Consider the following 115,343-nt stretch of genomic DNA (forward strand, 5'->3'; position numbering starts at 1 on the left):
ATGCACCCAAAGCAGAAGCTTTAGGCAATGAGGATTTTAAAGCCAATTTGCTTAAATTTATTCAGGCTTTAAAGCAGGAACTTACAACCCAAGCTGCACAACAAATAAATCAAGCCGATCTTGACCTGCTCAAAAACCTGCAAAATAAAACTGAAAATACCGTTGCCAAGCTGGTATTGGATCAACTAATGTCCCTGCCCAAGGAAGATAACCCAAAGCAGCTATGGCTTATCGACATCCCCTTTATTGACCGGCAACAGGCGGAAACGGTTACTATTGAAATACAGCAGGACAAAGACAACAAGCAACCATCCGGCAGCAGCGACTGGTCGGTTAATATCACGATTACACCGCCGGCACTGGGTACGATTCATTGCAGGGTTTCCTACCAGAACGCTGTTATCAATACCTATTTCAACAGCCAGAAGACTCAAACGACTCAGCTAATCAAGCACAACCTGGATTACCTAAAAAACCAACTTGAAGAATCGGGGTTAACAACGGGGCACATGGTCGCTCACAACAGTTCTAAAAACAAGCAACCGACTCATCAATTAGCCGGAAAAAAACTGTTTGATGACAATGCCTAATAAAATTTTTGACCGCACATGAAAGCACAAGTAAAACTATCCGCCATTATTGCCAGCTTGTTAACGGGGATTTCACCGCTGCACGCACAAAATTTATCAGAAACTTTTGAGCTTGCTCTTCAAAATGCGCCTATTTTAAAACAGGCTCAAGCCCAACAATCGGCTATAGGTGAATCGAAAGATCAAAGTATTGCACGGTTCCTTCCCAACATCTCGGCTACCGGAGCCAGCAGTAAAGAACAGCTGCATAATAAAAAAACCGGGGGATTCAGAGGTCCTGATACCCAACAGGAATACTGGAATAATAGCTTTAATATCAACTTAACCCAACCCCTGTTCCACTGGGATCACTGGATACAATTAAGCCAGTCCGACAATCAAATCGCCCTGGCTGAAGCCACTTACTTATCCGAATTACAAAACCTGATGGTGACAACAACCGAAGCCTATTTTAATGTGCTCTATGCTCAGGATAATTTAGCATTTTCCTCGGCAGAAAAACAGGCTATCGCCCGGCAACTGGAACAGGCCAAGCAACGTTTTGATGTGGGCATTATTGCGATAACCGACGTTAACGAAGCACAGGCAGGTTTCGACCAGGCCAATGCCGACGAAATTGACGCAGCCAATAATCTGGATAACCAGAAAGAGGCGTTAACAGAAATCATCGGTGAAAATGATGTTTCGCTGAATGCCCTGAGTGAACAGCTGCCTTTACTCAAGCCTGAACCGGCGGATATTTCGGCGTGGAGCGATTTAGCCGAACTCAACAATTTCAGCATCATTTCGGCATTTAATCAGGCCGAAGTATCGCGTAAAGCCATAGACCTGCAACGTAACGGCCACTTGCCCCGCCTGGACTTGATCGCCTCTTACGACGCGTCCGACAACACCAGCAGCTTCGGTTTTCGGGGCGATACCCAGAGTGTCGGTATGCAACTGAATGTGCCGCTGTTTGAAGGCGGCGCGGTAAATTCACGAACCCGTCAGGCCGCCTATGAATACCAAGCCGCCAAAGAGGATTTATCCAGAAAAAAACGCTCGGTAAAACGTCAGGTAAAAGACGCTTATCGCGGCGTCATCTCCACCATCAGCCGCGTAACCGCCCTGAAAGCTGCGGTGATATCGGCGACCAGCGCCTTGGAGGCGAGCGAAGCAGGCTTTGGCGTAGGCACCCGAACCATGGTCGATGTGCTGAACGAACAAAGAAATTTATACCGGGCAAAACGGGATTTTTCCCGTAGCCGTTATGATTACCTGATTAACAGCATCAAGTTAAAGCAAGCAGCCAGCGGCCTTGGTCAAGATGACCTTGAACAGATTAACCGCTTGTTGATCCCCTGAGCCTACGGCTCTACAAATCAGGATTTTTCTGTAATAATCTATCGGCTAATCCGGCAGCGACCTAGACAATCGACAGCTAAAATTTGCATGACCTTATTTCCCAAAGCGGCCGCCAACAATGAATCCATTTAATTGACCGAACAAGCCAACGCCGAATGCCGTTATGTTTCACTCGACCGGGAGGCCATGCGCAAGGCATTATCGCAACAACTGGATGACGATTTACTGTACCGGATGCTCATTGAAGAGCGCCCTCACCTATTCGCCGAAGCTATCGTTTTTGTCGACGAGGCCAGTATAAGTAAGCAACGCGACATTATTGCCGCGATAGAAAGCGTCATTGCGATGCCCGCTTATCAACAACGCGTTCTGACTTATGCACCCGACACGGCACAGTTTATGCCCAAAGCGCACGGCGTTTTTTTCGGCTATGACTTTCACCTAAGCCCTAAAGGTCCGCAACTAATTGAAATAAATTCTAATGCCGGAGGCGCTTTAGTTAATGCCATTCTGGCTCGTGCACAAATAGCTTGCTGTGCTTCGACTGAAATAAATGCGGCCATGCACCCAGATCTGGAACAGGTGTTTATGGCGATGTTTGTTGAAGAGTGGCAAGCTGAACGCGGCCTTCAACCCTTACATTCAATCGCTATCATCGATGAAAATCCGCAAGGGCAATTCATGCTGCCGGAATTTTTTTTGTTTAAAAAACTGTTTGAACAACACTCTATTAAGACCGTTATTTGCGATCCTTCCGAACTTGATTATCGCAACGAAACACTGATGCACGAGGAACTGCCAATTGATCTTGTTTACAACCGCTTGACCGACTTCGGATTGGAAATGGATACATTAAAACCATTGCGCGATGCCTATCTGGCTGAAGCCGTCGTCGTCACGCCCCATCCAAGAGCTCATGCGCTATACGCAGATAAAAGAAATCTGGCTATCTTGACTGATGAAACCGCATTGCGGGATATGGGGGTTAGCGCAGAAATCAGAACCCTGTTACTTGAAGGCATTGCCCACACGGTTTGCGTACATAAGGAAGATGCTGAGACTTTATGGGCCGCACGCAAACAGCTGTTTTTTAAACCGGCCAAAGGCTACGGCAGCAAAGCCGCATATCGAGGCGATAAACTGACCAAACGGGTATTCGGGGAGATTCTACAGGGAAATTATGTCGCACAATCGCTGGTGCAACCCACCGAACAGCAAATGAAAGTGGACAATAAAATTATCGATCTTAAACTGGATTTACGGCAGTATGTTTACCAGGGACAGGTGCAATTAACCAGCGCCCGTTTGTACCAAGGGCAAACCACTAACTTCCGGACTCCGGGCGGCGGTTTTGCTCAAGTTATGGTCAGTACCGAGAGCGGCAAGGGCGAATGAATTCGCCCTTGCCGCTCTGGTCCACATGACTTAATCGAGAGCCAGATTCTTTAAATAATCCAGAAAATCGCCCTTTAACTCTTCATGCATCAAACCGAATTCAACAGTTGCCTGCAAATAACCGAGTTTTGATCCGCAATCATAGCGTTTGCCTTCAAACTCATAGGCCAACACCTGTTCATCGCTCATCAAGGCAGCGATAGCATCGGTCAACTGAATTTCGCCACCGGCACCGCGCTGGGTGTGTTCAATTTTGTCGAAAATTGCCGGTGTTAAAATATAGCGACCGACGACCCCTAGATTTGACGGTGCATGTTCTGGCGCAGGTTTCTCAATAATCGTTTCAACTTGGCCTACCGCCGGCGATACTTCCTTGGTTTTGACGATGCCGTATTTGTCGGTTTCCCGAGGATTTACCCGTTCTACGCCTAATATGCTGCACTGATGTTTATTGTATTGTTCGACCATTTGGGTGATGCAGCCATCGCCGTTACGATTAGCGATCAAGTCATCGGCCAAGATAACGGCAAACGGCTCATCACCAACGACAGACTTGGCACAAAGCACAGCATGACCCAGTCCTAATGCCTCTGGTTGACGAATAAACACGAATGACACATTCGGCGGCATCATCTCCTGAACCATTTTCAATATTTCGGTCTTGCCACGGGTAGTCAGTTCATTTTCCAACTCGTAGGCTTTATCGAAATGATCCATGATCACGTTTTTGGTTCGGCCGGTTATAAATATAATTGTATCGATTCCAGCCGCTACTGCCTCTTCAACGCAATACTGGATCAATGGCTTGTCCACAACCGGCAACATTTCCTTAGGACTCGCTTTGGTAGCGGGTAAAAAGCGGGTTCCGAGACCCGCAACCGGAAAAACTGCTTTTCTTATTTTTTGATTCATTTAAAACATTCTCAACAATACAGATCATTAAAAATCAGATGCTAGGCTCAGCATTTGATCATCCCTGCTCCTCAAAAGGAGCGATTATAAGGGCGACTGCCAACAGTAGGTACTTTAGGCAAAATCCCCCCTATGTTTTTATTTTACGCTAAAAAATTTTCAACCCATGCTGTGAAAACATCCGGTTGTTGTACATGCAGCCAATGTCCGGCATCGTCTATGGTGCCGAAAACCGCTTCCGGAAATAATGAGTTTATATCGTCCGGCTTAACAAAGTCTGAATCGCCTCCTGCGATAAACAAAGCCTTGCCGGTAAATGGGGTTAAATGATCGGCATTCGGAAAGGCGGCAATATTGGGCGCCATCCGCTGAAAAATATCCAGATCAAGCCGCCAGCAATATTTGCCGTCTTTTAGAATAAGATTTTGTAGCAGAAACTGGCGATAACTGAGCTCGGGTATGCGCGACGCAAGCAGCGATTCGGCCTGTTTTCGGTTGCTAAGCTCGGCCAGTGGCAGCGCTTTTAATGCCGAGACAGTGTGGTCAAAACTGTGTTTGTAGCTGACCGGCGCAATATCCGCGACAATCAGCTTAGCCAGCCTGTCTGGAGAGGTCAGCGCAAACCACATGGCTACCTTACCGCCCATGCTGTGCCCCAACAAGCTGGCTGCTTCCAAACCCCGCTGATCCATAAATTGCAACAAATCAGCGGTCATCGAAGGATAATCCATCAATGGATGATGCGGCGATGCGCCATGATTCCGCATGTCCGGCACATACACATGAAACCGGGCCGATAATTTTTGGGCTACCTGCCGCCAGTTACGCGAGGAGGCAAAAAAACCATGCAGAATAATCAGTGGGCTATTCTCAGGATTGCCGAATTCCTCAAAAGCCAGTTCCATAGTTTCCATCAGGCAAATACGAATAATGCGCCCATCAAGCCGCCGAAAATTCCGCCCCAAACCACCAGCCATCCCAGATGCTGACGAATGATGGCCTGAACCATTTCTTTAACCAGTTGCGGGGTTAATTCATTCAGGCGCTTATCGATCACTGTTTCAATTTTGCCGATAATATCGCCGCCGATTTTATGCGCATCCAGACCTTGCTTTAATGCGGCTTTGAACCGGTCGGACTCGACCATTTCAGTCAGGGTGATTTTCATTTTTTCGGTAAACGGCTCTTTTAACGGCACCAGCGCTTCTTCGCCACCCATCATCATCAACATGCCGCCAAAAGAAGAGCCCATAATCGATGAAACCAAGCCTTCATAGACCTTGTCATAATCGACCGCATTCAACAATGGCTCCAGATTCAACAGACCTTTGCCTTGCTGCTCCTCGGTTTCGATAAACTGCTCGATATTATTTGCGGTAAAAAACTGCTGCATCATCAGCTGCTTGATCGACAGTTTAAATTCTTCAAACCGCGCCGGTATAACGCCTGAACCGTACAATAAAGGCACTTTCTCAAACAGCATATAAATAGCCAACCAGTTGGTAATGGCACCGGAAAGCGCAAAAAAGCCAATGGACTTGATTAACTCCGGCTGTATCGGGCAAACATAACCGATAATAATGATCACAACCGAGATAAAATTGGTAATAAAGCTTTTGTTGAATAGTTTTTTCATCGTTTCTTAATCAATAAATCAGTAATAGTGCCCGCTATCATTTCGGCGGAAAATCCCAAAGTTTCTGCCAAGGTAGGATGCGCATGTACCGTTAATGCCAAATCTTCAACACTCGCCCCCATCTCCAAAGCCAATACGGCTTCGGCAATCAATTCACCAGCATGAGTGCCGACGATGCCTGCGCCAAGAATACGGCCGGTTTGTTTGTCGGAAAGCAATTTAGTCACGCCTTCTTTGCGCCCCATGCTTAACGAACGTCCGCTTGCCGCCCAAGGGAAGGCGGCTTTTTCATAGGAGATGCCTTGCGCTTTAGCCGCATTTTCAGTCAAGCCCATCCAGGCGATCTCAGGGTCGGTATAGGCAACAGAAGGAACGGTTAACGCTTGCCACTCGGTCGCCATACCGGCAATCACTTCGGCCGCTATTTTACCTTCATGCGTGGCTTTATGCGCCAGCATCGGGTTACCGACCACATCGCCGATCGCAAAAATATGCTTTACGTTACTGCGCTGTTGTTTATCGACGCTGATAAATCCGCGTTCATCGACATTCACCCCGGCTTTGTCGGCATCGATCAAATGACCGTTGGGGCGCCTGCCCACTGCAACCAGCACTTTGTCGAACACATCGGTTTCGGGGGCGTCTTTGCCTTTATCGTTAGCCAGTTCGGAACTGGCATGGTCAAAGCTAACTTTCAAGCCTTCCGACAGCGCTTCAATATGGCTTACCTGAGTTTCCAGAAAAATATTGTCGTATTGCTTTTTAATCCGTTGCATTAACGGTCTGACCAGATCCTTGTCACAACCGGGGATAATTTGATCTTGCATTTCTACCACGGTGATCTTGCTGCCCAGAGCGTGATAAACAGTCGCCATTTCCAGGCCGATGATGCCGCCACCGATAATCAGCAGTTTTTTCGGGATCTGCTCAAGATTGAGCGCATCGGTGGAATCCATGAGCCGGGGATCGTCATTGGGAAATGATGGTATTTTTACCGGTTGGGAGCCGACCGCAATAATGGCCTGCGCAAACTCTATGGTCTGGGTGTCGTCGCCATCTTCAACCAACAGTTGCGTATCGGAAACAAAACGCCCAACGCCTTTAATAACCGTTACATTGCGCTGCTTTGCCAACGCCGCCAAGCCCGTAGTAAGCTGGGTACTGATGTTGTTTTTCCAGTTGCGCAGCTTTTCCAAATCAATATCAGGTTCGGCAAAACCGATTCCGGCCGACTTGATTTCTTTGGCTTCATTGAGCACCGCAGCCACATGCAACAGAGTTTTTGAAGGAATACAGCCGACATTCAAACAAACCCCGCCCAAAACCGGATAACGCTCGACCAGGGTGACTTGCTTACCTAAATCGGCCGCACGAAACGCCGTCGTGTAACCTCCAGGGCCACCGCCCAGCACCAGAACTTCTGTTTTCAATCGTACACCTTCAATTTGAATAATGAGAATTTATCGACGCCTGAAAAACGGATAAACATAAGGCTTTAATTTAACTTTTTAATGCTGACGAATTTGTTTTCGGGCGTTAACTCCATTTCAAAATAGCCATTGATGCCTTGATTGGTTAAAAAAATTTGAACTTTGCCTGCCGGAAAGGCGATTCTTCTGCCATCATCGGCAACGACAGAAACATTTTTGGCCATGCCTTGATAGACCTTAAGATATTGGTCGTATGACAGCGTTAGGGCAAAGCGAATGAATTGATGTTGGGGCATGATATAAGCAGGATTAATTAACCACGAAGGACATGAAGAAAAAACAAGGTAAAAACTTCATGTCCTCCGTGTTCTTCGTGTCTTCGTGTCTTCGTGGTTTTATGCTCTTAGTTAATTAACGGTTATTTTGTAACGCGGCAATGCGCTCTTCTAATGGCGGATGGCTCATAAACAACTTGCTCACACCGCTGCCATTAATGCCGAACGCCGCCAGTTGTCCCGGCAGATCTTCTGCTTCGTGTCCGCGCTGTAAGGCGCGCAGAGCGCCAATCATTTTTTCCCGTCCGGCCAGCTTAGCGCCACCGGCATCTGCCTTAAATTCCCGGTAACGGGAGAACCACATCACCAGCATGGACGCCAAAATCCCCAGGACAATTTGAGCCACCATCTGGGTAATATAATAGGCCGGACCGTAACCGCGTTCGGTTTTAAATACAACACGATCGACAAGATGACCGATAATAGTGGCGAAAAAGAACACAAAGGTGTTCACTACGCCCTGCATCAATGCCATCGTCACCATATCGCCGTTGGCAACATGGCTGATTTCATGACCGACAACCGCTTCAACTTCATCGGCGTTCATGTTTTGCAGCAGACCGCTACTGACCGCTACCAACGCGCTATTTTTGCTCATGCCGGTAGCAAACGCGTTGGCGTCAGGAGTTTGGAAGATACCGACTTCCGGCATACCGATACCCGCCTGCCTAGCTTGTTTGGCTACGATGTCGATTAGCCACTGCTCGGTTTGATTTTGAGGTTGTTCGATAACGTGTACCCCCATCGCTCTTTTTGCCGACCATTTAGACATAGCCAAAGAAATAACGGAGCCGCTCATGCCGATGATGGCCGACATGACTAACAGAGTATTCAGATTAAGGTCGATGCCTTGAGCATCCAGCGTGCCGCTTAAGCCCAACACATTAAAAACAATACTGACCACGACCAATATTGCCGCATTGGTTGCCAGAAAAAGAAAAATACGCATCATATGCTTAAGCCTTTTGATAAGTTAAGGTTTGATCAATATGGGGGTTGAATAACACATTCCAACCCTCCTAAGAATGGGACTATAATTTAAATTTATTGATGGAGGATATTCTGATGCCTATTATAAAAGTAATTTTGTTTGCTTTGTTTTTAATTAATCCTTATTTAGCCTTTGCTGAACAAAACAGTCACCAGAACATAGTAAAACAACTGCATGTACCGGCAGGATTTACCCTGTCTATTTTTGCCGATAACCTGCCCAATGCCCGCAGTTTAGCTTTGGGTGATAACGGCGTGGTGTTTGTCGGCACGGGAACTGAAGGCGCAGTTTATGCCGTACAAGACAGCAATAGCGATGGTGTAGCGGATCAGCGTTACATCATCGCCAGCGGTTTAACTATGCCCAACGGCCTTGCCTACAAAAACGACACGCTATACGTGGCAGAAGTTAATCGCATTGTTCGTTTTGACCGCATCAGCCAGCAATTAGCTAATCCGCCTAAACCCGTTGTGGTTTACGATCAATTCCCATCTGAACAACATCACGGCTGGAAATATCTTCGCTTTGGCCCCGATAATAAGCTGTACACGACCGTCGGAGCGCCGTGCAATATTTGCGAACCTGAAAAACCAATCTATTCATCGCTGGTCAGGTTAAATGCCGACGGTAGCGGCTTTGAGATTCTTGCCAGAGGCATCAGGAGTTCGGTGGGCTTTGACTGGCAACCGGAAACCGATGCCTTGTTTTTTAACGATAATGGCCGCGATTACATGGGCGACGATCTGCCGCTCGATGAACTCAATCAGTGGACAACTACCGGCGAACATTTCGGCTTTCCTTATTGTCACGGCGGTGACATTGCTGATCCCGATATTGCAGCAGATAAAACATGCCGACAATTTACCCCACCGGTATGGAAGTTCAAGGCCCATGTGACACCATTGGGACTGCGTTTTTATCGGGGCAAGCAATTTCCTGATGAATTTAAAAATCAGTTATTTGTCGCTGAACATGGTTCATGGAACCGATCCGAGCCTCAAGGTTATCGTGTTGTGTTGGTGAAATTCAAACAAAGCAAGCCAGTTGCCGAGCAGGTTTTTATTGACGGCTGGTTAACCAAAACCGGCAAGGTGCTTGGCCGTCCTGTTGATATTCTGGAAATGCCGGATGGCAGCCTGTTAATTAGCGATGATAAGCGCGGTGTCATTTATAAAGTTGAGCACAAAGGCAATCATGGATAAACAATTTGAAATCTTAAGCAAGGACATCGTTTATCAGGGCTTTTTCCGCGTGGAAAAATACCGGCTTAAACATACGCTGTTTGGCGGCGGATGGAGTGCTGAAATAACTCGCGAGTTGTTCGTGCGCGGCAGCTGCGTTGCAGTTCTATTATATGACTCCGAAACCGATAAGGTCATACTGATCGAACAGTTCAGAGCGGGAGCAATTTTAAATCCAGATAAAACCTGGCTAGTAGAAATTGTTGCTGGAGCAATCGAAGAAGGTGAAATTGCCGAGGAAGTCGCTTATCGAGAGTCCTGGGAAGAGGCCGGCTGTAAAATTCAGCAATTGATGGTCATCAATGAATTTTATACCACACCGGGCGGTTCATCCGAGTGGATCACCCTGTTTTGCGGAAAAGTCGATAGCACTCAAGTGGGTGGTATTCATGGCTTAGACCATGAGGACGAGGATATTTTAGTGCGTGCTGTTGATTTTGACGAGGTTTATCATATGCTGGAAAACGGCGAGATAGATTCGGCAATACCTATTATTGCCATCCAATGGCTAGCATTGAACAAACAAAAACTCAAACAGAAATGGGGGATATAAAAACAAAGGAGGGTAATGCTTTTTACTTCAAAAACGTTAACATTAAAGCTCTGCATAAGTTTTACAGAGCCTTAACACACTAACGATTAATCGACTATCTTACATTTATCTCGCGAAGCATCCACCCTATCACGAAGCTCCTTACCGGGCTTGAAATGAGGCACATGTTTTTTTGATAAGGCTACAGATTCACCTGTTTTAGGGTTCCGCCCCATACGAGGAGGACGTAAATGTAGCGAAAAACTACCAAAACCCCTAATCTCGATTCTTTCCCCGGAAGATAACGCCTGATTCATTTGTTCAATGATACATTTTACCGCTATCTCTACATCTTTCTGTGCCAGATGCGGTTGATGTTTGGCAAGAGCTTCAATTAATTCTGATTTTGTCACATTCTATCCTGCGAAAACAAACAAATAAAGCAACTGCTCAGCAGTTAGAATAATGGATTACGGATAACACAGATTAGACAGATAATGACTGATAAAATAACAGATTAATCTAAGTCATTGACTTATTAAAATCCGTTTAAATCCATCTAATCAATGTCGCCTAGAGGCGCCCACTTTTAGCATCCGTGTCCATTATAAAGTTGGCTCTGTTGAGTAGTTACTCAATAAAATTAAAAGGGGCAGGTATTGTACATACCCCTTATGATTTTTATTTTTCCAGTTGCTTAAAGAGATCAGCAAAAGTAGATGTAGTCGATGTAGATGCACTAACCGATTGCTGAGAATGATCTTTAATAGTGTGAGTTTCTTCATCGCTATCTTTAGCTTTAATAGATAAAGAAATTGATTTGCTTTTCTTGTCTACGCCAATAAATTTAGCTTCAAGTGCATCACCTTCTTTTAACAAGGTTCTGGCATCTTCAACACGATCACGTTGGATTTCAGAAGCTCGTAAATAGCCTTCGACATTATCATCTAAAGTGATAACCGCGCCCTTAGCATCAACTTCTTTAACCGTTCCTTTTACCAAACTACCTTTTTCGTGCGTAGCCAGGAAGTTTTGGAATGGATCTTGTTCAAGTTGTTTAATACCTAAAGAGATACGTTCGCGTTCGGAATCAACCGCTAAAATAACAGTTTCCAGTTCGTCGCCTTTTTTGAAGTCACGAACAGAAGCTTCGCCTTCATCTGCCCAGGAAATATCGGACATATGAACCAGACCATCAATACCGCCATCCAAACCGATGAAAATACCAAAATCAGTAATTGACTTGATTTTTCCGGAGATTTTATCGCCTTTGTTATGCGTTGCTGCAAATTCATCCCAAGGATTGGTTTTGCACTGTTTCATGCCTAAAGAAATACGACGACGTTCTTCATCAATTTCAAGAACCATCACTTCGACTTCATCGCCTAATTGAACGAGTTTAGAAGGGTTAACGTTTTTGTTAGTCCAGTCCATTTCAGAAACGTGAACCAAACCTTCTACGCCTTCTTCAATTTCAACAAAGCAACCGTAATCAGTCAGATTGTTGACTTTACCGAATACGCGTGTGCCCGCAGGGTAGCGACGAGCAATGTTTTGCCATGGATCTTCACCCATTTGCTTCATGCCTAATGAAACACGATTTTTCTCTTTGTCGTATTTCAGAACCTTAACTTTAATTTCCTGGCCGATTTCTACACACTCGGACGGATGACGTACGCGTCTCCATGCCATATCAGTGATGTGTAACAGACCGTCAATACCGCCAAGATCGATAAATGCGCCATAATCAGTCAGGTTTTTAACTACACCGGTAACGACTGCGCCTTCTTCCAGCGTTTTCAGCAATTCTTCTCTTTCTGCGCTGTATTCTTTTTCTACAACAGCACGACGAGACAGAACCACGTTGTTACGTTTTTGATCTATTTTTATAACTTTGAATTCCAGGTCACGATTTTCCAGGAAAGTCGTGTCTCTGATTGGGCGAACATCAACCAATGAACCAGGCAAGAAAGCACGTAATGCACCAACAGACACAGTGAAACCACCGCGAACTTTTCCGGTAATTCGACCGACAATGGTTGCTTCTTTTTCAAAAGCATTTTCAAGTTCTGACCAAGCTTTATTTTTCTTCGCTTTATCACGAGAAAGCAGTGTAGCTCCAAGGCCGTCTTCAAATAAATCAAGGGCAACCTCGACTTCGTCGCCAATGGCAACTTCTAATTCGCCATCGTTATTGAGAAACTGCCATTTTGGAATGACACCTTCTGATTTAGAATGCGTACTGACGATGACCATATCGTTTTCGATATCAACAACCGTACCCATTAACATGGCACCAGGACGCATTTCCGTCTTGATTAGACTTTCTTCAAATAATTCAGCAAAGCTTTCGCTCATTTTCCATTCCCAAGCCTGTCGAAACTCGAACAAGCCTTTTCTTTATCAAAGTTAAAAAAAATCACACTCAAACAATTTTGAGGTGACCACATAAAAAACCCTTAACGGATTAAATTCAGTACTTCTTCAATAGCAGCCTCTAGCGTCATATCCGAAGAATCGATATAAAGCGCGTCACTAGCCATAGCTAACGGAGCGATTTTACGCTCCATATCCCGGCGATCACGTTCTTCTATCTCATTTGTTATTCGTATAAGATTAGCATCAATCCCTTTTTCTATCAACTGTTTATATCGTCTTTTAGCTCTTTCAGCGGCACTGGCAGTTAAAAATACTTTATTTTCAGCGCCTGGAAAAACCACTGTTCCCATGTCACGCCCATCTGCAACTAGCCCTGGCAAGCGTTTAAAATCTTTTTGTTTTTGCAATAAAATCTGCCTGACCTCGGGAAGCGCCGCAACAATGGAAGCAGCATTACCTGTAATCTCAGAACCTAGCTGGGCGGTTATGTCCTCCCCATCAAGCCTGACGACCAATTCATCACCGCAATCAAATTCCAGTATCATCGCCTTAGCTATATTGACAATGGCGACTTCATTTTCCAAATCAACGTGCTGTTTTAATGCCGCAAGCGCCAATGAACGATAAATGGAGCCGCTATCCAGATAGTTCCAGCCCATTTTTTTAGCTACCGCTCTGCTGACCGTGCCTTTTCCGGCACCGCTAGGGCCATCAATTGTCAATACCGGAACAGTCATTACTCTTCCCTGCAAACAAGATCAAGACCTAAACGTTTTGCCAGGTCTCTAAATTCGGGGAACGAGGTATTCACATTTTCACAATCATGGATAGTAATGGGCGCACTAGCACGCAAACCGGCAATTGAAAACGACATCGCTATTCTGTGATCGCCATGAGATACAACCTCGCCGCCGCCTATCGAACCGCCCTGAATAATCATGCCATCTTCGGTAGGCTGCGCATCTACGCCCAATATTTGCAGGCCGTCTGCCATCACTTGAATGCGATCCGATTCTTTTACCCGGAGCTCTTCCGCTCCGGTTAATCGCGTCTGACCTTCTGCGCAGGCTGCGGCGACAAACAACACCGGAAACTCGTCAATAGCCAGCGGCACCAGATGTTCGGGAATATCTATACCTTTAAGGGGACTGTAAACAACGTGCAGATCGGCTACCGGTTCGCCGCCGACAGTGCGCTCGTTAAGCACTTCAATGTTGGCACCCATCAATCTGAGAATGTCGATGACGCCGGTGCGCGTCGGATTAATGCCCACATGTTTCAACAGCAGATCGGAACCCGGTGCAATAGACGCCCCGACCAGAAAAAATGCCGCCGATGAAATATCGCTGGGCACATCAATATCGCTTGCCGTCAAACTGCCTTCAGCAGTAATGCTGACTTTATTGCCTTGCCGCTTAACCGGATAATTAAACCCTGACAGCATCCGTTCGGTATGATCGCGGGTAGGCGCCGGCTCGATAACGCTAGTTACGCCTTGCGCGTACATGCCTGCCAGCAATAGACAGGACTTAACCTGTGCGCTGGCCATCGGCATCGCATAATCAATGCCGGTCAACTGCCCCGCTCTGCCGGTGATATGCAAGGGCGCTGTGCCGCGCTCTGTGGTTTTTATATTGGCGCCCATCGCTGCCAACGGATCCGTGACCCGTTTCATCGGTCTGCCGGATAATGATTTATCGCCGGTTAATACCGAGTTAAATGCCTGACCTGCCAATAAACCGCTCAGCAAACGCATGGACGTACCTGAGTTGCCCAGATACAAATCTTTTTTAGGCGCTTTTAAACCGTGCTTGCCGACGCCGTGTATGGTCAATTCGCCATTAACCGGGCCTTCAATTTCAACACCCATATCGCGAAAAGCCTGCAAAGTTGCCAGCGCATCTTCCGCTTCGAGAAAGCCTTTTACATGAGTAACGCCCTCTGCCAGCGAACCCAGCATGATTGATCGGTGCGACATGGATTTATCGCCGGGCACGCGTGCCTCGCCGTGTAATTTACCGCCGGGTTGAACCTGAAATGTGATTGATTTTGACATATTAATTATTATCGAACTGGTCAAGAAAGCGCTGCCGTGCATTTCTGGCATACGTAAAGGTTGCAAAAAGTTGCCGGGTATCATTCGTTTCCAGCAAGCGTTGTATTTTATCCAATTCATCCTTTAACTGCTCAATTAAAGGAATGATTTCATCCTTGTTAGCCGTACAAATATCCTGCCACATCGTCGGATCGCTGGATGCAATCCGGGTAAAATCTTTGAACCCACTGGCCGCATATTGAAAAATCTCGCTCTGCTCGTCTTTATGACCGAGCATATCGACCAGCGCAAAGGCCAGAATATGCGGCAAATGACTGGTTGCTGCCAACACGCTATCATGATGTTGCACCTCCATCACCGACACCAACGACCCCAGTTCTTCCCAAAAACTTTGAATTTTTTGCACCGCTTCGGGATTAGTATTGCCGACCGGTGTGATGATCAGGCGTTTATTCAAAAACAAGTCATTGACTGATGCGGTCACGCCGCTTTGTTCTGCTCCGGCAATCGGATGAGCCGGAACCAGATTATCCGGCACAACGCCAAAAATCCCCTCTGCTGCGGCAATAACGCTGCCTTTGGTGCTGCCCACATCGGTATAAATCGCATCATCCGACCACAATGGTTTAAGCTGAGAAAAAATGCTTTCGATGCTTGCAACCGGCGTCGCAATCACCACACAATCGGCGCCTTGAACGGCTTCCGGCAACTCCAGAGTATAGTCGTCAATAACACCCAAGCGCTTTGCCGCTTGCAGATTTTTCTCGTCCTGCTTGCGGCCGTATCCGACTATGTTATTGCATAAACCCTGCTGCCGTGCTGCGCGTGCGATAGACCCGCCGATCAAGCCGACGCCGATAATGCATATCCGGTTAAACATTAGCCGGCGACTGCCAGGGATGGCGGAAGTGTCGCGATCGGTAGAGAACCGATGCGACCTAAGACTTCAGCTAATGCCTGGATAAACAGCTGATTTTCCGTCGGTGTGCCTATGGTAATGCGCAGATGATTAGGCAATTCATACACACCAACCGGCCTGACGATAACCCCTTTGCGGAGTAATGCCTCATAAATCGGCACAGCAGGCTGTTTTAAATCGACCAGAACAAAATTGCCTGCCGATGGAATCCATTCCAAGCCCAGAGCTTTGAAGCCTTCTGTTACAAACCGCATGCCTTGCGCATTAACGGCGATGGTATTTTGCAAATGTTCAGTATCCGTCAGAGCCGCTTCGGCGGCAGCCAAGGCCAGCATGTTGTTATTAAAGGGCTGGCGCACCCTGTTCAGGATGTCGGCCAGTTGCGGGCTGGACAAACCATAACCGATGCGCAATCCGGCCAGACCATAGGCCTTTGAAAAAGTGCGGGTAATTAATAAATTGGGGTATTTTTTCAGCCAGACGATTGAATTGTCCGCACTTTGATCAGCAACAAATTCACAATAGGCCTCATCGAGCACACAGATGCAAGTATCCGGCAGCGCCTGAATAAATGCCTCCAAATGACCATGATCCAGCAAGGTGCCGGTTGGATTATTGGGATTCGCGATAAATACCAAGCGCGTTTTGTCGGTAATCCGCTGCTGCATCGCATCCAAATCGTGACCGTAATTTAAGGCGGGTGCTACAACCGCCGTAGCGCCGACTGCCTGAGTCACCAGAGGATACACGGCAAAGGCATGCTGCGAAAAAACCACCTCAAGCTCGGGCGTTAAAAACGCCCTGGCCACCAACTCCAGAATTTCGTTAGAACCATTGCCCAGCGTAATCTGGCTCATATCGACAGCGTATTTATCAGCTAGCGCACATTTTAACTTAAAACCATTGCCATCCGGATACAAGGCCAAATCCTTCAAAGTCGCCTGTATCGCGGCCAAGGCTTTTTTTCCAGGGCCTAAAGGGTTTTCATTGGATGCAAGCTTTATGATGTTGGAAAGCCCCAACTCACGCTCAAGTTCTTCAATAGGCTTGCCGGGCGTATAAGGAATCAACTTTTGCACGCCGGACACGGCAAGATTATAGATTTTATCAGTGTTGTTCATGAATTGCCTTTGGGCGAATTTGTCGCCCCTACAGCCGAAAGGATGAGGGGAAATGTTTACAGTACGGCTTTAGGATAGGAACCCAATAGCTTTAGCATATTAACGTTGGCTTTCAATAGTTCCAGCGCCTTAGCAACATTGTTATCCTCACAGTGGCCTTCAATATCGATAAAAAACACATAATCCCATAATCCCTGACGTGACGGCCTGGATTCGATATGCACCATGCCGATATTCAATCTTGCGAAAGGCTCAAGTATTCTGTGCAACGCACCGGGTTGATTGCCTGTAGAAACGACCAGAGTGGTTTTATCGTTACCCGTTGGCGTCGATATTTGCTGTCCGATAATAATAAAACGGGTGGTATTATTGGATTCGTCTTCAATATTTTTTTCGATGACATTTAATCGATAAATTTCAGCCGCAACAATGCCCGCTATCGCAACCGCCTGTTTATGGGTTGATGCTAATCTTGCCGCCTCGGTATTGCTATTGACCGCAGTTCGCTTGGCATTCGGCAAATGGTTATCCAGCCATTGCCGACACTGCGCCAGCGATTGCTGATGCGAAAACACCTCGGTGACTTCATCCAGACTATCTACCAGTCCCATCAGATTTTGATGCACCCTGATTTCAACTTCGCCGCATATTTTAAGCGGCGAATTCAAAAACCGGTCCAGCGTATGACTGATGATGCCTTCGGTGGAATTTTCGACCGGCACCACGCCAAACTGACAGTTCCCATTTTCCACCGCATTAAAAATATCGTTAATCGTTGTAGCCGGTACGGTTTTAACCGCTGAACCGAAATGCTTAATGGCAGCTTGCTGGGTAAATGTGCCCTCAGGACCTAAATAAGCCACATCCAGCGGTTTTTCCAGCGCCAAACAAGCCGACATCAATTCCCTGAAAAAATGAGCCGCCGTATCATCGGTTAACGGCCCCTGATTTAAGTCTTTTATGCGCCGCAATACCAATGACTCGCGATCCGGACGGTAAAACGACCCTTGTTCACCTTGTGCAATCTTGGTCTTGGCAACTTCCATTGCATAGGATGCGCGTTGATTAATCAATTGCAGAATCTGCTTATCGATGGCATCAATTTTATCTCTTAACTCAGAAAGCGGAGTAGCGGATGGCATGGAAGTGTCCTTAGTAGCCTGATTCAATTTTTAAATTGTCGATTAATGGCTGCGTTCAAATTCAGCCATAAAATCGATCAAAGCCAGCATACCGGCTTCCGGCATCGCATTATAAATACTGGCCCGCATACCGCCCACTGAACGGTGACCTTTCAGCTCAAACAAGCCATTGGCTTCTGCTGCCGCCAAAAACGGTTTATCCAGGCTTTCGTCGGCCAGAATAAAGGGGACATTCATCCGTGAACGTGAGGCTATTTCCACAGGATTGGAATACAAAGTCGACTGGTCGATGGCCTGATACAGTTTCGCCGCCTTAGCGATATTGCGTTGTTCGATAGCCTCGACACCGCCCTGCCCTTTTAACCACTTAAGCACCAAGCCGGTCAGGTACCAGCTGTAGGTTGCCGGTGTATTCAGCATGGATTGGTTTTTTGCCTGTTCGGCATAGTTGAAAACCGAAGGTACCGTTTTAGGCGCATGACCGACCAAGTCGTCTCTGACTATCACTACGGTAACGCCTGCCGGTCCCATGTTTTTCTGCGTTCCGGCGTAAATCAAACCGTACTGGCTGACATCGATCTTGCGCGATAAAATATTAGACGACATATCCGATACCAGCGGCAAGCCCTTGCTATCCGGGCAAGACTGAAACTCCACACCATGTATGGTTTCATTAGACGTATAGTGCAAATAAGCCGCTTGATTGTCGATTGCCCAGCTGGCAACATCAGGAATCGTAGTAAATTTTGTATTCTCCGAGCTGGCGCTGACCACTACATCGCAATATGTCTTTGCGTCCTTGATCGCCTTTTCCGACCAGGCACCGGTATTCAGGTAACAAGCTTTAGTCTTGCCGTTCAGAATATTTTGCGGTATCAACGAAAACTGGGCCGTTGCGCCGCCTTGCAGGAACAAAATCTTATAGTTTTCAGGAACGGCCAGCAGCGCTCTCAAATCGCTTTCCAGCTCTTCGGCAATACTGGAAAAATGCTTGCCGCGGTGGCTCATTTCCATAACCGACATGCCGCTATCGCGCCACTCCAGCATTTCTTGTTGCGCTTGCTGCAATACCGACTCAGGAAATGCGGACGGGCCTGCGCTAAAATTAAAAACTCTGGACATTACGCTTCCTCTCCTGACTCACTGTCGTCATTAATTGTTTCTTCTGATACATCCGCGCCTGATTCGGCATCGGCTAAAAGAGCGTCTTCTTCATCGGTATCATCCACCCCTACCAAACCTTCGATACGATCGACGCCGATGACCTTTTCTTTTTTACCCAATCGAATAATCGTTACACCCTGGGTGTTTCTGCCGACCACCGAGATGCCGTCAACCCGGGTACGCACCAAAGTGCCGCCATCGGTAATCAGCATAATTTCGTCATTATCATTGACCAGCACCGCGCCAACCACAGCGCCGTTACGCGCCGACGTTTGTATCGCAATCAGACCCTGGCCGCCGCGCTTATGACAGGTAAACTCTTCCAGCTTGGTGCGCTTGCCGTAGCCGTTTTCGGTAATATTCAGCACCGTACCTTCGGTCGAGATAATCAGCGAAATGACTTTTTGCCCTTCCTGCAAACGAATTCCGCGCACCCCGGACGCCGTTCTGCCCATGGAGCGCACATCCGCTTCATTAAAGCAGACCGCCTTGCCGGTGCTGCTGAACAACAGCACGTTTTGCTGACCGTCGGTCACCGCAACGCCCACCAGCGTATCGTCTTCTCGTAAATCGATGGCGATTTTACCGTTAGTGCGCTGACGCTCGAATTCTTTTAACGGCGTCTTTTTGACGGTGCCCGCCGAGGTCGCCATAAAAATGAATTTAGTGTCGGTAAATTCGCGTATCGGCAATATCGCATTGATTTTTTCGCCCTGCTCCAATGGCAGTAAATTGACGAAAGGCTTGCCTCTGGCGGCGCGACTGGCAACCGGCAATTGATAAACCTTAAGCCAATAAACTTTTCCACGCGAAGAAAAACACAAAATAATATCGTGGGTATTGGCCACAATCAGCTTATCGACATAATCCAGTTCTTTAGTGGCTGTGGCCGACTTGCCGCGACCGCCGCGCCGTTGCGCCGTGTAATCGCTCAACGGTTGTGATTTGACATAGCCTTCGTGCGACATGGTCACCACCATGTCTTCTTCGGTAATCAGATCCGCTTCGGACAAATCCAAATGATTTTGCAAGATTTCGGTGCGGCGCGGATCAGAATACTGTTCCTTAATAGCAACCAACTCTTCCCTGATGATTTCCATCAGGCGAGTATCGCTACCCAAAATAAACAGATATTCATCAATCTGTTCCAGCAGTTGCTTGTATTCATTGACTATCTTGTCCTGTTCCAGGCCGGTCAAGCGATGCAGGCGCAAATCAAGGATAGCCTGAGCCTGCGTTTCAGACAGACGGTAAATCCCGGCATGAATACCGAACTCTACCGGCAAATCTTCCGGCCGTGAACGATCCGCATCGGCGCGCTCCAGCAGCGTTGAAACCAGTCCTGCATCCCAGCTTTTTTCCAGCAAACCGACTTTAGCCTCAGCCGGATTGCCGGCCGCTTTAATCAGCGCAATCATCTCGTCGATATTGGCTAACGCAACTGCAAGTCCTTCTAAAATATGCGCTCTTTCCCTGGCCTTGTGCAGATTATAAATCGTTCTGCGGGTGACGATTTCCCGCCTGTGATTAATAAAGGCGCTGATAATCTCATGGAGATTCATGCAATGCGGACGACCATCCAGCAGGGCAACCATATTGATGCCGAACACGGTCTGGAATTGCGTCTGCTTGTACAGATTATTTAACACCACCTCGGGCATTTCGCCGCGACGCAGCTCAATCACCATACGCATACCATCTTTGTCCGATTCATCGCGCAGACCGGAAATGCCTTCAAGCTTGCCTTCCTTAACCAGCTCGGCAATTTTTTCAAGCAGTCTGGCCTTGTTGACCTGATAAGGCAATTCCGTGGTAATAATCGCTTGCCGACTGCTGTCGCCGATGTCTTCAAAATGACAACGCGCGCGCAAATAAATTTTGCCCCGACCGGTGGTATAGGCACTATAAATACCGGCAGCGCCATTAATAAAAGCGGCGGTAGGAAAATCGGGCCCCGGGATATGAGCCATCAAGTCATGCACAGTCAGATCAGGCTCATCGATCATCGCCAGACAAGCACTGACCACTTCAGACAAATTATGCGGCGGAATATTGGTCGCCATGCCTACCGCAATACCGGATGAACCGTTAATCAGTAAGGTCGGCACACGTGTCGGCAACACCTTCGGTTCAGACTCCGATTCGTCGTAGTTCGGCGCAAAATCGACGGTTTCCTTGTCAAGATCGGCCAGCAATTCATGGGCGATCTTCGACATGCGCACTTCGGTGTAACGCATCGCCGCAGGGGAATCGCCGTCAACCGAACCGAAATTGCCCTGTCCGTCGATCAGCATATAACGCATCGAAAAATTCTGCGCCATCCGTACCATCGTGTCGTAAACCGCGGTATCGCCATGAGGGTGGTATTTACCGATCACGTCACCGACGACACGCGCCGATTTTTTATAAGGCTTGTTCCAATCATTGCCAAGCTCGCTCATCGCATATAACACGCGGCGATGCACCGGCTTTAGGCCGTCTCTGACATCTGGAAGGGCTCGACCGACGATAACGCTCATGGCGTAATCGAGATAGGACTGTTTCATCTCGTCTTCGAGATTGACAGGTATTATTTCTTTAGCGAAGTTTGACATTGATCCCTATATACAGTGTGCCGTTAATACAGACCGGCATGGTTTCGTGACTAAGTGCGAACACACTTTCCTGATTTTACTTGTTTCGGTAATTGCTCCTGCATTACTCTACCTTCTGCATCCGTGCAGTCGTAAGCGTGACTACATGACATGAAATAAGCAAAGAATTATAACAAATTGTCTCAATAGTGTCGAAGCGGATAGTGTTTTATATCAAGGCGGCTTATCGCTATGGGATGTACTGACGAAGGAAGCGTATCGTTCGCGAGTAGTGCACTTATTATCAGCCGAATATTTCCGACAAAAAGTTCTGCATCGCTATCCACGAGCGCCGATCCGAGTCAGGCTGATAGACAGCACCAAATACCGGATCATTGGCAAGCGGATTAGTAAATCCATGCAGTGTATTGCCGTAGGTATGCAACTGCCAGTCTGTACCTGCATCGGTCATTTCCTGCTCGAAGGCCAGCACTTGCTCAGTCGGAACCAACGGGTCATCCCAACCATGTAAAGCCAAAATCTTTGCCTTAATCGCGTTATTCTGGGGGTTTTCAGGCGCAGCCAGCAAGCCATGAAAACTCACCACACCTTTAATATCAGCGCCAGCTCTAGCCAAATCAAGCGAACACAAGCCGCCAAAACAAAAACCCATCGCGGCGATTTTGCTGTCGTCAACCCAAGGCATTAATCTCACCGCCGCCAAAGCCGCTTTCATGCGCTGTTGCAACATTGCCCGATCAGCCATAAAAGGCTGCATCAGCTTCATATTTTCTTCAGGACTCGTCCCTAAAACACCCTTGCCGTACATATCAACCGCAAAACCGACATAACCTAAAGCGGCCAATTTTTTAGCTTTCTCGGCAACAAAATCATCCCGCCCCGCCCAGGTATGATTAATTAAAACCGCCGGTCTGCGGCCTGAAATTTCATCATCAAAGGCAAAAAAAGCTTCCAGTACGACATCGCCATCCAGATAAATGACGGTATTCGATATTATTGCCATGACATTACCCCGTTGATTTAATCCGACCCGATTCCTGCAAGGTTTTTAAAAAACCGGCAGAGGCCTGTTCAATCATATCCAGCACCCGCTCAAAACCGTATTGGCCGCCATAATAAGGATCCGGCACCTGGCGTTCATTGAGCTGCGGCGCGTAATCAAGAAAGTAGCTAACTTTGGTTTTGTATTGCTCAGGACAGGCATTGATCAGTATTGAATAATTTTCATCATCCATCGCCAGCACAAAATCGAAATCCTCAAAATCCCCATTAATGACTTGTCTGCCACGCAAACCGGATAAATCAATACCCCGTTCGAGGGCGGCCGCTTGGGAGCGTAAATCAGGCTCTTTGCCGACATGGTAAGCATGAGTACCTGCCGAATCGATAGCGAAATACGCTTCCAAATCATGATCCTTGACCAGTTTGGTAAACACGCCTTCCGCCGTAGGCGACCGGCAGATATTGCCCAGACACACAAAAAGAACCTTTATTTTTTCCATATTGAATAAGACCGATGAGTTAATCATAATGGCGCACATTGTAACGCCTGAACAGGAAAATGGGCAGATAGGTGGAGACAATCTTATGCGGTCGCCCCTTAGGCTTTATTGTCATTACTCACAGTCATCAACGCTACAGCCAATAAAATAATAATCAGCGCCGGCCAAACATAAGGTGCCATCATAAAAATACCTATCAATACAACAAACATCACGCCCAGGAACATCAACACACCGACACCCAAAAACAGCAATACCATCAGCACGCCGGTGACCATCATGATCAACAAAAATGTCGGTACGGCGGCAAAGCGAATCAGCGGTTCTGCGACCGGTTCGCCGTTGATCATAACGCTAAATTGGCCGACGCCGGGATAAAACACATAGCTCAGAACAGCGATAATTACGCCGACCATCAACACGTTTACGATCAGATTTTTAGGGTGTTTTTGTGGCATAAATCATTCCTTGAAAAAACCTATCGCGCTTTATGGTGCAAGCTTATTTTAACCAGCGACCAACCCAGAAAAACCATATTAATGCCCAAAAACAAGCCCAGCAGCCACTGCGCCGATTCAGACCAACTGATCCAGATAATCAGCGCAAAAACCAAAGCCGTAATACCGCTAAACAGAATAAAACCCCAGTTAGCTAAGGGCCGCATCATCAATGCCACGGAAATTTTGGCCATGCCTTCCAGCGCAAAAAACAGCGTTATCAACATCGTCAACGTCAACGCACCGGTAACCGGCTTGGCGATAAACAAAAAGCCGACGATAGCCTGCAAAATGCCCATGAATAACCACCAGCCAAAGCCGGGCATATGTTGAAAAACAAAAGCGCGGCTAACATGAACTATTCCGCCGAACAGCAAAATCCAGCCTAAAAATACGACTATCGCCACCGTAAAAAACTGCGGCACTACTATCGCGCAAAGCCCAAGAATAATGAAGAAAACACCTTCCGCCAAAAACAGCCGCCAATGTAATTGCAAATAAGCCAGCATTTGCTGCTGCATATGCTGTAGCTCAATAGTCATGTCGTCAATTTTTCTCATGGTTTTTCTCCTGATCTAGTTGAAATAGTTATATCCGATTTGCTTGGCTACATTGATAGACGCGACTTTACTGGTCATGAGTAGAACCAAAGAGGTGATAACGGTTCTTGCCCATTTTCTTGGCGGCATACATAGCTTGGTCGGCATAACGTAATAGTGCGTCCGGGTCGCTATCGTCGCCGGGATAAATACTGACCCCGATGCTGGCACCGATGGAAATCGACTGCTCCTGAAAAACAACAGGCTGCGCGATAGTTTCATGAATTCGTTTCAGGGTGACTATACATTCTTCCTCGTGATTCAATTCAGGTAGCAGAACGACAAACTCATCGCCACCCAGGCGGGCGACGGTGTCACCTTCACGGAGAGTGCTGCCAATGCGCCGGGCAATTTCAATCAACACATGGTCACCGGCTTGATGCCCGAACGTATCGTTAATGGGCTTGAAACCATCAAGATCCAGATAACAAACGGCCAACGTTTTTTGCTCGCGTTTGGTCTGGGCGATTGCCTGTTTCATCCGATCTGCCAGCAGCATCCGGTTGGGAATGCCGGTCAAAGCATCATAATGGGCAATGCGCTTCAGTTCTTTTTTGTGTTGCTTGATCAACATATGGTTGTGTACCCGCAGTAAGGTAATGACTGGACTTATAGGCTTACTGATGTAATCCACCGCACCCAATTGCAGGCCATGGATTTCGGATTCCTGGTCAAATGCGGCAGTCACAAAAATCACCGGAATACTGAGGGTAAGCGGATTTTCTTGCAATCTTTGGCAGACTTCGTAACCATCCATCTCCGGCATTCTGACATCCAGCAGAACCAGATCAAGATCACGTGAACGCTTTGCTATATCCAATGCTCTCTGACCATTGCCCGCCACTTTAACTTGATAGTCCTGATTGAGCAGTAAAGCCAGTACTTCCAGATTAACGCGCGTATCATCGACAACCAGGATGGTGGGACGATGGTCTTGATTAGATGTTTCAGTTTCTTCATTTAAGAAGCCTCTGAGTGCGTTCAGGATAGCTTTGGCCTTAGGATAATCGGTGTCAATAATGCATTGAGCCAGACGACTGTATTCTGCCTGTTGATCATCCGGGGAAAACCTGTTGAGCTGAGTCAGCAATTCGTCGTTGATAAAGCCGTCGTTGGCAAGCAGAACGTCCAATTCGGCGATGAGTTGCCGATGAGTCGGCGCATCTCCTGGCAAAGGCGCTACCCATAATGCTTGAACAGGGCTCTGAACCAGATTGGACTCAGCATCGCTGTTTTGCAAAGCGGGAAGCGTAGCAACACGTTGAGCATCGACTGGCTTGACCCAGCGTGCCAATATTTGAAAAAACTGATCCCAGTCAACCGGTTTGCTAATATGATCGTTCATACCACTGGCAAGACATCGTTCTTGATCTTGATCCATCACGTTGCCGGTCATGGCGATGATCGGCAGATCAGTAAAGCGCGGATCGGCACGAATGATACGGCTGGCTTCAAAGCCGTCCATCATCGGCATCTGGCAGTCCATTAGCACAGCTGCGTAGTCGTTTCTGCCAATCATCGCAATGGCTTCGGCGCCATTGCTGGCGAGATCGACCCGAATGCCTTCATAAGCCAGTATATCGGGTATCATTTCACTGATAGTGACATCATCCTCGACGAACAGCACATACGCATTTTTCAGTGTCGGATACTTGTCTGGCGCGCTAGCCTGTAAAGGTAATGGACCGGACTTGCTCTCGATCTGCACACCCAGGGTGACAGTAAAATAAAAGGTGCTGCCAAGCCCCAAACGACTGTCGACGTTAATAGTGCCGCCCATGGCTTCGACTAAATTCTTGCTGATACTCAGCCCCAGTCCGGTACCGCCGTATTGGCGAGCGGTCGAGTCATAGGCTTGATTGAAAGCGCTGAACAGATTGCTTTGTTGCTCTTCACTCAAGCCGATGCCGGTATCGATGACACTAAAGCGCAAACTGACCTCTTGAGCATCAGAAGCTTGCAACTGCACGTGTAGCGACACACTCCCCTGCTCGGTAAACTTGATGGCATTGCCCAGCAGATTGAGCAATATCTGCCCCAGCCGTAGCGGATCGCCGATCAAAGTGGACGGCACATTTGGATCGAGCTCAAAATTCAGTGTCAAAGACTTGTCTGCCAGCATCGGCGAGGTGACATCAGCCAGATACTGCATAACCGTGTCAAAACTGAATTCGGTGCGTTCCAGCTTAAGTTTACCGGCTTCAAGCTTGGAAAAGTCCAAGATATCGTTAAGGATGCCCAGCAACCATTTAGACGAGGTATTGATTTTATTCAAATAGTTGCGCTGATTAGCCGTTAAGTCGGTTTGCAAGGTTACATAGATCATGCCCATGATAGCGTTCATCGGCGTACGAATTTCATGGCTCATGTTGGCCAAAAATGCGCTTTTGATTTCCACCGCAGCCAGCGCCTGCTGGGTCATGCTTTGCAGTTCTTCGGTACGTTGGGCAACCTGATTTTCAAGACGGGCCTGAATCAGACGAAGTTGGCGGATACGCAAAAAATAAACCACGATCAACAGACCTAATACCGTGCCGATCACAATGGCGCGAAACCACAAGGTTTGCCAATACGGCGGAATAATCGTAATGGGCAGACTGACCCCCGTTTCATTCCAGATTCCATTGTTATTGCTGGCTTTGACGCGAAATAGATAGCGCCCTGGATCCAGATTGGTGTAGGTCGCCATGCGCTTGCTGCTATCGGTTACCACCCAATCCCGGTCAAAACCTTCCAGCTGGTAAGCATACTGATTACGCTGAGGGTCGGCAAAATGTAGCGCGGAAAAATGCAGGGAAAATACCGAGGCATACCACGATAACCTTAATGCCCTAGGTTCGGTGATACTGCCTTCCAGCTTAACTGCATCAGCCTCAAAGCCATCAGCCAGCGAACGGTTAAAAACGCGGATATCGGTTATGGCTACAGGCGGCGCAATTTGATTGCTCTGAATATGTTCGGGACTAACAATGATCAGGCCATTAATATTATTAAAATACAGCGATCCGTCAGCGTCGATTAAGGTGGTTTGATTGTCCCTGTCCGTAGGATAATAGCCTTCGGCAAGATGATATGCGCTAAATTGTTGTGTTATCGGATCAAACTGCTCCAGTTTTCCTGGGGAATTGAACCAAATCTTTCCTGCTCTATCGATATTGATAGCTTTTATATTTTCTACGTCCAGAGCAGTGGAATTGTGGTAATGACGAAAACTGATGCTGCCGTCTGCCGCCACCAGTGCCTGGTTAAGGCCGCTAGCTGTCGCCAGCCATACCGAGCCCTGCGAGTCTTCTTTTATATCGGCTATAGAATTACTGCTTAAACTAGCCGGGTCATCGGGATTGAACCGGTAATAGTGGAATTTACCGGTGGCCGGATCAAGTACGCCTAGTCCGCCACCTGATATTGTGCCACCGCTCACCCATATTTTATTGCTCCGATCAAGCACAATAATACTGACGGAATTGTTAGCAAGGCTGTGCGGGTCAAGCGGATCATACTGGAACTTTCTCAGGACACCTGCTTTCTGATCATATTCAATCAAGCCGCAACCGGTACCTAACCATAGGGTGCGGTCACCGCCCGGGACAATGGTATTAATGTAGTTACAAGCCGCATCACCCAGAGATATTGTCTGAAAATGCGACTGTCGAGAGTCATAACGCAATAAACCGTTGTTGGTACCTATCCACAGCGGCCCTTTAGGCTGTTGGTATAAGCTGTAAATCATGTGCTTGAGCCATTTATCTTTTTGATGATGGGTATCCAGGTTGTTAACAATCCGCCGAGTTTTGAGGTCGACAAGCAGCAATGAAATATGATTGCCTAGCCATAATTGACCTGATTCAGCAGGCGCCAACGTTTGCACATTGTTCTCTGTATTTTCGTTTCCACCTTGCAAGGCGCTGGGTATCAGGTGCTCGAACCCCCTCAGGAACAAATCGACACGGCTGATTCCCTTTGACGTGCCGATAACCAATGCCCCGGAGCGATCTATTAACAATGATAAAACGTGATTGCTGGCAAGACTGTAGGGGTCGTTATCTTGATGCTGATAGTGAGCAAATTGTTGCAAGGTCTCATCCCAACGCAATAAGCCGACAGTAGTCGCTGCCCATATAACGCCCGAGCTGTCTTCGACAAACTGGTGAACCCTAAAATTTCCCGAAATTCCAGGTGTCGGCAACGGTTTTTTCTGTATCCACGGCTGACCCGGTTTCCAAACAAAAACGTCAGCCTCAGATCCGAGCCACAAGCGATGTCGGCTATCCACCAGCAAAGTCCTGATATTTTTGCTTTGAGGAGTCTTGTCAGGGGTGTTGATGTGATAATGCTGAAATTGGGTACTGCCCTCCGGCAAATAATCGATGCCTTCCGGCCAGGTCGCAAGCCATAAACCCCCTTGCCGATCAAGCGCCAGGTTATCGACATTATCGTTAGCCAGACTATCGGCCTGCGCCGGATCATGTCGATAAATACGAAACTTCTCCGTATCGGGATCGAAATGCTGCAGGCCCTGCCGCGTCGCTATCCATAGGCCGCTTTTGCCATCGGCAACGATTTGGCGAATTTGCCGGTTTTGTTGGGCATCGCCCTGTTCAGGGGAAGGCCAGTAAGCCTTAAAGCTATTGGTTTTGGCTTCAAAAAGCGCCAGGCCGACATTGGTGCCAATCCATAAGCGCTTTTGCTGATCCTCAAACACCGTGTTCACAATATCATCAGGCAAACTGCCTGGCAGGTTGGACTGATGGTGAAAATGCCGGGATTGATAACCGTCGTAACGGGACAGACCCTCGTTGGTAGCCAGCCAGATAAATCCCTGATGATCCTGAATCATATCGAATACTGGACTAAGGCCTTCAATATTGAGATTAACAAAAGTCAACGCAGGCGCGGCATAAGCGCGTGGAATCACTAATGCCAAGCCAACAAACAGCACAAAGAATAATTGACCGGTTATTTTGAGCGTTCTTAGCACCCGCGTTACAAAGGGCATCATAAATAACTTAAAAATCAGTAGACAGCATAACGCTAAAGCTGCGTGGCGCACCGACATAGTAATTCGGCGCCCTGCCATCCGTGCCCAAGGCCCGAGGGGTAAAGCCGCTGCCGCTGCCGGCATTAAGATTGAGGTAGTCCTGATTGAGCAGGTTGTATACGTTGAGGCGTACGCTCGGATCCTTGAACCAGCCGGTCGAAGGCAGGCGATAGCCGGCGTCAAAACTGACCAGCGTATAGCCGTTGATCGACTCATCATTGACCAGTGTCGCATAGCGCTGGCCGGTATATTTGGCCGACAAATTGGCCGACCACGGCCCATCCTGATATTGCAATGCCGCACCCGACATCCAGTTGGGCACGTCGGGAAACGCCTTGCCGGCAGTCGCTTCAACGGTATTGGCAGCAGTTTGCAGATTTTGTCCGATGCGGCTGTCGGTATAGGTCAAAGAAGCATACACGCTCCAGCTCGGCAAAAAACGGTAAGCGGATTCCAATTCGACGCCTTTGGTGATGGAATCGCCGACATTGTAATTAGTGCTGATATTGTTGGCGGGATCAAAGGCCGAGGCAATGCGATGGCGGTAATCGATATAAAACACGGTGCCGGAAAATAACAGATCTTTGCCTGTATAGCGATAGCCTAAGTCCCAATTGGTTGATACTTCCTCAGCAACATTCACCGGTTTTAGCCTGCTGCCGTTTATCAAGCCATAAAACACCGAGTCGGGCGGTGCCTTAAAGTTTTCGGCGCGGCTGACAAACACTTGTTGGGCCTCGGTGAACTGGTAACGAATACCGACGCTGGGCAGCGGTCTGGCGTAGGTTGCCTTGATGTTGTAATCGGTACCGCCGCCTTCACTGGCGAAATTGGTGAAATCACGCTGAATTTGAGTGTAGCGCAGTCCCAGCGACAGCATGAGCTTGTCGTCCAGAAAGCTGATGTCATCCTGGCCGAAAAACGATTGCGAGGTGTTGAGCGTCAGAAAGTCGCGGCCCTGATAAGGCGTGCCATTCTGGCGTAACAGGAAGACTGAGGCGTTATCCAGCCACGGATCGGCGCTATTGCCTGCATTGTCGAATGGCACTGCCGGTTGCGAACGACGGTGGTGCGCATACTCGAACCAGTAACCGACCATTAAGTGATGATTAGCTATTTGACTGCGCAAGCGCGTGGTGACACCGGGGCGCTGGGTTTCTGTCAGCCCGGCACTGTAGACCATCACTGTGTCGAGTGTGTCGCCATCCTGGTTGATGTCGCGGATGCCGCCGCCAAGTTTATTGGCAGCGTTGCTTTCTGCCAGCGTTCTAAGTTGATTGCCGCCGGTGCCGTAACCGTAGCTGTAATAAGGATCAACATCCCAGTGCAGGTTTGGCAGCAATTGGAAACGGCCTTTCAGCGTGGCTAAGTAATTGCGGTAGGGATTAAGGTTAAGATTGTAATACAGATCGGAAGGCGCTTTTTCGACTTGTGCGCTGCCATTAACCCCGGCCAGATGTTGCGGGGGAACCCCGCCAAAATCGGCATCGCGGCCCAAGGTTTGAATTTCTTGACGGGTCAAGGTGCGCAGGTTGTTATTGAGCATTTCGTTATACAGCAAGCCGCCGGTAATGCTGCTGCCGGGTGCCAGGTTGAATACCCCTTTAAAATCCAGATGTTCGCGGTCGGCACCGCCATAGCCTTTCCACTTTTCGGCCTCGGCTTTGGATACAGAAATAAAAGCCTTAAAACGATTGTCGCCCAGATAGCCGCTATCGGCACGCAGAAAGGTCTTGTAGGCATTATAGGCGCCGTAACTTTGTTGCACCCGGAAGCGTGAATGATCGGTGGGACTGGATGTGGTCATTCCTATTGAGCCGCCGGTAGCGCCAACCATAGGGGCATCCATTGTACTTGAACCCTGGGTGACGGAAATTTCCTCCAGATTTTCAAGATCGACCAGTTCGGACGGATAGACGGCAAAGTTACCGGCATCGTTGATGGGCACACCGTCAATACTAACGCCAATTTGATCGCTGTTAAAACCGCGCATCCGTAAACCGCCGCCAAATAAACCGGTGGCATCGTAGCTATAGGTGTTGACTCCCGGCAGCATATCCATGGCCTGATAGGCATTATTCAGGGTATTTTTCTGTTCAATGGCAGCCTGCGAGATTACACTGCGAGCTTGCGGCAGATCTTGCGGAGTCATCAGGCCATTACCGGGAGGCGAAACATCTTCGACGACCATAGGTTCCAGCGTTATGCTGCTATCCGCCTGCGCCGTCATCCCAGTCAAAGCGGTTACTATAAAAACAATTTTTTTAACCACTTTTGAAACACCTTTCCTTAGTGAATAAGTTCAGCTTCAAAAGCTTCAAAAGCTTCAAAAAAAAAGTATCGTATCAGTACCACATAAGAAGCGCTATTCATTTACACTTTGATAAAAAACTTAGTAATTTCTCTACGAAAAATGGGTCTGCCAAATAGGGATGCGCTAATACCAACCCTACTCTCCACTGTCATTAAGTTAAGTGCTTGGCGTTACGTGGGCGCGAATAAATTCGCGCCCACAATGTTCAGTCATCACTTTCTTTTCAGCCTAACTTAATGGCCGTGACCCTACTCTTTCAAAAGAAAACTTTTCTTTGTGTAAAAAACTGCTCATTGCAAGCAATAAGGAAACATCCCGTTGGGATTAAAAATTATCTGCTTTTGCCCGCGCTGCCTTTGCTCCGGAAAAATCCTGTTGCATTTCTCGGGCATGCGCTATCAATAACCAGCAGTGTTTTTTCAAGGTAGTATCGGTAGCCGCTAATAACGCGGATTTTTTTGCCAGATCTTCTGCCAAATTAGGCTTTGATTGTTTTAGCCTTAATAAGGCCAATTTATAAAACAAAGTCGCATTTCTTGGCTCGATTCTGATAGCTCTTTCTATGGAGGTAGCCGCCGAATCAAGATCGCCGGCATTGCTGTTTTGATTGGCTGCTGAAACTAAAGCCGTTACTACCGGCGACAACCGAACTGTGGCCTCTATGGGTTGAAACGGCGTTAGTTCGGAAGGAGGCGGTGGCGTCGGCGCTGAGGGTTCCAGTGCGTCTAAAGTAACAGGGTCTGAAGGTGGCGGTTCTGAAGGGGAAAAGGGTTCGGGCTTTACATCCGAAAAGTCTTTAATCGGCTGCGTTTTAACCGTTTCTTTAGCTGCAGCGCTAGGCGGCTTGGTTTGTTTTTGTGTACTGCCTGAGGGCTTTTGAATCTTCGGTTGACCGCCATACACGGGAGCCGGTGGCTGAGAACCATAAAGTCCAGCGCAACCGGCAAGAAAAGAGGGCAATGTGCAAATGATAACGATGCGTTTAAGTAACATTATTTATTAAAATAATTCTATATTATCGGACTGATCTTCTTCTTGATGGGTGTTTTTTATCGACAGCGCTTCATCTATAGACTTGCCTTGTACAATGGCGTCAAACATCAGTTTTTCTGATTCCATCGTGTAGCGGGAACGGATTTCATGCTGAAATTGTCGCCATTCAGTTGGATTATAAAGACGCTTGGGACTTTCCACCAGTTCGGATAATCCTTTTAGATTTGAAGTGACATGCTGCAAACATTGCTGCATCCGATCATAAAACTGGAACGCAACTATGGAAGCCTGAATTTTGTCGGTTGTTTCCGAGCAGCACACCAATGCCTCATCTCTTATGTCACAAGAATTCAGCGCGAGCAGATGTTTATTAATGGCCTGCATATGTTCAACGATAGAGGTAAATGACTCGGTCAGCGTATTGACCGATAAATCAGCTTCAGTCATCATATCTTCTACTTGAATAGCCGATAAGATGAGCATTTTTGATGTTTCTCTTACCTGGGTCCAATCAAGATCAGGGTTGTACGAGTTCGAGTTCGAGCGTGAATAAGACATGCATGAATACCAGTAAAGATTTGTACAAATTAAACACTAAAAAGGTGAATCGTTCTTTCAAGAACGGTTCACCTCGTGAACATAAAACCTGATCAAATTATAGCAAGTATAATGCGCGGCGGTGCTATTTAAAATAACCCTGAACTTCCATAACAGGTAACTTCAGCCTATTATCGCCATTTTTCGCATTTAAAAATGCGCCTAGGTTTTAACTTGGCAGCCATTTACAATAGCTCTATTTTGTAGAAATTTTCTGTCGTTATATGCCCAAAAGATCCCTCCTCCTTTTAGCAATACTATTTATCCCTGCATTAATTGCTGTTGCCGTTTATTTTGTACCGACCTCGTTGCAAAAAGCCGACATTACACCGCCTGCGACCGTTTTTAACCGCTCGGGAGAAACCGTTGCCGTAGAAAAGCCTTGCTCTAATGAGCATCCCGAATGGCGGCAAGCGCAGGTCATCGATGGCGTAAGCATCAATGAAGCGCTGTCATGCGAGCCTGATAACCCCTACGACATTGCCGTTGCGGTCAAAGGCGCCAACAATGTATCGATGAACACCTTGATGCAATCGCATTTGTCCCGGGATGCGCTGACCCTGACTGACGACCTCGATGGCGATGGCGATCCCGACATCATCCGCATCAAACTAGAAGTCGTGGAACTTAACGGCGCGAGTCCTGATGGCGAATTTCTGATCAATACTTACGATATTGCCCCCGGCATTCAGCCGGGGCTTTGGGTTTTTGCGCCCAAATCCAGCGGCATGGCCGTTAAAAATTTCAACTCGCTGGTCGCTAATCCGTTGTTGCGCGCACCATCGCCGGTGATTCGGGTTGAACAAGGTGACAAGGTTTACATCACCCTGGAAAACACCCATTATTTACCGCATACCATTCATCTTCATGGTGTTGATCATCCTTGGGAAACCGCTGCCGGTGACGATAATGACGGCATGGAAGAGCACCCGGTGTTCCCCGGCAAAAGCCATACTTATGAAATCCAACCCCGGCATGCCGGAACTATGCTCTATCATTGTCATGTGCAAACCGCCCAGCACACCATGATGGGCTTGAGCGGTATGTTTATCGTCGAAGAAAATCGGCCCAATAACTGGGTACAGACCTTTAATATCGGCGCAGGGCAAGTCCGTCACCCAGCCGTTGCGGTGAAGCAATCCTACCATCAGGAATATGACTTGCATTATCAGTCTGTCGATAAAAAACTGGCGCAGATCATCCAGAATGCCAATGATCCACGACTGATCGCACAGCGGATGAACCGCGAGTACAACATGACCGAATCGTTTGAAAACTATTTTCTGCTGAACGGCCATTCTTTCCCTTACACGCTGAGGGATGCGGTGATCGTCGCTAATGACAATGAAGACATAAAGCTGCATGTCGCCAACGCCCAACGCTCTTTGGTAGCGCTGCATATTCACGGGCACAAAGCGACTATTACCGCTTTCGACGGCGTTGATCAACCGTCCGGATCGCAGATAACGCGGGATGTATTCGACATCGCACCGGCACAACGACTTGATCTGCGTCTGCGCACCCAGAACAACGGCTTGGACAGTTACGGCCCCGGCTTATGGATGTTTCATGACCACGTTCCCACCGGCACCACCACCGATGGCATGGAACCGGGCGGCAACATGGCCATCCTGGCCTACAAGCCGCTGATTGATGAACAGGGCATGCCGAAAATGCATGATGCCTTCCTCGATCAGGTATTTAACAAAGATTACTACGCCAAAAAACAGGCGGTCTGGGGTGAGGGTGATTTTGCGCCGTTACTCGGCGAAGCCGGATTGATTGCGCCCGATTACATTCGCATTATCGTGTTCGGCATAGCGATAGGCATGGCCATAGGACTGTTTATCTTTGTGGTGCTGATTTACAAACGGAAACAAAAACAATGAAAGGTTTAATCACACTGTTAATCATGCTGGGCTTGCACAGCCACGCGGCAATGGCGGACGAAACCATGGACATGATGCATCATGGCGGTATGATCATGAATGAGAAAGGCATGATCATGAACGCCAACAGCGACAATCTGCCCAAGGACTGCCCGAAAGTTTCCGGCGACGTCAATATCACCATCCATGCCGGTCAGAAACACGCACTGAAATTTCCCGGTAAAATGTTTGCCTTCGACAATCAGGAATGGGATGTTGCGCCCTGCTCCCGGATTAACATCACCTTTATCAATGACGACCAGATTCGCCACCAATTGATGATTCACGGTCTACCGGGCTATTTATACCCGCAAGGCATGTTTCATCTGGAACTTTACGGCCCCGGCGAATTGAAGGCCTCGCTGATCGTACCCAGCCAGAAAAAAACCTACCTCGTGCACTGCGAACTGGCGCAACACATGGAAAAAGGCATGAAAGCGCAATTAAAAGTCGATGGTGGCGATGGCGATTTGCCCAGCATTCCCGGCATCAGCAAGCCTATCAAAGCCGATATTTATCCGGTAGATTGGAATCAAACCGCCTGGGCGGTGCTGATTGCCTGTGTATCGATAGGCTGCGTAATCCCATTTTTTACCATAAAAAATAAATGGTTGAAATGATCATAACGGCAGCAGCGCGTGATCTTCGCGGTGTTTTTTGCTTAGATAATAATGTCATTATTAAGCTAACGCTTAACCCGACCCACATAATTCTATTATAGGGAGCTTTATGAAACAGTTACTGTCATGCATTATAATTTTCATCATGCTGGCTGTATGCCAGAACGTATCGGCACGCGAAAAAACCGCTAAAACCACTAAAGGCGGCGCATTGCAATGCGCCGCCTTTAGTCCCTATGTCGGCAAGCTTAATCCCGATTATGGTGCTCACCCATCCAAGGAGTTAATCGATCAGCTGCTGGATAAATTGATTAAGGAGACCCCTTTTCGCTGCATCATGACTTACGGTGTTATGAATGGACTGGAATACACTTTTGCCGCCGCCGAAGCCCGAAAACTTAAAGTCATTGCGATCATCTGGCTGGATGACGACATCGCAGTCAATTCACGGTCCATAGCCAGCGGTATTGAGGTGGCAAAAGCCTTTCCCAAAACCATCATAAAATTAAGCTGCGGTTCCGAAGTCAGAACCCGTCACGGTTATGCCCTTGATGGTGAAATCACCCGTTGCATAGACAGCCTGCGCAAAGCAGGCGTATCCCAGCCTATTACGACCATTGATATTTGGTGGGAATGGTGTAATCGCACTACGCCTTGTCATCAAACCAACTTTGGTGCGCAAGTCGATTGGATAGGCATCAACGTTTTTCCCTGGTGGGAAAATAAATATTCCGGTGTTTTTCCCTGTATTCCGGCAAAAAAAGCAGCTGATTTTCATATTGCCCGAATCGAGGACATACGCCGGACTTATCCCGGCAAAGCGGTAACGCTAACTGAATTCGGCTGGCCGAATGGTCCTGAAGGCGGCACTGAAATCAATAAACTGACTCAGCAACAGTGCGGTGTTGCAGGCATAAAAAACCAAGCACTGGTCGTTAAGTCCACTTTCAAAAAACTGGCTGAAAAAGGCTGGGACGGCGTAGTATTCGAAGCATTTTCAGAAAACTGGAAGCCTAGCGCAGAAGGTGACTTTGGCAGTTTTTGGGGAATATGCAAAGGCGAGCCGCCTTATACTTGTATAAGTTTTTAGGATTAAAAATCTATTTGTGTGGGGCGGCTTTACCGCCCCACCAATAACGCCATTTTGTCCAGGCTATTTGGTCGCCATTCCTTAAGGTGTAGAATATAGGCAGCACATTCTAAGATGACCAACATAAAATTTTTTCCAAGAAAAAATATACCTTCAAGAACCTGATCAGCAGGGGAAAAAACAGTGTCAATAAGTGTCTTTCGTGGGCAATTTTTTGGGTCGGTTCAATTTGTGGTAATCACTTACTCAAGCGAACACCCATGAAAATCGTACCCGCGCCTTTAATTATCCATTTTTTGAGAACAGTTTTTAAATGACTACAGTTAAATTAACCCTACTTATTCTAAATGTTGTATGGCTATTTGCAGTGTCGGAGGTCAGCTATGCTCGCTATGCCGCCATCATTATTGACGCAAATAACGGCGACGTTTTACATGAAGTAGACGCGACTCAGTCATGGTATCCAGCCTCTCTAACCAAACTAATGACAGTGTACATGACATTTGACGCCTTGAAAGCCGGTCAAATTCATCTGCACGACACCTTAACCGTATCCACTCATGCATCACAGCAACCCAATAGCAAATTGGGCTTAAGACGCGGCGAACATTTGACCGTCGAAGACGCCATTTTAGCCACAATTACCCGTTCCGCAAATGACGCGGCAGTTGTTCTTGCCGAATATCTAGACGACACGGAAGACCATTTTTCCGTTAACATGACGGCAAAAGCACATTCATTGGGCATGTACAACACCCAGTTCAAGAACGCAACCGGCCTTCCCAATAACTGGCAAGTAACCACATCCAGAGATATGGCCATTCTGGCATGGAAAGCTCAGCGCAATTTCCCCGAGTATTATCACTATTTTTCTGCGCACAACTTTAATTACAAAGGATCGGTACTACGCAGTATCAACAAGTTTACCCTCAACTATCCCGGCGCCGAAGGCATGAAAACCGGGTTCACCTGCGGCTCCGGTTTTAACCTGATCGGTGCGGCTCATCAAAACGGCAAACATCTGATCGGTGTGGTTATGGGCGGCACCAGCAGCAATGAACGCTACCAGTTAATGATGCAAAAAATGGATGCGGGCTTCGCTTATCAAACTAACGACTATCCAGTGAGAAACATCATCACCATGCCGACAAAATCAGCAGGCGCCCCACCCTACCAGCTTGACTGCGGCAATGGAGCAGTTACCCATTCAAAACCGGCATCTAGTCGTGTCAAACATAATGCCAAACGCAAAAATACTAGCCGGATAAAAACCAAAATCAAGGCGAGTAATAAGAAAAAAATTACCGCAACTAAAACTAAAACTATCAGCCACAAAACGACTAAAAGCCAACATTTCCATAAACCGTAAACCGATAGCGACACAGCCAATACATCAAAGAGCCAATGAGCAGCGAGTCACTATTTTTGCGAAAGCTTTTACAGTATTTAAATCGCAAAAATTGAACAAATAGTTCTATCTATATTCTATTTTTTACGAAATAAAAAAATCATGATAAAGAATTTGAAAAGCTATTTTTATTTTTTCTGTTCTTGATCGTTATTTTCACCTTCAAATAATACCCCTGAAATGCATCTTCCCAGTCCACTTATGACAGTACCATTAAAAACCTCACGCACCCTGCTGCTGGTGGATGATGACGTTAATGTCATTAGTGCGCTTAGGCGCACGTTGCGACGCGATAGCTATACCATCCTGACCGCTAATAGCGGTAAAGAAGGTCTGGATTTGTTGGCGAAACACGAAGTGGGCGTCGTCATTTCAGATCAACGGATGCCGCATATGACAGGCGTGGAATTTTTAAGCCAAGTTAAACAACTTTATCCCAAGACCTTACGCATCATATTGTCGGGTTATACCGAACTTAAATCCGTCACCGATGCCGTTAACCAAGGTTCGATTTATAAATTTTCAACCAAACCCTGGGACGATGACTTACTTCGAGACAATATTCGCGAGGCATTTCAGTACTATGAAATGGAACAGGAAAATACGCGATTAAGCCGGGAACTCCAATCTGCCAATAACAAACTTTTTACGCTCAATCAGAATCTTGAGCAGAAAGTAGCCGATAAAACCCGTGAAATGATACACAGCATTAATGTGTTACAAATTTCACAGGAAATTCTTGAACATTTACCGATAGGTATTATTGGTATTGATGAACAGCATATGATTGTCGTATCCAATAGATTCACTGAAGCATTATTCGGCCAAACTCCGGGTTGTCTGCTAGGACTTATGGCAGAAGATGTTTTACCCGAGACACTGTTACGTCTATTACCCGACATCTATACTGATAACTTTGCACCGCTTGATGGCGGCATTATAACGTTGAGTGACGATGTTTCGATGCAGATATCCATCAGAAGAATCGGAAATATCAGCCTATCGAAAGGCATCATTCTGCTATTGACCCCGCTTATGCTAAGTTGCAAAAATTGAGCGCTAGGTAACAGCAATGACTCACTTAAAACATAAATTTGCGCATTTAACAGATTTACCGTCTATGCCGGTATTGCTGGTAGAAGCGTTACAGCAGATTAATGGTCAACAAGATTTAACGACGCTGATCGATAAAATAATCCTAGATCCAGCCATGACCCTACGTATTTTACGTATTGTCAATTCACCTTTCTACGGTATATCCAGGGAAATAGGATCGTTGCGCGAGGCCATTGTGTTACTCGGTTTTAATCGGGTCAGAGATGTACTGGTTAGCTTCTGTTTTTCCAATATGCTGATTGCACGGCATAAAGATTTTAATTATCGCCAACTCTGGCATCACAGCGTGGCCGTTGCCGAATGTGCAAGACAGCTTGCCTGTTTATCCGGTAACAGTACTGAGTTTGCCTTCACAGCGGGATTATTGCATGACATCGGGCGCCTAGTGATTGATAGGCTTTTTCCTGGCGAATTCAACCAAATTATTAATGAGTCGGCTACTCCGTTGATAGAAACGGAACGGCGCATATTAGGTTTTGATCATATGTCGATAGGGGGTATGGCTGCACAGCACTGGAATCTTCCAGTGGCTATTCAGCAGGCTATTGAGCAACACGAAACCCCGCCTGAAGCCGATACCGACACGTCGCTCGGATTGCTGGTCTATACCGCCAATTTGTTGATCGTCAAGGCTGAACAGTCCGATGAATTTACCTTAGCAGATCATGCCCCGCTTTGCGCCGCGCTTGCCCTGATCAATGTTTCAATCGAACAGGCGGCACAGTGTACTCAGCGTGGACAGCAGTTTGCCAACCAGATAAACCCCTAACTTAACCAGGGAAAAACATGCTATTAAATGAAAATCAACAACTGAACTGGCTTCATGATTTATACCGCTTAGGTCAATCCGACCTGCAATATAATACCCATGAAGTATTTGAGCGTATTTTGCGGCATATTCTAACCGGTTTTACAGCCGATACCGGTTCATTAGCCTTGTGTGAGGCAGATGATCATAGCCGACTAAGTCTTGTTGCCAGTATTGGTTTACCGGCTGAATATACAGGGATGGTGATCAGTCAGGGCACCGGCGTTATCAGTTGGGTGGTAACCAACAAAAAGCCGATATTGCTTACCGGCGATGTTGCGGACGACCCCTGTTTTTTTCAGCCTACCCGCCGGGAGCGCGTGCGTATTCCAGCATCGGCACTTTGTTGGCCGTTACAACTGGATAACAGGGTTATCGGTGCATTAAGCATCAGCAGCCTGAATCCCGAGACGGCCTATACCGAAAAGGATCTGGAATCCGGATGTGTGCTGGTTAATATGATCACCCTAGTCATTGACAACGCCAGACTGCATCATGAAAAACAGCAGCGTATAGTGGAATATACCGTGTTAAACCAGCAGTTACAGACAACTCGCAACCGTCTGGAGCAATCAAAAAAACGCCTTAATGACACCCTGGATTCACTGGACAGTGTCATCTGGTCAGTCACATCGAACACTTTTGAGCCTTTTTATCTTAATCAGGCTGCTGAAGATGTGTATGGTTATCCACTGGCTAATTTTTTTAACTATCCAAGCTTATGGCTGGACATTATTCACCCTGATGACCGTGAACAAGTAAAAAGCTGCTTGGAGCAATTAAAAAACCATTCGGTAAAAAAAATAACCTATCGTATTTTTAACGCAAATAAAGAATTACGCTGGATGTCTACACATATGCGTTATATCCGTGATATTCAGGATATTTCTGCCCATATTGATGGCATTACTGTCGATATTACTTCCTATAAAAATACCGAAGATTTATTAACAAAGCAGAATAAAGAAATACAGACAACCTCGAACCGGCTACAGGAGACGCAACAACAGCTAGTCCAATCAGAAAAAATGGTTTCTGTCGGTCGGTTGGCTGCCGGCGTCGCACATGAAATCAACAATCCCCTAGGCTATATCAACTCCAATCTGACCTCGTTAAAACATTATATTAATGATTTTCTGGCATTGATCGCGATGTACGAACAAACAGAAACAACGAATACCAATACCGAACAACTCGCACAGATTGAAGCATTTAAACAAAAAATAGATCTGGAGTTTATGAGGACGGATGTTCTCGATTTATTGGATGAATCTAATGAGGGCGCGACACGAGTGAAAAAAATCATTCAAGATCTTAAAGACTTTTCTCATCTGGGTGGTGATGATGACTGGGAATGGATTGATTTGCATTTAGGACTTGAAAGTACGCTCAATATCGTTAACAGTGAAATCAAATACAAAATAAGCGTTGTTAAAGAATTTAGCGACCTGCCCGAAGTAAAATGCTTGCCACACCAACTTAACCAGGTCTTCATGAATTTACTCGTCAATGCGGCACACGCGATTGAAAATGAGGGCATTATCACCTTGCGCACAGGCATAGACCATGACTGCGTCTGGGTGGAAATCAGCGATACCGGCAAAGGCATAGCTCCTGAACATCTGAGTAAGGTTTTTGATCCCTTTTTTACCACCAAGCCCGTCGGTAAAGGTACCGGCTTAGGACTTTCGGTTTCCTACACTATTATCCAAAAACATCACGGAGAAATTCAACTGACCAGCCAGTTGGGCCAGGGAACCCGATTTCGGATTGTCTTACCTATAAGCGGCGCGGTAATTGAACATGCATAAAACAACAGTGATACCGACCGAGCCGACTAAAACGACTAACGACAAAGCTGCAGCAATATTGTTTGTCGATGATGAAGATAATGTGCTCAAAGCCTTGCGCCGCTTATTTCACCATGAACACTATGTCACCTACTTTGCCTCAAGCGGCGCAGAAGGTCTGGCGGTGTTGCGACAAAACCCTGTTGACCTGATTATTTCCGATATGCGGATGCCGGAAATGAACGGTGCGGAATTTTTAGCTCAAGTTGTCATGCAATGGCCAGAGACCATCCGTATTTTACTGACCGGTAATGCCGATTTGGAATCCACGATTGCTGCCATCAACAAAGGGCGGATATATAATTATTGCAATAAACCCTGGAATGATGAAGAGCTTAAAGTACTGGTTCACGATGCGTTGGAACAAAAACGACTGCTTGAGAAGCAAGGACGCTTATCGGCTTTTATTTCTCAGCGAAATAAAGCCTTAAAAGAACTCAATCAACAACTGGAAGAAAAAGTCGATCACAGTAGCCAAAGCCTCAAAAACTCTATGCAAAACCTTGACCTGGCCAATAAGAGTCTAACAAAACACTATAACAATTTTATCAGGATATTTTCCCGTAATATCGAAATGCGCCCAGGCATTAAAAACGGACAGTCAAAATATATCGTCGAAAAAGCCTTGCTGATTACACAACAACTGGGCTTGAGTACAGAAGACAGAAAAAACATTATTTATGCTGGATTGCTGTTACAAATCGGCAAAATCAGTTTGCCGGATAACTTGCTGGCAGAGCCTTTTGACGCGATGAGTCCAGCCAACAAACTGCGCTATTGTCAACATGCGGTAGAAGGCGAAGCCTTATTAAATGAATTTTCGCAGTTAAAAACTGCCGCTATTTTAATCCGGCATCAATATGAACGCTATAACGGCTTAGGCTGTCCCGACGGACTGAGTAGACAAAAAATTCCGCTGGGCTCGCGTATTCTTACTGTTGTCAGTGACTATGTCGCCTATCTTGACGGGTCAATGACCGGTGAAGTCATGTCTGTCAAAGACGTTATCAATAAATTAATGATACGGAAAGGCAGCTATTATGATCCTGATATTATCGACGCTTTCGTTAAACTACTCAAAGAAGAACTCACTGTTGAAGTGATACCTCCTGCTGCCACCGTGATCACAAAATCATGGAAAAACAGCAGGATAGGCAATAACTTGAAAACCAATACCGAGAATTACTCCATTATTGAAATTTCTTGTTCGCAACTGAAACCCGGCATGGACATCGAATATGTCTATTTTGATAATAAGCCTTATATTAGAAATGCCATAGCCAATCAAGATATGATCGACAACATCAGCGCACTCATAGAACGATCCGACAAACATCCCATTATTAAAATTCGCCTGCCCTCTTGATAATCTGCTCCGCAGCGAAAAGCCATAGGTATCTACACAATAAGCTTGACAGTTTTCCATCGTTACGAATTATTGCAACGGGAGTGCAAGCTTTGCTTGCGCTTGCAGGCGAAGCCTGCACTCCAGAGGCTAAAATTCAGAATGACTTGTATGCATTCCCACGCGCGATCGTGGAATGAGCCATACATTATCAAGTTATGCTGACTTATGCATCATTGGCTGAGCGCCAAAGTGGTGTCTCCACGCGTCCTCCTGAAACCAAGTATAAAATTCATTTGCCGGCATCGGTATGGCAATTAAATAGCCTTGGGCAATGTCACAGCCCATCTTGGCTAATGCAGAATACTGTTCAGCCGTTTCGACGCCTTCAGCGACAACTTCATGAGAAAAGGTTTTCGCTAAAGCAATAATGCTAACAACCATCGCATAAGAAGCGTCATCGTCTAACATATCTCGTACAAAAGATTGATCAATCTTAATGCTGTCGATGGGTAATTTACATAAATACGCTAACGAGGAATAACCCGTGCCAAAATCATCTAACGCAAAACGCAGACCTAATAGGTGACCTGCTTCAATTACTTTAAGAGCCGTATCAAGATCTTCTAAGGCAGCCGTTTCCAAAATTTCTATCTGTATTGTGCCGCGCGGTAATTCAGGATATTCGGCCAGTTGCTGCTGAAAATGCATCATGAACTCGGGATCTTGCAAGTGACTGGCGGGAACATTGATAGACAACTCAAGTTCCAGCCCTTGCTTATACCATTGGCCCTGTTGTGCCAGGGCGGCTGCAATAACCCATTCACTCAAGATAATGTCCAGATCGGTTTGATGAATCTGAGGCAAAAAATACCCAGGGGACAGCAGTCCCCGTTCAGGATGTTGCCAGCGAATTAAGACTTCTGCACCTATAACGGTGTGGTTATGAATATTGATTTTAGGCTGATAAAACAACTCAAACTCGCCCTGTTCGATAGCTTGTCCAATATATTGCAGCTCGTAGTTGATGCTGCGAATACGCTGATCTGCTTCCACATCAAAGAATTGATAGCAATTTTTGCCTGACATTTTCGCCGTACACATGGCTTGGTAGGCTTGCCGTAACAGCATATGCAGATCATTGTTATCGTACGGATACAAAATCACACCAACGCTGGAGGTCACACGGTAAATATCATTATTAATACGAATATCTTTCGCAATCGATTCGAGTATTTTTTCCAGAAATACCGTACATTCCTGAATATTGTCCAGGCCTCGTAACAAGATAACAAACTCGTCACGACCTACACGGGCAACCGCGTCCGTTTCACCCAGCACCTGACTAATGCGTTGTACGCATTTAATCAATACGGCATCACGTGCCGTATCGTTAATCAGCGTGAAGCCATCGAGATAGAAATAACATATTGCCAGCAAACTTTGCTCACTATCGGTGTCTGCAAGCGCCTGCTTGAGCTGCTCGTCGAGTAATAGACGATTAGGCAGACCGGTCAACATATCGTAATGGACACATTGTTCCAAATCTTGTTGATGTTTTTTAAGCAGCTTCATACCGCTAAAGATACCCAAATAATGTTCAGGATTGCCTTGTTCATCGTTTATCAAGGTCACCGATAGCCATCCTGGCAATATATCGCCATTCTTTTTATGATTAACGATTTCACCCTGCCATTGACCGATATCGTTAAGAGGCTGCCATAGGTTGGCATCAAATCCCTGATTGTGGACACCAAAGTTCTGCAAGCCCATCTTATTGTCCAAAACCTCTTGTCGTGAATAACCGGTGACTTTTTTAAATCCAGGATTAACGTCCACTATATTGCCTTGCAAATCAGCAATCACGATACCTTCCAAGGAACTGTCAAAGACTTTTGACAGTAATCGCAATCGAGTCTGCGCCTGTTTACTTTCGGTGATATCGACACCCAAACTTAACACCCCCATGACGTTGCCATTGGCGTCATAAAATGGCGACAATCTTACCTCCAACCAATGTTGAGCGCCTTTGATGCCGACCATATGTATTTGCAGCTGTTGATTTTTACCCGTCAGAGCAGCTTGATTAGCAAGGATGTAGCTGTCGCGATCCGGCTCGTCAATGAATAACAAGGGATTTTGTTGGTTCGCCTGGTGTAAGCTCTGACATTGTTGCAGGGCGAGACTGACTTTATTGAGCAATAGCCATTGATTATCTCGCGACAACACCGAAACTGCCAAGGGTGCATTGTCCATCATGCTCGACAGGAACCCGAGATTTTGACTGATACGTTTCCGAGATCGACCCAGCTCAATATGAGTTTTTATCCGTAATTGGGTGATCAAGCGGTTAATAGGCTTGGTTATATAATCCACCGCCCCCAGGTCCAATCCGGTACTTTCTGATTGAGGTCCGGCCGCTGTAACAAAGATCACCGGTATATCTTTAGTCTCTGGATTGGCTTTGAACTGCTTGCACACTTCAAAACCATCCAGACTGGGCATCATAATATCCAGCAATATCAAGTCAGGCTTGGGATTGTGCATAGCAATCTCAAGCGCTGTTGCACCATTTGTAGCCACTTTTACTTGGTAGTCGCGATTTAATAATGCCGCAAGTACCTCGATATTAATGGGCTCGTCATCAACGATAAGCACGACAGGTTTACCTGTATCTGAAAAAATCATACTGTTTCTCCTCCTACGGAATTGATCATGCTTGCCAAAACGCGCTTGGCCTCTGGATAATCGTAATGCCTCAGACTGTTCAACAAGGCTGGATATTCGGGGGCTTGGTTTTCGCCGAGTGCTGAATTTATTTTGTCCAGCAATTCACTACCGATATAGGCGTTTTCTTGCAAGAGCGCATCCAGCTCATGCAAAAACGGGATAACGTTCTTGGGTACAGTAACGCTGACCGGTGGACTATCCATATTGCGGCTGTCCAAAAAATCAGAGATGGTTTCCATGCTCTCAGCAAAAGTGGCCTTCCATCTATCCCAAGTTTCATCCTCAAAACGGCTATTTTTAAGTTGTTGATCCAACTCTTCCGAAATGTCATAAAGCATCATTGCACCAATATTGCCTGCAACACCTTTCATTGCGTGCAATGTCGTCTGCGCTTCATACCATTGGCCTTGAGTCAGATGGGTGAATAATTGATCAACTATAGGCGAAAAATCTTCTTTGAACATCGCAAGAATACGACATAACTGTGCGTGATCGCCACCCAGTAAGGCAAGGATTTCGTGCAGATTAAAACCGGGCAATTGAATGCTATCCGGGGATTTTTTGGCTATGTGGGTTGTCAATTTAGAGGGGCTTAAGTGTTTCGGTTTAGTTGCTTGGATCGCATTAAGCAACCGTGAGGGCAGCACGGGTTTGTTAAGCAGGGCTTTGGGCTTGAGATTTACATTCACCGGTGGTTGCAAAGATTCCTGATAATCACCCTTAATCAAAAGAATAATCTCCGGCATGACTTGAAGCCCAGTATTATCTAAAGCTTCAGCGATAGATAAGCCATCGGCTTGCCACAACTCACCCTCCAGCAACAGCAAATCGAAAGGCCGCGAGTATTGCGCAGCCTGTCGAATTTCAATGATTGCTTGTGATAGTGATAAGGCCCGATTAACCTGGCATTTCCATTCTTGCAAGTAATGCTGCAACACTTCGCAAGATGTCTGGTTATCATCAATCAGCAATACTCGCAGCCCCAACTTTAGTCCTGTATTTAACGCCGGTTCGACGTTGGATTCAGCTTTTAGTCCTAGGGTGAATTGAAAAGTACTCCCCTCCCCTAATTGGCTAAACACACTGATGGCACCGCCCATCAGGCTAACCAACTGCTGACAAATCGCTAGACCTAATCCGGTTCCACCGAATTTACGCGAAAGCAAATCATCCACTTGAATAAATTCCTGGAATATGAACTTAGCATCTTCTGTGGAGATACCCATGCCGGTATCGCGCACTAAAAACCGGACGGCACGTTGGTTCTGTTGATCGACAACGTCGACTGCTACCTGAATTTCACCCTGCTCGGTAAATTTGATCGCATTGCCGATCAGTTTAATCAAAACTTGCCGAATACGCTGCACATCCCCCCACATAAAACGAGGAACGGCGGGGGCAATCGTTATAAATAGCTGCATGCGTTTATTTTCAATCGAATGAATAAACAAATCGGCAAGACCTTGCATCAGTTCTTCGATTGAGAACTCATGATTTTTAAGTTCGATTTTCCCAGCTTCGCTATTGGAGAAGTCAAGAATATCATTAACAATCAGCAACAAGGATTGTGAAGACTGTTGGATTTTGGTTAGGTAACGTTTCTGTTTATTATCAATAGCGCTGTCTTGGGCTAACTCGGTCAATCCGGTAATAGCATTCAGCGGTGTGCGTAATTCATGGCTCATGTTGGCTAAAAAAGCGCCTTTAGCATAGTTAGCTTGTTCCGCCTGCTCTTTCGCATCAACTAACTGTTGTTCAGCATTTTGCAATTGGTCTGCTGTCTGCAACATTTGTTCGACCGTCAGTTTAAACTCATTGACCCTATAGACCGGAGTATCCGGTTTAAAATTGCCTTCGCCAATCTGAATGGCCATATTCTGTATGCCTCTCAGTGGATCAGAAATCTCATGGCTTAAGCGCCTGGCCCGCTGATATAAAAAACCAAAAAAAAGCAGATAGAAAAAACACAAACCGCCAATTAAATACCAGCCAATCGTAGTCAATCGTTCCGACAATGCTGTTGCCGGCTTGAAAATCTCATTTTGGGGCGCAAACACCACTAATCGCCAACCGGTGCTGGGCAGCGTCACACTGGAAACCAGATAAGGTTCAGTAAAATCAACAATATCTGAACCTGAGTGGTCATTCGCTAAGGCTTTTTGTAGCTGACTCATATCAGAACGATGATAGATGTTAAAATCATCCGGTTTAAACGTTTGCTGACGGATGGCTTGATCGTAATGATGATCCGTCAATTCATGCAAACCAAACAATTTTTCTGCACGTTCAGGAACGGCCAATAACATACCGTCTTTGTTAATCAATACAGCAAACCCCTGCCATGGAATCGGCAAAGCCAGCACTTGTTTAATAATCACGTCGAGCGTAATGTCGAGACCGACAACACCCTCTAAAAAGTCACCGTTATAAACCGGCGAAATAGAGGAGACCATCCAGCCATGACCAGCGGGGTCCAAATAGGCATCTATCCAACGCGTTTTACGTTCCGGATTGTGTTTAGCATCGGCTTCGTAATAAAAGCCATAAGACGAAATATCCATCTTTGGCGGATACTGGCTCAATACATCAAAATACGGAAGAATTCTATTCAGTGAATCGTAACTATTAAAATAAGCCTGAACCGTCAGCGGATTGATGTCGATAATACGACGCAAAGTGGAATCAAGGCGTTCGGTTCTGGCGATTTTTTGTTTTTTTGCTTGATCAATTTTAACAAAGCCACTAAAAAACACGGCAGCTCCGCCATCATTAGCTCGGGTATAAAGCATGCCATCATCGGTCATCGCATAGCGATTTGAGGTCTCGGTTTTATGATCAACGGGCCGCTTAAGCGCATCTTGGGTTTCTTGTCTGAGTAATTCAGTCAATTGCGTGACCCCGGCCAATTGGTGTTCAATCGCCTCAGCCTGATTTTCTACCAATCTCGATAATTCGTTGCTTGCTAAACCCTGCACGGCAGCAATATTTTCAGTTCGAGACCATTCATGGGAAACCATATAGATGGCTAGTAGCGCCAGCTCAACAAATAACAACGGAATCAGCGCAGTACGTACAAAAGCGCCCCACACCCACTGATGCAAAAATATATTCCGCGCTGACTTTATTGCAAATAAGTGTTTTCCAAACATGGCACAACCAAAATTTTAGCGAAAAACTGAACAACCACCAGCTAAAGCTGGTGGGTTCGTATAATGGACTAAAGTCCGGATACGGGTCATAAGACCCGTTCATGACTCTGTCCTAAAATTATCATCTCCTTTGGGTTCAAAATGATGTTCCAGATAATTTTTTATCATTTCATCTGTCAACTCACCAGAAGTCACGCAAAAGTAACCCCGTGCCCAGAAGTGACGACCCCAATAGCGTTTTTTCAAATCAGGAAAACTCTCGAACAGCTTCATCGAACACCTGCCTTTGATTCGCCTCATAATTTCGCTCGGTGCCAAATTGGGTGGCGCAGAAACCAAAATATGGACAGGATCCTGACTGATAACGCCTTTCAGAATTTCTATTTCAAAGGCTTCACAGGTTTGCCTAATCAGTTCACGAACTTTCAAACCAACGTTACCTTTCAACACCTTATAACGATACTTTGTGACAAATACAAAATGATATTGAATTTTAAAAACAGTATGACTTCCATAACGGTAATCCATAAGGCCCCTTACTTTTCAGTTCAGAGCAATATCATGCGTCAAAAAATCATAGATAAATCTGACCGCCTAAAAGGCGGTGGTTTTAACCTTACTACGGACTAATAAATAACTGATGTTACGCGCTGTCGATTGCCGCCTTGACATCCTCTCCTTTCTTCAGGCGTAGCTATCTACACAAGTTAAATTGTAGGGGCGATCCGGCACGACATAACCGTAGCGACTATTTAGGGAAAATACCTATTGGAAATTACCTTAAGATTCAGCGGTATTTTTAGTATGTTAACTAATTTTCCATTTATACCATTAACCGCCCTTTATATTCTTATATTTGCAATTAAAAACAAATTTTCTTACTATATTGCCATAATTTCAATTTATGCAGTATTTTATTTAAAAAATGCAGTTTCGTCTAAATTCCTCTGTGTATCAACGACTCTTTTTACTGGCTGGATTGACGCTGCACCCCACTCTATCCAACGCCACCGAAGCGGGCGGCAGTAATTATCTCCCGGGGGTTTATGGCGATTTTGGCATGGCGGTTCTTCCTGATCAGGGGGAACCTACTTCAATAACTTTTTTGCCGCTTATCAATCAGCGGCATCATACGGAGTCGAAGCATTATCGGTAGCTGCCTTGATGGCATTCGCTTGTTGATAAAGAATAGTTTCCACCGTGTTAAAAGGAATCGGCTTAGGCAACACCATCACGCCATCGGGCATCGTACCCATCTTCATGATTTCCCTGGTTTCCAGTCCGGTGACGATAACAATTTTTGTGTGTTTCATCTCAGGCATTTTTATGATTTCACTAATCATATGTAATCCATCAATATGAGGCATTTTCAAATCGGTGAAAATCAGATGCGGCTGATACTTGCCCACCATGATTAAACCTTGATAGGCATTGGTAGCCAAGAAAAGTTGATGCGGTACACTGAAGTGACTGAATTGTAATTCACATAAGCGCAAAATAGCGTAATCATCCTCTACAATCAGAACCCGTAGCGTAGTGTCGCTGTTAATTGCTGGCAGCACGAAAGTTTCATCATTGCCGGTTAATAGCGGGTGAACTGTCGATAAATGCTTCTTTACATCCTCGCGACTCAAACGCCTATGACCCCCCATCGTAAGGCTGGCCTTTATTTTTCCTCTATCCACCCAATTCTGCACAGTGCGTTGGCTAACACCCAGCAACAAAGCCGCTTCTTTAGTACTTACCCACGGTTGCTCACTCATATTAATAAACCTAAAAAAATAAATGAATAATAATAACACTAAAAACACGCAAAAGACCCAAGCAGGTAACCTAAAAAAATGCAAAAAAAAGATAGTATCACTCCAAATTTTTAATTAAAATATTAAAAATATTGCAAATTTTTATTTTATTAGTTTGCATGTAAAACCTCTTGCTTCAGGTATAGCTATTTGCACGCAGGCAGCAACTTAAAAATCAGGTTAAAATAACGGCATGGATTCTCTCAAGCCACAATTAGCTAAAATAAGCAACGCGGACCGCATACCATTAATCGATATAAGGATTCTGCCGAGGATGGCGAAGTGCTGCTGGCAGTTACGTCTCAAGACACCTCCCCGATGGCCTTAACGGCTATCATTTTCTATTGAAACAACGACAGGGTTTGACAGTTGGCATCATTGAACCAGCGTGAACAAGAATTAGAAGCCATCTTTAGCATCAGTCCCGATGGGATTGTTACGGTGTCACCGCAAGGTTTTATCCAATCAATTAACCCCGCTTTTCTCAGCATGACTGGTTTTAAGCGAGATAACCTCGCTAACTTAACCGAGCAGGCTTTTGATAACTATCTCGACCAAATGTGTCATCCGGCATCGCCTTATTTAAACAGGACACCCGAACAACAGAATGTAAATCAGAAAATATACGTCATGAATTTAAGCAAGGGCCTTACTAAGACGTTAAATCAAAATACCCATCCTCTAAAAAAACTATTGGTACTGACGCGTACGGATCGTCAAATCGATAATACAATCCTTTCAAAAGTTCTGTATTTTCGAGATATTACGGTGGAAACTGAAATAACAGAAATGAAAAGTGAGTTTTTGGCTACTGCTGCACACGAATTACGTACACCAATGGCCAGTGTGTTCGGTTTTTCTGAGCTATTGCTATCCCGGCAATTTGATACAGAGACCACGCGTGAAATTTTATCGACGATACACCAACAATCAGCCACCCTGATCACCCTACTTAGCCAACTGCTGGATCTGGCACGAATCGGTATGGATTTTGCCTTGACAAAACAGCCGTTATTGGACATTGTCAACCGCGCGATCAATGAACTATTGGTTCCGGGTGATCCACGCAGGATTAAACGTCATCAACTGACAGGTAACTACTCGGTTTTTGCCGACGCCGACAGATTACGCCAAGTCATTACCAATGTTTTGAGTAACGCCTACAAATATTCTACGACCGACCACATCGACATCAGCATAAAACAGCGCCAAATCAATGACCAGGCAGAAGTCGGCATTGTTATTCGCGATCGGGGTATGGGTTTGGACGAAGAACAGCTTAAACATATTTTCATCCGCTTTTGGCGTGCCAATAATATCGGCAACATACCGGGAACCGGCCTTGGCATGTCGCTGGTTAAGGAAATCATGGAACTTCATCAGGGACAGGTAGAGATTACCAGTAAACCTGGAACCGGCACCACCGTTATCCTGTGGTTAAAACAAATTTCAGCGGACGCTGTAGTGACGAAATCATGAACAGCCAGTCAATATCACTGAAAATAAAAGTACTCATTGTTGACGATAACAGAATTATTAGACATCTACTCAGACTGACTTTTTCCGACAGTCGAATTGAGCTATTTGAAGCCGATTGCTGCGAAACAGCCTTGTCGATAATCACTGATCAAAAACCCGATTATGTGATTCTTGATGTGATGATACCGGGTGAATTAAATGGCTTTCAAGTTTGCCAAAAGGTTAAATCTTGGTCAGACACCCGGCAGTGTAAAATTATTTTGTTGACGGCACGCAGTCAACAACAAGATTTTGACTTAGGTAAACAAGTTGGCGCCGACTTTTACATGACTAAGCCTTTTAGTCCTACAGAATTATTGGCGTTAATAGACTTTGAAAAAACGGAAACCTAACCCTTTGCTTGTAACGTCTCATTAGTTGCAGGCAACACCTAAAAATAAAGTTAAATTAGCCTAATGGATGCTCTCAAACCGTCACTATCTTGAATAGACGATTCTTTTAGGAAAAAAAATCAAATAACGTGAACTATTGATTTTGAGTCGTTTTATATCCAAAGCCAGCTTTGGACTCCGGTGCTGGAGTTCAAAGCTGGCTTTGAACAAGCCGTGTTGAGAAACCGACGCAGTCGAAGTTGAGAGACTAGGGTCAGGCTATGGATGGGTTCATTAATTGTCATGCCTTAGTAGCTTCATCCACCGACCTCTATCCGTCGGCGGGTGTCATTCGACGGATGAGGTCGGATGTGGATTGAAACATTGTTAACAATCAACCTATCAACCTAAATACTGTAGGCCAAGCTAGCTTGGCCTACAGAACTACATTCAGATGTCTAAAAATAACGACAAACTCGGCACTTTATTTTCAACGGCAAAGACATCAGTACTATCGTTGTCTTGGCTGCTGCAAATTATAGGTTTGACCGCAGCCTACTTTGCAACCGGCAAACTCGGAACGGCTCTAGCCATTCCACCTGGCTATGCAACGGCCATCTGGCCGCCTTCCGGCATCGCCTTAGCGGGCATTCTGCTCTACGGCAACCGTGTTTGGCCGGCTATATTACTGGGTTCGTTTCTGGTTAATATCTCGACTCCATTAATTGCCCCCCTCCCTATAGAAAGTCTCTATTCAGCCATTATTACGCTCATTATCAGCGGCGGGGCAAGCTTGCAAGCCGTCGTAGGTGCGTATCTAGTCCGACGCTTTGCCGATTTTCCGAACTCGTTTACCCGTGAAAAAGAAGTCTTTTTGTTCTTTCTGTTTGGCGGTCTGTTCAGCGCTCTGGTCAATGCGACTATCGCAGTATCGACCCTGGTGGCAATCGGGGGGATTCCGGCTGCAAACTTCCTGGCTAACTGGAGGACTTGGTGGATGGGGGATGCCTTGGGGATATTTATCTTCACGCCGCTGATTTTAGTCTGGGCGCAACCGTCTAGTGACCCTTGGCGCAATAGACGCATCGCAATAACCCTACCCGTTATCGCCATGTTTATACTGACAACAACGGTTGTTTTTTTTGAGTCGAAAAATAACAATGACCGGCTAAAGCTTGAGTTCAATCAACGCGCTTTTGAGTTGAAAGTAGCGCTGGAAACCTCGGTTTTTGACCATCTAAACGTGATACGTTCTATCGGAAGTTTCTATTCGGCTTCATCAATAGTTTCCCGGCAAGAGTTCAAAGCCTTCGTGACGCATTCATTAGACGATTTCGAGGGTATACAGGCGCTGGAGTGGAGTCCCGTTATTCAGGCCTCAGAGCGGAATGCGCTCGAGAAAAGCGTACGACTAGATGGCTATCCAAACTTCCAGATCACCGAGCGTGACGCCGACAAAAGCATGGTACGCGCCGGGAATCGGCAAAAATATATACCTATTACCTTCCTTGAACCCTATCAGGGCAACGAAAGCGCCTTGGGTTACGACTTCAATTCCAATGCATTACGGCGTGACGCACTCGATAAAGCAAGGGACACCGGAGAACTCACGATTACGGCCCGGGTTAATTTGGTTCAGGAAAAAAGCAATCAATATGGACTGATCGCCTATAGCCCTATTTACCGCACAGGCCTTTCGCACCAAACCCTGGAAGAGCGCCGCAACAATATTTCCGGTTATGCCGTCGGCATATTCAGGGCTGGCGACATAGCCGCTGCGGCGCTCAAGGATTTAGATCTAAAAGGGCTGTCCTACCGACTGATTGATGAGAGCGTACCCGCAACAGAACAGTTGCTGTTTTCCATAGACTGGCAAGAACTGTCGCCCTGGGCTTTACCGGAAAGAAGTTTTTTCGGAAAAAGAAATCCCCTGGTCAGCCATTCAAGCATTAAAGTCGGAGATCGCTCATGGCGATTTGAAGTCGCGCCTACCCAGGATTATTTCACGTCTCATCGCTCAGGTAACGCTTGGCTGATTTTGTTAGCAGGACTCATACTGACCAGTATAGTCAGCGCATTCGCAATGGTAGTCTCCGGTCGAGGAAATCTGCTCAGAAAACTGGTGGAAGAGCGCACAACTGAGCTAGCACAAAGCGAGCAGCGTTTTCGTATTGTTGCCGATGCGGCCCCCATGCTGATTTGGTTGGCGGATACCGATAAGCGCTGCTTTTGGTTCAATCAAGTCTGGCTGGATTTCACCGGCCATGCTATGGAACAGGAATCGGGCAATGGTTGGAGGAACGGCATCCATCCTAACGATTTACAGCGTTATCTGGATAGCTATGTCAGCTATTTTGACCGTCACCAACCGTTCCATATGGAATACCGCCTGAAACGCCACGATGGCGAATACCGATGGATTGAAGACCACGGCGTCCCCCGTTTCAATGCGGATCAGACGTTTGCAGGCTATATCGGTTCCTGCATCGATGTGACCGATAAAATCATTGCCCTAAATGCCGCCAGCAGCGCTAAAGAAGAATTGGAAAATGTTCTTTCCGCCGCAACAGAAATCAGCATCATTTCGACGGATGCAGATGGGGTGATTACGACCTTTAATCGCGGAGCCGAACTTATGCTGGGCTATAGCGCCGAGGAAATGATCGGTAAACATACACCAGCCCTGCTTCATACCAAGAAAGAAGTCGCACAACGTAGCCGGGAGTTGGCACTTGAATTGGGGCGACCCATTTTCGGGTTTGAGGTTTTTGCTGAACAAGCCAATCAATCAGAGCAGGGAAAACGAGAATGGACTTATGTGCGCAAAGACCGATCAACGTTAACCGTATCTCTTGCGGTGACCGCTATCCTGAGTCAAGACGGCAAGACTACAGGTTACCTCGGTATCGCCGAGGATATTTCTCAGCGCAAGCAAAATGAAGCTATCGTCTTGTTGGCTAAAGACCGGGCTGAAACACTAGCCAAATCCAAGTCGCAATTCCTCGCTAACATGTCGCACGAAATCCGCACCCCGATGAACGCGATCATCGGACTCTCGTATCTGGCGCTTAACAAAGAAGTGTCGGATGATGCAAGGAATTATCTGGAAAAAATTAACAGTTCTGCTAACAGCCTACTGAACATAATTAACGACATCCTGGATTTCTCCAGACTGGAAGCAGAACGTTTAACCATTGAGCACAACGCCATCGATCTTGATGCCATACTGGATAATTTAAGCAACCTGTTTGCTGATAGTGCCAAGGAAAAACGCATCGGCTTCAGCATAACCGTTGCGCCCAATGCCCCCAGTAACTTAATCGGCGATGCGCTCAGGCTGCAACAGATTTTAATCAATCTGCTCAGTAACGCGATCAAGTTTACCGAGCGTGGCACAGTCATGCTTGCTATTACACTGCAACAACTCGACCCATCGGAAGCCCGACTGCTATTTTGTGTCACCGATACCGGTATCGGCATGTCAGACACTGATCACGCCAAGCTATTTCAACCCTTCAGCCAAGTGGACGGCTCCATCACCCGTCGTTTTGGCGGAACAGGCCTAGGGCTGGCAATCAGTCATAATCTGTTACAACTGATGGGCAGTGAATTTTCGGTAACAAGCACATTGGGTCTAGGCACCTCCTTCGGCTTCGAGCTGGTTCTAGGCCTATCGCCTTTGTCCAGTAAGGACAAGTCAGAAACACCGACCTTACCCCGAGTAGATTTAAGCAAATTGCTTGTCGGCACCCGGATTCTGGTGGCGGAAGACAATCTCATCAACCAGCAGATCGTAAAGGAATTTCTCACGCTGTCGGGTATCATTGTCGAGATGGCAAATAATGGTAATGAGGCCCTGGCATTATTGGAAAATGGCGAATTTGATGCAGTATTGATGGATATACATATGCCAGTACTGGATGGTTTTGAAGCAACCAAAATGATCCGCAGTCAGGCACGTTTTGCACGGCTTCCTATTATCGCATTGACGGCTGCGGTAACCACAGAGGAGCAGAACAGATATAGAGATTCAGGCATGAATGATTTCATTGCCAAACCGATTAATCCGAAAAAACTGATGTCAACGCTAGTACAGTGGATAAAACCTCTTGAGCGCACCACTGAGACCGCGACAGACGGCACTACTGCTGAACCGATCATAGCCAAACTGTCGAGTTCCGATGATCTGCCTGGTTTCGACATGCACAATTTACTATTGATGTTAGACAACAATAAAGCACTTGCAACACGATTGTTGCGTACTTTCATGAAAAACATGGAGGATGTACCTGACGAAATCGCCGCTATGATGACTGTAGGTAACCTTGTTGCAGCCGAAGAACTGCTGCACAAGATTAAAGGGGCGTCTGGCAATATCGGCGCCGTAGGACTGTATGACGCGGCTGAGGCACTGGAAACTGAACTCAACGGAGAGCTATCGGCTGCGATGTTCGATACCTTTAAGGAAGTATTTAACCAGACGATGTCCGTCATTGCGACACTGCACCTGCATGAAGCGTTACTGCTGCCTACCGGCGCTAATAGTAAAGCCCTAACACGCAACGCTGCCGAACTTGACTTGCTACTCAAAGAAAACAATTTCATTTCTGACGTCATGCTAAACACACTCAAGTCCCATCTGGCAGATGATCAACTTGCCTGGTTTGCCCAATTACGCAAACTGATTAACGATTTTCAATATGCCGAAGCCCGCAAGATTTTGCGACAGCTTAAAAAATACGCTGATAGTGATGAATCCTGATCGTTGACACCCTCGCCGCCCTTTAGGCCATAGCCATCTACACAAGTCATCATGGCCGGAGCGAGTATGGGAACCAGTCCCTACAAAACCAACACTCACACGCCCGTTTTATGTTTTTTATTGAAAAATAGGGCTTAATCTCCTATCCTCCATGTTGAGGTTTTGACTGAAGGTTAAAACCTTTGCTCACTATGCTCTAAACTAACTCCCCTTGGAGATTGTATGAAGATTGGAATACCTAAAGAGATTCACTCAGGTGAAAAACGCGTGGCCACTACGCCTGAGGCCGCAGAACAAATTATAAAACTGGGTTTTTCGGTGCTGCTCGAAAAAGGTGCAGGGCTTGCCGCGAATATTTCCGATGAAGCCTACCAGGAAGTGGGCGTTGAGATTGTTGACAATGCCAAGGCGCTGTGGAAAAAAGCCGACATCGTCATGAAGGTTCGCGCCCCTGAGCGTCATCCTGAGCTGGCGTTGGACGAAATTGACCTGTTGTCCGAAGGCGGTCGTTTAATCAGCTTTATCTGGCCTGCACAAAATGAAGAGTTGATGCAGCAATTGGCGGCCAAAAATGCGACGGTGCTGGCGATGGACAGCGTACCGCGCATGTCCAGAGCGCAAAAGCTTGATGCGCTCAGCTCCATGGCCAATATTGCCGGTTACCGTGCCGTTATTGAAGCCGCACAGCATTTCGGCCGGTTTTTTACCGGACAGATTACCGCTGCCGGTAAAGTTCCTCCCGCTAAAGTGCTGGTTATCGGTGCCGGTGTAGCAGGTCTTGCCGCTATCGGTACCGCAAAGAGCATGGGCGCAATCGTCAGGGCTTTCGATACTAGGCCAGAAGTTAAAGAACAAATTGAAAGCATGGATGCCGAGTTTTTGCTGTTGGACTTTAAGGAAGAAGGCTCGGGAACCGGCGGTTACGCCAAAACCATGTCCAAAGAGTTTATAGAAGCTGAAATGGCCTTGTTTGCCAGACAGGCGATGGAAGTGGACATCATTATCACCACCGCGCTGATTCCCGGCAAACCGGCACCCAAGTTAATCACCGAAGGCATGGTTAAATCCATGAAACCGGGCAGTATTATCGTCGATCTGGCTGCCGAACAAGGCGGCAATTGTGCATTGACCGAGAAAGATGAAGTCGTGGTCAGACACGATGTAACTATTATCGGTTACAGCAATCTGCCCAGTCGCTTGGCTAATCAATCGAGCCAGCTTTATGCGACCAACCTCAGGCATTTGTTGACCGAACTTTGCCCCGAAAAAAACGGCACGATCAACGTCAATATGGACGATGAGGTGATTCGCGGCACTACAGTCATTAAAGAAGGCAAGATCACCTGGCCGCCGCCGCCGCCCAAGTTATCCGCCGCCCCTGCCCCGCAAACCGAAGCACCCGCTTATGCATCGGTAAAGGAGCAACAAAAACCAAGCGCAATTAAGCAGCTTACACCATTAATTATTAGCGGCTTGGTGCTGTTCGGCATCGGTTCAGTTGCCCCTACATCGTTCATGACGCACTTTACGGTGTTTGTGCTGGCGTGTTTTATCGGTTATCAGGTGATATGGAATGTGTCTGCATCGCTGCATACGCCGCTTATGAGTGTAACCAATGCGATCAGCGGCATTATTGTTATCGGCGCGCTGGTGCAGGTGTCCTCACCCATCCAGAATATCAGCATCCTGGCCGGATTGGCGATACTCATTGCATCTATCAATATTGTCGGTGGCTTTTTAGTCACCCGCCGTATGCTAGAAATGTTCAGAAAATAACCGGAGAATATGATGTCCCAAAGTTTAGTCACGATGTCTTACATCGTCGCCACCATCCTGTTCATTTTTAGCTTAAGTGGTTTAAGTAATCAGGAAACGGCACGCCGAGGCAATTATTACGGCATGTTAGGCATGGCGATTGCGATTATCGCTACCGCCTTAAGCGCATCAGTTACCTCCTACGCCATTTTAATCGTTGCGTTGTTAATCGGCGGCGCGATTGGCGTCAGGGCCGCATTAAAAGTCGAAATGACGCAAATGCCGGAACTGGTCGCCATCATGCACAGCCTGGTCGGTATGGCCGCCGTATTAGTCGGTTATGCCAATTTTTTGGACAGCTCTGCCAGCCTGGTCGGCGTGGAAAAAAATATCCACGAAGTTGAAATTTACATCGGCATTCTGATCGGCGCGGTGACCTTTTCAGGTTCGGTAATCGCTTTTTGCAAACTCAGCGAACGTATCAGCGGCAAACCGCTGTTATTGCCGGGCCGCCATTGGTTCAATTTGTGCTTACTGATTGCCGCCGTGGTTCTAGGCTGGGTATTTTTACAACAAACTGAAAATGGCGGCGGCTTGATCCCGTTATGGATTATGACTGCGATTGCGCTGGTGTTCGGCGTACATATGGTCATGGCTATCGGCGGCGCTGACATGCCGGTGGTGGTGTCCATGCTCAACAGCTATTCGGGATGGGCGGCGGCGGCAACCGGCTTTATGTTAAGCAACGATTTATTGATTGTGACCGGCGCATTGGTCGGCAGCAGCGGCGCGATCTTGAGTTACATCATGTGCCGCGCGATGAACCGCAACTTTATCAGCGTGATTGCCGGAGGTTTTGGCACCGGTTCGGGTGGCGAAGCCGCAGTCGTTGAAGGCGAAGTCACGCCGATCAACGCTGAAGAAACCGCACAATTATTGCTGGCAGCAAAAAACATCGTCATTATTCCAGGCTACGGTATGGCGGTCGCTCAGGCTCAACACACCGTTAATGAAATTACCAAGCTGTTGCGCGATAAAGGCAAGAAAGTCGGTTTCGGCATCCATCCGGTTGCAGGAAGAATGCCCGGCCACATGAACGTGCTGCTGGCTGAAGCCAAAGTGCCTTACGACATCGTTTATGAAATGGACGAAATCAATGAAGACTGGGCGCATGTTGACGTATCGATCGTGATCGGCGCCAATGATATTGTCAATCCGTCAGCGCTGGATGATCCCAACAGCCCGATAGCCGGTATGCCGGTACTGGAATGCTGGAAAGGCGAAACCACCATCGTACTTAAACGCAGCATGGCATCAGGCTATGCCGGCGTAGGTAATCCGTTATTCGTACTGGAAAATACCCGCATGTTGTTTGGCGATGCCAATGCGACGATGCAAGCGGTATTGAAGGCGTTAAAGGAGTAGGTTTAAAAGAAATATGTTGGGGAACTTTGCGAACCCCAACATATTGGGTGGTGCTATTTATTTTTAACGACTTAACCTTAGAGTTAAGCCTGAATTAAAGCCCTAAGAACCCTACCTGTCTTGCTAGCAACATTTAAGGCTATTTTTCTTTAAGCACATGACTTACCTATAAATACTGCTTTGAACACACAAATTTATCTCGATTACGCTGCAACCACACCTATGGCCCCGGAAGCTGCTGCCGCTATGGCGCAATGTTTAACGATAGACGGGGATTTTGCCAATCCCGCTTCCTTGCAGCATAGATTCGGTGAGCGAGCCAATGCCTTAGTTGAGGAGGCTCGTTCTGAAATTGCGCACTTATTGAGTTGTAAGCCGAAGGATCTAATTTTCACCTCAGGTGCAACTGAGTCGAACAATCTAGCTATCAAGGGAATTGCTCTTAGCTATCAAAATAAGGGCAACCATATCATTACCTCAGCCAGTGAACACAAAGCGGTATTGGATAGTTGTAAATACCTTGAGAGCACCGGTTTTAAAATCACTTTCCTAAGGCCCGATCTTAATGGACAGGTGAGCCTTGATTGCATTTTAAACGCCGTGACTGACGAGACCATCCTTGTTTCCCTAATGCATGTCAACAATGAGACCGGCGTTACTCAAGATATTGATCTAATCGCCCAAGCGCTGAAAGATAAAGACCTATTCTTTCATGTTGATTCCGCACAAAGCGCAGGTAAGCTGAAGATTGACCTGACCAAAACGCCAATAGATTTGTTATCCATTTCAGCACATAAGCTTTATGGGCCCAAAGGTATCGGCTGCCTGTATGTTCGCAACAGAAAACAAACCAATTTAACACCCCTGATGCATGGCGGCGGTCAAGAATACGGCCTTCGCCCTGGCACATTACCCACCCATCAGATAGTCGGCATGGCAACGGCTTTTAAAATTGCACATGAGTTAATGTTGAACGACTATCAACACTGCACACGCCTGGCAAAAATGCTAACAGCCCAACTCCAGCAACTGGAAGGCGTTCACTTCAACGGCGATCCAATAAATAAGCTACCCAATATACTGAATATCAGTTTTGATCAGGTCGGCGCTGATTCTTTACTTATTGCCTTAAGGGATGAACTCGCGATTGCTTCAGGTTCAGCGTGTAATACGGGCGCTATTGAGGCATCCCATGTCCTTAGAGCCATGGGCATAGAAGGCGATCGACTCTATGGAGCTGTGCGTATCAGTTTTGGTCGGTATACGACGGAGACAGACATCAAAAAGGCAGGGCAATGCATTTGTGCCGCAGTGACCCATTTAAGGCAGCTGGCATTGGAGTAAAAATATGCTTGGCAAAATAATTCTTAATACTGTTTATTGGCACTACAGTTTAACCATTGCCCAAACTGACGATGTGCAACAGCATATCGCTGAAGCGGAAACACTAGCCAACTTGCAGGCAGGTACTGAATACAATATTGTGAAATATGACAGTAAATGTCAGGCACTGTCTTTATTGTGGTATCCAGGATTTTTTAGCGATGCCTTTCCAGCCTTAGAGAAAAGTTATCGTATTGACCTGAAGTCCAAGCGTGTCGAAAAACGTAGCTATCAAGCCTCATTCAATCCTCCCGTTCTGCACCGTAAAGAATTATTTCTTAGCCAGAATGATCCGCACATCGCTCAATTTAAAGAACTGACAGCGACCGCCGAACAACTGGGATTATTCGAAAATCCCATTCGTATCGGCTTTAAACAAGCGTGGGAAAATCTGATTGCCGAAAAAGGCTTTCAACTGGTGGGTCATCAATTTGTACCCATTGGCAACCTGGAAACCAATGATGAACAGCAAGACTTCGAACCGCCGCAAAACACCGCCATTGCCCGGCATTTAACCGCCCTGTCTCGCAGCAATCTGTCAGCACCGATGCAATGTTTGGCTCGACATGGTTTTTTAGACGGGGTACTGTCTGTATTTGATTACGGTTGCGGCAAAGGTGACGATATTCGCCACTTAGCCGCCAACGCAATTCCTGTGTCAGGTTGGGATCCGCACTATGCGGCAGATCAACCCAAGCAATCGGCGGACATTGTTAATCTAGGCTTTGTGATCAATGTCATCGAAAGTTATCAAGAGCGACTTGAAGCCTTACGGGGCGCTTATCAGTTAACCCAACAGGTCTTAGTGGTATCGGCAATGCTGCTTAACCAAAACACGTTTAAAGGCCAAACGTTTAATGATGGCGTCATCACCCAGCGCAATACCTTTCAAAAATACTTCAGCCAAACCGAGTTAAAAGACTATTTAAGCGACAGCTTGGAAACCGATGCCATTCCGGCTGCGCCCGGCATCTTTTTTATCTTTAAAGACCCTGATTCCGAACAGCGATTTTTGCTCAACCGGCAACGCAGTCACCGGAATGTTTTACGGCTGTCGCAGCGCTCATCAAATCCCGCCGAGCCCAAACTGTCGCGTAACGAGAAAAAATATCTCAACGTTAAACATCTGATTGACCCGCTCTGGCAACAAACACTGGAATTGGGCCGCTTGCCGGAAAAAACCGAAATCGCTAACCTGATAGAGCTAACGCAAAGCTTTGGCTCTATCAGTAAAGCCCTGCACTTTATGCTGGATCAGTTTGATGAAACGGTTTTAGCACAAGCACGCCAAAACCGCATCGACGACCTACTGACCTATTTTGCCTTGCAGACCTTTTCCAGACGCCGCGCTTACAAACACCTGGAAACGACACTGCAAAAAGACATTAAAGCCTTTTTCGGCGATTATAAAAACGCCGTGGCCACCGCCCAAGCGCTATTATTTCAAATCAGCAAAGCCGAACTGATCGCTGCCACCTGCCAACACGGCGCCGAACAAGGCTTAGGCTATCTTGATGACGATGAGGCCTTATACGTACAGTCCAGCTTAGTCGAACAACTGCCCGCTCTGCTGCGCATTTACATCGGTTGCGCAACCCTGTTGTACGGCGACATAGAGCAAGCCGACTTAATCAAAATCCATAGCCAATCCGGCAAGCTCAGTTTAATGCGTTACGATGATTTCCAGCATCAAGCCTTACCGCGTTTACTCGAACGGGTCAAAATCAACCTGCGCGAACAAATCTTTGATCTTTATCAATATGGCGAAGACTTTGAGCCGACGAATTTATATTTGAAATCGCGCTATATCAATGAAGAATCGCCCCATTATGCCGAACAGCTAAACTTTGACGAACAGCTGCAAGCCTTAAAGCTATTCGACTTGAGCGGCTACGGCCCTAAACCTGATCACTTCCGCGCGATACTTGGCCAGGTGCGCTGGGCGATTGACGGATTCGACTTAGTCCGCAGTCAAAGCGTTCCTGAGTTAGATCATCCTTGTGGCCGCAACCTAAGCTATCGGCAACTGGTCGAATGCGGCGAAACCCAGCAAACCACCGGCTTAGCCAATTGCCCCAAACAGCCGGACAGTTACACCGCGCTGTATGATTTAGCCATCCATATTCTTGATCCGGTCATCGATTATTTCGGCATGATTCGGTTGAGCTATGGTTTTTGCTCGCATGACTTAGGCAAACACATTAACAAACGCGTTGCGCCTAAGCTCGACCAACATGCCGCGTCTGAACTGAACAGCAAAAAAAACCTGATTTGCCCGCGTTTAGGCGCGGCGGTTGATTTTATCGTCGACGATGAAAACATGCGTGAAGTCGCCGACTGGCTTGCCGAAAACACCCCATTTGATCGGTTGTATTTTTACGGAGAAGACCGGCCGATTCATGTCAGTTATGGGCCGGAACAGAAAGGCGAGTATATAGATTTAGTGATGACTGATAAGGGACGTCAAATTCCGAGAAAACGGATACCTATCTATTAAATTTAAGCTTCATCGTTTTTGTTTAGGACAAAGTCATCTACCACTAATTCCAAACCCACAACACGATCAAAATGTTTAACATTACCGGTGGCTAATTTCAATTTATTTCCTAATGCGGTCGCCGCTATCAATAAATCTTCAGCTTCAATTAACAAACCTTTCTTTTTTAAATCCTGATAAATATTAGCTGCGTGTTCTGCGCAATGACTATCAAAATCCAGTACCGTCATATTGCTAAACATGGCTTTCCAATAAGCATCTTCATCCTGATTATCACCACGCAATAATTCATACACCGTAATACTGGATACAGAAAATTGATAATATTTTGTCGTCAATTGATATAAAAATGTTTTATCTTTGTCTGCTTTCTTTGCTCGTTTATGAGCAATGAGTACATTCGTATCGAGGCAGATTATTTCCATTGGCGCAAATGCCTTATTTTTTCTTCAATTGCTGCATATTCGTCATCTGACATTTCAGGGCTATCAAGCAAAAACTGTTGAAATGTAGAGTGTGACGAGGTGTCATCTTCTAATGGCACAATCGTTAATTCGACACGTTTAGCATTAAAACCTTCGGGTACATGAATGTGTATAACGCCATTCACAACGTCTGCATATTGTTTTACTGGGTTTAAGTTCATAGTCAAATACTCCTAAAATCATCTTAATTTCAGTGATCGGCGATCATCAGCTTAAAAAACCACTCTATGTTAATCTTAACACTATCACTTACTAAAAATGCACATCAATCGGCTTGAGAAATTCCTGCGGATTTAATTCCAGTAACTGTGAACGCACACGCGCCCTTAAGTCCTTTGCCGGATTAAACACATATTCTTCATAATCGTCATGGTCAGGATTGATTAATAATAATTTTGATAAAGCAGAAGCTAGACGGAGAACTGCTTTCACATCTCTACTATCGCCTTTTAACATCGGACAATCACCAAAAGGAAACTCCAGATGACTCACCGTCCGCAACTGGTGCAAATATTCACCAAACACATCCGCCTTAATACCCATACCTTGCGCCGCGCAATCAGTGGTGAAACGCGGAATTTTCCAGCCGGGAATAATGCCGTGAAACCGATCCATCAGCGCAGAATCATGAAACATTTCCGGCAGGTGGCGAATGTAATCAGCTTGGCGGGGTTGTCCTTCAAATAAATCGATATTGGCTAAAATAATCAAACCACATTCGCTGGTGATTTTTTTGCCGCCTACGCTAAATTGCCCCGACTCCAAATAATCTTTAAATTTAGCGTGAATATCATCCGCGCCTTTAAAAGTAATAGATTGCCCTTCATCCAGCACCAATAAATCATATTTGCCACCAAGCCCCCCTGCGTCAGAATAGTTGTCGCCTCAAATTTTAAGAAAAAAGAAAATTTGAGATTAGAAATGAAAAAATATAAACGGTATTCAGCAGGCTTCAAAGAGCAGGCATTGGTAAAAGTTTACAGTCGTGGCAATGAACAATCGATTCAGTCCGTCGCAGACGAATTGAACATCAATTTAACTACCTTGAAGACAAAGCGAACAGGACGTCAATAAACCTGCACAACCGAAATCAAAACGCCCCGAGGATTGGAGCCCGGAAGAACGTCTTGCCGCTTTGCAGCAAACCTATGGTTTACTCGGCGAGGACTTAAATATCGGGTGCCGTGCACGAGGCGTTTTTGTCCATCAACTGGAACAGTGGAAAACTGATTTCTGTAGTCAGGGTGATTCAGGAGACCCGCGTGAAGAAGCACGAGTCTTACGTGCATTGAAAGTGGAAAATCAAAGCCTTGAGCGCGAACTATTGCGTAAAGACAAGGCACTGGCAGAAGCCGCAGCGCTCTTGGTTCTGCAAAAAAGTTCCGAGCGCTCTTGGGGGGAGAGGTCGAATGACTACCCACGAAGAGCGCAAGCAAGTGATTGTTTTACTGAATGAATCGATAACAGCGGGGGTACGCCAAGCTAAAGCCTGTGAAGTGCTAGGTTTGAGCGAGCGTACCTTACAACGCTGGCAGGTTAACGGGACTGTCTGCTGTGATCAACGTCCATTGCGTAACTATCAACCGCCACACCAGCTGACAGCAATCGAGCGCGCCGAAGTATTGGCTGTCGCCAATTCCGATGAATTCGGCCATCTGCCACCGAGTCAGATCGTGCCGCGGCTAGCCGATCAAGGTAGCTATCTGGCTTCTGAGTCGACCTTCTATCGCATACTGCGAGCTGAAAACCAGCTTGCCCACCGTCGAAGCGAACGCCCTGCTCAAACACGTACCAAACCGCGTGCAATCTGTGCCACAGCGCCTAACCAGCTCTACAGCTGGGACATTACCTACCTGCCATCGCTTATCCGCGGACAGTTCTTCTATCTTTATCTATTTGTTGATATTTTCAGTCGAAAGATTGTCGGTTGGCAGGTGTATGAAGAAGAAAGCAGCGCCTTGGCTGGCGAACTGTTACGCGATCTATGTCATCGTGAAGGCATACAGTCAAAACAGCTTATCCTGCATTCTGATAACGGCAGTCCCATGAAGGGATCGTCTATGCTGGCAACCTTGCAGCAGCTCGGTGTTATGCCTTCCTTTAGTCGGCCGTCGGTGAGTAACGACAATCCTTACTCAGAATCGTTGTTTAAGACCTTGAAATATCGCCCTAAATATCCGCTAAAGCCGTTCGCCGATGTCACAGAAGCACGTCAATGGGTCACGGGGTTAGTGGAATGGTACAACAACGAACATCGCCACAGCGCTATCCGCTTTGTCACCCCAGCGCAACGTCATGAAGGCTTGGATGAAAACCTTCTGGATAACCGTAAAACCGTCTAGGGGTTCTAACCACAAACCGCCGAAAATTCCGTCCAGCCATTGGTGTTAAGTCTTAACCTGTTTTTCGCTAGAAAAACATACAAATTGCTCGCGCCTTATACGGTATTTATGTTTATCAGGTTGATAACCTCTTAACGACCGTTATTTGATATACAACTAATTGCATCTACTTATCAATAGATTACAAATATTTTAATGTCGTTCGGAAATTTCGGCGGTTTGGGCGTACAACCCCGTCTACGGGGCTGCTCGTGCTAAACATCCGCAACGCTGGAGCGGAAGCACTCGGAATTGGCAAAGAATCCAAGCAGTCCACCTTAACCCTGATAAGGCCGAAACAAAAGAAGATGAGACCAAGGAGGTGATTATTCAGACCAAAAAAGCAGCGTAAGTTTTAACCGTCGAGGCGACAACTACATTGACAATTTCCGCCAATCGATAACAACCCGGTCGAAAACTGCATTCGTCCGATTGCCTTGGGCAAAAAAAATTGGCTCTTTGTCGGTTCAGAACGTGCCGGTCGCCGTGCCGCTGCCATTCAAACCTTATTGGGTACTGCTAAGCTGAATGGCTTGAATTCCGCAGCATGGTTAAACGACACCTTGGAGAAACTACCGACCTGGCCAAACAGCCGAATCGATGAACTACTACCGTTGGCACCGGATGTGATTGATGCGCTTAAACGAAACAGACCTGAGAGCACAAAGTGGTAGGGTTGTGCGCATACGTGGCAGCGAGCAACTGAGCCACCTCCTCACGGCTCAATATCACGGGCAGCTTGTATGGAACATGCACCGAATGCAACTTAGCCAACAACTCGGGGTGATTTAGCGTCGTTTCAAACAGAAACTTGAGTCCGGTGAGGGTGGCATTCAGAGAAATCGGTGAAATACCGTGCTCAACCAAATGTAGTTGATAACGGCGTAAGTCTTCGTCGCTGGCGGTATCCGGTGAACGCCCCAGGAATGCTGCGAATCGCTTTACAACTCGAATATACCCGGCCTGAGTTTTGGGGGAAAGTTTACGCATCCGCATGTCGTCGATCATGCGTTGGCGTAACGGGGTAATGGATTTAATTGTCGAAGTCATGACACTGCTCCTATCTTGAAACAAGGCGGATTGCCTCATTTCTTAACATAGGGAACAATTACACTCTTTCAATCACCGACAGGCTTGAAATCACAGCATCCATAGCGCGTAGCGGTTTAGTCCTTCGACCCGTTGCAGTCATTCGAAGCTTTGCGCTCAATGTCGGCAGTGATTCAATTAGCAGCCATTCAACGCCTTGCTCACCGGCGTAGTAAGTTGGCGTGCGTTTTTGCAAAAACCGCGACAGCTTACGAAGTCCGCGTGCAGCAACTTGTTATGTTTCATATCTCTCGGTAACCCAACCTATTACTTGATCTTCATATGAATTTTCAAAACAATTGTTGAGAATGCTTTCTTTATTCATATTTGAAATGTAGGTCGAGATAATTACATCTCCCTTGATTACTCGCCTGACTAATTCTTTTATTTCGCCAATCATTTCTTCAATTTCATCTTTTGATTTGTGATCGAAAGTTCCTTCAAAGCCAATGGTTAAAGAATGTGCAATTGTATTTCTAGCCTCTCTGGCGTCATGTAGCATATCCTTTGCTTGCTTATCTACTGGAAATTTTTGAATCACTCTATTAAGATTTTTATTCTTTTCAAATATCTTACTTATTATTTCATGGAACTCACCTTCAGTAATAAGATTGCTAACAACTGAACATATTTTAAAGTCAATTAATCTAGCAAGAGATTTACATAAATTATCGAATCTTGTTGCCACAATTAAGCTTCTTCCGATTACAGCATGAATTTCATCACTAAATTCTGTTCGTTCAAAGTCATCGAAGTAAATAAAATTATGCACTTTGTGTTCTACCCCGTAATTGTTAAATTGCTAGTATCTGTTTTGTCTAACCAAGACTGTACAGACTCTTCTTTAGTCACATCCATATCATATGTAAAGAATTGGTATACATTGAAACCTTCTTTTGACAGCGGGGAGTATTTTGAACATAAATGAATTGCCTGACCTTTTAGAACTAGCTCTCTTAAATTGACTAGTTTTTTCATCTCTATTGGAAAATCATTGATACAATTATTCTCTAAAGACAATATTTGCAGGGAAGTTAAATTTCCAATTTCCATTGGGAAATTGGAAATATTATTATCATCAAGATCCAAGCGAATAAGGTTTTTGTATTCACACATTTCCTTTGGATAGTTTTCAATACTATTTCCATCAAGACAGATACCGTATAGCTTCTTTAAATTGCCAAGTTCTGGAGGTAAATGCGATATATTAGAATTTGGCAGGTGCAGATACTCCATAGAACGTAATTGATTTTTGTTTCTTGGGAAACCTGTTTGTTTATAAGCAGGGGAGTCAAAGTCTTGTAGTTCAGCTAAATTGTTTTCATTAGCCCATTGAACCAAAACATCCATCCAGCTATCGTCACTCCCAACTGCTTCATATTTTTCCAAAGATTCCTTATCAATTATTATTGAAGTGATCTGCTTATCATGCTGCTTTTCTGAAACGGCATTAATTAATTCCACACCAGATATACCTGTTAGAGTTGATAAATAGTTGACTAGACTAACCGCCGCATTAACATCATTTGCAATTAGAATAGAGGTTTGATTGATGCCAGTAGCGCTTAATATTAAAGCCTCAGAAATTTCTTCATTTAACATGAGGTTCTTTAACTGATTATATTTTTTTATTCCTGCAGGCTCGTTACTTGCGTACTTTCCTAGATAAAAACGTTTCATCACCTTGTCTACTATTTTTGTTCGAAACTCGACCATTAAATCCGCGTCAGAATGTAACTGAGTTGAAATATTTAATAGAAATTGCTGAGGGCCATCTTTTCCATCAATTTCAGGACATGATCTTTGCATTGCCCCTTTATATTCGGATGATGGAATACCACTACTAAATGCAAATCTCATTGCTTCATTGTCACCCTGACTTGCTGCATCAATTTCTTCGAGAACAAATTGATGTGCTAACTCATTGGTTTTTAACATGTCGCAAATAACTTCTGCAAACCTTTGGGTGGCATGTTCAAGTCCATCTTGCTCAATTAAATCTTGGATTTTATTTTTTTTGGATTTCCCGAAGATACCAAACATACCTACCTCCTATCCTGCAATTTTACTTGCTTAATAAAATGTTTTAGCTGCTCATGTAAGACATCAGCTAGAATATTTGGTGTGGCCTCTTTTGCACTTACTCTACCAGTCAATATTTCCTTCGAGATCACACTAAATCTCACAAAAAGTAGAATCATGTATTCTCCAAACATTTCGTGAAACCGTTCAGAAGAAACTGAAGCGAGGGTATCCGATACATCTTGCATTAATTGTTTATCTAAAACTGGCAGCATTACCTTAAGAGTTTCACCTGCTGACTGGCAAGCGTTATCATATTCTTTTGTATTTGCTTCTATACCCAGTAAATTACTCGTTTCTGTGCGAAACCAACTTACCACAATATTTTCTAGGTTTGGATCATTTTTATTTCTTTTAAACATGCTGAAAAAGCCCATATCATTACTCCTATTTGAAAATTTACTTACGTTCAGAGAGCCCATCATTTCCGAATGAGCCTGACTATCCTGAAACATAACAAGTTATTAAGCTGTTAACAGTATACCTAACCAAGGAACCTGGGTCGCAACAATAAATTTTTCATACTACTCCCATTTGATTAAAAAATGGTCTATCTTTAAGTTAGTGAAACAGCCAAATTTAAGGGGGAGGTATGATTCGCAGAATACGCCTTCAGCGCCTAGCGCCTCAAGACAGGAAAGCTTGGCAAAAGCAGTACTATGAACATCAAAAGCAATGGCAGCGCAGGCGGCTTTTGGCACTGAAAGCCATTTGGGATGGGCAGAACTTGTCCGAAGTTTGCAGTGAGCAAAAGGTACGTTGGCAGACGCTGGTTTATTGGCTCGACAGCTATTTACACGGCGGCTTTGATAAATTGCTTAAAAAAGCACCTGTGCATCGGAAGCAGCTTTTGTCTGAACAGCGACAACGTATCGTGCGCTATATAATGTTACATAAAACACCAGCAGATTATGGCATTGACAGTTATCAATGGACTGCTGATCGGATGCGCACAGTGATTGAGCAGAAGTGGCAGATCAAGATAAGCAATGCTCGCCTGTATCAATTGTTCGACCAATGGGGTCTATCGTTACAAAAAGCGCACCGCGATTATGGTCCTACCCATCCCTGTGAACAGGCTCAATTCATAGCTGACTTAAAAAAAAACGGTACAGCTCAATGAAGAGAGTGCGTTGATTGCTTTCGATGAATTTGCTTTACAGAGCTTACCTTACACCCATTACGCTTGGGCCAAGAAAAATACCAAGCCGAGAATACCGAGCGATGAGCGTCACCGGCAAAAACTCAACGGGTTTCTAACCGTCGATGTGCAACGAGGAACTACTCGTGTTGATTTTAACCAGAATAGTACAACAGAAGAAGCGGTAATGGTCGTTGTACTTACTGTATTGGTTTATCTACAAAAAGGACTCAATCAGTTAACTTTTTTGCTTGATAATGCCAGAATTCACGGCAAACGAATGGAAGTCGGTGTACATGAATTGCTTACCGAAATCGCACAGCATGTGGAGTTACCAGCGTTTAGTCTTAGCTTTTGGCACACGCCTAGCTATTCGCCTCAACTTAATCCTGCTGAATACCTTATTCACGAAGTACGGCGAAATGGTTTATATAACGTGCCTTGTACATTAACAGTACACGAAAAGGCTGAGCGTATTCAGAATCAGCTAGCACGAGGTTCGCCCATGACCGATTTGCAAATGCGCAAGCTACTTGACTTCATAGCTCGCTCTAAAGTTAAACGGTTTTAGAGTAAGACGGGAGTAGGCTATTATTGCCCATCCCCCGAAAATGTAAAACTAGCCTGTTCGAAGTCCTAATGCTCAGGTATTTGGTCAATTTGAATGGATAAATAGGATGGTTAATTAGATGGCGGCCAATTTACATTGCTTTTCGCCTTATTAGCCATATGATTTATGCTTAGCCAATTACAGTTTACCCAATTTGGCTACTGATTTTACAGTTTCGGGCGTTGGGCACAATTAGCCGCATTGTACGCCAGTTTTTGGTAAGATAAACCGGTTCAGTAAATCTTGGTTCAGAATATCGTTTTTCAGTTAGTAAAATGGACTCATCCGTATGAAAATAGGATATGCGCGCGTTTCAACTAAAGAGCAATCTTTGTCTATGCAAGTTGATGCCTTAAAAAAAGCCGGTTGCGATCAAATTCATGAAGAAATTGCCAGTGGTGCCAAAACGTCAAGACCGGTGCTTGAAGAAATTATGCGAAACCTGCGGGAAGGTGACACATTAATCATTTGGAAATTAGATAGGCTGGGCAGAAACCTGGCTCATTTAATCCACCTGACAACAAAATTAATTGAAAAAAAAGTGGGGTTAATCAGCTTAAACGATCCGATTGATACATCGACTGCACAAGGGCGAATGGTGTTTGGTATTTTTGCTTCTCTTGCTGAGTTTGAGCGAGAATTAATTCGTGAACGAACACAGGCCGGGTTGAAGTCGGCCCGGGCCAGGGGTCGAAAAGGCGGACGACCTAAAGGGATGACTCAAGCGGCAATAGAAAAGGCAACCATTGCTGAAGCCCTTTACAAAAATGGGAGCATTCCTGTGAAAAAAATTGCTGAACAATTAGGAATCTCGAAAACCACGTTGTATTTGTACCTTCGGTATCGAAACGTTGAGATAGGAGTCATGCCTAAACATATAGAGGCAATGGCTTCAGAAACAATGCTTATAGATATTTAAACAACATAGCTCAGAACGAACACTTTTGGGGGTTCTTCCACAGGCCCCCCTATTAGGTCTTATTTTCAATACCTTCGCCAAAATTTAAGCCGCTCTTGCATGAATCCTGCCGATTTCTGCGGCTTGGAAGATACGGTCATCGATTAAAAACGTGTCATCATTTTTGCCCAGCGAATTGATAATCCGCCGCGTGTATTTTCGGGCTCTGAAGATGGTTTTCAAGTCCAGCATACTGCCCTTGTTGGGGTTAATTAACCAAAAGAACGGTTTGTCCCAAGACCCCTCTTAAGCCCTTGGTATTAGCGGGGTACAGACAAAATATTAATTTCAAAACTGTCGATAATATTTTTTATAAGTTGTTGAATATTATTGTAATTATGGATTATTTGGTTTTCATGCTTATAAATGAGGCTGATTTGATGTTGTGAAGGGGTAGCCGCCAAAGTATTCATGCGCAACAATGTAAGACTCAAGATTACCATCACTCGCTCGTTTCATTCAGCAATTTGTAAACGGTTGACCGCCCAATGCCCATTTGTTTGGCGATGTCGGTTGCCCCTAATCCATTCTTATGCAATGCCTGTAGTCTTTCCGTATCGACGCTACGCTTGCGCCCAAACTTCACCCCTTTGGCCTTGGCCTCGATGCGGCCCTCGTTGGTGCGCTCAAGGATGCGTTGTCGTTCCGCCTGGGCTACGGCGGACAGAATGGTGACGACCATTTTGCCCATGGTACCTTCGGTGCTGATGCCATCATCCAAAAAACGGATGGCAACGCCGATGCTATCGAATTCTTTGATCAAGGCGATCATGTCCGCCGTATCCCGTCCCAATCGATCCAACTTTTTGACCAGGATCACGTCGCCTTCTTCTACCTTGACCCGCAGCATATGCAAGCCATCCCGGTTGATGTGGCTGCCGGAAACCTTGTCAGTAAAAATACGGCTCGTTTTGACCCCGGCTTCCTTCAGCGTCTTGACTTGGCCATCAAGGGATTGTTGGCTCGTAGATACACGGGCATAACCAAATAATCTCATTGCTTAAAACTGTCTCCTAAATCGATTAATAGACAGAGTGTCTAATAATGCACTGAAAAACGATTTAATAGACAGTTTATTCTAAGCCAATTACCCTGTCTACAAACTTATAATATAATAGACACCTATAACTATTGACACTTGTTGATGTCGCAATAGAGTTTCTGAAAAAACGTCGCTTTCTAGGCTTTGAGCAAAAATAACCATGTTTGTGTCGCCAGGCTTATTTGACGATTGGTCACTGATTAAAAAATGGGGGCGAGTGGGATCTACTGACAGCACAGTCAGAAATGATTTGTTTGATACTCAGGAAGAAGCTATAACGGAAAGGAATAAGTTGTGCACTGCTAAATGCAAAAAGGGCTACCACACCCTTCGTGTAGATAAATAATGCATGATATTTAATACGCCCTATAATTAGCACCTATAAAAGGTTAAATATGGAGGCATTTATGGCTACTACCAGTTTTTTGCATCAAGTTATTTCCGACGAGGGGTTTATTGCGGCCAATACCTTGGCCAAGGTATTGCACATCACTCAAAGCGATCTTGCCGAGGTTACCGGCTTGTCCCGCGATTCGGTTTCCAAGAGTTCCCGGTGTAAAAGCCGCTCCACGCAAGCACGGTTAAGGGATACGGTAGAAATCATCAACCGGGTATCGGAGTGGTCCGGTGGCGTAGGGCGTGCATTTTCCTGGTTTCGCTCGCAACCTTTGCCATCATTTGGTGATAAAACCGCAGAAGATCTGGTCAAAGAAGGCCGCGCAGAGGCTGTGAAAGCCTATCTAGCGCGAATCGCCGACGGTGGTTACGCTTGACGATAAGCATTAGCCGGTTTACCGGCATTGTGTATCGTGCGCATCACCCTATGTGGTCTTACAATCCCATATCCGGCAATGGTGCCAAAAAACATGGGGGGCGATTCAACCCGATTGGCTGTGCGGCACTTTATCTATCGCTTGACCCGACCACTGCATGGATGGAAGCACAACAGGGTTTCCCTTTTAAACCGCAACCGATGACGTTAGTCGCTTACGAGATTGATTGCGCGAAAATAGCCGACCTTAATGATGAAAAGCTATTAGCGAACATGGGCAGCTCGTCACAAGAACTTGGCTGCGCCTGGGAAGATCTGGCGACTCAAGACCTGATGCCACCAACATGGAGGCTAGCAGAGCGATTGCAAGCGCTTGAGGTTAACGGAATATTGGTACGTAGTTTTGCATCCGGTTGCACAGTCAAAAATCAAAACCTGGTTTTATGGCACTGGTCTGATTTAGAACCGAATGTCGTTCGAATGATTGATGACTTTAGCCGACTTCCCAAAACCACTGAATCATGGGCTGGCCAATAAAATGAAATTATTGATAATCACTTGCCAATATTTAACATGATAACCGGCTGGTTTGGTTTTGCTGGGATATTTAGGATTAGCTATTGGAGGTTGTAAGCCCTAAATCGCGAAATTGTATATTCCTTTTAAAACCAACAAGATGTAAAAATAATTTTAAAACGTTACGGTTCGTGGTGGACTTTCTCCTTTTGAAAGCAGTTTATATTTTGTTTTTGTGTGTTTGTGTTTGTGTACCTGGAAGCGATTGAAGAAGACAATATTGATGCTTTGCAAGACGTTTTAAAAAGCATTAACTTTAATAAAAAAATCGGCCAGCGCACCTTGGACGATGACACCTTAATTGATTTTATCCAGAATTTTGAAAAAATCCCGTTGCGCGACCAAGACTTTAAGTTTCCCGATCTTTTGGGTTCGGCCTATGTGTAACGGCTCGCTTTTGAAATCGGTTGGGCTCGCAATCAGCGCCGTTTTTGGCTCACAATAATTGCAAGTGAAAATATACTCCGGCTCACATTATCTGCAAATGAGCTTGCATTTATCGGCACCGGCTTGCATTTCATTGTCGCGGGCTCACTTTAATTGCAAATGAAAGCCTGGCTCCAGAATTGACGCAATGCTGTGAATTGATCGGATTCTTACGACCCAAACCCGAAGGTGAGACGGGGGCAATAATTATTTTGAATACTCATAACGTTTGAGTTCGGCAATGCTAGCAAAGTGATCGAGTAGTTCAGGAAGCTGAGACATATCGTCAAATGCCACTCCGGTTCGGCATGACGAGGTTTCACCATTTCGCACATACCGGAATGCTTTCATTCCTGCTGCTGCGGCAGCCTCAATCCCAGCTTCACTATCTTCTACAACCACGCATTGGCTAGGTGTAAAGCCCATCGCATTTGCTGCGTATTGGAATAGACCTGGCTCCGGCTTCCAAGAGCCAACATCATATGAACTGAAGATGCTGTCACCAAAGTAAGGTGCGAGGCCGCTAACTTGCAGTGCCTGACGGATTTTCAAAGGAGGCCCGCTTGAAGCAATGCACTTGGAGAAGTTTGTGGCTTCGAGCATCTCAACAACGCCGGGCATAGGTTTCAATTCACCAGAGAAGAGTTGTGCAACGCGTTGGCGATAATGCTGTTCAAACTCATCTGGCAGATTCTGGCAAAGACGACTCTCAAGATCAGCAAGAATTAGGGCCAGCTTTTTGCCACGATACCTCTGGATCAATGATTCCACCGTATCACTCAGCTGCGGAAGCAGATCGAGAAACGCTTGATTGCAAAGTCCTTCACTGTCTACGAGCGTACCGTCCAAATCAAAGATTACACAGATATCCAACTTAGATAACATGCCAATGCACGTAAAAAACAGTTTCCAAATAATATCCAATCATAATTAATCATCAATTTCCAATGGCTTGTTTTGGCCGCTGCCACAAGTGTACCACTTAGGTATACCCCAATGAATCGTTCTGTTGAGACACTTTATTCGTCTCAATAGGGTTGTTTTGCCAATTTTGGTATGGTATTGTCTGAGGCTCTAAAGGCTAATGAGACACTATTGATTTATGGCACTCTACGGATATGCTCGCGTTTCCACTAACGATCAAGATTTTACTCTGCAAGAACAAGCATTACGCGCGGCCGGCTGTGAAGTCATCAGGGCAGAGAAAGTAACCGGTACAAGCCGGACTGATCGGACTGAACTTCAGGTGCTACTGGATTTCCTGCGGCGTGGGGACACGCTTGTTGTTACTCGAATCGACCGTCTTGCGCGTAGCATAAAAGATCTTCAAGACATCGTTTGCACGCTGAAAGAACAGGGCGTCACTCTAAAGGCGACAGAGCAACCTATCGACACGCGCAGTGCGGCGGGTAAAGCTTTCCTGGACATGCTGGGCGTTTTTGCCGAATTTGAAACCAATCTCCGGCGTGAGCGCCAGATTGAAGGCATTGCTGCCGCAAAATCACGCGGCGTCTATCGTGGACGCAAACCATCGGTCGATACCGCAGAAATTCTGCGTCTTCGTCTCGAAGATAAGCTGGGCGCAACGGAAATTGCGCGGCGGCTTGGTGTCGGTCGAGCTACAGTGTATCGTGCACTGGCCAACTGTGAAAAACAAGCATAAAGTCATTCCCGTTGATTCACTACTGCAATTGCGGCAGCGGCTTGATCGCTTGCCTCCGAAAAGTCCGGAACGAGCTACTCAAGTTGCGGCGGTAGCCCGACTGTACGGTGTCTCTATAACAACCGTCTATCGAGCACTACACGCTTTCCGAAAACCGCATGCCGCGCATCGTGCCGACCACGGCAAGCCGCGGCTATTACCGCAAGCCGAATTGGAGCGTTACTGTGAACTGATTGCGGCGCTGAAGCTGCGCACCACCAACAAACAAGGGCGCCACCTGTCCACCAGGCGGGCCATTCAACTCATGGAAGACTACGGCGTAGAAACTGCCCAGGGTTTAGTCAAAGTTCCCAAGGGGTTATTGCGCCGTCCGACAGTCAATCGCTATCTGTCTTTGTTACGACTGGATCAGCCTCGAATGTTACGCGAACCGCCCGCTGTGCGGTTCCAGGCCGAGCAAAGCAACGACTGCTGGCAATTTGATATGTCGCCATCCGATCTTAAGCACATCGACAAACCTGAATGGATCGATCCATCAAAGGGACAACCGACCTTGATGTTGTTTAGTGTGGTGGATGATCGTAGTGGCGTGTGCTATCAGGAATACCGGTGCGTGTATGGCGAAGATGCAGAGTCTGCACTACGCTTTCTCTTCAATGCAATGGCAGCCAAAGCAGATACCAATTTCCCGTTTCAGGGGCGACCCAAGATGATCTATCTGGACAATGGGCCGGTAGCCAAAAGCAGTGTGTTCCAAAACGTTATGCAGGCACTCGGCATTGAATGGCAAACCCATATGCCGGCTGGCAAGGATGGAACCCGCACAACGGCCCGCTCAAAAGGTAAGGTCGAGCGCCCATTCCGAACCGTTAAAGAGACGCATGAAACGTTATACCATTTCCACAAGCCGGAAACCGAGCTACAGGCCAATGAGTGGCTAATGCGCTACCTCCTGAGTTACAACGATCAATATCACCGTTCCGAGAAACATTCCCGCTTGACGGATTGGCTGACCCACTTACCAGTAGAAGATTTGCGCGATATGTGTACCTGGGAGCAGTTCTGCCATTTTGCGCGTGAACCAGAATCGCGTAAAGTGGGCGTTGATGCGCGGATTACTGTTAGCGGCACTGTTTATGAAGTGGAACCCGGCATGGCCGGGGAATTCGTTGTTTTACTCTGGGGCTTATTCGACGACCAAATGGTTGTTGAGTTTGACGGCGAAAAGTTTGGGCCTTACTACCCTGTGTCCGGACCTATCCCGCTGCATCGGTACCGCGCATTCAAACGCGGCAAGGCTGGAGAACGTGCAGACCGAATTCGGGCGTTGGCTGATCAGCTTGGACTACCGATTTCGGCTCTGTCCGGTGATGATGTGCGCTTGGTGCCGTCTACGGTGTCTGTGGAGGTGCCGAAACAACCCTTTGAGACTCAGATACTGGAATATCAGTTTCCCAATATAATTGCCGCCAAGCTGGCCATTGCTGACGACCTAGCTAAACCGTTAGCAAAACTTTCGGCATCTGAACGCGCTTTCATCGACCAGATTCTGGCCGACACCCTGACACGTAGCGTTGTGCTGTCACGAGTGCGTAGCTACTTCCGTGACCAAAAAAGAGGAGAAGAACATGCGAGTTGACGTGATGCAGCATTACAGATTGACACAGCCATTCAGCCAGGCCGGATATTTCGAAACAGAGTCGCACAAGCAGCTGCTCAAGGACATCAAGGGTGCCATTCAGGAAGGCCGACTGATTGCCGTATGCGGGGTTGTCGGTAGCGGCAAGACCGTGACCATGCGGCGTTTACAGCAGCAATTGAAGGAAGAAAACAAAGTTACCGTATCGAAATCGCTGACAGTCGAGAAGCACAGCGTTAAGCTGACCACGCTGATTGCAGCCTTATACTACGATATTTCCACCGACAAGAAAGTGCAGATACCTAAGGGCGAACAGCGCGAACGGAAATTGAGCGACCTCGTACGTAAGAACAAGCGTCCAATCGCCTTGTTTGTCGATGAGGCACATGATCTGAACAGCCATACGCTAATCGGTCTGAAGCGTTTAATAGAAGTGATCGAGGATGGCGATGGCCAATTATCCGTGATTCTTTCCGGACATCCGAAGTTACGCAACGATCTGCGGCGGCCAACGAGGGAAGAGATTGGTTTTCGTACCGATGTGTTCAACTTGGATGGTATTGCCGGCAGCCAGCGTAAATACATCCATTGGCTGATCAGTTCATGCACAAAGAGCAACATTGCCGTTGAATCCATCCTGACAGAGGAAGCTATTGACCTGTTAGCAACGCGACTGCGGACACCGTTACAAATCCAACTACATCTCACTTTGTCACTCGAAGCGGGCTATCAAACCGGTGAAACGCCGGTATCTGCCGACTTGGTGGAATCAGTGCTATCACGTCAACTGGACGATCTGGAACCGACGCTAACTCGCCACGGCTACCGCATCAAGGACTTGGTCGAACAATTCGATACCAAACCAGCGGAGATCAAGGCGCTATTCAGCAATAGCTTGGACGCCACTCGTGCGGCTGAACTACGTAGCCAGTTTTTAGCCGCTGGTCTGCCTATCTGACTGGTCTGCCTATCTGATTAGTGTCTGGAGCCTGAATTTCAGTTGCATTTATTGTGAGCCCACGAAAATGAAATGCAAGCCGGTGAGGATAAATGCAAGCTCATTTGCAGATAATGTGAGCCCGGCTATTATTTCATTTGCAATTAATTTGAGCCCAAAACAGCGTTAAATGCAAGCCCAACCGATTTCAAACGCGAGCCGTTACAAATAGGCGCATCTTCGGTGCAGTCGTCATTCCAAATAGTACTAAATTCAAAACAAAAAAAAGGGCGAATCACTCCGCCCTCCCCTTAACATATTGAGATTATTTGTTTCCAACTTGGATGTGCTTTACAGCTGCTTCAGCATGTTTAGTCGCCACATCTGTATGATCCAAATTACCATGATCAATAGCCTCTTGCAGCTCCTTAGCAGCAGCGTCTAAATGGGTTTTTGGTACGCCTTTAGCGACTATGGATGCTGCCGACGCATGCTCCATTGCCAACTTTGCGTGTTCGACCAGAGACGATGACTTGCCGGCCTTACCTTGCTCTACTGCCGCATTGGCGTGTTTCAGTGCCGCTTCTGCATGCTCTTCGGCGAAAACCGCAGTACTGAGAAACAACAATAAACCTGCACATGCTAATGCTAATTTTTTCATGATCCTGTCCTCATTAAAATGTGGTAAAAAACCCTTATAAAAAATCAAAAGACAAAAGCATAGAAAAATCAATCTCTTGTCAGTTGCATACTCATTCATTTAACTTTAAAAAATTAATTGGTATATTTAAAGCAAATACAGAATAAGGGAGGTAAATTATTTATTCAATTAGTAGCATTACTTATTAGCTATCTGCTTCCAAAAGCAGACCTTTACTCAGCAGGCGTTGAATGGTGCCGACTGTGTTCGGGTATTTCAGCATTTCCATGCTCGATCTTCTGGGCGTCAAACCATAGATGAAGCGCCTGAACAAGCTCAGGATACTCAGTCGAGTAATGTATCTGTGCTCCATCGGGTAAAACTTTATATTCAAATTTTATATCATCGGTTTCTGCCTTTTTTAATTGGGCCAGACCCGGCATATCAGCGCCGTGTATGCGCTCAGTCACAGAAAAATCACCTTTTCTGAATTCATCGGCAATTTTGAGTAAATGCGCCCTGATCAATTTTATTTGCTTGGTATTGTCGGCTGCTTTGGCAACAACGTGCTGAATACCGCCATGAACAGTCTTGGTAAATGTCTCCAGGGTTTGGTCTACTGAAAACGGTACCAGTTGCTGCATCTGTTGATGCACTTTATCACTCTGCACAGGGCCGGTTTTTTCAAGAGCCAGCGCTGTCGCAGAGAAAAGTAAAAGCCCAGTCAAAATTAATAGATGATTTTTCATGATCTTAGTCCCGTTTATGGCTGTCTAAAATGTCAATTATTAAAAAGTCACTTTGAAGTATCCCCTGTTTGCGAACCCCGACAAATACGTACGATTACCTATTAAATACCGATTCTTGATATCGATAGCATCAGTGCCTCGCCGAAATTCAGGGGGCAACTGATGTTACGCAAGTTTATAGAGTGTAAGCAGAAAATTGTCCTGTAAAACATGAATAAATAAAATGATCATGGGACCTGAGTACTGTGAAAGGTTATTGAAAGGTTAATCGATTAGGATAATAGCCGTATTAAGCGGTTGTCGGCCAAAGACCCACTACCGTTAAAGTCTATCGTTTCTAATTGATAAGTTTTCATCGTCTTCATCTTCTCTAAAGCTAAGTCGATACAAGAAATAACAAGCCATCGATTTTTTACCAAAAACACGATGCAAAAAATACGTTTATCAAACCGAGTAACTCCATAAGGAATAGCATGTCCCATTCACAAGGCAATCAGCCATGATTTTGCAACGATTAAAACGCTTTAACAATTTTTTCGACAGTCGCTGGGAGGATTTAACCCGCGACACTTGGATACAGTCGACATATCGGGACTTTAGCGCAGGATTGATCGTAGCGCTGACGGCGATTCCGATGGCAATGGGTTTTTCAATGGCAATGGGACTTCGACCGGAGCAAGGTATTATTGCCGGTGCATTGGCTTGTGCGGTAGGTCGAACATGGGGCGGTTCCAAATATCAGGTTTACGGCCCTACTGCAGCCTTTATTCCGTTAATCGCCGGGCTTATGGCCAAATACGGCGAAGCCAGCGGCGGCACCCCGCAGGAAGCTCATGGTTTTCTGGTATTGGTATCGATAATAGCCGGCGTAATATTAATGCTAATGGGCGTATTCGGCCTTGGCAAATATGCAAAACTAGTGCCGAATTCCATCGTCGTCGGCTTTACGGTTGGCATAGCGATCGTTATCGCGTTGACCAATATCGAAGATATTCTGGGTATGGAAAATATCAACGATATGCTAGGGCAGGATGAGAACATCACGGGAGGGTTAGTTCATAATATTTCTCAGGCGTTTTCCAATCTTGGCATGATAAACGGCTGGTCTGTTGCAATAGGTTTGGGTACGTTTTTCTTAACCAAATATTTGCTGCGCATTTCGATATTTATTCCGGCGCCGCTGATTGCTATTGCCACATCGACTGTGGTGGCGGCAACATTACTGAGTGACAAAGGCATTATCGTAGTGGGTGATATTTACGGTTCAATCCCTAATAATTTTTTCGTATTTACACCACCTATTATGCCGACGATGACCTCCGGCGTTATGATTGATATTGTTTATTTTGTTTTTGCTATCGTATTCGTGTCAGGGGTCGAAAGTCTGCTGTGTTCGTCGATGGCCGACCGCCTTGCCGATAACCGTAAAACGCCATTCGACCCCGACAAGGAGTTCTGGGGTCAGGGTTTGGTGCAAATTATTGTACCGCTGATCAACGGCTTTCCCTGCACCGGCGCACTGGCTAGAACGGCAACCAGCATCAAGGCTGGAGCCGTTACCCCTTTGGCGGGTTATTTTAAGGCGATTCTTAAACTGGCTTTAGCTTATTATATAGCCAGCTATCTGGAAGTTGTGCCAATGGCCTGTATTGGCGGCATTTTACTTTGGGTGGCGACCAACATGGTTAAACCTTCTGAAATCAAAGAAGTCATGATGCACAATAAGTTTCATGCCGGTTTAATGATTTATACCGCAGTTATGGTGCCTATGACTGATTTTTTGACCGGCGTGCTGTCAGCATTGATTATTTATGTTGTGCTGTTTAAATTTCTGGATAAACCGGTTAAGCACGGTGCCGAACATGAAGTGGAAGCAATCGGTAAGGCTCAAGAAAAAATCGCCTCAAACGGCCAATTTAATCGTGTTACCGTGCCTCTGGCGATGACCGATGAAGATGCCGAATTGTTGCATTATGCCGCTAACCTTGCCAAACGAGAGATTGCCAGGGAATTCAATTTTGTTCATGTAATTCCACCACAGCGGCAACCGCTTCAGCCGAAACAGGAAGCGTCTATCAAACAGCGTATCCGTGCTGAAGTTGATAAATATTTCGATACCCCGGTTGAAGGCTTGATATTAAATAGCCAGGTCATGAGCGGAGCATCGCGTCTCGACAAGCTAATTGAATATACGGTGACGTCAAACTCGGATCTGATTTTGCTCGGCCATCGTAAAGGGCGGTCTGGCCAGCGTTCTTTAGGCCGCCGCTTGGCGATGGTCACTAAAGCGTCAGTGTGGATGATTCCTGAAGGCACCGCCCGTGACATCAAGCGCATTGTTGCTCCGGTTGATTTTTCTAAAACTTCGGCCGACAGCTTATCGCAGGCAACTGCACTGGCTAAGCTGCATGGATTGAGCGAGATAACGGCATTACATGTTTATTTCGATTCATCAACAATACGTTACGAGGAGCATGTAGACGAAGTCAAATGGCATGAACAACATGTTTTTGAGGGGTTTTTGGCTAACATAGAAACTCACGGCATCACCATAAAACCTGAGTTTGTCGAGAGTAGCATTCCCTCCCACGCTATTTTACGTAAAGCCAAAGAGCTTGAAGCCGATCTGATTGTAATGAGTACGCGTGGACGCAGTAATGCCGCGACTATTCTGCTCGGTAGCGTGACGTCGCAAACCATGATGGATTCATCAATCCCCATTGTTGCGGTTAAGCATGTCGGCGATCATTTAGGTCTGCTTGATGCCTTAATTGCCAGCCGGTTCTGGGAAAAGCCTGATCCAAAAACCAACTAAGTTGTCTTTCATAAAAACCGGTCAAGCAATCGACCGGTTTTTTTATGTCCTATAGATTGTAAATATCGCCCCAACTTGTCATCAATGACGGCTTTACTTCCCCTCAAAGATCAGCTCAATCCGGGTGCCGCCTGCTTCACCGGCGTGATCCAGTTCAAGGCGCGCTTTATGCAAATCGGCAATCTCTTTAACGATTGCCAACCCTAAGCCGCAACCATCGCCTGAACTTCCTGGGATACGGTAAAACCGCTCAAAAACTCTGGCTATTTCTACATCCGGTATACCAGGACCATCATCTTCAACGATCAAAGTTGGCAAGGGATAACGCTCGACTTTAACGACAATATTGCCCTTGTCATAACCGTAACAAATGGCGTTATCGAGCAAATTAGCCAGCAATTCCCGCAGTAAAACTTCATCACCTTGCACAAACAGCGGTTGCTCAAAACCTTCAAAACTCAGCTCCATGTGCCGTTGCAATGCTTTAGGAACCCAGTCTATACAGGTTTTTCTAGCCAATGCGCACAAATCCAGCTGCCGTAATTCATAACCGCCATTGATCGGTTCCGACCGGGCTAAAATCAACAACTGTGTAGTCAGATGCGACATACGATCGGCACAACCCTGAATTTGTATCAATGCCGGTTTAATCTCCGCCACATCTTGTTTACGTAGCGCTCGTTCAGCCTGTAATTTTAAGCCGGCCAAAGGCGTGCGCAACTGGTGCGCGGCATTGGTAATAAAGCGTTCCTGCGAAGCGATAGCCTGAGCCAGACGTTCCAATAAGTCATTGATGGTATCGGTCAGGGCGCGCACTTCCAGAAAAATATGTTGCTCTGGAATCGGGCGCAAGTCGCGTGGCGTTCGCTGGGCAATTTCATCCGCCAGCACATTCAACGGCTGCAAGCCACGTCTTACACCCGCTAATAAATAGACGCCGACTAGCAACACCAGCACTAGCTGTGGAACAAGGTCGGCTAATAAAATATCCATCATCATGCCCCTGCGTTTATTTAAGGTCTCCGCAACGTGGACAAAAATTTTTTCAGGAGTTTCATCGTGAGTAATGAGAATGGAGACCACTCTAACCGGTTCACCGTACATCTCGTCATCAAAATAGATGGGGCTTGACCAGTTGATTTCCGGCACTAAGGGTTCGGGAACAAATTTGTCCCCTTCCAACATACCTTTTTCTTCCGAGATTATTTTAAAATAAGTCTTATCTAATTCGTCCCATTTAAAAATATCCAAAGCAGCAGGAGGCAATTCTACAAAGATATTGCCTGCACGCACTTTGATGCCCTCTGTTAATGATCTTGCGGAATCGAGCAGCCAGCGATCGTAAGCGACATTGACATGGTGCAGGGTAACAAAATAGGACAACACCGTTTCGATGCTCATAAAAAGAATGAGGGGAATAGCCAGACGTAACAGAATTTCTGTTTTGAGACTGCGACTTTTATTCACCATCTGATCGCTCCAGTAAATAGCCGAGTCCGCGCACCGTTCTAATGACCGCGCCATAAGGCTCTATGCGCTTGCGCAGTCGGTACACATAAATTTCAATGGCATTATCCGTTAAGGCATCGCCATCAACGGCCAATCGTTGCGCAATGGAATCTTTACTGACCACATTGCCTGTTCGCATCATCAGGACTTCCAAAAGACCGTGCTCCCGCGCTGACAACATAATCGGCTGCCCGTCTACCAGCACTTGGTGGTTATGGGTGTCCAGGGTCAGCCGTCCACTCACTATGTCGTTACTAAAGCCGCCGTAGCAGCGTCGAATCAGGGCGCGAATCCTGGCCTCTAACTCCCTGAGTTCAAAAGGCTTAGTCATATAGTCGTCGGCGCCCTGTTCAATGCCATTAATTCTGTCATTGATGCCATCGCGCGCGGTCAAGATCATGATGGGTAAAGGTATTTTACGGTTGCGAAGTCTACGTAATAATTCCAGGCCATCGACATCCGGCAAGCCCAAATCAAGCACGATCAAATCGAAACCTTGTGCTTGCAGTAAGTGTTCGGCATAAGCCCCCGAAGTTGCACAGGTCACTGAGTAACCGCTGTCGCCCAGCGTATGAATTAATCCATCTGCCAAAACGGCGTCGTCTTCTATCAATAAAATGTTCATAAACTGGAATAGCTAGGGTGAAAGGTTGGTGAAAGGGAAAGAGATTAAAATTATGGCTTGATAAACCTAAAGCGCCCCATTACTTTACTTCAGTATCCAAACATAAGGGTACCAACTAAAAAAGAGAACACCGCTGATAATTCGTGTTCTCCTGTAAACTTAGCCTCTGCTGAGCCTTTACAAAAAAACAATGATACAGTCGAAAAGCAGGGCCATAAAGTAAAAGACATCGTCTTATAAATTTGCTTCGTGGATTCGAGAAGCAAGGCAATTAATATTTTAATTTCGATTCGATATTACTTACAATAGCTGCAAATTACTTTAACGGACTCTTAGCTATGATACATAAACACACCCAATATTATTTTCGTCACCTGAAAGACGATATTCCAGCGGGAATCGTGGTGTTTTTAGTGGCTTTGCCCTTATGTCTCGGTATAGCGCTGGCATCAGGAGCCCCCCTATTTTCCGGCTTAATCGGCGGTCTGATCGGTGGACTCATTGTCGCCTGGCTCAGTGGCTCACAGCTCGCCGTTTCAGGCCCGGCGGCCGGTTTAGCCGTTATTGTTTTTAATGCCATTGAAACCCTCGGCGGTTTTCAAGGTTTGCTGGTGGCCTGTGTGTTAGCGGGCATCATGCAATTGATGTTGGGATTTTTGAGAGCCGGAATTATTGGCGCTTTTTTTCCTGCCGCAGTCATTAAAGGCATGTTGGCGGCTATTGGTTTAATTTTAATTATCAAGCAGATTCCTCATGCAACAGGCTACCACACCAGTTATGAAGGCGATGAGAGTTATATGAAGGAAACCGCCCAATCCAGCTTCATCGAGTTATTTGATGCGTTTGGCGGTATATCGCCAGGCTCGGTTATGATCAGCGTCGTAGCATTGCTACTGTTAATGCTATGGAGCACGGCATGGTTTAAAAAACAAAAACTGCTAAAACTGGTCCCCGGCCCCTTAGCGGCAGTGGTTTGGGGGATTGCCTATAATAGCGTCGCCCGACAATTTGCTCCTGAATGGGCAGTCAGTGGCGAACACTTGGTCAGCTTGCCGGTTTCGGAAAAAGCCATCGACTTTTTCGATAACTTTGTACTGCCAAACGCCAGCTATCTCAGCCATCTTGGCAATCCACATGTTTATACGGTTGCGGTAACCATTGCGATTATTGCCAGTCTGGAAACCCTGTTAAGTCTGGAAGCAACTGATAAACTCGACCCGATGAAACGACTCGCGCCCACCAATCGCGAGCTGAAAGCGCAAGGCGTCGGTAATATTATCAGCGGCTTAATTGGCGGTTTGCCAATGACCGCCGTTATCGTGCGCAGTGCTGCCAACATCAACGCAGGCGGGCAAACCCGTGTGGCCTGTTTTACTCATGGCGTGTGTTTGTTGCTCAGCGTCATGTTTTTGTCGCAGTACCTAAACCATATTCCGCTCGCTTGCTTGGCGGCCATTTTATTGCATACCGGTTACAAACTGGCCAATCCGGCTTTGTTCAAGTCATTTTACCGAAAAGGCATGAGTCAATTTCTTCCTTTCGTTATCACCATTATTGCGATTCTGGCAACCGATTTATTAAAGGGCATGGCCATCGGTATGATTATCGGTCTGTTTTTTGTGATAAAAACCAATTACCACGCGGCCATTACGTTCATTCAGGATGGCTCACATTATCTGTTGTCGCTAAATAAAGATGTTTCTTTTCTGAATAAAGCGCTGTTAAGAAAATTTATTTTGAGTATCCCTGAACAAAGCACGGTCACTATCAATGCCAGCAAAGCCAAATTTATTGATCACGATATTATGGAGACAATTGAAGATTTTCTGGCTGCTGCGCCGGACAGCAATATTAAAGTCGAACTCATTGATCTGCACGGTAAGGATAAAATCAATAAACATGAGGCGATAGTGATATTAAATGGTGATAGCTAAATTTTCCGCACGCGGGAGGCTACTGATTTTGAATAACCATTCAAACATAAACACCTGAAAAGTGAATTTTTATGAAAAAGCAACAAACAGAAATACCGATGAATTCAAACCCTAAAACGAATAATGGCAGCCTGTTTGCCAACCTGAAATACGATTTACCCGCAGGCATTGCCGTTTTTCTGATAGCTATCCCGTTATCATTAGGGATAGCACTGGCATCGGGCGCACCGCTGTTTTCAGGATTGATTGCCGGCATTATCAGCGGAATAGTGGTGGCGCCGTTAAGCGGTTCTGCGCTAGGCATTAGCGGTCCAACCGCTGGTCTTGCGATCATCGTCTGGTCAGCCATTGACAAACTGGGATTCAATGGTTTTTTACTCGCCCTGGTCGTAGCGGGTATTTTCCAAATTATCATGGGGCTGTCTAAAGCGGGGGTTATTGCCTATTACTTTCCGTCATCGGTGATTAACGGCATGTTGTCGGGTATGGGTTTTATTCTTTTTCTTAAACAGATTCCCCACGCTATGGGTTATGACCGGGATTATGAGGGCGATACCTCTTTTTTTCAGACTGATAATTACTCGTCTTTTTCTGAGTTGGCACATATGCTGGATTTCAGCTCGCCTACGGCAATAATGATTGCGCTGCTATCACTGGCAATTATTATCTTATGGGAACAACCGTTTATGAAAAAATTTCGGTTCTTTCAATTATTCCAGGGCGTTTTATTCGCGATTTTAATCGGCACGTTCATCAATCAAGGTCTGCACAATTTTTATCCTGAACTGGCATTAGGTGGCAATCATCTGGTTATGATTCCGGTCTTGAAAAACACCAGCGATTTATTGGGTCAGCTGCATTACCCTGATTTTTCCCAGATCAATAATCCGTCTATTTACCTGACCGCGTTAACCCTGGCTGTTGTGGCCAGCATAAAGACCCTGCTCTCAGTGGAGGCGGTTGATAAAATGGATCCCTATAAAAGAGTCACCTCTACCAATAGGGAGCTCATTATTCAGGGAATCGGCAATGCCTGTAGCGGTTTAATCGGCGGTCTGCCGCTGGCTCAAGTCATCGTGCGCAGTTCCATTAATATTCAATCCGGTGCAAAAACCAAAACGTCAGGAATCATCTACGGACTGTTATTACTGTTTGCGGTCATTCTTATTCCAGTACTGATCAATAAAATTCCTTTAGCCAGTTTGGCCAGCGTATTACTGGTTGTCGGTTATAAATTGATTAGGCCGAAAGCTTTTAAAATCATGTACAAAGCGGGTATGTATCACTTCATTCCGTTCTGCGTCACCATCCTGGGCATGATTTTTACCGATCTGCTGATCGGTCTTGCTATTGGCATGATCACCGCCTTGTTTTCGATATTGCTGGAAAATTATAAAAGTGGTTTTTATCTGAATGAGTCGCACATCGGCAATAAAACCATACTCCGATTATCCGAGCATATCTCTTTTCTGAATAAAGCCAATATCCAACAGACTCTTGAACAGTTGCCCGATCATTCGGAAGTTGTGATTGACGCAACCCGTTCAAAATATATTGATTACGATGTCTACGAAATTATTGAAAACTTTAAAATCGAAGCGCAACGAAAGCACATCAAGTTGACCATTGAAAACCTGCGCGGATTTGGCGTGCTCGAACCGGTTGAAAATGCGAGGGCATCAACCTACGATGCCCAGCAAGCATTAACACCGACTACCGTGTTGGCGTTACTGGAAGAAGGTAATGAACGTTTTGTTAATAACCTAAAATCCAACCGGAATTTACTGGAGCAGATTAACGACACCCGACAAGGGCAATTTCCTATTGCGATTATTCTTAGCTGCATGGATTCGCGCACCTCGGTCGAATTGATTTTCGACCAGGGTTTGGGTGATGTGTTCAGTGCGCGGGTGGCGGGCAATGTCATCAATGACGACATCCTCGGCAGCATGGAATATGCCTGTAAGCTGGCCGGTTCAAAGTTAATCGTGGTACTGGGCCATTCGCATTGCGGTGCAATCAAAGGCGCTTGCGCCAATGTGGAACTGGATCATTTAAGCGGATTATTGCACAAAATAAAACCGGCTGTGGATGCTGTTCAGGCCGAAGAGTACGGGAAAATCAGCGCCAGTAATAACGAACTTGTGCAAAAAGTGGCCGATAAAAATGTGCGAATGACCGTCGAGCAAATTAAAAGTAAAAGCCCTTTGCTAAACACCCTGTTAAAAAGCGGCGAAATCGATATAGTCGGCGGCATGTACGACATTGAAACCGGAAAAGTGAAATTCTATACACCTGATTAACAGCAAGATACCAGCTGGTTTTACGATTATTCGCAACAACTGACCCTGGGGCAACGAATTCAGTCAGGAATCGGGCTGGCATTATCTGCTGATGCCTCAAGTACATTGGAATTTTAATGACCATGTCACACTCCAAGCAGGTACCGGGTTCAGTCAGACCGATGGCCGTCAAACCGACTGGCTGGGAACTTGGCGAATGGTTTACGCATTTTAGATTCAGTATTGAAAATACCCTTACGTATCTTTTAGAGATTCAATTTTATTGGGCAAATTATTTTAGGAAAAACCTATGATTCCATTAGCTAACCGAAAAATACTGAGCCGTTTCATTGTATTTGGCCTTGTTGTAACGCTATACGATATGATATTGCACTCATTGATTGTAGTTATACACATTGCTTTTGAGTGGTTTGAACTCGGTCTTGAAGAACTTATCGAACATATTTTTCATACTAGCCGCCAACAAAGCCAGATTATCGTTTTTTATTTGCTATGGTTGATGGCGTTTTGCTTACTCTATTATTTATGGCGCACGTTGCCGGGTGTTTATAGACGGTTTAAAACACAACTTCTTGCTACCAGCTTAGAGTATAAAGCCTATTTTAAGGATTGCTGGAGCGAACAGTCTTCAATCCAAAAAGTAAAATGGCTTGCCTCTTTTACGGTCAGCGTATCTTTCCTAGCCTTTGTTGCTTTTAGTTAATAACCAAGTTATCGACTGTTGCTGACCACCTCCTACTTGAAACTTTTAACATCTAGCTATGATAAATAATTCAAAACTTATATGACTCAGCCACTTCTTGCTTATATTCGCCACATTGTCACTGTCGATGAAACCGCAGAAGAAACTCTTCACCTGTTGAAAGCTGCCAAAGCAGGCATTGATTTTGATCCTGCTACCATTCAAAATCAGGCAAAGTCCATGCAAGGGCAACGCATGTATCTAATGCGCCAGCTCACCGCATCACCTCATTCACCCAGCCCGCTATGAACAGGTCATCAATCGATGGCAAAATAAGCTAAATCCAACTTGGCAAAAAAACACGAAGCTTCGCTGTTGGTGGAGCTTAAACCATCCAAACGATTAAAGCAGTTGCTGGTTGTGATGCATACGCTGGCCTTGGCCTCAAGCATCGCCAATGCGTTACCGGTTGCCGTCAAACTGGCCTTGTCGACCGGTATCTGCATCCATTTTTGGGGTACTGTTAAACGCTTAACCAAGAAATCCTACAACATCAAGCATACCGAAAAATTTGGTTGGGAAATATCCGACGGCAATGACTTTGAATCGATCCAAATCCTGAATTCAACCGTGATCACCGTATTCGCGATATTTTTGCATTTTAACAAAAACGCACAGAAGCAATCCCTACTGATACTCAACGATGCGTTAACCGAGGATGATTATCGGCGGCTTATCGTCAGACTGAAAACGGCTGGTAAAAAATAACAAAAAATCACCGCAAGCGTGACGGGGTTTGCAAACCCCGTCACGCTTGATTGCAAAACGACCCAGCCAGCTTTGCCTACATGGATGTAGGCAAGGGGCGTGAGCACGGTAGGTCACAAAAAATTATTCTACGATAAAATCATCATCACTCGCATTCCAAGCCGTCAACCCGCTGAAAGCCTCTGGGTAAAGACAAGCCTCTTTTGGCGCGACTGCCGGAATAATGCTCAATGTCGGCGCCTTTAAGCGTTAACTGCCTTTTACCGGCCATAATTTTTAACTGCCCGTTTTCAGGCAGCACCACCGCCGCAACCACGTAATCTTTTCCAGCCTTTAGGTCGATTGTCGGGATTTGAATCAACTTATTACCTTTGCCTTTCGCCAAAGCGGGCAACTCGGCCACCGGAAAAATCAGCAAACGGCCTTGTAAAGTGACCACCGCAAGCGAATCCGCTTCACTGCGTACCCGCGCAGGTTTTAATACCTTGGCACCTTCCGGCAGCGTAATCAGCTGCTTTCCGGCCTTATTTTTACTCAACAATTCTTTCAGCTGAACTCTGAAGCCATAGCCGAAATGGCTGGCAAGCACGTACCAGTCATCGGGTCCGCCTGCCAGCAGATGCAGAAATAACGAACCTGGCGGCGGATTCAATCGCCCGGTCAACGGCTCGCCCTGACTCCTGGCCGACGGCAGATCGTGCGAAGCCGTACTGTAAGCTCGCCCGGTGGAATCGAGGATGTAAACCGGCTGCGTCGTCCGACATTTGACTGCATCCAGAAAACTATCGCCAGAACGATAACCTAAACTGGCAACCTCTATATCATGACCTTTTGCCGCCCTGATCCAGCCTTTTTCCGACAGAATAACCGTTAACGGTTCGTTGCTTATTAACGCCGTTGTATCCAAAGCTTGAGAAGCATCTCTTGCAACCATCGGTGAGCGACGATCATCGCCGTATTTCTCGGCATCGCGCTCGATTTCTTTCCTGATCAGGCGATTGAGCAAGCGTTGCGAACCCAGGGTTTTTTCCAGCGCGGCGCGTTCCTTTTCCAGCTCGTCTTGCTCGCCGCGAATTTTCATCTCTTCGAGCTTGGCCAGATGCCGTAACTTTAATTCCAGTATCGCTTCGGCCTGAATATCGCTGAGTCCGAAACGCTCCATCAGCACCAACTTGGGATGGTCTTCGTTGCGAATAATGGCGATAACTTCATCAATATTCAGATAAGCAATCAGTAAGCCATCCAAAATATGCAAGCGCGCCAGCACCTTATCCAGTCGATATTGCAGCCTTTTGCGCACGGTCTCGGTACGAAATACCAGCCATTCAACCAGTATGCCTCTCAGTCCTTTAACCTTGGGCCGTCCGTCCAGGCCTATCATGTTCATGTTGACGCGATAGCTTTTTTCCAGATCGGTGGTAGCAAACAGATGCGACATCACTTCATCCGCATCGATGCGTTTTGAACGGGGAATCACCAACAAACGGGTCGGATTTTCATGATCGGATTCATCGCGCAAGTCCTCGATCATCGGCAGTTTTTTCGCCAGCATCTGCGCGGCGATCTGCTCCATCAATTTGGCGCCGGAAACCTGGTGCGGCAGCGCGGTAATCACGATATTGCCGTCTTCCTGCTCATATTTGGCGCGCATTTTTATCGAGCCGCCGCCGCTGATATACATTTTTTGTATATCCTCAGCCGAAGTGATGATTTCCGCATCGGTCGGATAATCAGGGCCTTTAATATGAGTAAACAGCATTTCCAGCGTACTGTCCGGATCATCCAATAACTGGATACAGGCATTGGCAACTTCACGCAGGTTATGCGGCGGTATATCGGTCGCCATGCCGACCGCGATGCCCATGGTGCCGTTCAGCAAAATATTCGGCAGTCGCGCAGGCAATAACACCGGCTCTTTCAGCGTGGCGTCGAAATTATCCGACCAGTCCACCGTGCCCTGCCCCAATTCGCTTAACAAGGTGTGCGCATAAGCGGTCAGGCGCGATTCGGTGTAACGCATCGCAGCAAAAGACTTGGGATCGTCCGGCGAACCCCAATTGCCCTGCCCGTCAACCAGCGGATAACGGTAGGAGAAATTCTGCGCCATCAACACCATGGCTTCATAGCAGGCGGAATCGCCGTGCGGATGATATTTACCCAACACGTCACCGACGGTTCTGGCCGACTTTTTAAACTTGGCCGTCGCCGTCAAACCCAACTCTGACATCGCATAAACAATACGCCGCTGCACCGGTTTTAAGCCATCGGCAATATGCGGCAAAGCCCGGTCCAAAATCACATACATGGAATAATCCAAGTACGCTTTTTCGGCAAAATCCTTTAACGGCAGTTGTTCAAAATTTCCTCGTAAGATCATAAATTACAATCCGTCCTTGGGTAAAGGCGCGAAGTTTCTCCAGGCTTTCCTGGCGCATTTTGGCTGATTCATAAAGTTTTTTTCATATCGTTATCCAGTTGTCGTCTCGGTACTTCACTAATTTATCCATTTTCATCTCATCATTATTTGTGTATTGCCTTTGGAGGCGGCGGCAGATAAATTTTATCCAGATCATCGTCGATTTTAACCGCAAGACTTTCGACGCCTTTGAGCGTTAATTTTTCATCTCCGCCTTTGGTCTCTGAAATGTAATTGCCGATTAATTGACCGTCATTAGCCCTGACCAAATGCCCCATTATATAAGCGAACAAGAAACTGGGTTTATGCAGCCTTCCAACCAGTACATAATCAGCACCGGCATTTTTAGCCAGTTCGGCGGCGCTATCGTGGTGATCAAAAAGATAGCCGACTCCGCCATCTGCTTCCCGCTGCGACGCTAAATCTATAGTAACAATTTTATACCCGGCTCTTTCCAGCTCAGCTTCCAGCATGGGTTTTATGCTCGAGGTTCGTTGCACCTCAGCGGGTATGCCCGGCGCTAAAGTCAGATCGCGCAATTCGAAATCCAATATGGCTATACGGGTTTCTGCATTAGCCTGGGCGGTGCAGAGTACCCAGAAGAATAATAGTGTAAAAATTTTCATGACTTGCCTCTTGGAGTCCGTTTAAAAATGCAACATAGCACAGTATTAGCGATAGTGCACTTTGCCAAATACCACTGTTAACTTATAACTTATTGTTTTATTGAAGCGTCAATGCAATATAAGACATGTTGCAGGAAATTCATGATGAGACTAGCATAGCCAGTTGCCAGCTTCGAATATGAGGCAGCATTTCATTTTTCCTTCAATTCAGCAGGGAGATCACCATGCCAATCCAAGACGAACATGACAATAAAACCGACCAACCACTGTCATCAACAGACTCAGACGATTCTACAGAAAATGTTAAAGGCTCCATTAAGACACTGTTATTAGCCATCGCCGGCGTGGTGCTGGTGTTATCCATCATGGTATTACTGCCGATGCTTCTTACCTATTTATCTGAGGGGGATTATCGCCCTGTAGGAGAGCCTCATCCAGGCCTAAGCAGTCAAAGCGACTATAAGTGAAACCTGATAAATAGGGAATAGTTGTAAACGGTGGGCAGAAAAACCTGCCCACCCTACCTGCTCTGTTTAATCGCCCAGGCCACATCAGCTGCCTGTCGGTTTTCTTTAACATCATGCACCCGAAACAGCTGCACACCCGCCATAACCCCTAAAGCCGTAGTCACTGCGGTGGCGGTAACCAGTTCCGAAGGTTCGGTCACAGCGCAAATCGTCCCCATAAAACGCTTGCGACTGGTGCCTAACAGCACCGGAAAGCCGGTTGCTACCAAGCTGTCAAGATGCGCCAACAAACCGATATTATCCTGCTTGCGCTTGCCAAAACCTATGCCCGGATCGATCACAATAGCCTGTTTTTTAATCCCTGCCTTTAACGCCGCATTAATGCTTTCGTTCAGGGCTTCAAGCACCTCCTGTACGACATTTTCATAATGCGGATTATCCTGCATGGTTTTTGAGACGCCCTGACTGTGCATCAAAATAATCGGCACACCGGTTTGAGCGGCCAGCGTCAAGATCGCTGCATCCGCCCTGCCCCCTGAAATATCGTTGATCATATCGGCTCCGGCATCCAGCGCCGCTTTGGCGACCTCACTTGAGGTCGTATCGATACTGATTAATATAGGACTAGCCAACTGTTGTCTGATGGCTTCAATCACCGGAACTACCCTCTGGATTTGTTCCGCAGCCGCAACCGGTTCAGCGCCGGGACGCGTCGACTCGCCGCCGATATCGACAATATCTACGCCTTCAGACAACATCAGTTCAACCTGCTGCAAAACCGCATTAAGACCTGAAAATTTGCCGCCGTCGGAAAAACTGTCCGGCGTCACATTTAAAATCCCCATAATCAGCGGTTTGGTCTGTATGCCGCCTGTAGGGGCGACCGGCCGGTCGCCCAGATTGACTTGATTGAACATTTCCTAAAAACTCCTGTGCGCGAAATCGGCGTATCGATTCATGTATAATAACCAATTCTTTTCGACCCTGATTGATTTTAATGGAACCTTGAATGAATAAGGCACGACTAGCCTGGGCCATTACCGGCTCCGGTCATTATATAGAAGAATGCCTGAATTTCCTGATGACGCTGGACGATGTTGATTTATATCTGAGCCAGGCTGGTGAAGAGGTATTACACATGTACGGCATCAATCTCGACGACATCCGCAAAAAAATGCCGGTGTACCGCGACAAAACCGCTTCAACACCGCCGGTCGGGCATTTTTACAAGGGTCATTACCATACCTTTGTGATGGCTCCGACAACATCGAATACGGTGGCCAAATGCGTACTGGGCATTGCCGACTCGCTGGTGACCAATCTGTATTCCCAGGCCGGAAAATGCAAGGTTCCGAGCATTGTTTACCCTTGCGACATAGCGCCGGAAATGGAAACCACCGCACCGGGCGGAAAAGTCATGGTGTATCCGCGAAAAATCGATCTGGAAGGCACGGCCAAATTGCGCGATTTCGAATACACCACCGTCGTTGAAAGTGTCGACGAACTGATTATCACAGTTAAAGAACGGCTAAAATCGTTAACATGAGCGAACATATCCTCTTCCTTACCGGCAAACTGGCTGAAAAACAGCTGCGAAGTATTCTCGAAAAAATGCAGCCTAAATTCACCTACACCGTGCATCAACTGGGTCTCAAGGTCGCAGCCTTAATGACCGCAGACATGATCGGCCGCCGCTTGACCGACACCTTCGGCGCTGACCGCATACTGGTGCCCGGACGCTGCCGAGGCGATTTGGAAGCCTTGTCCAAAGACTTGGGTTTGCCGATTGAACGAGGCCCGGATGAACTCAAAGACTTGCCGATGTTTTTCGGACACGCCGCGCACAAACTGGATTTAAGCCGCTACAGCGTCAAAATCTTTGCCGAAATTGTCGATGCGCCGAATGTCAGTGTTGAAGAAGTCGTTAAACGCGCCGCCTACTACCGACAAAACGGCGCCGATGTGATCGACATAGGTTGTCTACCGAGCACCGATTTTCCGCACATGGAAGACATCATCCGTACCTTGAAACAAGAAGGTTTTACCGTCAGCATCGATTCGCTGGAGGCCGACGACTTGCTCAGGGGCGGCAAAGCGGGCGCCGATTATATGCTTAGCCTGCACGAAAGTACCTTGTGGGTCGCCGATGAAGTGGCGGCGACGCCGATCATCATTCCGGAAAGGCATGAAGACCTGACTTCGCTGGATCGAGCCATCAAGATCATGCAGGCAAAAAACAAAGCCTTTATCGTCGACCCGATTTTGGATCCCTTGCATTTTGGCTTTACCCAATCCATCGTGCGTTACCATGAAGTCAGAAAGAACCATCCCGATATTGAAATGATGCTGGGCGTCGGCAATATCACCGAATTGACCCATGCCGATACCCTGGGCATGAACGCCCTGCTGCTGGGCATCTGCTCGGAACTCAATATCAACAGCATTTTGGCAACCGAAGTCAGCAAACATGCTTGCCGGGCCGTCAAAGAAGCCGATTTAGCCCGGCGTATCATGTTTGCGGCAAAAGAACACGACATGCTGCCCAAGCATATTGATCCCGGCTTAATGGCTTTGCATGAAACCTCCCCGTTCCCCTATAGCCTGGAAGAAATCAAGGAACTGGCCGGGCAAATCAAAGATCCCAGCTTCCGCGTTCAAATCAGTGCCGAAGGGGTGCATATTTTCAACCGAGACGGCTTGCACAGCGCCACCGACCCGTTTGACCTGTTTCCGAAACTGCATGTCGAAAATGACGGCGGCCACGCTTTTTATCTGGGCGTTGAACTGGCCAGAGCTGAAATAGCCTGGCAACTGGGAAAACGCTATACCCAGGACCAAGCGTTACAATGGGGTTGCGCAACCGACAGCGCAGAAGCCACCGTTGACCTGCATACCTTTAAACCCGCCGGAAGCACGTTGAAATCAACGTAGCCCGCGGAAACCACGAAAAGCAAGCTTTGCTTGTGCTTGCAGGCAAAGCCTGCACTCCAGTAATCAGCCGTTTTCGCCATTAAAGGTGACATCGCCTAATTTTATGAAGAAGTTACCATGATTCAAGAAACCCTAGTCATCACCCAAAACAGTTCCGGTCTGGCGCATATTGCGCCGATAGGCATTCATGTTATCTCCAGGGATGGAGTGTATGCCGAAAACCTGTCGGGAACAGGTTCGGCAATCTCCAAGGATGGAGTGTATGCCGCAAGCCAGTCTGGAACTGGCGCGGCGACTGGGTCGCAAGACGATTTCATCATCCTGCCGTTTCGCCCCTCAACAACACTCAATAACCTGTTGGCAAGCAAAACCGCCGTGATCAACTATTGCGATGATGTACGGGTGTTTGCCGGATGCCTGACCGGCCGGCGCGACTGGCCGCTAAAACCGGCGGAAAAAATCGATGGCCAAGTGCTTGATTGTGCGCTGGCCCATACCGAAGTCGAACTGGTTCGCGTTGAAGACAATGAAACCCGGCCAAAACTATTCTGCAAGGCCGTGCATAGCGTTAATCATTCACCCTTTAGAGGCTTTAATCGCGCCCAATATTCGGTATTGGAAGCGGCGATTTTAATCAGCCGCTTAGGCATGATTCCATTAGAAAAAATACAAGCCGAAATCGACTATCTGCGTATCGGCCTGGAAAAAACAGCCGGAGACCGAGAACTGGAAGCCTGGAGTTGGTTGATGACGGTTATTGAAAACTTTATCGCCAAGGAGGGTGTGTATGCCACAAGCCAGTCTGGAACTGGCGTGGCGATCGCCAGGGATGGTGTGAATGCCGAAAACCTGCCGGGAGCAGGTTCGGCGATCGCCTCGGAGGTAGACGCATGACCGGAATGCTTGCCAGCGTTAACAGCGTAGAAGAAGCCTTGTTGGTTTTAAGCGCGAATGTCGATATTATCGACCTGAAACAACCGGCTTTAGGCGCATTAGGTGCGCTGAAAACCGATCTGGTCAAAGCCATTGTTACTGAGATTAATGGCCGCTGTCCTGTTAGCGCAACCGTCGGCGACCTGCCGATGCAGCCTGAGATTATTTACCAAGCGGTAACAGCGATGGCCGAAACCGAGGTCAATTATATAAAAATCGGTTTTTTTCCCGGCGGAGACTGGCAGGGAACTTTAGAAAAGCTCGCTGCATTTCAACACCGGAACCTGGGAAAGATCGACTTAATAGCGGTGCTATTCGCCGATACCCAACCGGATCTTGCCGTCATAGACTCGCTAAAAAATGCCGGATTCAACGGGGTCATGCTCGACACCATGAACAAATCCAACGGCTCCTTAACTCAGGTCATGGCAAAAGCCGACATAGCGCAATTTGTCCGGCTGGCAAAAGACCGGAAAATGCTCTGCGGACTGGCCGGTTCGCTCAGACTGGACGATATAGCCGAACTGATACCCTACCAGCCGGATTATCTTGGTTTTAGAGGCGCATTATGTCTGGATCACAACAGAACAGCGCAATTAAACAGTGCGTCAATTAGGCAAATAAAACAGGCTATAGATCAAAATTAGCTACCTGCCAGGATGGCTTTAATCGCTCATTCACAGACACAGGCCCGACCGCACCACTGACAACAAGAGTCAAAAAACTTATGCGTCGCTACTTATTATGGGTAGAGTGAAATAAAAAGTGGTGCCTTTTCCAGATTCGCTATTAAAACGCAAAACACCTTCATGAGCTTCGATAAGCGAACGACTGATAGATAGCCCCATTCCCATCCCGTCTTTTTTAGTGGTATAAAAAGGCATCAATATTTTTTGTTTCTCGTCTTGAGCAAGTCCAAGTCCATTATCCTTTACCCTGATCTCTATTTCATTATTGAGCGTTAATTGGCTCTGGATGCTTAATTGACGTTGCTGTTTTACCGGTATGTTTTGTAAGGCATCAATACTGTTTCGGATCAAATTTATGATGACCTGTTCAATTTGTATATGATCGACAGAAATAGACGGCAGATTGTTTTCCAGAACAAATGTTAACCTTATGTCGTTTTTTTTAACTTCAGCAATACACAGGCCAACCGCATCATGAATCAAGGTATTAATATCGAAGCTTGAACGATGTTTTGCATGAGATTTAACAAATTCCCTCATTCGATGAATTATCTGCCCCGCTCTTAAAGCTTGCTGCTGAGTTTTGTACAAAATATCGGCGAGCTTGACCAGATCAGGATCTTCAGTGTTGACAAGGTTTAGACTGACTTGCGTATAGCTGGTAATCGCAGCCAGGGGCTGGTTAACTTCATGAGCGATGCCTGAAGCCATTTCACCCATCAACCCAAGGCGAGTCACATGAGCGAGTTCGTTCAGATGTTCTTTGTCTAGCTGCTCCCGGTGCTTGAGTTCGCTAATATCGGTAGAAATGCCGCACAAGCCGTAAACACTGCCGTTTTCATGGCGCAGTAGTTGCTTAGTGGAAAAGTAGGTGACGGTAATGGTGCTGTCTTTGAGAGTAATCATCTCATCGACTGCTACTCGTTCACCCAATTCAATGACTCGGCGATCATTTTCGCGCAATCTTGCCGTGGTAGCAGCATCAAAAAAATCATCGTCTACCTTGCCAATAATGTCTTCCATCCCCTTGCCAAACAGTTGCCGTACCGGTCGATTGGCATACTGATATTGATGATTGTTATCCTTGATATAAATAAGGGATTCGACACTATCAAGAATGACGGCAAGCTTATTTTCACTTTCGCGCAACGCATTTTCTGCTACTTTTCTTTGCTCTATCTCGGCTTGCAGTTGTTCGGCACTGGGTAAAGACAAGGCGCGCGGAGTAATCCATAGTGTCAGGAAAGCAGTAGCGATCGAAAGAATCGCCGTAATACCTTTAAACAATCCGTCCAGCCAATATAAAGGTATCCATATCGTGATAGCCGACAGTAAATGCGTGGTACCGCAGGCAATAATAAATCCGGCAAACATGACGACCAGCCACGGATAGGGAAAGCTTTTACGCTTCCGGATAAAATAAATGAGAATCAGCGGAATCGAATAATAGGACAGGGTAATCAGTATGTCTGCGATAACATGCAGCCAAAGCAATACCGGACTCCACGACAGGCAATACCCATGAGGCAGAAAATCTTTAATACCAAAAAAATCGATCAATTGTTGCATGTGTCAGGTTTACAATGAAATGAAATGACGGACAGGGTGGCTTACAGCCCCTTTGCCCCATGTGTTTGTGATAAAAAAGCCGAACTCACAAGCCTGTTTGAAATACGAAAATCACTCGGCGCGCAAAGCCTCTAAAGGTTCTAGCCGGGCGGCTTTCATTGCCGGGACTACTCCGGCTGCTATGCCGATCAGCAATGAGACCATAAGGGCGGCAACGATATAGGCCCAGGCCAGCTCCACAGGCAAGGCGGGCAGTGCGACCTCAAGTATCTTGACGATGGCTATGCCCAGCAACACGCCGCACAGCCCGCCTGCACCGCTTAACGCCAAGGCCTCGCACAGGAATAGCTGGAAAATGGTTCGCTTTTCTGCGCCTACCGCCCGCAGCAAGCCGATTTCGGAAATGCGTTCGGAAACGGCGATAGTCATAATGGTTAATATGCCAACCGAGCCTACCAGCAAAGAAATACTGCCTAATGCCGCCACCGCCAGCGTCAGGATATTCAAGATCGAATCCATGCTTTTCAGCATCTGGTTCTGGGTGACGAGGGTGAAATCTTCCCTGCCGTGCCGGGCAATCAAGCTTTTCTTGATGGCTTTTTCTACGCCGGCAATCGCGGCATTGCTTTTATAGAGCAGATGGATTTCCATCAGGCTTTCCCTGTTAAACAGTTCCAACGCCTTGGCGGCTGGGATGTAGATGGTGTCATCCATGTCGAAACCGAGCGTCTGGCCTTTTTTTTCCATCACGCCGATGACCCGAAAACGGTCGCTGCCGATCCTGATGCGCTGGCCTAGCGGACTGGCTGTGCCGAACAGTTCGGTCGCCAATTTATTGCCCAGCACCGCAAAGGCGCGCGGATTGCTTTCTTCTTCCGGTAAGAAACGCCCGTTGACGACCTTGATTTTCCAGATTTCCGGCACCGCAGAACCGACCCCGAGCACGTTGGTGCGCCGCTGCATTTTTCCGGCTTTAATTTGTGCATTACCTTGCACCATCGGGGATACGGCAATGATATTTCGTCGATTTCTTAAGCTGACCGCGTCGGCGATAACCAGCGGTCTAACAGTGCTTATGGTTGCTCCAGACACACCGAAGGTGGTAGTTTTTCCGGGATGAATGCTGATCAAATTAGTGCCGAACTGAGTGAACTCTGCCAGCACAAAAGTATGAATGCCGCGACCGATAGAAGTCAATACCACCACTGCCGCGATACCGATAATCAGACCCAATGCGGTCAGTGCCGAACGCAGTTTGTGGCTGATAACCGTCCGGTACGACAATAAGATAAGATCAGCGTAATGCATAAGTTTACCGCTTTGCCAATGCGACAATAGGATCGAGATTGGCCGCTTTTCTGGCCGGTAATACACCGAACAGCAAGCCGGTAATTAACGAAACTGCCAACGCGGCCAGCAATGCCCAGCCCGGCAGCTCCATAGGAAAATCCGGGTAAAAAGCCTGCAAAATTGCCAGGGTTACGTATCCCAAGATCACGCCCAGCACCGCGCCTGCCAGCGACAGCATCGCCGCCTCGGCCAAAAACAGCCACAGCAGCTGCCGCTTGGTCGCGCCCAAGGCTTTCAGTAAACCGATTTCGGCAGTACGTTGCGTGACGCTGACCAGCATCACATTCATCACCAAAACACCCGCCACTACCAAACTGATTCCAGCGATACCGGCTACGGTCAGGGTCAACGCGGTCAATATTTTATCGAAGGTGCTGACCACGCTGTCCTGGGTAATCAGTGTCACATCGTCTTCGCCTTCATGGCGGGCCTTGATGATGCCCCTGATTTCATCGACCGCCTGGTACATGTCCGGTTTGGATTTGGCTTCAACCAGAATCCTGAATAACGAATGGGTATCAAACAAAACCTGTGCCGACGCCACCGAAATAATCACAATTTCGTCAAAATCGATGCCGACCGATTGCCCTTCCGACGCCAGCACGCCGATCACCCGAAAGCGCCGGTCGTTAATGCGCAGCCATTGCCCCAGAGCCGATTGCTTGGCAAACAGTTCATTGCGTATAGTTTGGCCGATCACGCACACCGATAGAGTTTTATCAATCTCGGTTTGGGGCAAAAAACTGCCTTGCGCCATGGTCAAACGACGCACCCGTCTTAGTGCATGCGTCGAACCCAAAACATTGGTTTCGCGCTCCAGTCCTTGCGCTGAAACGGGCGCAGAACCGACAGTTAGCGGCGCGATGGCCGCAATATGACGACTGCGTAACAAAGCCTCGGCATCTTCCAGCGTCAAATCCCTGGGTGTTTCGCCGAATAACGGCGGCTGTCCGCCTAGGGTTTCGGTGCGCCCCGGCAACACGATAACCAGGTTCGTGCCCAAGGCTTCAAACTCGTTAACTATATAGCGGCGAGCGCTTTCGCCCAAGGCAGTTAACACCGAAACCGAAGCGATGCCGATGCTCATAGCCAGAATAATCAACGCCGCGCGCAAGCGCTGGGCGCTGATTGCGACTAAGGATTGGGTTAACGTGTCTTTGATTAACATGGTTTATCGGACTTACCCATTCTCGTTCCCACGCGCTGCGTCCCGTGTTTGTACTGCCTATTTTTTCGGATGTTACGCGTGACTCGTGGCGCAGCGCGCCTTAACTGCATTCCCACGCAGCGCGTGGGAACGAGGCAAAACTTCGTGTCTTTGTGGTGATCTTTTATATTTTGATTGCTTATCACCCTATCTGCCCATCGACAATACGAATTTTCCGCCGCGCCCGGTCGCCCACATTTTGGTCATGGGTAATAATCATCAGCGTTACACCTTGCCGGTTAAGCCCTTCCAGCAACTCGATAATTTCCTTGCCGGATTTGCTGTCGAGATTACCGGTCGGCTCGTCCGCCAATAAAATCGCAGGGCGCATAATCATGGCCCTGGCAATCGCGACGCGCTGTAGCTGTCCGCCGGAAAGCTGATCCGGCCTATGGTGAGCCCGATCTTGCAGACTGACCGATGTCAGCGCCTCCAGTACCCGTTGTTTGCGTTCCTTAACCGCTACGCCTGCCAGTATCATCGGTATTTCAATGTTCTCCGCCGCCGATAAACGCGGGATCAAATGAAAAAACTGGAACACAAAACCGATGTTTTCGCGGCGAACTTTGGCAAGTTCGTCGTCGCTAAGCTGGGTAACCGGCTGATCGTTTAACAGATACCGGCCTGAGCTTGGCTGATCAAGCAGGGCGATGACATTTAATAAGGTCGATTTTCCGGAACCTGACGGCCCCATCACCGATACATATTCGCCTTTTTCGATGACGGCATTAATGTCATTCAAGGCATGAACGGTCTGCTCGCCTACCTGGAAATAGCGGTGAATATGTTCCAGCCGGATCATTTTTGTACACGGGCATAAGCGCCTGCCACCACGCCATCACGACCTACCGACAACACGACTTTATCACCGACATTCAGACCGGACAGCACTTCTACGATATTCCAGTTAGCCAGACCCGGCTTAAAGCTGCGCTCTTCCAGCAAACCGTCCGCCTGCATCAGCAACACCCGGTTATTTTCCAGCACCGCTTCGGCTGGCACCCTGAGCGCCTGAGATTTTCTGGCCAACAACACCTCAATATCGGCACTGTAGCCGGGCAGCAAGCCGTTAATATCTTTCGGGTCGGTTAATTTAACTTCAACTTCGACGGTGCGCGCCTGTTTTTCCTTTTCCAGTACATAAGGCGCGATGCGGCTTACCGTGCCGGAACAGCGTTTATCAGTAAAGGCATCCAACGACACGCAGGCGCTCATGCCGGTTTTGATCTGCGGCGCGTCCACTTCATCCATCGGCGCAGACACGTACAAACAGCTGACATCCAGCAAGTCGATGGCGGGCAAAGTCGGAATACCGGGCGGCGATGGCGTGATGAATTCTCCCTGCTCGGCATTGATTTCAGCCACGGTGCCGTCGAAAGGCGCGAGAATCAGGGTGCGTTCGACAGCGGCCTGAACCGCGTCGCGGTTGGCCTGACTGACGGCGATAGCCTCAAGAGCGGCATTGCAGGATGCACGTTTGGCGCGTGCGCCGGTCGCTTTAATATCGACCTGCTCTTCAGAGACAATATGATCGAATTTTTGCAACCGTGACAAACGCTCGGCCTCGCGTTCGGCGCCAGCCCCAAGCTGACAAGCTTGTTCAGCTGATGCCCGGTTAGCCCTGATTTGTGCTTCCTGCAGTTTGACCTGCGCTTTCAGGTCCTTATTCCAGACCTCCAGCAGTAACTGGTGTTGTTTGACCATGTCGCCTTCCTTGACATGCAACTCGGCAACCTGACCGCCTGTTGCCGGTGCCAGATAGGCGCGCCGACAGGCTTTAACCGTACCGACGCGGGTATTGGATACCGTCGCCCTCACCTCGCCTTGCTCAAGGGTGACGATTTCAACATCAACAAATTCAGGCTGTCTGGTGAAAAAATAAACGGCAACCATCAACGCAATGCCGATGACGATAATGAGTGGTTTTTTGCCCGGTGAAGTCATAAGTTGAGTAGCCGATAATCGTTTACGCTGGAGCGCTTATTATAAGCGCAACTATCAGTTGCTGGTGATTAACTCAAAACCATTATTGCCCGACAATTGCCAGAAAACAAGAGGTTGACAACGTCGAATGATCGGCCTGGACAATAAATCAAGTTATCGTTACCAAAATATGGGATAGCTGTACCCGTATATTGATTTATTTAGCGCATTCATGCACAGGAATACGGCGATAGGCTAGCAAAATCCACTGTCGGAAGCAGACAGCAAATCGCCAAAATCAGCATAAAAAAAGAATTTCGAATGGCACACACAACGTTATACCATAGAGACTCATGGTTACCTGTACCGGAGCTTCCCCTTGAAAAAACTTTTAGCATTGATTTTCATCAGCCTGCTAGGCAATAGCGTTTTTGCCGCTGACGCCATTATTGAAGTCATTCCCTTAAGCAATCGACCGGCATTCGAAATACTGCCGTTGCTTGCTCCATTGTTAGGCAACACCGCCCAATTGATTGACAACGGTTCCAATTTATTAGTCAAGACCACACCTGACAAATTGGCTGAAATCAAAGCCATCGTCAGGCAATTGGATGTGCGCCAAAGCAATCTGATCATCACCGTCAGGCAAAGCAAGCAGACTACCGCCGATGAACTTAACGCGGCCGCCAGGGTGCAGCTGAATATCCCGGCTGATGATCCGTCAAGATCCGGCGGCAGAATAGGCGGTCATTTTTATCAGACCCAAGAGAAGAACGCCGATCAAAACACTCAAACCATTCGAACTATGGAAGGCGTCGCGGCTCATATTAAAACGGGCAATGTTTATCCAAGTCAATATTCTTCCAGTTATGGTTACGCCACGGCAACCGAATTTACCGAAGCGACCACCGGTTTTTCGGTAGTCCCCAGACTGGCCGGACAGCAAGTCATTCTTAGCATATCGCCTTGGTCGGATAAACTGAATAATCGAGGCCGGATCGAAACCCAAAATGCGCAATCGACACTCAGGATCAATCTTGGCGAATGGGTAGAACTCGGGGGAGTTGGCGAAAACAGTAACAACAGTTCAAGCGGTGCATTTGTTAATACGCGTCAGGTTGGCGAAAGCCGGATGCATATTTTAGTTAAAGTCGACCGGGTAAATTAAAGCGCGTCCCGAATAGGCATAGCTCCTCATGAAATAGACAATAACCGCCTGAATCTGGCATTATGTCGCCTCAATACACTTTGTATCCCACAAGGTTGAGACAAACCTACATTAAGGAAAACAATGAATAACCTCCCAAAATGTCCTGCATGCGGCTCAGAATTCACCTACGAAGACGATCTGATGTATGTCTGCCCTGAATGTGCACACGAATGGCCGCAAGCTGGGACAGCCGAAGACAACTCCGATGTCCGTATCGTTAAGGACGCAAACGGCAACGTGTTGCAAGACGGCGATAATGTAACCGTCATCAAAGACCTTAAGGTCAAAGGGTCGTCATCGGTTGTCAAAGTCGGCACTAAAGTCAAAATCATCCGTCTGGTCGACGGCGATCATGATATTGACTGCAGAATCGAAGGTATTGGTGCTATGAAACTGAAGTCAGAGTTTGTTAAAAAAGTCTAACGGTAAACAGTGGTAACAACTCAGTAGTCAATATAATAGAACGCAATAATGGAACGCAGAGGCCAAAAGTAAGCGCCTACTTTTGGCCTCTGCGTTCCATTTTTCTAACTGCTGAGCAGCTACGAACAGTGAATGCTTGTTGTTACCCGAAGGCGTATCTTGTTTGAACGTCGTTACGGTTTTTAAGCTTGCTACTAAGTAAGTCGCTATATCAACAAACTAAACGGCTCAACAATGACCTTGTCGCCTGCTGGTACACCAGCACACTCTCTTGGCAAGACGATATAACAGTCACTCTGACTCATAGAGCTGAGGATATTTGAACCCTGCCGCCCCGCTGTGGCGACAAAAAACTCGCCGCACTCATCTTGACTGAGGATGCCGCGCTGATATTCCTGTCGTCCAGGAGCTTTCTTTAAAGCGGTGATACAGGTCGCGGTCAATCTTAACGGCTTGGCAAGCGGAGCCCCGGAAAGCTGCCTAAGCGCGGGAGCCACTATCTGCTGATAGGTTACCACTACGGCAACCGGATTGCCGGGCAAACCAAAAAAATGACATTGCCCTATCTTACCGAAAGCCAAGGGTTTTCCGGGTTTTATCGCCATTTTCCAAAAATTGACTTTCCCACAGTTTTGCAGGATTTCTTTGACATAATCGGCCTCACCGACTGAAGCGCCGCCGGTGGTTATGATCACATCATGGTGCTTAGATGCTTCAATAAAACTGTCTTCAAGCAGTTGTTTATTATCGGGAATAACGCCTAAATCAGTGACACTGTAACCGGGACCTGCCAATAATCCGCCCAACATAATGCGATTGCTGTCGTAGATTTTCCCTGGTTCCAGCGGCCGACCTAATGCAGTCAGTTCATCACCGGTAGAGAAATGGGCGATTTTTACCTGTCGTTTAACGGTAACCTGGTCAACACCGGCAGAAGCCAGCAAACCCAGATCAACCGCTGTTAGTTTTTTGGGCTGCGCTAGTAAACAATATCCTTCATTTACGTCTTCGCCGATTTCCCGGATATTTTGCAGCACTCGGGTGTCCGCCGGAAAATAGACACTTTGCTCATGAACCTGTACCTGTTCCTGCATGATGACTGAGTCGGCCTGTTCCGGCACGACTGCTCCGGTAAAAATCCTGACGCACTGACCGGCTTGCAACTGACCTTGAAATGGCCGTCCAGCCCAGGAAATCCCTACTAAAGCTAGCATGAACGCCTGCCCACCAACCCTGCCGCAACTGGAAAACGCATAGCCATCCATCGCTGCATTCCTGTCACGGGGAATATTGATCGGTGAATAAACCGATTCGGCCAACACTCGGCCCAAGGCATTTTTTAAGGTCAGTTTTTCTGTACCGCTTACCGGTTGTATAGCGGCTTTGATGCTATCCAGCGCGTTTTCAAGAGACAATAACGGTCTGGATTCTGGGCTACATGAGTCGAGCATAGTTTTTCATCACATGGTTTTGGATAAATTCGGCAATCGTTTCTGGATGATTCAATTCCAATTGCATCAAATAATCTGGCGTTTTTAGCGCCACATCGGTCGCTATTGCGATGATGTCCGGATCATTGGGGTAAAGTAGGGGTTGTTCAAGCACAGATCGATGCAATTCAATTTTAGGAAATTTTTCCGACTTAAAGCCTTCCACCAAAATCAAATCCAGTTCAACTTGATCGAATTGCTTTAACTGATCCTCCAAGCGGGGCTCTTGTTCCGGGACCAATTCGGTAATAATCGCCCGCCGATACCGGGATACCAGCATAACTGGCGAGGCTCCGGCTTCCCGCAAGCGAAAACTATCTTTTCCTGACTGGTCAATGTCAAAATTATGATGACTATGCTTGATCAAGCCGATGCGCAAACCGTTTTGTTTTAAAATCGGAATCAATTGGGTCAATAACGTGGTTTTACCGGTTCCGCTTGCGGCGGCAAAACCCAGAACTGAAACTTTGTCATTTAACATATCAACCCACATTAAATTGTTATCATAAGATGTCATATTTTAAGGTATTATTTATTCGAATACTATGGATACCTAGCCGTAACTGCTCTAACAAGTCTTACGGAATTGGCATCATCCATGGCACTACAGAGATCTAGGTATGGAAAAAAACCTTGAGAGCGGCCTTAAACAGATCATTCATCCAGGAGTAAACCTTGATTCGACTTTACCTAATGTTGATATTGATCATCATTGCATTTTTTGGCATGCGTGCGTTTTTAAAAACCTCGCCAGCTGTATTGGCTCGTTATACTAAGCTTTTGTTTCTATCGGTTACAGGACTGGTTGTACTTTATTTAACCGTAACCGGTCGCTTGAACTGGCTTTTTGCTCTGACAGGTGTGGCTATTGCTTTTATACTCCGCTTAATGCCGGCATTGTTACGTTATGCGCCCTATTTTCATCGACTATGGTCACAATTTAATTCTGCAAAACAAAACACATCGCAACGATCCAACAAAGAAACTTCTAAAGATAATATGTCGATTGAAGAAGCCTATGAAGTGTTGGATTTGAAGATAGGCGCATCGGAAGCTGAAATTATTGCCGCTCATCGTAAACTCATGCAAAAAATCCATCCCGATCGTGGCGGATCAAACTATTTGGCCGCAAAAATAAATCTGGCTAAAAAGCTTTTATTAAAAAAATAACCTTCTATGAGATTCGCTAATTCAAAGCTTGTTTTTATTGTAATATTGCTGGCTTTAGTGGATAGCTGTACGGTATTACCGCAAAACTATGCCCCTGTAACCACAAATACTCCTGATATTGCAAAAGACAATACAAAATATCACCAGGTAAAAAAAGGTGACACCTTATATGCAATAAGCCTGATTTATGACATAAATTATCAGCAATTAGCGCAATGGAACCGGATCGCCACCCCTTATACGATAGAAATAGATCAAAAAATAAGACTCTCCGATCCGAACTTGGGAAACAAGCCCATGCATAATCACATCGATGAGGAAGCGCAATCAAAGATAAAACAAATCATCGTCGCTGCAACTGCAGAAAACAGAATCAGCCCGCAGAAAAAAACCGTTATTTCATTAAATAACAAACCCAATCTAACTGACAACCCGCCATATAAAAGCCAACCTTTTAATAATATTGCTGAAAAAAACGGAAGTAGCCCACAAAAAAAATCAATTATTTCAATTGATAATACAGTCATGTTAAAGTTAAACTTTCAATGGCCAATCAAAGGAAAGATTTTAAAATATTTTTCTCCAGCTCATAACAAAGGTATTGATATAGCCGGAAAAACAGGACAAGACGTCAGTGCGGCTGAAGCAGGCAAAGTTGTCTATAGCGGACAAGGCCTCATTGGCTACGGTAATTTGCTTATTATAAAACACAACAATTTATATTTAAGCGCTTATGCCAATAACAGCCAACTGCTTGTTACAGAGGGGCGTACGGTGGACAAAGGCGAGGTTATTGCAAAAGCAGGTCAAGCACAATCAAATTCCGCGAAATCAAACCAAGCCTCGCTGCATTTTGAAATAAGAAAAAACGGAAAACCGGTGAATCCACTTAACTTTTTACCGGGCAAATAATAAAACCATTTCGGCTTTTTTGGTCGAACAATGTAGAGGTTATCATGAAGGCAGAATTAGTTGAGCTATTGGACGATGATGTTGGTCTATTATTTGATGATGAGTTGTCTTTTGACGATGATCCCCAGAAAAATTCAGCTATCGCTGAAACATCGGATATTGACCAGATAATTACCCATGCCTCGCTGCAAGATAAGAGCATGGATGCGACACGCGTTTATTTAAACGAACTATCTCACTCACAATTACTGACTGCCGACCAAGAAAAATTTTATGGATCTAGAGCTTTGCTAGGCGATGAAGCTGCCCGAAAAATCATGATCGAAAGTAATTTACGCTTAGTCGTTAAAATTTCCCGTCGCTACCTAAATAGAGGCTTGCCACTGCTGGATTTGATTGAGGAAGGCAATCTGGGCTTGATGCGCGCCGTTGAAAAATTTGATCCTGAAAGAGGTTTTAGATTTTCAACCTATGCCACTTGGTGGATCAGGCAAACTATCGAACGGGCCATTATGAATCAAACGCGAACTATCCGTTTGCCGATTCATGTTGTCAAGGAAATGAACACTTATCTTAAAGTTCAGCGTCATTTAGCACCGTTACTCGATCATGAACCTAATGCCGAAGATATTGCAGCTCATCTGGACATACCGATTCATAAAGTTGCAAAAATGCTTAAACTTAACGAGCGGGTTTCATCAATAGATATGCCGACCGGCAAGGATTTTGATAAACCTTTGGTAGAGTCAATTTCTGATAGCAATAGTTTATCGCCCGCTGAAAAAATACAAGAAGACTGCATTAGACATAACATTGCGAAATGGGTACTTCAACTTTCTGAAAAACAACGTGAAGTTATTTGTCGCCGTTATGGGCTTTGCGGTTATGAAGACTCTACCCTTGAACAGGTTGCTCAAGAACTGGGCGTAACCCGAGAACGTGTCAGACAAATCCAAATGGATGGCTTAAAAAAAATGAAAGAAATCCTGGAATGCAACGGCTATTCTTTCGAAGCTATTTTTAATTAAACTAGCTTGCCTAAATCAAGCCTACACAACAAAAAAGTTTGCGGCAATACAGAAATTTCGTAAATTTATATAACCTTCCCCCACCTATTCATTGCAATAGTACAAAAATATGAACCGATTAAGAGATAAAATCCGCGACATCCCCGATTTCCCGAAACCAGGCATTATCTTCAAGGATATTACACCACTGGTAAAGGACCCCGCGACACTAAGACTTTCCGTTCATCAACTGCTACAACCCTTTTTAGGCAGAAATATCACCGCAGTTGCAGGGATGGAGGCACGCGGTTTTATTTTCGGCTCTCTGGTTGCTTGGGAGCTGGGGCTTCCGTTTGTGCCATTGAGAAAACCGGGAAAACTGCCTTACGATGTGCAAAGTGTCTCGTATGACCTTGAATATGGTTCAGCCACACTAGAGGCGCATATCGACGCTTTCGATGCGAACGATCATGTTTTACTGATTGATGACCTACTGGCTTCCGGCGGAACGGCAAAAGCCAGCTGTGAATTAGTTGAACAATTGGGTGCAAAGGTAGAGGCTTGCGCCTTTGTGGTGGAGTTGGATTTTCTGAAGGGAAGAGAAAAACTAAAGGATTACGAAGTCCATTCTTTATTACATTATTAGTCAAAATGAGGCGAAGGGCAAAAGGCGCAAGGCGATTCAACACGCCCGCTCTTCGCCTTTTACCTTTCGCCTTCTTTATCTACGTCTTTTTAATGTTTCCAGTTTATCCAGCTTGTTACCGGCCTCTTCAAATGACTTGGCGGTAGCGTCAAATGATTGGGCGACACTGCTAAATGAATACGAAACTTGCTCAATTTTTTGAGTCTTTTCGTCTAGGCGCAGAGAAAAACCTGGTTTGTCTGTATGAGCATCACCAGACGAGTCTTGGCTAAAAGCCGCGCTATTATCGCCGTCAAGCGACTCATCTTCAAAATTATCTATATCGAATGATGCCTCCGCCTTTCCATCCGTAGCCAGATTATTACGCCACTGCAAAAAAGATTCGCGCGTAAATACATAAGGGTCTAACGCAGCTTCATCAATGAACTTTAACGCCCCCTCCGCACTAGCTCTGGCATTCAGCATAGACAACAACTGCACAGGCATACCTATATAAGTGACTGGATTTGCCGCCGTATCAAATACCGCTCCTGGAATACCACGCGCAGTTGACGGCCCCAGAATAGGCAGCACTAGATAAGAACCTTGAGGCACACCCCATACCGCCAGCGTCTGATCAAAATCCTCCTCATTTTGCTCCAGTCCCACATGCTTGGCCACATCAACCAGACCACCCAGACCTATTGTTGAATTGATAGCAAAACGTCCGGTATCTTCAGCGCCTTGTGAAAATTTAGCCTGTAAAACATCATTAATAACCACGTTCACATTTTTCAGATTATTAAAGAAGTTGAACACACCCGTTTGCATGCACTGCGGAGTTATCCACTTATAGGCAGTTGAAACAGGTTCGGCTACATAATTATCGACGCTATCGTTAAAACCAAATATTTTTCTATTAACGTTTTCATAGGGATCGGTCTTGCTCACTACAGTTTGGCGTGCAACATCACCTGTTGTTGCACACCCCCCCAGAGTGAGCGCAACGACAATCAACAACCCTGAGAATGTATGTTGCATTTTAACGCTACGATTGCCTTTGTGTAGTCTATTCATCGGCATAAAACCTATTGTTTTGAATAATTATTAATTTTTTCGTTAATTTTGGTTATTAATACATCAAAACCTTCACGCTGCAAAATAGTCGTATATTCCGACCTTTTCAAGGCCAAATCACTGACACCGTTGGCGATAATATTAATAATACGCCAGCTATTGCCCTTCTCCTTTAACATGTAATCAAACTTAACGGGCTTGTCACCAGGAATAAGAAAGTGAGAATGCACAACAACACCGCCTCTTGTTGTTTCTTCTTCCGAATCGAATACAAATGATTCCCCCGAATAATCCTTAAAGTTATGCGCATAAGAGGCAATACTCAACTGACTGAAGACATCGACCAGCTTCTGTTGTTGCTCTTCGGATAACTTCTCCCACTCCTTACCGACCACAATACGGGCAATTTTTGTCAATTCGTGGCTGTTGGAAACAGGATTCTTGAGCTTCTCATATCTTCCGGCATAGCCCAATTTCTTGCCGTCCTTCATCACATCAATGAGGTCGGACTGAAATTTCTCTACGACCTGTCTTGCAGTTGCCCCACCTTCATCCACAGCAAAAGCGTTCACTGTCCCAAACAAAAGAAGCATAAAAACCGCAGCTAACTTCATACTTTTTAGACCCATAATCAAAATACCTCGTGAAAACCA

General features: G+C 46.4%; 103 protein-coding genes and 2 pseudogenes (1 of these 105 running past the window's edge). 51 read left to right on the forward strand and 54 right to left on the reverse strand.

Annotated features, from left to right (window positions below):
* The 3 genes from ABXJ76_RS09910 to ABXJ76_RS09920 form a co-directional block, all read left to right on the forward strand.
* Nucleotides 1-590, forward strand: the final stretch of a protein-coding gene (locus ABXJ76_RS09910) for a flagellar hook-length control protein FliK (RefSeq protein ID WP_432740284.1). 1,063 nt of this gene lie to the left of the window's left edge; only the last 590 of its 1,653 coding nucleotides appear in the window; its start codon lies beyond the left edge, outside the window; its stop codon occupies nucleotides 588-590.
* Nucleotides 591-608: 18 nt separating this feature from the next.
* Nucleotides 609-1,934, forward strand: coding sequence for a TolC family outer membrane protein (locus tag ABXJ76_RS09915; protein WP_432740285.1), 1,326 nt, complete (start codon nucleotides 609-611; stop codon nucleotides 1,932-1,934).
* Nucleotides 1,935-2,066: 132 nt separating this feature from the next.
* A complete protein-coding gene (locus ABXJ76_RS09920) occupies nucleotides 2,067-3,329 on the forward strand; it encodes a hypothetical protein (protein ID WP_432740286.1) in 1,263 nt (420 codons plus the stop codon).
* Between the two features lie 30 nt (nucleotides 3,330-3,359).
* Here ABXJ76_RS09920 and galU read toward each other — a convergent pair whose 3' ends face one another.
* The 6 genes from galU to htpX form a co-directional block, all read right to left on the reverse strand.
* Complete coding sequence (gene galU / locus ABXJ76_RS09925) at nucleotides 3,360-4,241, reverse strand: UTP--glucose-1-phosphate uridylyltransferase GalU (protein ID WP_432740287.1); 882 nt, start codon at nucleotides 4,239-4,241, stop codon at nucleotides 3,360-3,362.
* Between the two features lie 143 nt (nucleotides 4,242-4,384).
* Complete coding sequence (locus tag ABXJ76_RS09930; RefSeq protein WP_432746492.1) at nucleotides 4,385-5,155, reverse strand: alpha/beta fold hydrolase; 771 nt, start codon at nucleotides 5,153-5,155, stop codon at nucleotides 4,385-4,387.
* Entirely contained in the window at nucleotides 5,155-5,877 is a 723-nt protein-coding gene (locus ABXJ76_RS09935) for a DUF445 domain-containing protein (protein ID WP_432740288.1), read from the reverse strand. Before ABXJ76_RS09935 ends, ABXJ76_RS09930 begins: the two co-directional genes overlap by 1 nt.
* Nucleotides 5,874-7,322, reverse strand: coding sequence for a dihydrolipoyl dehydrogenase (lpdA, locus tag ABXJ76_RS09940; protein WP_432746494.1), 1,449 nt, complete (start codon nucleotides 7,320-7,322; stop codon nucleotides 5,874-5,876). Before lpdA ends, ABXJ76_RS09935 begins: the two co-directional genes overlap by 4 nt.
* Nucleotides 7,323-7,372: 50 nt before the next feature.
* Nucleotides 7,373-7,603, reverse strand: coding sequence for a DUF2835 domain-containing protein (locus ABXJ76_RS09945; protein ID WP_432740289.1), 231 nt, complete (start codon nucleotides 7,601-7,603; stop codon nucleotides 7,373-7,375).
* A 115-nt stretch (nucleotides 7,604-7,718) separates the two neighbouring features.
* Nucleotides 7,719-8,594 (reverse strand): protease HtpX, encoded by an 876-nt coding sequence (htpX, locus tag ABXJ76_RS09950; RefSeq protein ID WP_432740291.1) that lies wholly within the window; start codon nucleotides 8,592-8,594, stop codon nucleotides 7,719-7,721.
* A 113-nt stretch (nucleotides 8,595-8,707) separates the two neighbouring features.
* On the opposite strand from htpX, the gene ABXJ76_RS09955 reads away from it, so the two are divergent.
* On the forward strand, nucleotides 8,708-9,835 hold the full coding sequence (locus ABXJ76_RS09955; protein WP_432740292.1) for a PQQ-dependent sugar dehydrogenase: 1,128 nt from the start codon (nucleotides 8,708-8,710) through the stop codon (nucleotides 9,833-9,835).
* Nucleotides 9,828-10,427, forward strand: coding sequence for an NUDIX domain-containing protein (locus ABXJ76_RS09960; protein ID WP_432740294.1), 600 nt, complete (start codon nucleotides 9,828-9,830; stop codon nucleotides 10,425-10,427). Before ABXJ76_RS09955 ends, ABXJ76_RS09960 begins: the two co-directional genes overlap by 8 nt.
* Before the next feature lie 86 nt (nucleotides 10,428-10,513).
* Here ABXJ76_RS09960 and ABXJ76_RS09965 read toward each other — a convergent pair whose 3' ends face one another.
* The 17 genes from ABXJ76_RS09965 to ABXJ76_RS10045 all read right to left on the reverse strand — a co-directional run bounded on the left by ABXJ76_RS09965 (nucleotide 10,514) and on the right by ABXJ76_RS10045 (nucleotide 33,207).
* The gene (locus ABXJ76_RS09965) at nucleotides 10,514-10,819 is read right to left on the reverse strand and encodes an integration host factor subunit beta (protein WP_432740295.1); all 306 of its coding nucleotides are present in this window, start codon (nucleotides 10,817-10,819) and stop codon (nucleotides 10,514-10,516) included.
* 268 nt (nucleotides 10,820-11,087) lie between these two features.
* Nucleotides 11,088-12,764: a 30S ribosomal protein S1 gene (rpsA, locus tag ABXJ76_RS09970; RefSeq protein ID WP_340121829.1), complete on the reverse strand. Its 1,677-nt coding sequence runs from the start codon at nucleotides 12,762-12,764 to the stop codon at nucleotides 11,088-11,090.
* Nucleotides 12,765-12,865: 101 nt separating this feature from the next.
* A complete protein-coding gene (gene cmk, locus ABXJ76_RS09975) occupies nucleotides 12,866-13,522 on the reverse strand; it encodes a (d)CMP kinase (protein ID WP_432740297.1) in 657 nt (218 codons plus the stop codon).
* On the reverse strand, nucleotides 13,522-14,841 hold the full coding sequence (aroA, locus tag ABXJ76_RS09980) for a 3-phosphoshikimate 1-carboxyvinyltransferase (protein WP_432740298.1): 1,320 nt from the start codon (nucleotides 14,839-14,841) through the stop codon (nucleotides 13,522-13,524). Before aroA ends, cmk begins: the two co-directional genes overlap by 1 nt.
* 1 nt (nucleotide 14,842) lies before the next feature.
* A complete protein-coding gene (locus ABXJ76_RS09985) occupies nucleotides 14,843-15,721 on the reverse strand; it encodes a prephenate dehydrogenase (RefSeq protein ID WP_432740299.1) in 879 nt (292 codons plus the stop codon).
* Nucleotides 15,721-16,881, reverse strand: a complete 1,161-nt coding sequence (hisC, locus tag ABXJ76_RS09990; protein WP_432740300.1) for a histidinol-phosphate transaminase — start codon at nucleotides 16,879-16,881, stop codon at nucleotides 15,721-15,723. Before hisC ends, ABXJ76_RS09985 begins: the two co-directional genes overlap by 1 nt.
* Nucleotides 16,882-16,937: 56 nt before the next feature.
* A complete protein-coding gene (gene pheA / locus ABXJ76_RS09995; protein ID WP_432740301.1) occupies nucleotides 16,938-18,023 on the reverse strand; it encodes a prephenate dehydratase in 1,086 nt (361 codons plus the stop codon).
* Nucleotides 18,024-18,065: 42 nt separating this feature from the next.
* Complete coding sequence (serC, locus tag ABXJ76_RS10000; protein WP_432740302.1) at nucleotides 18,066-19,145, reverse strand: 3-phosphoserine/phosphohydroxythreonine transaminase; 1,080 nt, start codon at nucleotides 19,143-19,145, stop codon at nucleotides 18,066-18,068.
* Nucleotides 19,145-21,781 (reverse strand): DNA gyrase subunit A, encoded by a 2,637-nt coding sequence (gene gyrA / locus ABXJ76_RS10005; protein ID WP_432740304.1) that lies wholly within the window; start codon nucleotides 21,779-21,781, stop codon nucleotides 19,145-19,147. The genes serC and gyrA overlap by 1 nt, the downstream gene beginning before the upstream one ends.
* 283 nt (nucleotides 21,782-22,064) lie before the next feature.
* Nucleotides 22,065-22,784: a dienelactone hydrolase family protein gene (locus ABXJ76_RS10010; RefSeq protein WP_432740305.1), complete on the reverse strand. Its 720-nt coding sequence runs from the start codon at nucleotides 22,782-22,784 to the stop codon at nucleotides 22,065-22,067.
* A gap of 4 nt (nucleotides 22,785-22,788) precedes the next feature.
* Nucleotides 22,789-23,283: a low molecular weight protein-tyrosine-phosphatase gene (locus ABXJ76_RS10015; protein WP_432740306.1), complete on the reverse strand. Its 495-nt coding sequence runs from the start codon at nucleotides 23,281-23,283 to the stop codon at nucleotides 22,789-22,791.
* 98 nt (nucleotides 23,284-23,381) lie between these two features.
* The gene (locus tag ABXJ76_RS10020; protein WP_432740307.1) at nucleotides 23,382-23,741 is read right to left on the reverse strand and encodes a hypothetical protein; all 360 of its coding nucleotides are present in this window, start codon (nucleotides 23,739-23,741) and stop codon (nucleotides 23,382-23,384) included.
* A 20-nt stretch (nucleotides 23,742-23,761) separates the two neighbouring features.
* Entirely contained in the window at nucleotides 23,762-24,340 is a 579-nt protein-coding gene (locus tag ABXJ76_RS10025) for an HdeD family acid-resistance protein (protein WP_432740308.1), read from the reverse strand.
* Nucleotides 24,341-24,407: 67 nt separating this feature from the next.
* Nucleotides 24,408-29,375, reverse strand: a complete 4,968-nt coding sequence (locus ABXJ76_RS10030; RefSeq protein ID WP_432740309.1) for a response regulator — start codon at nucleotides 29,373-29,375, stop codon at nucleotides 24,408-24,410.
* A gap of 10 nt (nucleotides 29,376-29,385) precedes the next feature.
* The gene (locus tag ABXJ76_RS10035; RefSeq protein ID WP_432740310.1) at nucleotides 29,386-31,689 is read right to left on the reverse strand and encodes a TonB-dependent receptor; all 2,304 of its coding nucleotides are present in this window, start codon (nucleotides 31,687-31,689) and stop codon (nucleotides 29,386-29,388) included.
* 366 nt (nucleotides 31,690-32,055) lie between these two features.
* The gene (locus ABXJ76_RS10040) at nucleotides 32,056-32,724 is read right to left on the reverse strand and encodes a tetratricopeptide repeat protein (protein ID WP_432740311.1); all 669 of its coding nucleotides are present in this window, start codon (nucleotides 32,722-32,724) and stop codon (nucleotides 32,056-32,058) included.
* A 6-nt stretch (nucleotides 32,725-32,730) separates the two neighbouring features.
* The gene (locus ABXJ76_RS10045) at nucleotides 32,731-33,207 is read right to left on the reverse strand and encodes a hypothetical protein (protein ID WP_432740312.1); all 477 of its coding nucleotides are present in this window, start codon (nucleotides 33,205-33,207) and stop codon (nucleotides 32,731-32,733) included.
* A 338-nt stretch (nucleotides 33,208-33,545) separates the two neighbouring features.
* Here ABXJ76_RS10045 and ABXJ76_RS10050 point away from each other — a divergent pair, with 338 nt between their 5' ends.
* The 8 genes from ABXJ76_RS10050 (at nucleotide 33,546) to ABXJ76_RS10085 (ending at nucleotide 43,507) form a co-directional block, all read left to right on the forward strand.
* Nucleotides 33,546-35,210: a multicopper oxidase domain-containing protein gene (locus ABXJ76_RS10050; protein WP_432740313.1), complete on the forward strand. Its 1,665-nt coding sequence runs from the start codon at nucleotides 33,546-33,548 to the stop codon at nucleotides 35,208-35,210.
* A complete protein-coding gene (locus ABXJ76_RS10055; protein ID WP_432740314.1) occupies nucleotides 35,207-35,869 on the forward strand; it encodes a cupredoxin domain-containing protein in 663 nt (220 codons plus the stop codon). The genes ABXJ76_RS10050 and ABXJ76_RS10055 overlap by 4 nt, the downstream gene beginning before the upstream one ends.
* Before the next feature lie 109 nt (nucleotides 35,870-35,978).
* On the forward strand, nucleotides 35,979-36,959 hold the full coding sequence (locus ABXJ76_RS10060; protein WP_432740315.1) for an exo-beta-1,3-glucanase: 981 nt from the start codon (nucleotides 35,979-35,981) through the stop codon (nucleotides 36,957-36,959).
* A gap of 313 nt (nucleotides 36,960-37,272) precedes the next feature.
* Complete coding sequence (locus ABXJ76_RS10065) at nucleotides 37,273-38,328, forward strand: D-alanyl-D-alanine carboxypeptidase family protein (protein WP_432740316.1); 1,056 nt, start codon at nucleotides 37,273-37,275, stop codon at nucleotides 38,326-38,328.
* 240 nt (nucleotides 38,329-38,568) lie between these two features.
* A complete protein-coding gene (locus ABXJ76_RS10070) occupies nucleotides 38,569-39,423 on the forward strand; it encodes a response regulator (protein ID WP_432740317.1) in 855 nt (284 codons plus the stop codon).
* Nucleotides 39,424-39,439: 16 nt separating this feature from the next.
* On the forward strand, nucleotides 39,440-40,252 hold the full coding sequence (locus ABXJ76_RS10075; RefSeq protein ID WP_432740318.1) for an HDOD domain-containing protein: 813 nt from the start codon (nucleotides 39,440-39,442) through the stop codon (nucleotides 40,250-40,252).
* A 17-nt stretch (nucleotides 40,253-40,269) separates the two neighbouring features.
* Nucleotides 40,270-42,102: an ATP-binding protein gene (locus ABXJ76_RS10080; protein ID WP_432740319.1), complete on the forward strand. Its 1,833-nt coding sequence runs from the start codon at nucleotides 40,270-40,272 to the stop codon at nucleotides 42,100-42,102.
* Nucleotides 42,095-43,507 carry an HD domain-containing phosphohydrolase gene (locus tag ABXJ76_RS10085; RefSeq protein WP_432740320.1) on the forward strand — a complete coding sequence of 471 codons (1,413 nt, stop codon included), beginning with the start codon at nucleotides 42,095-42,097 and terminating at the stop codon, nucleotides 43,505-43,507. The genes ABXJ76_RS10080 and ABXJ76_RS10085 overlap by 8 nt, the downstream gene beginning before the upstream one ends.
* Nucleotides 43,508-43,702: 195 nt before the next feature.
* Here ABXJ76_RS10085 and ABXJ76_RS10090 read toward each other — a convergent pair whose 3' ends face one another.
* From ABXJ76_RS10090 to ABXJ76_RS10105, 4 genes are all read right to left on the reverse strand, one after another.
* The gene (locus ABXJ76_RS10090; protein ID WP_432740321.1) at nucleotides 43,703-46,174 is read right to left on the reverse strand and encodes a GGDEF/EAL domain-containing response regulator; all 2,472 of its coding nucleotides are present in this window, start codon (nucleotides 46,172-46,174) and stop codon (nucleotides 43,703-43,705) included.
* On the reverse strand, nucleotides 46,171-49,365 hold the full coding sequence (locus ABXJ76_RS10095; protein ID WP_432740323.1) for an ATP-binding protein: 3,195 nt from the start codon (nucleotides 49,363-49,365) through the stop codon (nucleotides 46,171-46,173). The genes ABXJ76_RS10090 and ABXJ76_RS10095 overlap by 4 nt, the downstream gene beginning before the upstream one ends.
* Before the next feature lie 99 nt (nucleotides 49,366-49,464).
* Nucleotides 49,465-49,893, reverse strand: a complete 429-nt coding sequence (tnpA, locus tag ABXJ76_RS10100; protein ID WP_432740324.1) for an IS200/IS605 family transposase — start codon at nucleotides 49,891-49,893, stop codon at nucleotides 49,465-49,467.
* Between the two features lie 587 nt (nucleotides 49,894-50,480).
* Entirely contained in the window at nucleotides 50,481-51,128 is a 648-nt protein-coding gene (locus tag ABXJ76_RS10105) for a response regulator (RefSeq protein WP_432740325.1), read from the reverse strand.
* Nucleotides 51,129-51,536: 408 nt separating this feature from the next.
* Here ABXJ76_RS10105 and ABXJ76_RS10110 point away from each other — a divergent pair, with 408 nt between their 5' ends.
* From ABXJ76_RS10110 to ABXJ76_RS10140, 7 genes are all read left to right on the forward strand, one after another.
* Complete coding sequence (locus ABXJ76_RS10110; protein ID WP_432740326.1) at nucleotides 51,537-52,646, forward strand: ATP-binding protein; 1,110 nt, start codon at nucleotides 51,537-51,539, stop codon at nucleotides 52,644-52,646.
* Nucleotides 52,643-53,038: a response regulator gene (locus ABXJ76_RS10115; RefSeq protein WP_432740327.1), complete on the forward strand. Its 396-nt coding sequence runs from the start codon at nucleotides 52,643-52,645 to the stop codon at nucleotides 53,036-53,038. Before ABXJ76_RS10110 ends, ABXJ76_RS10115 begins: the two co-directional genes overlap by 4 nt.
* A 433-nt stretch (nucleotides 53,039-53,471) precedes the next feature.
* Nucleotides 53,472-57,779, forward strand: coding sequence for a CHASE domain-containing protein (locus tag ABXJ76_RS10120; protein ID WP_432740328.1), 4,308 nt, complete (start codon nucleotides 53,472-53,474; stop codon nucleotides 57,777-57,779).
* A 222-nt stretch (nucleotides 57,780-58,001) separates the two neighbouring features.
* Nucleotides 58,002-59,555, forward strand: a complete 1,554-nt coding sequence (locus ABXJ76_RS10125) for a Re/Si-specific NAD(P)(+) transhydrogenase subunit alpha (protein WP_432740329.1) — start codon at nucleotides 58,002-58,004, stop codon at nucleotides 59,553-59,555.
* Between the two features lie 12 nt (nucleotides 59,556-59,567).
* Nucleotides 59,568-60,959, forward strand: a complete 1,392-nt coding sequence (gene pntB, locus ABXJ76_RS10130; protein WP_432740330.1) for a Re/Si-specific NAD(P)(+) transhydrogenase subunit beta — start codon at nucleotides 59,568-59,570, stop codon at nucleotides 60,957-60,959.
* A gap of 180 nt (nucleotides 60,960-61,139) precedes the next feature.
* Nucleotides 61,140-62,303: a cysteine desulfurase family protein gene (locus tag ABXJ76_RS10135; protein ID WP_432740332.1), complete on the forward strand. Its 1,164-nt coding sequence runs from the start codon at nucleotides 61,140-61,142 to the stop codon at nucleotides 62,301-62,303.
* Between the two features lie 4 nt (nucleotides 62,304-62,307).
* On the forward strand, nucleotides 62,308-64,839 hold the full coding sequence (locus ABXJ76_RS10140) for a DNA phosphorothioation-associated putative methyltransferase (RefSeq protein ID WP_432740333.1): 2,532 nt from the start codon (nucleotides 62,308-62,310) through the stop codon (nucleotides 64,837-64,839).
* A 2-nt stretch (nucleotides 64,840-64,841) separates the two neighbouring features.
* On the opposite strand, the gene ABXJ76_RS10145 is transcribed toward ABXJ76_RS10140, so the two are convergent.
* The 3 genes from ABXJ76_RS10145 to ABXJ76_RS10155 form a co-directional block, all read right to left on the reverse strand.
* The gene (locus ABXJ76_RS10145) at nucleotides 64,842-65,264 is read right to left on the reverse strand and encodes a type II toxin-antitoxin system VapC family toxin (RefSeq protein ID WP_432740335.1); all 423 of its coding nucleotides are present in this window, start codon (nucleotides 65,262-65,264) and stop codon (nucleotides 64,842-64,844) included.
* Nucleotides 65,255-65,485, reverse strand: a complete 231-nt coding sequence (locus ABXJ76_RS10150; protein ID WP_432740336.1) for a hypothetical protein — start codon at nucleotides 65,483-65,485, stop codon at nucleotides 65,255-65,257. The genes ABXJ76_RS10145 and ABXJ76_RS10150 overlap by 10 nt, the downstream gene beginning before the upstream one ends.
* Nucleotides 65,486-65,576: 91 nt before the next feature.
* A complete protein-coding gene (locus ABXJ76_RS10155; protein ID WP_432740337.1) occupies nucleotides 65,577-66,158 on the reverse strand; it encodes a BREX system Lon protease-like protein BrxL in 582 nt (193 codons plus the stop codon).
* A gap of 87 nt (nucleotides 66,159-66,245) precedes the next feature.
* Between ABXJ76_RS10155 and ABXJ76_RS10160 the strand changes: the two genes are divergently transcribed.
* The 4 genes and pseudogenes from ABXJ76_RS10160 to ABXJ76_RS10175 form a co-directional block, all read left to right on the forward strand.
* On the forward strand, nucleotides 66,246-66,398 hold the full coding sequence (locus ABXJ76_RS10160) for a hypothetical protein (protein ID WP_432740339.1): 153 nt from the start codon (nucleotides 66,246-66,248) through the stop codon (nucleotides 66,396-66,398).
* Between the two features lie 61 nt (nucleotides 66,399-66,459).
* Complete coding sequence (locus ABXJ76_RS10165) at nucleotides 66,460-66,780, forward strand: hypothetical protein (protein ID WP_432740340.1); 321 nt, start codon at nucleotides 66,460-66,462, stop codon at nucleotides 66,778-66,780.
* A pseudogene (locus ABXJ76_RS10170) lies at nucleotides 66,734-67,654 on the forward strand (IS3 family transposase); the annotation flags it as partial. The gene ABXJ76_RS10165 and the pseudogene ABXJ76_RS10170, both read left to right, overlap by 47 nt.
* A gap of 443 nt (nucleotides 67,655-68,097) precedes the next feature.
* Nucleotides 68,098-68,379 (forward strand): annotated as a pseudogene (locus tag ABXJ76_RS10175) (transposase domain-containing protein); the annotation flags it as partial.
* On the opposite strand, the gene ABXJ76_RS10180 reads toward ABXJ76_RS10175, so the two are convergent.
* The 5 genes from ABXJ76_RS10180 to ABXJ76_RS10200 are packed head-to-tail and all read right to left on the reverse strand — an operon-like array spanning nucleotide 68,345 to nucleotide 71,331.
* Complete coding sequence (locus tag ABXJ76_RS10180) at nucleotides 68,345-68,755, reverse strand: phage integrase N-terminal SAM-like domain-containing protein (RefSeq protein WP_432740341.1); 411 nt, start codon at nucleotides 68,753-68,755, stop codon at nucleotides 68,345-68,347. The pseudogene ABXJ76_RS10175 and the gene ABXJ76_RS10180 sit on opposite strands and share 35 nt — an antisense overlap.
* A gap of 58 nt (nucleotides 68,756-68,813) precedes the next feature.
* Nucleotides 68,814-68,990, reverse strand: a complete 177-nt coding sequence (locus tag ABXJ76_RS10185) for a hypothetical protein (RefSeq protein WP_432740342.1) — start codon at nucleotides 68,988-68,990, stop codon at nucleotides 68,814-68,816.
* Nucleotides 68,991-69,029: 39 nt separating this feature from the next.
* Nucleotides 69,030-69,566, reverse strand: coding sequence for a hypothetical protein (locus ABXJ76_RS10190; RefSeq protein WP_432740343.1), 537 nt, complete (start codon nucleotides 69,564-69,566; stop codon nucleotides 69,030-69,032).
* 8 nt (nucleotides 69,567-69,574) lie between these two features.
* Nucleotides 69,575-70,837 (reverse strand): leucine-rich repeat domain-containing protein, encoded by a 1,263-nt coding sequence (locus ABXJ76_RS10195; protein WP_432740345.1) that lies wholly within the window; start codon nucleotides 70,835-70,837, stop codon nucleotides 69,575-69,577.
* A 2-nt stretch (nucleotides 70,838-70,839) separates the two neighbouring features.
* Entirely contained in the window at nucleotides 70,840-71,331 is a 492-nt protein-coding gene (locus ABXJ76_RS10200) for a hypothetical protein (RefSeq protein ID WP_432740346.1), read from the reverse strand.
* Between the two features lie 137 nt (nucleotides 71,332-71,468).
* Between ABXJ76_RS10200 and ABXJ76_RS10205 the strand changes: the two genes are divergently transcribed.
* The 3 genes from ABXJ76_RS10205 to ABXJ76_RS10215 all read left to right on the forward strand — a co-directional run bounded on the left by ABXJ76_RS10205 (nucleotide 71,469) and on the right by ABXJ76_RS10215 (nucleotide 73,546).
* Nucleotides 71,469-71,999: a helix-turn-helix domain-containing protein gene (locus tag ABXJ76_RS10205; protein WP_432740348.1), complete on the forward strand. Its 531-nt coding sequence runs from the start codon at nucleotides 71,469-71,471 to the stop codon at nucleotides 71,997-71,999.
* Between the two features lie 10 nt (nucleotides 72,000-72,009).
* On the forward strand, nucleotides 72,010-72,588 hold the full coding sequence (locus ABXJ76_RS10210; protein ID WP_432740349.1) for a transposase: 579 nt from the start codon (nucleotides 72,010-72,012) through the stop codon (nucleotides 72,586-72,588).
* A gap of 328 nt (nucleotides 72,589-72,916) precedes the next feature.
* Nucleotides 72,917-73,546, forward strand: a complete 630-nt coding sequence (locus ABXJ76_RS10215; RefSeq protein ID WP_432740351.1) for a recombinase family protein — start codon at nucleotides 72,917-72,919, stop codon at nucleotides 73,544-73,546.
* A gap of 84 nt (nucleotides 73,547-73,630) precedes the next feature.
* On the opposite strand, the gene ABXJ76_RS10220 is transcribed toward ABXJ76_RS10215, so the two are convergent.
* Nucleotides 73,631-73,777, reverse strand: a complete 147-nt coding sequence (locus tag ABXJ76_RS10220; RefSeq protein WP_432740352.1) for a hypothetical protein — start codon at nucleotides 73,775-73,777, stop codon at nucleotides 73,631-73,633.
* A gap of 250 nt (nucleotides 73,778-74,027) precedes the next feature.
* On the reverse strand, nucleotides 74,028-74,582 hold the full coding sequence (locus tag ABXJ76_RS10225; RefSeq protein ID WP_432740353.1) for a recombinase family protein: 555 nt from the start codon (nucleotides 74,580-74,582) through the stop codon (nucleotides 74,028-74,030).
* 205 nt (nucleotides 74,583-74,787) lie between these two features.
* Here ABXJ76_RS10225 and ABXJ76_RS10230 point away from each other — a divergent pair, with 205 nt between their 5' ends.
* The 4 genes from ABXJ76_RS10230 (at nucleotide 74,788) to ABXJ76_RS10245 (ending at nucleotide 76,362) form a co-directional block, all read left to right on the forward strand.
* Nucleotides 74,788-74,973 carry a WGR domain-containing protein gene (locus tag ABXJ76_RS10230; RefSeq protein WP_432740354.1) on the forward strand — a complete coding sequence of 62 codons (186 nt, stop codon included), beginning with the start codon at nucleotides 74,788-74,790 and terminating at the stop codon, nucleotides 74,971-74,973.
* Between the two features lie 61 nt (nucleotides 74,974-75,034).
* On the forward strand, nucleotides 75,035-75,400 hold the full coding sequence (locus tag ABXJ76_RS10235) for an antitoxin Xre/MbcA/ParS toxin-binding domain-containing protein (RefSeq protein WP_432740356.1): 366 nt from the start codon (nucleotides 75,035-75,037) through the stop codon (nucleotides 75,398-75,400).
* Complete coding sequence (locus ABXJ76_RS10240; RefSeq protein ID WP_432740358.1) at nucleotides 75,397-75,936, forward strand: RES family NAD+ phosphorylase; 540 nt, start codon at nucleotides 75,397-75,399, stop codon at nucleotides 75,934-75,936. The genes ABXJ76_RS10235 and ABXJ76_RS10240 overlap by 4 nt, the downstream gene beginning before the upstream one ends.
* A gap of 222 nt (nucleotides 75,937-76,158) precedes the next feature.
* Nucleotides 76,159-76,362, forward strand: coding sequence for a hypothetical protein (locus tag ABXJ76_RS10245; RefSeq protein WP_432740359.1), 204 nt, complete (start codon nucleotides 76,159-76,161; stop codon nucleotides 76,360-76,362).
* A 246-nt stretch (nucleotides 76,363-76,608) separates the two neighbouring features.
* On the opposite strand, the gene ABXJ76_RS10250 is transcribed toward ABXJ76_RS10245, so the two are convergent.
* Entirely contained in the window at nucleotides 76,609-77,325 is a 717-nt protein-coding gene (locus ABXJ76_RS10250) for an HAD-IA family hydrolase (RefSeq protein ID WP_432740361.1), read from the reverse strand.
* A 178-nt stretch (nucleotides 77,326-77,503) separates the two neighbouring features.
* Between ABXJ76_RS10250 and ABXJ76_RS10255 the strand changes: the two genes are divergently transcribed.
* From ABXJ76_RS10255 to ABXJ76_RS10265, 3 genes are read left to right on the forward strand one after another with little or no spacing between them, the layout of a single operon-like run.
* Complete coding sequence (locus ABXJ76_RS10255; protein ID WP_432740364.1) at nucleotides 77,504-78,064, forward strand: recombinase family protein; 561 nt, start codon at nucleotides 77,504-77,506, stop codon at nucleotides 78,062-78,064.
* A gap of 4 nt (nucleotides 78,065-78,068) precedes the next feature.
* Nucleotides 78,069-79,703 (forward strand): IS481 family transposase, encoded by a 1,635-nt coding sequence (locus tag ABXJ76_RS10260; RefSeq protein WP_432746495.1) that lies wholly within the window; start codon nucleotides 78,069-78,071, stop codon nucleotides 79,701-79,703.
* On the forward strand, nucleotides 79,693-80,661 hold the full coding sequence (locus tag ABXJ76_RS10265; RefSeq protein ID WP_432740365.1) for an ExeA family protein: 969 nt from the start codon (nucleotides 79,693-79,695) through the stop codon (nucleotides 80,659-80,661). The genes ABXJ76_RS10260 and ABXJ76_RS10265 overlap by 11 nt, the downstream gene beginning before the upstream one ends.
* A gap of 304 nt (nucleotides 80,662-80,965) precedes the next feature.
* On the opposite strand, the gene smbP is transcribed toward ABXJ76_RS10265, so the two are convergent.
* Together smbP and ABXJ76_RS10275 are read right to left on the reverse strand one after the other, a co-directional pair.
* Nucleotides 80,966-81,301, reverse strand: coding sequence for a small metal-binding protein SmbP (gene smbP, locus ABXJ76_RS10270; RefSeq protein WP_432740366.1), 336 nt, complete (start codon nucleotides 81,299-81,301; stop codon nucleotides 80,966-80,968).
* 212 nt (nucleotides 81,302-81,513) lie between these two features.
* Nucleotides 81,514-82,029 (reverse strand): aspartate carbamoyltransferase, encoded by a 516-nt coding sequence (locus ABXJ76_RS10275; protein WP_432740367.1) that lies wholly within the window; start codon nucleotides 82,027-82,029, stop codon nucleotides 81,514-81,516.
* 499 nt (nucleotides 82,030-82,528) lie between these two features.
* Here ABXJ76_RS10275 and ABXJ76_RS10280 point away from each other — a divergent pair, with 499 nt between their 5' ends.
* On the forward strand, nucleotides 82,529-84,844 hold the full coding sequence (locus ABXJ76_RS10280; protein WP_432740369.1) for a SulP family inorganic anion transporter: 2,316 nt from the start codon (nucleotides 82,529-82,531) through the stop codon (nucleotides 84,842-84,844).
* 93 nt (nucleotides 84,845-84,937) lie between these two features.
* Here the strand turns inward: ABXJ76_RS10280 and ABXJ76_RS10285 are convergent, their stop codons facing one another.
* Complete coding sequence (locus ABXJ76_RS10285; protein ID WP_432746497.1) at nucleotides 84,938-86,311, reverse strand: sensor histidine kinase; 1,374 nt, start codon at nucleotides 86,309-86,311, stop codon at nucleotides 84,938-84,940.
* Nucleotides 86,304-86,978, reverse strand: coding sequence for a response regulator (locus tag ABXJ76_RS10290; protein ID WP_432740370.1), 675 nt, complete (start codon nucleotides 86,976-86,978; stop codon nucleotides 86,304-86,306). The genes ABXJ76_RS10285 and ABXJ76_RS10290 overlap by 8 nt, the downstream gene beginning before the upstream one ends.
* Nucleotides 86,979-87,316: 338 nt before the next feature.
* On the opposite strand from ABXJ76_RS10290, the gene ABXJ76_RS10295 reads away from it, so the two are divergent.
* The 5 genes from ABXJ76_RS10295 (at nucleotide 87,317) to ABXJ76_RS10315 (ending at nucleotide 92,665) form a co-directional block, all read left to right on the forward strand.
* Nucleotides 87,317-88,912, forward strand: coding sequence for a SulP family inorganic anion transporter (locus tag ABXJ76_RS10295; protein WP_432740371.1), 1,596 nt, complete (start codon nucleotides 87,317-87,319; stop codon nucleotides 88,910-88,912).
* Between the two features lie 98 nt (nucleotides 88,913-89,010).
* Complete coding sequence (locus ABXJ76_RS10300) at nucleotides 89,011-91,215, forward strand: bifunctional SulP family inorganic anion transporter/carbonic anhydrase (protein WP_432740372.1); 2,205 nt, start codon at nucleotides 89,011-89,013, stop codon at nucleotides 91,213-91,215.
* Between the two features lie 289 nt (nucleotides 91,216-91,504).
* On the forward strand, nucleotides 91,505-91,918 hold the full coding sequence (locus tag ABXJ76_RS10305) for a hypothetical protein (protein ID WP_432740373.1): 414 nt from the start codon (nucleotides 91,505-91,507) through the stop codon (nucleotides 91,916-91,918).
* 81 nt (nucleotides 91,919-91,999) lie between these two features.
* Nucleotides 92,000-92,206 carry a hypothetical protein gene (locus tag ABXJ76_RS10310; protein ID WP_432740374.1) on the forward strand — a complete coding sequence of 69 codons (207 nt, stop codon included), beginning with the start codon at nucleotides 92,000-92,002 and terminating at the stop codon, nucleotides 92,204-92,206.
* A 39-nt stretch (nucleotides 92,207-92,245) separates the two neighbouring features.
* Entirely contained in the window at nucleotides 92,246-92,665 is a 420-nt protein-coding gene (locus ABXJ76_RS10315; protein ID WP_432740375.1) for a protein YgfX, read from the forward strand.
* Between the two features lie 145 nt (nucleotides 92,666-92,810).
* Here the strand turns inward: ABXJ76_RS10315 and parC are convergent, their stop codons facing one another.
* Both parC and ABXJ76_RS10325 read right to left on the reverse strand, forming a co-directional pair.
* A complete protein-coding gene (gene parC, locus ABXJ76_RS10320) occupies nucleotides 92,811-95,042 on the reverse strand; it encodes a DNA topoisomerase IV subunit A (protein WP_432740376.1) in 2,232 nt (743 codons plus the stop codon).
* A gap of 143 nt (nucleotides 95,043-95,185) precedes the next feature.
* Nucleotides 95,186-95,707 (reverse strand): DUF2380 domain-containing protein, encoded by a 522-nt coding sequence (locus ABXJ76_RS10325; RefSeq protein ID WP_432740377.1) that lies wholly within the window; start codon nucleotides 95,705-95,707, stop codon nucleotides 95,186-95,188.
* 224 nt (nucleotides 95,708-95,931) lie between these two features.
* Here ABXJ76_RS10325 and ABXJ76_RS10330 point away from each other — a divergent pair, with 224 nt between their 5' ends.
* Nucleotides 95,932-96,174, forward strand: a complete 243-nt coding sequence (locus ABXJ76_RS10330) for a hypothetical protein (protein WP_340123361.1) — start codon at nucleotides 95,932-95,934, stop codon at nucleotides 96,172-96,174.
* 53 nt (nucleotides 96,175-96,227) lie between these two features.
* Here ABXJ76_RS10330 and folP read toward each other — a convergent pair whose 3' ends face one another.
* The gene (gene folP / locus ABXJ76_RS10335; RefSeq protein WP_432740378.1) at nucleotides 96,228-97,091 is read right to left on the reverse strand and encodes a dihydropteroate synthase; all 864 of its coding nucleotides are present in this window, start codon (nucleotides 97,089-97,091) and stop codon (nucleotides 96,228-96,230) included.
* Nucleotides 97,092-97,183: 92 nt separating this feature from the next.
* Between folP and ABXJ76_RS10340 the strand changes: the two genes are divergently transcribed.
* The 4 genes from ABXJ76_RS10340 to ABXJ76_RS10355 all read left to right on the forward strand — a co-directional run bounded on the left by ABXJ76_RS10340 (nucleotide 97,184) and on the right by ABXJ76_RS10355 (nucleotide 100,685).
* Nucleotides 97,184-97,720, forward strand: a complete 537-nt coding sequence (locus ABXJ76_RS10340; protein WP_432740379.1) for a flavoprotein — start codon at nucleotides 97,184-97,186, stop codon at nucleotides 97,718-97,720.
* Nucleotides 97,717-99,105 carry a DUF6513 domain-containing protein gene (locus ABXJ76_RS10345; RefSeq protein WP_432740381.1) on the forward strand — a complete coding sequence of 463 codons (1,389 nt, stop codon included), beginning with the start codon at nucleotides 97,717-97,719 and terminating at the stop codon, nucleotides 99,103-99,105. Before ABXJ76_RS10340 ends, ABXJ76_RS10345 begins: the two co-directional genes overlap by 4 nt.
* Nucleotides 99,106-99,222: 117 nt before the next feature.
* Nucleotides 99,223-99,999: a DUF447 domain-containing protein gene (locus ABXJ76_RS10350; RefSeq protein WP_432740382.1), complete on the forward strand. Its 777-nt coding sequence runs from the start codon at nucleotides 99,223-99,225 to the stop codon at nucleotides 99,997-99,999.
* Nucleotides 99,996-100,685 carry a (5-formylfuran-3-yl)methyl phosphate synthase gene (locus tag ABXJ76_RS10355; protein ID WP_432740383.1) on the forward strand — a complete coding sequence of 230 codons (690 nt, stop codon included), beginning with the start codon at nucleotides 99,996-99,998 and terminating at the stop codon, nucleotides 100,683-100,685. Before ABXJ76_RS10350 ends, ABXJ76_RS10355 begins: the two co-directional genes overlap by 4 nt.
* A gap of 78 nt (nucleotides 100,686-100,763) precedes the next feature.
* On the opposite strand, the gene ABXJ76_RS10360 is transcribed toward ABXJ76_RS10355, so the two are convergent.
* From ABXJ76_RS10360 to ABXJ76_RS10380, 5 genes are all read right to left on the reverse strand, one after another.
* Nucleotides 100,764-102,296 (reverse strand): ATP-binding protein, encoded by a 1,533-nt coding sequence (locus ABXJ76_RS10360; protein WP_432740384.1) that lies wholly within the window; start codon nucleotides 102,294-102,296, stop codon nucleotides 100,764-100,766.
* A 111-nt stretch (nucleotides 102,297-102,407) separates the two neighbouring features.
* Nucleotides 102,408-103,604 (reverse strand): ABC transporter permease, encoded by a 1,197-nt coding sequence (locus ABXJ76_RS10365; protein ID WP_432740385.1) that lies wholly within the window; start codon nucleotides 103,602-103,604, stop codon nucleotides 102,408-102,410.
* 4 nt (nucleotides 103,605-103,608) lie between these two features.
* Nucleotides 103,609-104,814: an ABC transporter permease gene (locus ABXJ76_RS10370; protein ID WP_432740386.1), complete on the reverse strand. Its 1,206-nt coding sequence runs from the start codon at nucleotides 104,812-104,814 to the stop codon at nucleotides 103,609-103,611.
* Between the two features lie 181 nt (nucleotides 104,815-104,995).
* Nucleotides 104,996-105,655 carry an ABC transporter ATP-binding protein gene (locus ABXJ76_RS10375; protein ID WP_432740387.1) on the reverse strand — a complete coding sequence of 220 codons (660 nt, stop codon included), beginning with the start codon at nucleotides 105,653-105,655 and terminating at the stop codon, nucleotides 104,996-104,998.
* Nucleotides 105,652-106,797 (reverse strand): efflux RND transporter periplasmic adaptor subunit, encoded by a 1,146-nt coding sequence (locus ABXJ76_RS10380; protein ID WP_432740388.1) that lies wholly within the window; start codon nucleotides 106,795-106,797, stop codon nucleotides 105,652-105,654. The genes ABXJ76_RS10375 and ABXJ76_RS10380 overlap by 4 nt, the downstream gene beginning before the upstream one ends.
* 358 nt (nucleotides 106,798-107,155) lie before the next feature.
* Here ABXJ76_RS10380 and ABXJ76_RS10385 point away from each other — a divergent pair, with 358 nt between their 5' ends.
* Both ABXJ76_RS10385 and ABXJ76_RS10390 read left to right on the forward strand, forming a co-directional pair.
* Nucleotides 107,156-107,944 (forward strand): hypothetical protein, encoded by a 789-nt coding sequence (locus tag ABXJ76_RS10385; protein WP_432740389.1) that lies wholly within the window; start codon nucleotides 107,156-107,158, stop codon nucleotides 107,942-107,944.
* 123 nt (nucleotides 107,945-108,067) lie between these two features.
* Entirely contained in the window at nucleotides 108,068-108,409 is a 342-nt protein-coding gene (locus ABXJ76_RS10390; protein WP_432740391.1) for a zinc ribbon domain-containing protein YjdM, read from the forward strand.
* A gap of 206 nt (nucleotides 108,410-108,615) precedes the next feature.
* Here the strand turns inward: ABXJ76_RS10390 and moeA are convergent, their stop codons facing one another.
* Together moeA and mobB are read right to left on the reverse strand one after the other, a co-directional pair.
* On the reverse strand, nucleotides 108,616-109,860 hold the full coding sequence (moeA, locus tag ABXJ76_RS10395) for a molybdopterin molybdotransferase MoeA (RefSeq protein ID WP_432740392.1): 1,245 nt from the start codon (nucleotides 109,858-109,860) through the stop codon (nucleotides 108,616-108,618).
* Complete coding sequence (mobB, locus tag ABXJ76_RS10400; RefSeq protein ID WP_432740393.1) at nucleotides 109,844-110,380, reverse strand: molybdopterin-guanine dinucleotide biosynthesis protein B; 537 nt, start codon at nucleotides 110,378-110,380, stop codon at nucleotides 109,844-109,846. The genes moeA and mobB overlap by 17 nt, the downstream gene beginning before the upstream one ends.
* A gap of 194 nt (nucleotides 110,381-110,574) precedes the next feature.
* Between mobB and ABXJ76_RS10405 the strand changes: the two genes are divergently transcribed.
* The 4 genes from ABXJ76_RS10405 (at nucleotide 110,575) to ABXJ76_RS10420 (ending at nucleotide 113,634) form a co-directional block, all read left to right on the forward strand.
* Entirely contained in the window at nucleotides 110,575-111,069 is a 495-nt protein-coding gene (locus ABXJ76_RS10405; protein WP_432740394.1) for a DnaJ domain-containing protein, read from the forward strand.
* A gap of 6 nt (nucleotides 111,070-111,075) precedes the next feature.
* Nucleotides 111,076-111,981, forward strand: a complete 906-nt coding sequence (locus ABXJ76_RS10410; RefSeq protein WP_432740395.1) for a peptidoglycan DD-metalloendopeptidase family protein — start codon at nucleotides 111,076-111,078, stop codon at nucleotides 111,979-111,981.
* A 44-nt stretch (nucleotides 111,982-112,025) separates the two neighbouring features.
* The gene (gene rpoS / locus ABXJ76_RS10415; RefSeq protein WP_432740396.1) at nucleotides 112,026-113,009 is read left to right on the forward strand and encodes an RNA polymerase sigma factor RpoS; all 984 of its coding nucleotides are present in this window, start codon (nucleotides 112,026-112,028) and stop codon (nucleotides 113,007-113,009) included.
* Nucleotides 113,010-113,118: 109 nt separating this feature from the next.
* Nucleotides 113,119-113,634 carry an adenine phosphoribosyltransferase gene (locus ABXJ76_RS10420; protein ID WP_432740397.1) on the forward strand — a complete coding sequence of 172 codons (516 nt, stop codon included), beginning with the start codon at nucleotides 113,119-113,121 and terminating at the stop codon, nucleotides 113,632-113,634.
* Nucleotides 113,635-113,709: 75 nt separating this feature from the next.
* Here ABXJ76_RS10420 and ABXJ76_RS10425 read toward each other — a convergent pair whose 3' ends face one another.
* A complete protein-coding gene (locus ABXJ76_RS10425) occupies nucleotides 113,710-114,654 on the reverse strand; it encodes an MlaA family lipoprotein (RefSeq protein ID WP_432740398.1) in 945 nt (314 codons plus the stop codon).
* 47 nt (nucleotides 114,655-114,701) lie between these two features.
* Nucleotides 114,702-115,319, reverse strand: coding sequence for an ABC transporter substrate-binding protein (locus ABXJ76_RS10430; protein WP_432740399.1), 618 nt, complete (start codon nucleotides 115,317-115,319; stop codon nucleotides 114,702-114,704).
* Nucleotides 115,320-115,343: the final 24 nt, after the last annotated feature.

Source organism: Methylobacter arcticus (genome assembly GCF_050917435.1).
Lineage (GTDB): Bacteria > Pseudomonadota > Gammaproteobacteria > Methylococcales > Methylomonadaceae > Methylobacter_A > Methylobacter_A titanis.

Bases quoted from the DNA above. Each gene is read 5' to 3' on its own strand.
- ABXJ76_RS09915 (WP_432740285.1), top strand. From the start codon at position 609: ATGAAAGCACAAGTAAAACTATCCGCCATTATTGCCAGCTTGTTAACG.
- galU (WP_432740287.1), bottom strand. From the start codon at position 4,241: ATGAATCAAAAAATAAGAAAAGCAGTTTTTCCGGTTGCGGGTCTCGGA.
- ABXJ76_RS09930 (WP_432746492.1), bottom strand. From the start codon at position 5,155: ATGGAAACTATGGAACTGGCTTTTGAGGAATTCGGCAATCCTGAGAAT.
- ABXJ76_RS09935 (WP_432740288.1), bottom strand. From the start codon at position 5,877: ATGAAAAAACTATTCAACAAAAGCTTTATTACCAATTTTATCTCGGTT.
- ABXJ76_RS09945 (WP_432740289.1), bottom strand. From the start codon at position 7,603: ATGCCCCAACATCAATTCATTCGCTTTGCCCTAACGCTGTCATACGAC.
- htpX (WP_432740291.1), bottom strand. From the start codon at position 8,594: ATGATGCGTATTTTTCTTTTTCTGGCAACCAATGCGGCAATATTGGTC.
- ABXJ76_RS09955 (WP_432740292.1), top strand. From the start codon at position 8,708: ATGCCTATTATAAAAGTAATTTTGTTTGCTTTGTTTTTAATTAATCCT.
- ABXJ76_RS09960 (WP_432740294.1), top strand. From the start codon at position 9,828: ATGGATAAACAATTTGAAATCTTAAGCAAGGACATCGTTTATCAGGGC.
- rpsA (WP_340121829.1), bottom strand. From the start codon at position 12,764: ATGAGCGAAAGCTTTGCTGAATTATTTGAAGAAAGTCTAATCAAGACG.
- cmk (WP_432740297.1), bottom strand. From the start codon at position 13,522: ATGACTGTTCCGGTATTGACAATTGATGGCCCTAGCGGTGCCGGAAAA.
- aroA (WP_432740298.1), bottom strand. From the start codon at position 14,841: ATGTCAAAATCAATCACATTTCAGGTTCAACCCGGCGGTAAATTACAC.
- ABXJ76_RS09985 (WP_432740299.1), bottom strand. From the start codon at position 15,721: ATGTTTAACCGGATATGCATTATCGGCGTCGGCTTGATCGGCGGGTCT.
- hisC (WP_432740300.1), bottom strand. From the start codon at position 16,881: ATGAACAACACTGATAAAATCTATAATCTTGCCGTGTCCGGCGTGCAA.
- pheA (WP_432740301.1), bottom strand. From the start codon at position 18,023: ATGCCATCCGCTACTCCGCTTTCTGAGTTAAGAGATAAAATTGATGCC.
- serC (WP_432740302.1), bottom strand. From the start codon at position 19,145: ATGTCCAGAGTTTTTAATTTTAGCGCAGGCCCGTCCGCATTTCCTGAG.
- gyrA (WP_432740304.1), bottom strand. From the start codon at position 21,781: ATGTCAAACTTCGCTAAAGAAATAATACCTGTCAATCTCGAAGACGAG.
- ABXJ76_RS10010 (WP_432740305.1), bottom strand. From the start codon at position 22,784: ATGGCAATAATATCGAATACCGTCATTTATCTGGATGGCGATGTCGTA.
- ABXJ76_RS10015 (WP_432740306.1), bottom strand. From the start codon at position 23,283: ATGGAAAAAATAAAGGTTCTTTTTGTGTGTCTGGGCAATATCTGCCGG.
- ABXJ76_RS10020 (WP_432740307.1), bottom strand. From the start codon at position 23,741: ATGCCACAAAAACACCCTAAAAATCTGATCGTAAACGTGTTGATGGTC.
- ABXJ76_RS10025 (WP_432740308.1), bottom strand. From the start codon at position 24,340: ATGAGAAAAATTGACGACATGACTATTGAGCTACAGCATATGCAGCAG.
- ABXJ76_RS10030 (WP_432740309.1), bottom strand. From the start codon at position 29,375: ATGCCCTTTGTAACGCGGGTGCTAAGAACGCTCAAAATAACCGGTCAA.
- ABXJ76_RS10040 (WP_432740311.1), bottom strand. From the start codon at position 32,724: ATGTTACTTAAACGCATCGTTATCATTTGCACATTGCCCTCTTTTCTT.
- ABXJ76_RS10045 (WP_432740312.1), bottom strand. From the start codon at position 33,207: ATGCTCATCTTATCGGCTATTCAAGTAGAAGATATGATGACTGAAGCT.
- ABXJ76_RS10050 (WP_432740313.1), top strand. From the start codon at position 33,546: ATGCCCAAAAGATCCCTCCTCCTTTTAGCAATACTATTTATCCCTGCA.
- ABXJ76_RS10055 (WP_432740314.1), top strand. From the start codon at position 35,207: ATGAAAGGTTTAATCACACTGTTAATCATGCTGGGCTTGCACAGCCAC.
- ABXJ76_RS10060 (WP_432740315.1), top strand. From the start codon at position 35,979: ATGAAACAGTTACTGTCATGCATTATAATTTTCATCATGCTGGCTGTA.
- ABXJ76_RS10065 (WP_432740316.1), top strand. From the start codon at position 37,273: ATGACTACAGTTAAATTAACCCTACTTATTCTAAATGTTGTATGGCTA.
- ABXJ76_RS10070 (WP_432740317.1), top strand. From the start codon at position 38,569: ATGACAGTACCATTAAAAACCTCACGCACCCTGCTGCTGGTGGATGAT.
- ABXJ76_RS10075 (WP_432740318.1), top strand. From the start codon at position 39,440: ATGACTCACTTAAAACATAAATTTGCGCATTTAACAGATTTACCGTCT.
- ABXJ76_RS10080 (WP_432740319.1), top strand. From the start codon at position 40,270: ATGCTATTAAATGAAAATCAACAACTGAACTGGCTTCATGATTTATAC.
- ABXJ76_RS10085 (WP_432740320.1), top strand. From the start codon at position 42,095: ATGCATAAAACAACAGTGATACCGACCGAGCCGACTAAAACGACTAAC.
- ABXJ76_RS10090 (WP_432740321.1), bottom strand. From the start codon at position 46,174: ATGATTTTTTCAGATACAGGTAAACCTGTCGTGCTTATCGTTGATGAC.
- ABXJ76_RS10095 (WP_432740323.1), bottom strand. From the start codon at position 49,365: ATGTTTGGAAAACACTTATTTGCAATAAAGTCAGCGCGGAATATATTT.
- tnpA (WP_432740324.1), bottom strand. From the start codon at position 49,893: ATGGATTACCGTTATGGAAGTCATACTGTTTTTAAAATTCAATATCAT.
- ABXJ76_RS10105 (WP_432740325.1), bottom strand. From the start codon at position 51,128: ATGAGTGAGCAACCGTGGGTAAGTACTAAAGAAGCGGCTTTGTTGCTG.
- ABXJ76_RS10115 (WP_432740327.1), top strand. From the start codon at position 52,643: ATGAACAGCCAGTCAATATCACTGAAAATAAAAGTACTCATTGTTGAC.
- ABXJ76_RS10120 (WP_432740328.1), top strand. From the start codon at position 53,472: ATGTCTAAAAATAACGACAAACTCGGCACTTTATTTTCAACGGCAAAG.
- ABXJ76_RS10125 (WP_432740329.1), top strand. From the start codon at position 58,002: ATGAAGATTGGAATACCTAAAGAGATTCACTCAGGTGAAAAACGCGTG.
- pntB (WP_432740330.1), top strand. From the start codon at position 59,568: ATGTCCCAAAGTTTAGTCACGATGTCTTACATCGTCGCCACCATCCTG.
- ABXJ76_RS10140 (WP_432740333.1), top strand. From the start codon at position 62,308: ATGCTTGGCAAAATAATTCTTAATACTGTTTATTGGCACTACAGTTTA.
- ABXJ76_RS10145 (WP_432740335.1), bottom strand. From the start codon at position 65,264: ATGGAAATAATCTGCCTCGATACGAATGTACTCATTGCTCATAAACGA.
- ABXJ76_RS10150 (WP_432740336.1), bottom strand. From the start codon at position 65,485: ATGAACTTAAACCCAGTAAAACAATATGCAGACGTTGTGAATGGCGTT.
- ABXJ76_RS10160 (WP_432740339.1), top strand. From the start codon at position 66,246: ATGAAAAAATATAAACGGTATTCAGCAGGCTTCAAAGAGCAGGCATTG.
- ABXJ76_RS10180 (WP_432740341.1), bottom strand. From the start codon at position 68,755: ATGACTTCGACAATTAAATCCATTACCCCGTTACGCCAACGCATGATC.
- ABXJ76_RS10195 (WP_432740345.1), bottom strand. From the start codon at position 70,837: ATGTTTGGTATCTTCGGGAAATCCAAAAAAAATAAAATCCAAGATTTA.
- ABXJ76_RS10200 (WP_432740346.1), bottom strand. From the start codon at position 71,331: ATGTTTCAGGATAGTCAGGCTCATTCGGAAATGATGGGCTCTCTGAAC.
- ABXJ76_RS10205 (WP_432740348.1), top strand. From the start codon at position 71,469: ATGATTCGCAGAATACGCCTTCAGCGCCTAGCGCCTCAAGACAGGAAA.
- ABXJ76_RS10215 (WP_432740351.1), top strand. From the start codon at position 72,917: ATGAAAATAGGATATGCGCGCGTTTCAACTAAAGAGCAATCTTTGTCT.
- ABXJ76_RS10220 (WP_432740352.1), bottom strand. From the start codon at position 73,777: ATGCTGGACTTGAAAACCATCTTCAGAGCCCGAAAATACACGCGGCGG.
- ABXJ76_RS10225 (WP_432740353.1), bottom strand. From the start codon at position 74,582: ATGAGATTATTTGGTTATGCCCGTGTATCTACGAGCCAACAATCCCTT.
- ABXJ76_RS10230 (WP_432740354.1), top strand. From the start codon at position 74,788: ATGTTTGTGTCGCCAGGCTTATTTGACGATTGGTCACTGATTAAAAAA.
- ABXJ76_RS10235 (WP_432740356.1), top strand. From the start codon at position 75,035: ATGGCTACTACCAGTTTTTTGCATCAAGTTATTTCCGACGAGGGGTTT.
- ABXJ76_RS10255 (WP_432740364.1), top strand. From the start codon at position 77,504: ATGGCACTCTACGGATATGCTCGCGTTTCCACTAACGATCAAGATTTT.
- ABXJ76_RS10265 (WP_432740365.1), top strand. From the start codon at position 79,693: ATGCGAGTTGACGTGATGCAGCATTACAGATTGACACAGCCATTCAGC.
- smbP (WP_432740366.1), bottom strand. From the start codon at position 81,301: ATGAAAAAATTAGCATTAGCATGTGCAGGTTTATTGTTGTTTCTCAGT.
- ABXJ76_RS10275 (WP_432740367.1), bottom strand. From the start codon at position 82,029: ATGAAAAATCATCTATTAATTTTGACTGGGCTTTTACTTTTCTCTGCG.
- ABXJ76_RS10280 (WP_432740369.1), top strand. From the start codon at position 82,529: ATGATTTTGCAACGATTAAAACGCTTTAACAATTTTTTCGACAGTCGC.
- ABXJ76_RS10290 (WP_432740370.1), bottom strand. From the start codon at position 86,978: ATGAACATTTTATTGATAGAAGACGACGCCGTTTTGGCAGATGGATTA.
- ABXJ76_RS10295 (WP_432740371.1), top strand. From the start codon at position 87,317: ATGATACATAAACACACCCAATATTATTTTCGTCACCTGAAAGACGAT.
- ABXJ76_RS10300 (WP_432740372.1), top strand. From the start codon at position 89,011: ATGAATTCAAACCCTAAAACGAATAATGGCAGCCTGTTTGCCAACCTG.
- ABXJ76_RS10305 (WP_432740373.1), top strand. From the start codon at position 91,505: ATGATTCCATTAGCTAACCGAAAAATACTGAGCCGTTTCATTGTATTT.
- ABXJ76_RS10310 (WP_432740374.1), top strand. From the start codon at position 92,000: ATGACTCAGCCACTTCTTGCTTATATTCGCCACATTGTCACTGTCGAT.
- parC (WP_432740376.1), bottom strand. From the start codon at position 95,042: ATGATCTTACGAGGAAATTTTGAACAACTGCCGTTAAAGGATTTTGCC.
- ABXJ76_RS10325 (WP_432740377.1), bottom strand. From the start codon at position 95,707: ATGAAAATTTTTACACTATTATTCTTCTGGGTACTCTGCACCGCCCAG.
- ABXJ76_RS10330 (WP_340123361.1), top strand. From the start codon at position 95,932: ATGCCAATCCAAGACGAACATGACAATAAAACCGACCAACCACTGTCA.
- folP (WP_432740378.1), bottom strand. From the start codon at position 97,091: ATGTTCAATCAAGTCAATCTGGGCGACCGGCCGGTCGCCCCTACAGGC.
- ABXJ76_RS10340 (WP_432740379.1), top strand. From the start codon at position 97,184: ATGAATAAGGCACGACTAGCCTGGGCCATTACCGGCTCCGGTCATTAT.
- ABXJ76_RS10345 (WP_432740381.1), top strand. From the start codon at position 97,717: ATGAGCGAACATATCCTCTTCCTTACCGGCAAACTGGCTGAAAAACAG.
- ABXJ76_RS10350 (WP_432740382.1), top strand. From the start codon at position 99,223: ATGATTCAAGAAACCCTAGTCATCACCCAAAACAGTTCCGGTCTGGCG.
- ABXJ76_RS10355 (WP_432740383.1), top strand. From the start codon at position 99,996: ATGACCGGAATGCTTGCCAGCGTTAACAGCGTAGAAGAAGCCTTGTTG.
- ABXJ76_RS10360 (WP_432740384.1), bottom strand. From the start codon at position 102,296: ATGCAACAATTGATCGATTTTTTTGGTATTAAAGATTTTCTGCCTCAT.
- ABXJ76_RS10365 (WP_432740385.1), bottom strand. From the start codon at position 103,604: ATGCATTACGCTGATCTTATCTTATTGTCGTACCGGACGGTTATCAGC.
- ABXJ76_RS10370 (WP_432740386.1), bottom strand. From the start codon at position 104,814: ATGTTAATCAAAGACACGTTAACCCAATCCTTAGTCGCAATCAGCGCC.
- ABXJ76_RS10375 (WP_432740387.1), bottom strand. From the start codon at position 105,655: ATGATCCGGCTGGAACATATTCACCGCTATTTCCAGGTAGGCGAGCAG.
- ABXJ76_RS10380 (WP_432740388.1), bottom strand. From the start codon at position 106,797: ATGACTTCACCGGGCAAAAAACCACTCATTATCGTCATCGGCATTGCG.
- ABXJ76_RS10390 (WP_432740391.1), top strand. From the start codon at position 108,068: ATGAATAACCTCCCAAAATGTCCTGCATGCGGCTCAGAATTCACCTAC.
- moeA (WP_432740392.1), bottom strand. From the start codon at position 109,860: ATGCTCGACTCATGTAGCCCAGAATCCAGACCGTTATTGTCTCTTGAA.
- mobB (WP_432740393.1), bottom strand. From the start codon at position 110,380: ATGTTAAATGACAAAGTTTCAGTTCTGGGTTTTGCCGCCGCAAGCGGA.
- ABXJ76_RS10410 (WP_432740395.1), top strand. From the start codon at position 111,076: ATGAGATTCGCTAATTCAAAGCTTGTTTTTATTGTAATATTGCTGGCT.
- rpoS (WP_432740396.1), top strand. From the start codon at position 112,026: ATGAAGGCAGAATTAGTTGAGCTATTGGACGATGATGTTGGTCTATTA.
- ABXJ76_RS10420 (WP_432740397.1), top strand. From the start codon at position 113,119: ATGAACCGATTAAGAGATAAAATCCGCGACATCCCCGATTTCCCGAAA.
- ABXJ76_RS10425 (WP_432740398.1), bottom strand. From the start codon at position 114,654: ATGCAACATACATTCTCAGGGTTGTTGATTGTCGTTGCGCTCACTCTG.
- ABXJ76_RS10430 (WP_432740399.1), bottom strand. From the start codon at position 115,319: ATGGGTCTAAAAAGTATGAAGTTAGCTGCGGTTTTTATGCTTCTTTTG.